Genomic DNA, 115,343 nt, shown 5'->3' on the forward strand with positions numbered 1-115,343 from the left:
CTGTTCGATCGGCTGGAACTGCGCACCACCGCGCTGCTTAACGCCGATGTCCTGGACCGCTGTCCCGGGCTGGCCGAGGCGTGCCGCGATCGGGGCGATGAAATCGCGGCGCACGGCGGCAGCAACGCCAAGGCGCAGGGTGCGCTGTTCCGTCCGCGCGAGAAGCATCTGATCACCGACGTGACCGAGCGGCTGACGGCGCTTGGCGTGCGCCCGACAGGCTGGCTTGGCCCATGGATCTCGGAAAGCCACGCCACGCCGGACCTGCTCGCCGCCAACGGCTATCGCTATGTCCTCGACTGGGCGCATGACGACCAGCCGACCCGGCTCGCAACCGCGCATGGCGGGCTGCTGTCCGTCCCGTATTCGCAGGAAATCAACGATTTACCCGCGATCATTGCGCGCAATCAGGAGGCAGAGACTTTTGCGTCGATGATCCGCTCAGGGGTGGAACAGCTGCTGTCCGAATGCGATCGGCGCCCGCTGGTCCTCGGCATCGCGCTGCACCCCTACATCATGGGACAGGCGCACCGCGTTCCCGCATTGGCGCGCGTGTTGACCGAACTGCGCGAGGCAGACGATCCGCGCATCTGGTGGACCACCGCGGGAGACATCGCCGCGCATGTCGAAGCGCACGACCTCGCGGTCTGATCCGGGGTGCTCGAGGGACCACCCATTCCGCGAACCCGGTTTATTGCGTCCTCGCTCCATTCGCGCGGAACGGACCGGGCTTTGCAACGTCGGGCAGAAACCCGAATGAGTGAGGCTGCATGACACTACCGACGTTGGTCTTCCTCCACGCGCTTGGCGCCAGCGCGGGCGAATGGGCGCTCGTGACCGACCACCTGCCCGAGCATGACTGCGTCGCGCTCGATCTGCCCGGGTTCGGCGACGCGGCGGGTGCCGGTTATGCCGATGTCGCCGCGATGGCGGACTGGCTGGCGGAGGAGATCCGCGCGCGGGCGCTGACCGCCTGCGTGCTGGTCGGGCACAGCATGGGCGGCAAGATCGTCACGCTGGTGGCGGCCCGCGCCAGCGCGGGCGAAATCGGCCTGTCGGGGGTTCTCGGCGTCGTGCTCGTCACGGCGTCGCCCCCCGCCCCCGAGCCGATGGACGAGGATCGCCGCGCCAAGATGATCGGCTGGTGTGCCGATGGCCCGCCCTCGCGCGACAATGCCGCCACCTTCGTCGATGCCAATACCGCCACGCCGCTCCCCGATGCGCTTCGCGAACGGGCCATCGGTGATGTGCTGCGATCGAGCGGGGAAGCCTGGCGCGGTTGGCTCGAACGCGGCAGTCGCGAGGACTGGAGCGCCGCTGCGGGACAGATCCCCATTCCCGCAATGATCATCGCAGGTGCCGAGGACGGGGATCTGAACGAGGACGCGCAACGTCGGCACAATCTCCCGCATTACAGCAATGCCGCCGTGCGGGTCGTCGACGATGCGGCGCACCTCATCCCCTATGAACAGCCACAGGCGCTCGCCGTACTGATCGCGGAGCATGCGACCGCCGTGGCCGGCGCGATGCTGCCCGCAGACTTTGCCCGGATCCTCGGCTCCGATCGCGTCAGCGCGCGGACGCGCGCGGCGATGCTGGCCAGAATGCGCCCCCCTTCCCCCGCAACCGACGCGTGGACACCGGACCAGCACGCCGCCGTCGCAACGCTGATCGCGCATGTCCTGCCCGATTGCGGGGCCGACCCCGACCTCGCGCGCCGCATCCTGGACGGCATCGCGCAGGGCGGTGGTGACGGCTGGCGCTTCGCCGCCTTGCCGTCCGACGCCGAGGCATGGCGCCGCGGAATAGCGACGCTCGACACACTGAGCGGGGGTTTCGCCGCGCGCGACCGCGATGGGCAAGGCGACTGGCTGGACCGCATCGCCAGTGGCACGGCCGGCATCGCGGACGACCCTGCGCACCTCTCGCCCGGGCAGATGGCGCTGTGGTTCGAGGACGTCCGCGCGGAGATCGTTCGGACGTGGATGGCGCTGCCCGCGACGATGGCGGCGATCGGCTATGACGGGTTCGCCGTCGGGGGCGATGGTCGCCGCAAGCAGGGCTATACCAACACCCGCGCCGACGATCCCGAAGCGTGGCAGAATCGCTCGGGAGACCGGTCGTGACGGCGGCCCGCTACGCCGAGACGGACAGCGTCGACGCCGTCGTCATCGGAACGGGTGCAGGCGGCGCACCGCTTGCCGCACGACTTGCGCAAGCCGGCCTGTCCGTCGTCGCGCTCGAGGCTGGCCGCGCGTTTCGCCCCGACGATCACGTCCCCGACGAGACCGCCGCCGATATCTACTGGATGGAGGAACGGCTGAGCGGCGGCGAGACGCCGACCGCATTCGGCGCGAACAATTCGGGCATGGGCGTGGGTGGGTCGACGCTCCACTGGGGTGCGTTCTGCCCCCGCCCCGACCCGCGCGACCTGCAGCTCAAGACGCTGACCGGCGAAGGGGCCGACTGGCCGATCGATCATGCCGAACTGGTCCGCTACATCGAGGACGTCGAGCAGTTCACCGGCGTATCGGGTCCGGTCCGCTATCCGTGGGACGAGGGCCGCCGCTACGCCTATCCGCCGGTGGCGCGCAATGCGTCGGCCGATGCGATGGCGCGCGGCTGTGCGGCGGTCGGCATCACCGCAACCGATGCGCCCGCCGCGCTGGTCTCGCGCGATCACGATCAGCCTCACTGGGGGCAACGGCAAGCCTGCGTCAATTGCGGCGCGTGTCACCAGGGGTGCCGCAACGCCGCCAAGACGAGCATGGACACCACCTACCTGCCGCTCGCCGCAGCACATGGCGCCGAGATCCGCCCCGGCTGCCGCGTGCTGTCGTTCGAGTTCGACAGCGCGGGGCGGATCACCGCCGTCGTCTACCAGACCGACGGGCAAGAGCATCGCCAGCGCTGCGGCGCGGTGTTCCTGTGTGCAGGCGGGATTGAGACGCCGCGCCTGCTGCTCAACCTCGGGATCGCCAATGCGAGCGGACAGGTCGGGCGCAATTTCATGGCGCACGTCGCGACGCAAATCTGGGGTCGGTTCGACGCCGACATGCGGATGAACCGCGGCTATCCCTCGTCGCTGATCAGCGAGGACATGATGCGCCCGGGGGATGCGGGCTGTGCGGGCGGGTATCTCATCCAGAGCCTTGGCGTCCTGCCCGTCAATCTCGCCACCGGGCTCGCGCGCGGTGCCGGAATGTGGGGGGAGCGGCTCCAATCCACCCTGCGTCAGTATAACCGGATGGCGGGGATCGGGATCAACGGCGAATGCCTGCCCCATGCCGACAACCTGCTGACGCTAGCGGAGGAGACCGACGTCTTCGGTCATCGCAAGGCGCGGATCGACTTCAGCTATCGCGCCAACGAACTGGCGATCGATCGCCACGCGCGGCGCACGCTGACGGAGATCTGGCAAGCGGCGGGCGCGCACGACATCGTAGCGGTCGATCGCTCCGCGCACACGATCGGCACCTGCCGGATGGGGCATGACGGCGATACGGCAGTGGTCGATCCGGATGGGCGCAGCTTCGATGTCCCCAACCTGCTCGTCTGCGACAATTCCATCTTCCCCAGCGCGCTGGCGGCCAACCCCGCGCTCACCACCATGGCGCTGTCGCTACGCACCGCCGACCGTTTTCTCGCATCGCATCATTGAGGAGTATGTCATGGATCTGGGTATCAAGGACCGTATCGCGCTGATCAGTGGCGCGGATTCCGGGATGGGCAAGGAGACCGCGCGCCTGCTGCTGGAGGCCGGGGTTCGTGTCGCAATCACCGATCAGCCCGGGGGCACGCTGGACGCGGCGCTGGCCGAATTATCGTCGCTCGGCGAGGTGATCGCCGTTACCGGTGACGTGACCAAGCCCGACGACGTCCGTTCGATCTGGGCGGAGGTGCGCGAGCGGTTCGGCAACCCGGACATCTACGTCAACGCCGCAGGCGTGACCGGCGCGACCGGCGATTTCCTCGAGGTCGACGACGCCGGCTGGCAGCAGACGCTCGACATCAATCTGATGGGCGCGGTGCGGATGTGTCGCGAGGCGATCCCGGCGATGCGCGAGAGCGGCTGGGGCCGCATCGTGCTGTTCGCTTCGGAAGACGCAGTCCAGCCCTATGTCGACGAGCTCGCCTATTGCGCATCGAAGGCGGGGATCCTCAGCCTCGCGAAGGGTCTGTCCAAGGCTTACGGCGGCGACAACGTGCTCGTGAACACCGTCTCTCCTGCCTTCATCGCCACCCCGATGACCGACACGATGATGCGCAAGCGCGCCGAGGAACGCGGCGAAAGCTTCGATGCGGCAATCGCGAGTTTTCTGGAGGAGGAACGCCCGGGAATGGTGCTGAAACGGCGCGGACGTGCCGAGGAAGTTGCGTCAGCCGTCGTGTTCCTGTGCTCGGAACGCGCAAGTTTCATCAACGGGGCGGGGTTGCGGGTCGACTCCGGGTCGGTCTTCACCATCGCCGGATAGGCGGGACGTGTCGCGGAGTGGCTCCGTTTAGCGGAGCCACTTCAAGCACCAGTGCAGCGCCTTTGATGGCAGGATCGCCAGGGGCCTTCCCGCCATATCGTCGACCCATTCCAACGAACACAATGGACTGTGCAAAATACTCCGTAATTTACGGTCGTTAACCATGTTGTAATTCGCGTGTCACGCTGAGCGACGATGGCAGTGCAATCCCCTCAGCCGAGAGGGTGTTGGGCCGTAAGTTGATACCGGGGTGGCTATGAAGACCAAGTTTCTCAGCGCGAGCGTCGCAATGTTCGTCGCATCTGTCACTCCGGCGCACGCCATCAACCTGCTCGGAAGTTACGCCGTCAGCTACGCCAAGGCGATCGACACCAAGGAAGCCAGCGCTGTCGCCTATAATTGGGATACGCGGACGCTGATGGTCACCAACGATGAGGAAGACAGCAACGGTCGCAGCATCTGGGGCGAATATGATCTGAACGGCAACAAGACCGCGACAATTTCTCTGTCCGGCTGCCTTTCTTTGGGAAACGCTCAATGCGATCCGGAAGGTCTGACCTACGTCGGTAACGGCCAATATGTTGTCGCCGAGGAGCGGTATCAGGATATCGCGCGGATCAGCGAGATCGGTTCGGTGGGCGGCACGCGCAATTACACCGCCTATCCGGACGCACCAACGGTCAGCGTAGGGCCCAACGCAGGCAACAGCGGCCTGGAAGGAATCGCCTATAATCGCGTTACGGGCGACTATTTCGGCGTCAAGGAAACGTCGGCGCAAACGATCTACAAGATCACCGGCGTCGACTTCGACAGTGAAACCGCCAACGTCACCACGCTGTTCAATCCGGCATCGCTTGGACTGGACCGTCTGTCCGACATCGCGGTTCTGTCGAACGGGGTGTTTGGAGCGACCGCCTTCGGGGATAATTTGCTGATCCTCAGCGGCCGGTCGTTCAAGTTGCTCGAGGTGACCCAGACCGGGTCCGTCGTCAGCAGCTACGATCTGTCCAGCTTCCGGTCGCTGGTCGACCCCGCGAATGAGGGCGGCAAGTTCGAGGGCATGACCCTTGATGAATCGGGGAACATCTATCTGGTCAGCGACGATGGGGACGGTCCCAACCAGTCGTATCTCGTCAAGCTCGCCTATACCGGAGCGGTACCAGAACCGACGACCTGGACGATGATGATCCTTGGATTTGGCCTGATCGGTTCGAGCATGCGTCGTCGTCAGAAGGCCCTGCAGCCATCCCCCCGACGGTCGGTTTAAACCTCGAAGGGTAGCTCGACCTGAGTTGGCAAACGTTGAACACGAGCGCCCCGGTCATCGTCGAACGGCGATGTCCGGGGTCGCCGGTAATGGTTTGCGTCAGCGCAGGACGGTCATGCCGATCGTGGCGGATGAATAGGATTGCCGCTGTGAAGGCCAACTGCATCATCAATAGCGGTTCGAGGTAACGAAGCCCTCCCGCAGCGACGATGCCAACTCGGGCATCCGCGCCAGTTCCGCGACCTCCGCTGCGGTCGCTGCAGCACCGTTCACGATCGCAACGAGGCGGGCGAACGGAAACCCCTGCGGACGATCGAGCAGCTGTACGTCGTCGCCCCCACAGAGCTTACCTGTCTCGAGGACGCGGTAGTACCAGCCGGAACGACCGCTTCGCAAAAACGCGCGCGGCATCTTCGCATCGCCAAAATAGGCGGCCAGCTTGAAGCACGGCTGGCGCGGCTGGCACACCTGCACCGTGACAGTGCCAATCCGGTGCACATCCCCAATGCACAGATCTGCTTCGTCCACGCCGGCGATCGTCAGATTCTCTCCCATTCCGCCGGGAACGAGCAGGTTGGCATGCTCTGGGATTTCGCTGCGCCACGTGGCGTAGTGGCTCGCCGCATATCCGTACACGGCCTTGTCGGGGCCGCCATGCACCGAGAGGTCGGCCTGTTCGTCACCCATCAAGCCGAGCGCCGACACCGTTACCGGTTCGACGCGGGTCTGTTTGACGTACCCGCTTGGAACTTGCTCCGGCCCCAAGGGGGTTACCCGGCCAACGCGAACTGCTTCAAGCCTCATCGCCATGGTTATACCCCTTGCCCCTCACCCGTCGCGTGTAATTGCGTAGACCTAACTATGGGTCGGCGATCGGAGGTCAATGCAGGATGCACGTCCTGACCTGGTTTGACGTCGCACTTTCCGCACATAGATCGGCGGCACTATCGGCATCCATTGGCACGTTGAAGAAGTACCCTTGCACGGCATCGCATCCACATGCAGCCAAGGTCTCCAATTGTGCCTGTGTCTCGACCCCTTCGCCAGTGGTGCTGACACCCAGCGCCTTCGCCATGTGAACGATCGCTTCGAGAACCGAACGCGCCCCTGCATCGGAGGGTGCGGCCCGGACAAATCCCTGGTCGATCTTGACGCAGTCCAGGTGAAATTCTCGCAAATGCGCGAACGAGGAGTACCCCGTTCCAAAATCGTCCATCGAAACGCGGATGCCGGTGTGCCGCAAAGCCCGCAATACAGCAGCGATCTGGTCGCTGTCATCCACCAACGCAGTCTCCGTCAGTTCGATTTCGACGCGCGAAGGGGTAACCCCCGTTTCGGCAAGGATTGCAGACAGGTGCTCCGGGAACAGATTGTCGCGCAGTTGGACCGGCGAAGCGTTGATGCAGATGCGAATGGCTTCGGGCCAGCGCGCAGCCTGCCTGCACGCCTCTCGACTGACCCATCGCCCGATTTCCCGGATCAGGCCGGTCTCCTCGGCGACGGGTATGAAATCCGCTGGAGACACAACGCCCCTTGCCGGGTGGTGCCAGCGGACCAATGCCTCGAACCCGATCAATGCGCTGCCATGCCGATGGCCGCTCGGGTTGACGCGATAGATCGGTTGGAATGCCAGACGGAATTGTTCGTCTTCCAGCGCGGTACGCAAATCGGACTCGATCTGTACCCGCTGAAGCGCCGCTTCGCGCATACCGGCCTCATACCCGCGATAGTGGCCTCGTCCCAACGCCTTTGCCCGGTACAGCGCCAGATCGGCGTATTGGACGAGGAGCGACGGGCACGCGGTATCGAACGTCGAGGCATATCCGACGCTACAGCCGACGATCACACTCCCCCCTGTCACTTTGATGGGCGCGGAGAGGTGGGAGATGATCCGGCGGCACAACGCCGTCACATACGCTCTGTCATCGGATAGCACGATGACCGAAAACTCGTCCCCAGCCATTCGCGCAACGAAATCCTCGCGTTCACACAAGGAGCGCAGGCGGTGGCCGATCGTCACCAGCAGATCGTCTCCGGCGCTGTGCCCAAGCGTATCGTTGACGTTTTTGAAGTGATCGAGATCGATCAGAATCAGGAACGCTCCGATGTTCTGCAAGAATATGTCTTCGAGCGACTTTTGAAACTGTCGGCGGTTTGGCAACGCCGTCAAATCGTCCTCGAAGGCCAGCCGTTCGATCTCTTTTTGCGCACGGCGTTCCGCGGTTATGTCATCGTACGTCAGAACGGCTCCACCGCCTAGAATCGGACGGCAAGCCACGCTCACAGTACGTCCATCATCAAGATCATGTTCCAGATACGTGACATCGGGCGCGGAAAACCACCGCTCGTGATTGGCTTTGACACGCGCCAGACGTGCTTCATTCCATCCAAGAACCGGTGCAACATTTGTCAGGTAAAGACGCCACGACATGCCGACGTGGATCACGTCGCTTTCCAGGCCAAATATCGCAAGCGCTCGGTCGTTGAAGAGCTGGATACGATCGTCTGCTCCGATGAAAACAAGTCCGTTGGACATGTTGTTGAGGGCAGTTGAGAGGAGGACCCGATGGCGCGTCTGATCAGCCAGTCTTGCTTGATAATTTACGGCATATCCGGTCATGATGCACAGGATTAGCACGACGGCACCAATCGAAACTGCCAGCCAGGAATTGCTCAGGTCGTTGACCGACTGATAGCGCACGTGAATGTCGCTGACTGCAATCGTCCCGAAGTGAATGATGCATACGGCGATCGTAACCAGGGCGATCCTGAGGGCGCGCAAATGGTCGGGGCGTATAGAGAACGCCAGGCCCATGACGACGCTCCCTAGCGCAGTCACCATCAGTGTTTCACCGAGCGATGAAGCTATCGTGCAATTGGTAATTGCCGACATTCCGATGACGTGCATCGCGCCCACCCCGAAGCCACCCAGGGCACCACAGATCGCTCTGTACACTGGCCTTCCGGTTAGCGCCGTCAGGGAGATGGGAACCCCGAAAGCCACCATAGCCGCAAGCGCAGACGTTATCGTCAGCAGCGGATCAAACGAAAGGGCAAAGTCCAGACGCAGGCCGAGCGTTGCCGTGAAATGGGTAGCCCAAACGGCAAGCCCTGCGACGCACCCTGCCCCGATCATCTTGCGCACACGCCGTTGCGGCGTCGCCAAGCGCGCCAGATCAAGCAATGCCAACATCAGCCAGGATGAAACGGCACAGACTGTCAATGCCGCCAGGATCAGCAGGAGCGAGTGCTCAAGAGACAAGTTGACCAGCACACCGACCATATTCAACCCCAATCGACGCGGGGTTAATTAGTACATTTAAACAAATACTTAAATGAGCCATTGATGGCATTCATCGTGACGTACGCGTAAAACCCGGCGGACTGCCTAACAAATGTTCAGCAAAGGATCGGTCACAGGATATTTTTCGCAGGAGCGAATGGGTAAAAGACGCGGGATATGGAAACGGTTGATCCGTGGGACTTATTTGACGGCACCGCGATTCACGACCTTATCAGGCTCCCCACTCGCTCCCCTCATCGTCCGGATAGAATGCATCCGGCTCCGAAGCGCTCGTTGGGCGGCGATGACGCACGGACGCGGGGGAGGCCTCCCGAACTGTCGTCGGCAATGTCGGCGCTCCACCGCCGAACCGCACGCGAATGAACGCCAATCCGCCATCCACACCTTGAAAGATCGCTTCGAGATCCTCGCCCCGGCTCATTCGCCCACCAATATAGGGCGCCCGCTCGGCGCTGAGGTAACCGATCTGCACGCCGCGCGGGCTGATCACCGCGATAGCGTTGCTATCGTGCTTGTTCTTCGGCTCGGGGCTGAGCGCCACCGGTTCGCCCGGCAGCGTCATCATCGCCTCGGAACGCCGGTTGCTGCCGTCGCCGTTCGGAAAGTCTATGCCGACAACGGCGAGCGTCAGTTCCTGCATCGCGTTGATTTAGGGTCTTGCAGCAAGCCACGAAAGCCATAGGTTCAGGCGATGGCCGCATTCGACGACACTTTCGATCCGGAATTGGGTGCGGCGTGCAACCGTCTCGCAGCGTGGGTCGAACCCTTGCCCGAAGGCACCGTCATCGATCCGACGTCCCGCCTTACCGAGCGCGACCTTGCGCTGATCCTGCGGCGTCTCCATGCGACCCGGATGGTGAAGCAGGCCGATCAACAACATCCCGTCGAGGATCGATCACCGCCGGTTGGTCGTGCGTCGGTCCCGATTACCGTCAAAGGGTGACCGCATGGGTCGTGCGCCCGCAGTGTCACCGCGTATGCGTTTGGAAAATGGTTCAGAATATGAGTTGCAAGCTCGATCGCCGTCACGCCGTGTTAGGGTCGCTCCATGGGTGACATCGAACGGCAAGTTCCGGCGGGATTAATTGAACAGTGGGCTGTTCATCTGCGGCGTCAACGATCGCGGGCAGCAGACACGATCTGGCTGCTGGATAACGGTTTCACGATCCACGATGGCCGCAACGGCGTGCCGACGGAAGAGGCGACCGCCCGGGTCCGGGCAGAGCAGCAAGCCGTCGTTACCGAAGTGACGGCCCTGCTGGACCAGTATGATGCGATCAATCTGCGCGGGTCCCAGCTTGAACCGGATGCCCGCTGAGGAAGGGTCCGACCGTGGGGTCGCCATTGTCCGTGGCGACGATCTCGCCCGGCCTATCCACCGCAAACCGCACCCCGCGATGATCCGTCGGCACGAAGCCACCCTTCGCGTCGTTCAGCGCAACGCTGACCCACACGAGATCCTTGCCGTCGTTATGCAAGGTCGACCGGTCGGCCACCGCGGCAATGCGCGCTGCCGCACCGACCACCGCAGCGGTAACGACGTCCGAAAGGCCGCCCCCACGCGTGCTCAAATCGCCACCCCGAACGCTTCCGCAACGGTGAAGATGTCCTTGTCGCCACGCCCGCCCAGTCGTGCGGAAGGCTGACGGAGGTCCAGCCAGCATCGTCGAAACGGCTGCCGACATAGGGAACGTCGCCACCGGGATTGCCTGGCGGACGGTGATGCCGGCGCGCGGGATCATGAATGAAGGCATTTCCGCTTGGCAGGATGTAGGGGCGCGGGACGCCCTTGCGGACCACCGTGTCCGAATCATCCATGACGCCGGCATCGAAATCCGCGCCATCGGGTCGCAGCTTGAGTTCGGGGAGGACTTCGTAGCGGAGATCGGCAGTACCGGGGGGATAACCGCGATGGAACTTCCACCCGTCGTTTGATCGACGTCCGAACGCGCTGCGCAAGGCTTAGAGAGCTTACTAAAACGCTCCACAATGATGCTCCGATCGTCAATAAAACGGCTGATCGCTGCTGCTTTCTGCGCGCAAACGCCATTGATTCGGCTGGAATTCGCTGTGGTTCGGTACGAATTCGGCCGCCCTTATCGAGTCCTGTCAGGCCAATTACCGGAATGTCCTACAAGCGCCAAATGGTTTCTCAAGAACGCCTCGCACAATCGTTTGCAATATTGGCCAGACAAAAGATGGTTGACCAATATCCCACCTCGCGATAGCACCCGTCTGTCAGATAACGGTGCCGGAGAGCATCGTTTCTTGGAGGGGTAAGAAATGATAGCGCTATCGAGGTTTCATCGGGTTGGTACGTGGTCGTCGCTGCTGATGGCCTCCGCGGCATGGCCCGCGATCGCGAGTGCCCAGGCTGTTCCGGTCGCGCCCAATCCATCCCCCCAGGCGGCCACCACCCCGACATCGCCAGCATCGAGCGCTGCGGACACCGCAACGACCACGGCGCAGGACGGCGCTGGTCAAACCGCACCGACGGCGATGGACGAGACGGGACAGCCACCGGCGGATCCGTCGGCAACCGGTAACAACGACATCGTCGTGACCGGCTATCGCGCGTCGCTGCAAAGCCAGACCAACGCGAAGCGCAATTCGATCGGCTTCACCGACACCATTTTCGCCGAGGACATCGGCAAGTTCCCCGACACCAACATCGCGGAATCGGTCAACCGTATTCCCGGCGTGACGATCAGCCGCGAAGTCACCGGGGAAGGATCGAACGTCGCCATCCGCGGCCTAGGCACCAACTTTACGCGCGTCCTACTCAACGGTGCGCCCGTTGCGATTGCGTCCGTCCGCTTCGACGCGCAGAGCACCAACCGCGAAGTCGATCTGGACCTGATCCCGACCGAGCTGTTTACCCAGCTAACCGTCAGCAAGTCTCCGACGGCGAGCCAGATCGAGGGCGGCGCAGCCGGTACGGTCAACCTTCGCTCGGCACGGCCGTTCGACAACCCGAAGCCCTACATCAGCTACGGCTTGCAAGGATCGAAGGTCAGCAGCGCCGACCGCTGGGGCTATCGTGGCTATGCATTGGCCAGCGCGACCTTTGGCGACTTCGGCGTCCTCGTCGGCGGCGCGGCCGTCAAGAACCGGTTCCGGGTCGACGGCTTCGAGACGATCGGTTGGACCAACCCGAACCTTACCGCCGCGCAAAACACCGGCAGCACGCGCAATGCCACCGGCGGCGGCAACTTCTCGATCCCGGGTACCGTGCCTGCGAATGCCGGCAATGGCCTGACGCGCGGCACGGTCATCGATCAGGCGTTCCTGCTTGCGAACAACCCCGGTGCGAACATTACGCAGATCGACAATGGCCTCCTGCCCCGTCTGGGCCGTCCGCGTACCGAAATCGGCGAACGGACGCGCTATAACGGGCTGGTTTCGCTGGAGTGGCGGCCAAGCAACGCGTTCCACTTCTACCTCGACGGCATGTACGCCACGCGTGATACGGACTTCACGCGCACGTCGATGGCGTGGGCAGTCCGCAACGGCGCCTCCATTCCGCTCAACACCACCTACGACAAGAGCGACTGCACGAGCGGCTGCACGGTTACCGGCGGCACCTACGCCAATTCGCAGTTCTTCCTCGAATATCGTCCCTACAAGGACCGGCAGGACTATTGGGGCATCAACCCCGGCACCGAGTTCATCATCAACGATTTCATCAAGGGTGACTTCCAGGCCAACTACACCAAGAGCACTTTCCGGCGTGAGAGCCCGACTGTCCTGGTCATCACGCCGCCGAGCAGCGGCTTGACCGCGACCTACGCCAACGATGGCGGCATCCCGAGCATTACCAGCAACGTCGACCTCAACAATCCGGCCAGCTTCGGCTGGGCTGGCGGTGGCCGTGTCAACCTGAACGGTGAAGAGCGCGAGACCGAAACCCGCGGGATCCGTGGCAGCCTGTTGTTTGGTGACGAAAAGCGTTTCAGCGTTCGGGTCGGCGGGGCGTATGACGACACCAAGCGGCGGATCACGCCGTTCGACAATACGAACCCGTGGCAGGCCGCGGTCTGCGGGAACAACCCCAACGTCGTTCTGCCGGGCCCGAACCGGCAGCCGACCTGCGATGGCACCAATCAGCCGGGCACGGTAGCGCCCGCAGGCTACCCGACCTATGCCGGATACGGCACTGGTTTCTCGACCGGGGCCCCGCCCCTCGTTTACGGCGGCTCGATCGTCCCGACGTCCGCCCTGCCCAACTATCTGACGCCCGGGAGCAATGGCTACATCACGGTCGACTGGAACAAGTTCCGCCAGGCGACGGGCTATGACACGTTGCTCGCCGGCGCGACCGAAACCGGATCGGGCAGCAGCGGCGCGAATGGTGGTCTGATCCGCGAGAAGGTCACCGGTACCTTCGCGGAAATGAACGGCATTTTCGATATTGGCGCGGATGACACGCTACGGCTGAACGGCGGTGTGCGCTATGTCCAGACCACACAGATCGTGGGTGGCCGCACGAGCGTGCCGAACCCGCTCAACGTTCGTGGCGGTGTAACCTGCCCGGGATCGAGCCCCGGGTTCGCGCTGGACGGCTCCTGCTATCCGGTCCTGGTCAACTTCGCGGAAACGCGGCGCACCTATTCGAACTTCCTGCCCTCGGCGAGCATCGCCTACAGTTTCGGTCGCAAGGCCGTCGCGCGTGGCTCGATCTCGCGGACGATGACGCGCCCGGATCCCAACCAGCTGTTGCCCGGCGCGTCCTTCACGTCGCCATCGGCGGATGTCGGCACGCTCGGAAACAACGCGCTTGATCCGTATATCTCGGACAACATCGATCTCGGGTTCGAATATTATACCGGCGGAGAAGGCGTGATCGCCTTTGCGGCATTCCGCAAATCGATCACCGGGTTCACCATCAACGGCATCAATACCGTGCCCTTCTCGACGCTGGAACCGTTTGGCATCACCTTCGCGACGCTGACTCAACAACAGCAGCTGGCATTGCAATCGCGCGCGACCCCAGGTCAGGCGCCCGAGCAAATTCCGGTCCAGATCCAGCAGCAGGTCAATGCCGACGGCAAGCTCAAGGTCAACGGGCTGGAGTTCCAGATCACCCAGCCGTTCGACTTCGTCACCCGGTTGGTCGGCGTGACCGGGTTCGGCGTGCAGGGCAACCTGACGCTGATCGATCAGCAGGGCCAAGGCCAGGTTCCGGCGGTCGCGCTGGGCGTCGCGCCCGTGACCTATACGGCCACAGGCTATTACGAGGGCAACGGTCTGTCCGCGCGATTGACCTACACCTATAACGAGGGATCGGTGCAGTCCGGCCTGAACCAGAACGGCCTTCCCGCCGCGGCCATCATCGGCCGCGACTACGGACAGCTGGACTTCTCGGGCAACGTCGATCTCGGCAAGATCCTGAAGAACGACTATTTGCCGACCGTGGTGCTGAACGTGATCAACATCACCAAACAGGCGCAAAGCTCGTACTTCCAGTACCCGAATGCGACGTTCAACGAATATAATCCGGGACGCACCATATTGGTCGGTATCCGGGGTCGTTTCTGATCCCGGGTTGCTAGCCTGACGCACTCCTCCTTGCGCCGCTCCCCGAAAGGTGGGCGGCGTCTTCTTTTGGCACGCCAGAACCGCACGCTTTGCCTGCCTTGCAGGGATAATGCGATGATATGTACGATGCAATTCAATGGGGGTAAGCAGGCGGTCCGCGAGAGATATTCGGGAATGCCTGTCGGAAGGCCTTCTGAACCCCTCCGCGACGGTTGATAGTGGGTGAGATGACAGTTTTGAAAACGGGCCGCCTTTACGCGCAGGTCGCACGACAGATCTCCGAAGACATCACCGCGGGCCGGGTCGCGGTTGGAGCGCGATTGCCGTCGGAACGCGAGTTGTCCGAGCGTTTCGAAGTATCGCGGCCGACGGTTCGCGAGGCGCTGATCGCACTCGAAGTCGACGGTCTGGTCGAGATCCGCATGGGTTCGGGCGTTTACGTCACCGCGCGGACGCCGCTGGGCGGTAAGTTCTCCCCCATCGGGGTCGGCCCGTTTGAACTGTTGGAAGCGCGTCGCGCCATCGAAGGCGAAACCTGTGCCATCGCGGCGACCCGCGCCGAGCCCGAGGACTTGAGTAAACTCAAGCAAGTGTTCGATAAGATGGCCGCGGCAGGCGCGAATGTCGCGCTGGCGGAGTCCTACGACCATCAGTTCCATGTCCACATCGCGCAGATGACCCGCAACAGCGCGCTGAGCGGCGCGGTCGAGGGTTTATGGGAAGCGCGCATGGCGTCGCCCCAAGAAAAATCGCTGTCGCGCAAGGCGCATCTGGCCGGCGTAAGCCCGAAGATCGAAGAACATCTTCCGATCCTCGAGGCGCTGCTGGCGCATGATCCCGAGCAAGCCCGCGCCGCCATGCGCGCGCATCTCGACAACGTCCTGCGCGATCTGATCGTGGCAACGGAGGTGCAGGAAAGCGCCGCCTTCGACGCCAAACTCAACGCGCGCCGAAAACTGTTTCTGGGAACCGCCTGACCCCCCACTGGAGCCTTACGACGCCAGAACTGGCCTGACGGAAGTACCCCCTATTGGTTTGACAATTCGTGCAAGGTTTGCCCAAAGAAAGGCAAGGCATCGTCCAACATGCCACGAGCGAGGGGTTCCGCCTAATGATCCGCACAATCCAAGCAGTTACCAGCGGTGGTGCGTTTCTGGTCAGCGCCCCCGCCCTCGCCTGCATGAGCCCCGTGTCCGTCTGTTCACACAACGTCTCGGGCGCCATTGCCCTCGCAAGCCAATCGCAACCCGCGACAATCTTGCTCGAGCCCGAAGCCGATCCGGCGGTAGCACATGCCGCAAACGCCTTTGCCGAGGATGTTGGTCGGGTCTCGGGGAAATCTCCCGATCGGGTTCGGCAGATCGCCACTGTTTCCGGCAATTTGGTGGTCGCCGGAGTGCTCGGGCACAGCCCAACGATTGATCACCTCGTGCGTACGGGAAAGATCGCCGCGTCGGACCTGGCCGGTCAGTGGGAAGCCTATCGCCAGATCGTCGTCGATCATCCTTTTCCGAACGTTACGCGTGCGCTCGTGATCGTCGGATCAGACCGGCGCGGCGCGGTCTTCGGGCTGTACGACCTGTCCGAGAAGATCGGGGTGTCCCCCTGGTCCTGGTGGGCCGACGTTCCGGTGCAGAAACGTGCCGCGCTCTATGTGACAGCCGGATCGCATCGGGACCAACCCAAGGTGCGCTACCGCGGCTTCTTCATCAACGATGAGGCACCGAGCTTCAGCACATGGGCGCAGACGCATTTCGGCGGTGCGAACGCCAAGGCCTATACGCATGTGTTCGATTTGCTGCTGCGGTTGAAGGGCAATTACCTGTGGCCGACAATGTGGGCACCGCGCGCATTCAACGATGACGATCCCCAGAACAAGGTCCTCGCGGACTCGCTGGGGGTAGTGATGGGAACCTCGCACCACGAACCGATGACTCGCGCGCAGGACGAATGGCATCGCAATACCGGTGCGGGCGTGACGGGCGGCAAGTGGGATTATGCGACCAATGCCGCGAACCTGCGGACGTTCTGGCGCGGCGGCATCCAACGAATGATGGCGAAAGGCGATGGCACCCCTTACGAAAGCCTGATCACGGTAGGGATGCGTGGCGACGGTGACGAGGCGATGTCGGGCGGCACCGCGATCAGCCTGCTCGAAACAGTGGTTTCGGCACAACGCGACATCATCAAGGATGTTACCGGAAAGCCTGCAGATCAGACGCCCCAGGTCTGGGCGCTCTACAAGGAGGTACAGGATTATTACGACCAGGGGATGAAGGTCCCCGACGATGTTACGCTGCTGTTCTCCGACGACAATTGGGGCCAGATCCGCCGCCTGCCCGCGGCGCCGGACACGCGGCGTGGTGGCTATGGCGTCTATTATCACTTCGACTATGTCGGCGGGCCGCGCAATTACAAATGGCTCAATACCAACCAGATCGAGAAGACCTGGCAACAGATGGATCTCGCCTACCAGAAGGGTGCGCGCAATCTGTGGATCGTCAACGTCGGCGACATCAAGCCGATGGAATATCCACTCAGCTTCTTCATGAAGCAGGCGTGGAACCCGGAGGCGATGACGCCTGCCGCCCTCGCGCGTTTCCCCGCGGACTGGGCTGAGCAGACGTTCGGCGCGGATCAGGCGCAGAAGATCGCAACGCTCGTTTCCCGCTACAGCGAGATCGCCGCCCGGCGGAAGCCCGAACTCGTCGATCCGGCGAGCTTCGCGCTTGGCGAGGTCACGCCCGACGCTCTGGATGGCGGCGACTTCGGCGCGCGCGTCGCGGAATGGGATTCACTCGACGTGGAGATGCGCGCGGTCAAACGCACGCTACTGCCGGCACAGCAGGACGCCTATTTCCAGCTGGTCGGACATCCGATCCTCGCGCTCGGCAACCTCTATCGCTTGTATTACGCGGTCGCGTGGAACCGGAAACTCGCCGTCGCGAATGACCCCCGCGCCAACCTCTTCGCAGATCAGGCCGAGGCGGCGTTCAAGCGCGACCAAGCCATCACGGAGACCTATCATGCGCTGAACGGCCGCAAGTGGGACGGCATGATGGCGCAGACGCATATCGGTTACACCGGCTGGCAACAGCCCGACCAGCAGGTGATGCCGTCGGTGATTCGGGTAGCCGGTGCCGCCAGACCGGTGCGGTTCCGTCCGTTGCGCCCCCGCAGCGCGCCCGGTTTCAGCATCGATGCGGCGCGATATACCCGCGCGATCGGCGGCGGCGGGCTGACGTGGCAAACGATCCCGTATCTCGGCTCCACATCCGGCGCAGTGGTCGCGCTGCCGCAGGGGCGCAAGCCGACAGGCCGGGCCGACGGGATTCGCCTCGAATATGCCATGACGACGGCGTCGGCGGGTGACCTCGACGTGCAGTTGACGTTGGCACCCACCCTCGACGTGAGCGGAGCGGGAACGCTGCGCATCGGCGTTTCAATCGACGACGGCCCGATGCAGACGATCAGCGATCTGCTTACCCCTGCCCCCAACGCCGCGGCAACTCAGGCGCAACGCGACTGGAACAACGCGGTCGAGAACAACAGCCGCACTGTCCATGCCGTCTTCCCGGCGGTCACCGCCGGGCGGCACAACATCAAGGTGTGGCGGATCGACGATAACGTCGTGCTGCAGAAAGTGACAGCAAAGCCTGCGTCAGGCGCTTAGTGCTGCACGCACAGTACCATAGCTTAGAGCAATATACCCGAGGATCCTACAGAATGCCCAAGATCGTCAACGCGCGCGTGATCGTGACCTGCCCGGGACGCAATTTCGTCACGCTCAAGATCGAATGCGACGACGGCACCACCGGGGTTGGCGATGCGACGCTAAACGGGCGCGAACTGAGCGTTGCCAGCTATCTGACCGAGCATGTCATTCCCTGCTTGATCGGCCGCGACGCGCACCGGATCGAGGATCTCTGGCAGTATCTGTACAAGGGTGCCTATTGGCGGCGCGGACCGGTGACCATGTCGGCAATCGCTGCAGTCGACACCGCGCTGTGGGACATCAAGGGCAAGCTCGCCGGGTTGCCGGTCTATCAGCTATTGGGTGGCGCGAGCAGGGACGCCGTGATGGTCTACGGCCATGCCAATGGCACCACGATCGAGGACACGATCGAGACCGCCAAGACCTATCAGGCCGAAGGCTATAAGGCGATCCGGCTCCAGTGCGGCGTCCCGGGCATGGCATCGACCTACGGCGTGTCAAAGGACCGGAATTTCTATGAGCCCGCCGACTCCGATCTGCCGACCGAAAACCTGTGGTCGACCGAAAAGTATCTTCGCGTAGTGCCCGAACTTTTTAAGGCTGCCCGCGCCGCACTCGGCTGGGACGTGCATTTGCTGCACGACATTCACCACCGCCTGACGCCGATCGAGGCGGGACGGCTCGGCAAGGATCTCGAACCCTATCGTCCCTTCTGGCTCGAGGATGCCACCCCTGCGGAAAACCAGGATGCGTTCCGCCTGATCCGACAGCATACGACGACACCCCTCGCCGTCGGTGAGATCTTCAACTCCATCTGGGATGCCAAGCATCTGATCGAGAACCAGTTGATCGACTACATCCGCGCAACCGTCGTCCATGCCGGCGGGATCACGCACCTGCGCCGGATTGCAGCGCTCGCGGACCTCTATCAAATCCGCACCGGCTGCCATGGCGCGACCGATCTCTCGCCGGTGTGCATGGCTGCCGCGCTGCATTTCGATCTTTCGGTGCCCAATTTCGGCGTGCAGGAATATATGCGTCACACGCCCGAGACCGATGCGGTCTTCCCGCACGAATACAGCTTCTATCGCGGGATGATGCACCCGGGGGATGCCCCGGGCCTCGGTGTCGATATCGACGAGGAACTGGCCAAGGGCTATGAATACCAGCGCGCGTTCCTGCCGGTCAACCGGCTGGAAGACGGGACGATGTACAACTGGTAAACTGGTTATCATTGGTCTTTTGATCAATCTCAAACCCGTACGCGATCCCAAGCCGTCGGGGCTTGGAGGGTCGCTACTTTTCAAGCACCCTTTCTGGCGATCGCGTCGCAAAAGCCGACGCGCTGGATAAGTTACAGCCCTGCGCAAGTTCGCGGCGCGCAGGTATCGGCTTGGCTGCCAAGGCGGCCGCTGGGACTGCCAAGCGACCGCCTGCGGTGGATAGGCCGAACAGCAAGGCGGCCGTGAGACGCGCCGTTATCATGGCTTACCCCCCGCTGGCCCGCGTCGAGGCGTCGTGGCGCAGGATGCCGAGCCGTTGCGCGTGCTCCATCAATTTATCGCCGCCGTCGACCATCCCGCGTCGGACGCTCCTATACCTATCCAATAGCAACCAGTCCGATCTACGTCGCCCATATGATCCTTGATCGTCGGATCGACACTCGAACGTCTCGCCCAGAATTCAACGACGCACCGCAGGTGGACTGAACAAAAGTCGAAAGGAATGGCACCAGTGCTGACAAATATCTTTGGCGTCTCGTCGACCGTCGTGTGTTCTGAACTCGCGCGTCTGGAAAGGGCGTTTGCCGAGGGCGACGTCTCGGAACGTACGAACCTGTCCCTTGCCAAGGGACAGACGCAGAACGTCCTCTTCGCTATCAATCAATTGCTTGACCGCGCGTTGCAACCGGTCGCGCAGTTGGGCGAGCGGATCGAGCAGTGGAACGTTGAGCACGATCGGGGCGACATCGATACCGTCTTGCCGGTCGAGGCGTTCCGCGGCGATTATGCGGTCATGGCGCAGGGCCTGAACCGGATGGTCGACAGCCACATCACCGTGAAAAAGAAGGCGATGGCCTGCGTCAAGGAGTTCAGCGAAGGCAATTTCGCCGCCCCGCTGGAACAGTTCCCGGGCAAAAAGGCCTTTATCAACGAGACGATCGAGACGCTGCGTGCCAATCTCCAGGGCCTGATCGCCGAGATGAACCACATGTCCGAAGAGCACGACAAGGGAGACATCGACGTCTTCGTCGCGGCGGACGGGTTTCGCGGCGATTTCGGCGTGGTGGCGCGGGGCGTGAACACCATGGTCGCCAACCACATTGCCGTGAAGAAGAAGGCAATGGCGTGCATCAAGGAACTCGGTGAGGGCAATTTCGAGGCGCCGCTCGAACACTTCCCGGGCAAGAAGGCGTTCATCAACGATACGATCGAGAATCTCCGGCGCAACCTGCGCGACATCATCGGCGAGGTTCAGCGCCTCATCACCGCAGCGACTGCGGGGCATCTTAGCCAGCGCGGTGACGACAAGCGCTTCGTCGGGGATTTCGCGGCGATGATCGCCGGGGTCAACAACATGCTGGACGCAACGCTGCGGCCGATCGAGGAAGGCAACAGGGTCCTTAATCTCGTCAGCGTGGGGGACCTGCGACAGACGGTCGACATTGCGTGCGAAGGCGACCACCGGCGCATGAAGGATTCGATCAACGCACTGATCGACAATTTGCGCCTCAGCGCCAGCCTGGCGGACAAGATTGCCGATGGCGACCTCGCCGTCGCGCACCAGCCGTTGTCCGACCGGGATACGCTCGGTCAGGCGATCGTGCGGATGGTCGACAATCTGCGCGTGAGTGCCGATCTGGCCGACAGGATCGCCGACGGGGATCTGTCGGTATCGCATCAGCCCTTGTCCGATCGCGATATCCTGGGACAGGCGTTGGTCCGGATGGTGGAACAGTTGCGCAGCGTCGTCGGCAACGCCAACGGTGCCGCGGACAATGTCTCGGCCGGCAGCCAGGAATTGTCGGCAAGCTCCGAGCAGGTCTCGCAGGGCGCAACCGAACAGGCGGCAGCAGCCGAAGAGGCCTCCTCGGCGATGGAAGAGATTGCGGCCAACATCAAGCAAAGCGCGGATAACGCCGCCCAGACCGAGAAGATCGCACGCCAGTCCGCCAAGGACGCGGAACTGAGCGGCATTGCGGTGCAGCGCGCGGTCAACGCGATGCGGACGATCGCGGAGAAGATCGGGATCGTGCAGGAAATCGCGCGGCAGACCGATCTGCTCGCGCTCAACGCAGCGGTCGAGGCTGCGCGCGCGGGCGAACATGGTCGTGGTTTTGCAGTCGTCGCCTCGGAAGTGCGCAAACTGGCCGAGCGCAGCCAGGTCGCCGCGGCAGAGATCGGCTCAGTCTCGTCGCAGACGGTGACCGCCGCGACCGAGGCGGGCGAGATGCTGACCAAGCTCGTACCCGATATCAGCCGTACCGCCGAACTCGTCGCCGAGATCAGCGCCGCATGCCGCGAGCAGGACATCGGTGCCGCACAGATCAACGAGGCGATCCAGCAGCTCGACCTGATCAGCCAGCAGAATGCGGGCGCATCCGAGCAGATCACGTCGACGTCGGAAGAACTGGCGTCACAAGCCGAAGAGCTGCAGGCGAGCATCGCCTATTTCAGGACAGGCAGCGGCCAGGACGCGATCCATCGGCGGCACACCCCCGCCGTGGCACGCAAGCCGGTGGCGCGCAGCGGCAGCGTGACGCGACCCGGCGCCAAGACAAAGCGCGTAAAACCCAATTCGATCGCCGACCAGAAGGCGCGGGTCAGCGGCTTCGCGCTCGACCTGATCAAGGGCGGGACGGATGCCGAGGACGACAATTTCGGTACGCAGGCGGCCTGACAGGCGACATCGGCGGACAGGCCACCGCGTGGTGGCCTGTCCGCCTTTGGCGTTCGGCACCAGCACCGATCGTGTCGGACGGCCGCGGGCCGCGCCGACCAACGGCGTCGCTTGACCCGCATCCGTTCCGGTTTTCAAAAATAAACCTCGGTCCGAGATCGGACGTGCCCTCCGTCTCTATAAGGTAAACCAAGACTTCCAGGTTTCGGAAGAGACAAGCCGCCGCGCAGCGAAAAGGAGGGAAAGCATGACGCAGATGGTCCTAGTACCGGCAATCGTCACGACGGCGACGGTGTCCCCGTTCGCCGCAGAACTCGCCGCGCATCTCGAGCAAAACGACACCGTCGAACTCGATGTGACTGAGGTTGCGGACGCCGACGTCAGTTTCCTGCAGCTCGTCTGCGCCGCCCGCCATCAGGCCGAGCGGGACGGAAAGGGCCTGCGCCTCGCCCGTCCGGCAAGCGACGCAGTGGCCGCGCTGCTCGAGCGCGCCGGCTTCCTCACCGATATCGCCCCAGCAGATCAAATGTTCTGGTTTCATGGAGACCTGCCGCAATGACCGCATCCATTCTCATCGTCGATGATTCCAACAGCGTGCGGATGGCCATCCGTATGGCACTGACCGGGGCCGGCTATGCCGTCACCGAAGCTGCCGACGGCGCACAGGGCCTGAGCAAGGCCAGTGGCAGCAAGTTCGATATGATCATCACCGATCTCAACATGCCCAACATGGACGGGCTCTCGATGATCCGCGCGCTGCGCAAGAGCCCGGCACAATGCGGCACGCCGATCCTGTTCCTGACGACCGAGTCCGAGGACGCGATGAAGCAGCAGGCCAAGGCGGCGGGCGCGACCGGCTGGCTGGTAAAGCCGTTCGTCCCCGATCAGCTGATCAAGGTTGTCCGCAAGGTCCTCGGGCGGTGAGCCACAACGATCCCGTCGCCGCGTTCCGCGTCGAGGCGGGCGAGTTGCTCGAGCAGGTCGAGCAAGGCTTGCTCGACCTTGGGCATAAGCTGGACGATCACGAGCTGATCGATGCCGTTTTCCGCGGCCTGCACACGCTCAAGGGCTCGGGCGCGATGTTCGGGTTCGATGCGCTGGCTAGCTTCACGCATCATTGCGAGACCGCATTCGATCGCGTGCGCAAGGGCCTCACGCCGGCGACGCCGCAACTGATCGCGGTGATCCTGTCGGCGCAGGATCATATGCGCGCGTTGATCGAAGGCGACGGTGCCGCCTGCGGCGCAGAAGGCCAGGCGATCCTCACGAAACTGCAAGCGGCGCTCGATGCGGCCCCGGCCCCGACCGAGGCACCTGCACCCGCGATCCAGCAATGGCGCCTGTCGCTTCAACTGCCGCCGGAGGCGATGCAGAACGGCATCAACCCGCTCGCGCTGCTCGACGAACTGCGCACACTGGGCGAATGCCGGATCGTCGCCCGGACCGATCAGGTCCCGTTGCTGGCCGACCTGGTACCGACCGAGTGCGCCATCGGCTGGGACGTAGAACTGCGCGGCGCGATGTCCAGGAGCGATATCGAGGACGTCTTCATCTTCGTGCTCGACGACATGGATCTGCAGATCGAGCAGCTCGATGATGAGCCCCGTAACGAAGCGCAGGCCCCGCCTGCCCCGCCTCAGCTTTCCCTTGCACCTGCTCCTGTCGATACAGCCGCGGCGCAGGACCGCGAACCGGCGGCGGCCCCGACCGGTCGTGGTACGCCCAAGAGTGGCGAGAGCGTCCGGGTGCCGGCCGAACGGCTGGACCTGTTGATGGACCGTGTCGGCGAACTCGTCATCGTGCAGAGCCGCCTGTCGCAGCTTGCGCACAGCAGCGGCGGCAGCGCGGCGGACGTCGCGCTGCACTCGATCTCGGAAGAAATCGAACGGCTGGCGAGCGAATTGCGCGATACGGTGATGGTCCTCCGGATGGTCCCGGTCGCCACGCTGTTCGGGCGCTTCCGCCGCCTCGTCCATGACATCGCGCGCGACACCGGCAAGACGATCGAACTGTCGACCGATGGTGAAACCACGGAAGTCGACAAGACCGTCATCGAGCGGCTGGCGGATCCGCTGATTCACCTGATCCGCAACGCTTGCGATCACGGGGTTGAACATCCCGAGCAGCGCGTCGCCGCCGGAAAGCCCGCCGCCGGGCAAGTGCGCCTGTCGGCGCATCAGGAAGGGGGCGAGGTCGTCATCACCATTCGCGACGACGGCCACGGGATCGACCGGGAGCGCGTTCGGGCGAAGGCGGAGTCGCACGGGTTGATCCAGCCCGGGCAGGTCGTGACCGACCAGGAACTGCTCCAGATGATCTTCCATCCGGGTTTCTCGACCGCGCAGCAGATCACCAGCCTGTCCGGTCGCGGTGTCGGCATGGACGTCGTCAAACGCACGATCGAGAGCCTGCGCGGCACGATCGAGGTGGCGAGCGTGCTTGGCCAGGGGTCGACGGTCTCGCTCCGCATCCCGCTCACTCTTGCGATCATCGACGGCTTGCTGATCCGTGTCGGCGACGGGCGATATGTGATCCCGCTCGGCGTGGTCGAGGAATGTATCGAGCTCAGTTTAGAGGAAGACCTGCGGTCGCGCGGTCGCAGCTTCATCACGCTGCGCGACCGGCTCGTGCCGTTCGTCCGGCTGCGCGAGATGTTCGCCACGGGCACGAAGCCGAGCTTGCACCAGAAGATCGTCATCATCGCGACCGGCACCGAGCGGGTCGGGCTGGTGGTCGATCAGATCATCGGCAGCCACCAGACGGTGATCAAACCGATGTCGCCGGTGCATTGCAACGTCCCGACCTTCGCCGGTGCGACGATCCTCGGCGACGGCGGGGTCGCACTAATCCTCGACGTCGTCCAGCTCGTCGCGCTTGGCCAGCATCAGGAGGAGCGGCTTCGCGCCGTCGGATGACCATGGAAGAAACATCGCAAACCCAATGGGACGAGGATGGTCGGCTTGAAGTGCTGACGTTCGATCTGCAAACCGAGAAGTTCGCGGTCGAGGCAGTGCTCGTCCGCGAGATCCTCGACCTGCTGCCCGAAACGGTCGTTCCCGGCGCGGACCGACTGGTCGCCAGCGTCGCCAACTTCCGGGGCAAGATCATCCCGATCGCCGACCTTCGCCTCGCATTCGGCCTGCCCTCGGCAGAATCGACGATGGACAGCCGCATCGTGGTTGTCGAACTCGACGTTGACGGCATCCAGACCCAAATCGGCATCCGCACCGACAAAGTCCACGAAGTGGCGACGCTGCACCGCGACGCAAGCGAAACCCCGCCCACGGTCGGCCTGCGCTGGCGTCGCGATTATATCCGCGAGCTGGTGCGCACACCGCAGGGCGTCATCGTCCTCGCCAATATCGCAAAGATCTTTGACCCGCTGCTGGGCGGTCGGGGCGCACCCGCCGTCCTCGCCCCCGCACTCCTCTAGGCTGGAAGGGCCGCTATGAACGCTCTTGTCGAACGACGGTTGGCCGACACGCCTTCCGCAAGGCTCCCGGCATGACCGGCGCAGGCGAACTCCAGGCCGTGACTTTCGGCCTGGGCGCGGAAACCTTCGCGGTGCCGGTCGCGCTGGTGCGCGAAATCCTCGACTGGAGCGAGACGTTCCGCATTCCGAACGGCCCCGACTATTTGATGGGACTGACCGATCTGCGGGGCGAAGGCATAACGACGATCGACCTGCGGCTGCGCCTCGGCCTGCCGCATGTCGCACCGACCCCGAGCACGCGGATCCTAGTGGTCGATGTTCCGGTCGACGGGCGTACACTAGTGCTCGGGCTCGTCGTCGATCGCGTGCTGGAGGTCAGCACGTTCGATTGCCGTCACATCGGCGATGCGCCCGACATCGGGATCCGCTGGCCCTCGCGTTACATCGCCGGCGTGGTCAAGCGCGCCGAGGGTTTCGTCGTGCTGGTCGATGTCGCCCAGATCTTCTCCAGCGCCGACACCGCCGCACTGGTCGCCGCTGCCGCCGCGTGACGCGATCCGGTCGCCGAACCTAAACCCCGATGGTCCCGTCTTGCGAGGGGCCATCCGCTCCCTGGAGATGGCTCCCTTGTCCCTTGCCCCCCCGCCCCTGAAGCCGTCCGCCAGCAGCATGGACCAGATCAGCTTGCGCGACTTCGCGAGCCTGGCCGACTACATCTTCGATTATGCCGGCATCCGGATGCCGGTCAGCAAGAAGACGATGCTGGAAGGCCGCCTGCGCCGTCGTCAGCGCGCACTGGGGTTCGAGACGCTCGACGCCTATTGCCGCCACGTCCTGACGGGCAACACGCTCGACGAGGAAGGGCGTCACCTGATCAACGCGGTGACGACCAACAAGACCGACTTCTTCCGCGAACCCGTCCATTTCGATTTCCTGCGCGACATCGCCCTCCCCACGTTCGAGGCGGACTATCTGCGCACGATCCGCGCGTGGAGTGTCGCCTGCTCGACCGGGCCCGAACCCTATACCATGGCGATGCTGCTCGACGGGTTCACCAGCGCGCGACGCGGCTTCACCTACAGTATCCTAGCGACCGACCTCGACACCGAAGTGCTCGAGACGGCTCGGCTCGGCATCTATCCGTCCGATCTGGCGGATCCGATCCCGGCGGCGTTGCGCCGGAAGTATCTGATGGAATCGCGCGACCCGGCGCGACGCGAAGTCCGCGTGGTGCCCGAACTGCGCCGTGCGATTGCCTTCGCGCGCCTCAACCTGATGGACGAGAAATATCCGGTGGGTGAGCCGATGCACCTGATCTTCTGCCGCAACGTCCTCATCTACTTCGACAAGCAGACCCAGCACGATGTCGTGTCGAAGCTCGTCCGGAACCTGGCGCCCGGCGGCTATCTGTTCCTCGGGCATTCGGAATCGATCGCGGGTCTCGACGTTCCGCTCGTCCCGGTCGCCAACACTGTTTTCAAGCGGAGCTGATCGATGGCTGGTCAAGGAAAGATCCGTGTCCTCATCATCGACGATTCGGCGGTCGCACGCCATGCGATGAAGACGATCCTTGAGGAGGATCCCAACATCGTCGTCATCGGGACCGCCCCCGACGCCTTCAGTGCCGCCAAGCGCATCCAGGAGGAAGTGCCCGACGTCATCACGCTCGACGTGGAAATGCCGCGGATGGACGGCATCACCTTCCTGCGCAAGCTGATGGCGCAATGTCCGCTGCCGGTGGTGATGTGCTCGTCGCTGACCGAACAGGGTTCGGACACGATGGTGCAGGCCCTTGAAGCGGGGGCCGTCGACGTGATCCTGAAACCGCGCGTCGGGCTGGCCGAGCATCTGAGCGATCACAACCTCCAGATCCGCGATGTCATCAAGGCTGCGGCGAGAGTGCGGGTCAACATGCGTTCGGCGAGAGCCGGGCGGGCCAGCCCGCCCGAGCAGAAGCTAACGGCCGACGCAGTCCTCCCGCCGCCCAGCGGCCGGGGCATGACCCGCGCAACCGAACGGGTCGTGTGCCTCGGCGCGTCGACCGGCGGGACCGAGGCGCTGCGCACGGTGCTGGAGGCGCTCCCCGCCACCGCGCCCGGGGTCGTGGTGGTCCAGCACATGCCCGAAAACTTTACGCGTGCCTTTGCCAATCGCCTGAATTCGCTGTGCGAAGTCACCGTAAAGGAGGCGGAGAACGGTGATCCCGTGCTTCCGGGCCATGTCCTCATCGCGCCAGGCGGCAAGCATATGCTGATCGAGCGACGCGGTACGCGCTACTTCGTGACGGTCCGCGACGGACCGCTGGTTTCGCGTCACCGTCCGTCGGTCGACGTGCTGTTCCGGTCGGCGGCGACGGCGGCAGGGTCCAACGCTCTCGGGGTCATCATGACCGGGATGGGCGATGACGGTGCGCGCGGTCTTCTTGAGATGAAGCAGGCAGGCGCCCGCACCTTCGCGCAGGATGAAGCGACGTCGATCGTCTTCGGCATGCCCAAGGAAGCCATCGCGCTGGGCGCGGCGGAACGGGTGCTGCCGCTCGGTCATATCGCCCGCGACGTCCTGTACGCCGCGACACAATAAGGGGGTTGGGACGATGGAATGGGTCGAACAGGGGGCGTTGGTGCCCGATGTCGTAGCGGCGTTCGGGCCAGCCTTGCACGCGCTGGGAGCCGAACTCGACCTGGTCGCAAGCGGTCTCGACAAGCGCTTCGTCGATGCCGGGCACTCGCTCGCGCACGCCTATGACATCGTCGAAAAGCTGATCGCCAGTCTTGACCACGTGACCAACGCGCTCGACCGGGAAGCCGCCGATCGTGCGATCGCAACGATGCGGGGCAATGCCGATCGCCTCGCGCGGCTGCCGGTGGTGCAGGCCGACCGGCAGCGCTCGCTGGATATCATCCAGCAGGCAACCAGCACGGTGCAGGAGGAAGTGCTCCGCGTCGACCGGACGCTCGATTTTTTGCAGATCTGTGGCCGCAACATCAAGGTCGCCGCCGCGGGGGCACAGGGCTATTCCGATTTCGCCGATGCGATGATTGCGAAGCTCGACGTCAGCGAGCGGGAAATGCACCAGATCAGCAAGGAGGTTGCGCAATTGGCGGAAACCGTCCCGTGCGTGGTCGAGGTCAATCGAGTCCTTGCGTCGGAATGCGCGCATCTGTGCCCGCATGTCCCCGACAAGCTCGCCGCGGACGCTATCGGGTTGCAAAACAACCAAGTCGATACGGCGGATCGCGCCGACCGGATCGCCACCGTCGCGCGCGACATCCGCGCGAAACTGTCGGCGTCGCATGGCGCAATGCAGATCGGCGACATCACGCGGCAGCGGCTCGAGCATGCCGCGCAGACCTGTCGTATCCTCGACGCAGCGCTTGCCGATCCCAATATTGCGCCTGATCCGGTCGCGGCAGCCGCCCTTCAGGGTCAGGCAATGTCGCTTTTGGCAGCGCAGGTCGCCGACGCGACGCAGGACTTCCAGCACCAGTCGCGGCTGCTGGCCACGAGCTTCCAGAGCATCGGTACGCAGCTTGCCGCGATGCTGTCGCTCAGTGGCGAGGGTGCTGCCGAACGCGGGAGTGACGCAGCGTTTCTCGAAGTCCTCGAACAGAGTGTCGCCGAGGTGGACTCCGTGACGGCGCGCTTGCGCGACGCCGATATCCGTTCGACCCGGCTGGGTGCCGAGGCATCCGTGACGGTCGAGCGCCTGGGGCAGCGGTTGACCACGATTTACCGCGTCACGAATGACGTCCAGATCATGGCATGGAATACCGACCTGCGCTCGTTCCGAATGGGGCGCGCGGGGGATGGACTGGCTAGGATTGCCGCGGAGATCCGCGGCCTAGTCAAGACGCTGGAATCCGTCTCGGGATCGGTCGCCACTGCCTTCGGGAGGTTGAACGCCGCCGCAGACGCGATCAGTTCAGAGCCAGACGGCGAAACATCTCAGGGCAGCACGCTCGAAGCGGCGTTGGACGCCATCCGCGCCGGTGCGCAGTTGACGCGGGAGGGTATGTCAGAACTGGATCAGAACGCCGTAATGATCCGTGACCTCGTCACGGAGATGATCGGGGCGGTCGAATGCGAAGCGGTCTTTTCCGACCCGCTGCTCGATATTATTGGCCGTTTCGAAGGATGGGCAACTCGCTACGCACAGACGGACGCAGTATTGACCGAGCAGGCGTCCCGGGTTTTTGACGAGATCAACCGCACCTACACGATGTCCAGCGAGCGACAGGTCCATGGCAGAATTGTTCCAGGTCCGAGCGGGCAGGACGGCCCAACCGAGGGTACGACTGATGTCGTAGATTGCGATGGTCTGTTCTGATCGCTGCCGCCTTCCCCTAAGATATTGAGACCTGTCACGCGTGATCAGGGTCAGCATTTGCTCGTTTCTCGCTCGTTGGGGACGGCGTGGCACCATTGCTGACGACCGAATGCGGCACCCCGCAATCGTGGTTCAGTCGAAAACCAGACATCCCGTGCAGTTCGAACTCGTCAAGCCTGCCTGCCAGACCTCGCTCGCTTGTGTAGAGCAGTGTCCGTAAGGAACGTGGGAATACGCGTCGCTTACCCCTATCGTGCGAGAGCGGCGACCCCACCACCTCCCAGCAATCTGCTAATGCGAAACGATTGCAATTAGACTGATCTCCTTCTACCGCCTCTGCAAAGGGGAATAGAATGAAGATCGCATTGGGCATGATCGCCGCCAGTATCATGTCGACAAGCATCGCGAGCGCACAGGAGATACAGGCCGCCAATGGTGCGGACGACGCTCGACCGGAAGATATCGTGGTAACGGCTGCGCGCACGAACCTGCCTGCTAGCGCCCTGCCCCTGACCGTGGACGTGATCGACAGCGAGACGCTATCGCGTCAGGTCGCAGTTTCCGGCTCGGTCGTCGATGCGATCTCGGCGCTGCTGCCGGCCTTCTCGCCCACACGCGAAAAGATTACCGGCTTTGGCGAAACGCTGCGCGGTCGCTCGCCGCTCTATGCGATCAACGGTATTCCGCAGAGCACGCCGATCCGGGACGGCGCACGCGACGGCTATACCATCGACCCCTTCTTCATCGACCGCGTCGAAGTGATCTACGGTTCGAACGCCTTGCAGGGCATCGGTGCGACCGGCGGCGTCGTCAATCAGGTCACTGCGAGCGCGCCGAAGCAAAACGGTTGGAGCGGACGCACGCTGCTCCAGGGTAACAGCGGCAACGATTTTGCGGGATCATCGCTCGGCGGGAAGGTCGCCGGCCTCGTCAATATGCGCAGCAGCCGGTTCGATGCGACCGGCGGCGTTGCGTTCGAGCGGCGCGGCGTCTTCGTCGATGGCCGTGGGCGGCGCATCGGCCTCGACGGGAACCAGAGCGAAATCCAGGATACGGACAGCCTGACCTTCTTTGGCCGGGTCGGCGTCGATCTGTCCGACACCGCCCGGTTCGAGGTGATCGCCAACCGCTTCAAGCTGGAGGGCAACAATCACTATGTCGCGGTCGATGGCGACCGGACGCTGGGCATCCCCGCCACCAGCCGGCGAGGCGAAACGCCAGGCCAACCCTCCACTGACCTTTCCGAAATGGTGTCGGCATCGCTGACGGACGGCAATGTGCTTGGCGGGGCGTTCACGCTTCAGGGCTTTTACAACCGGACCAACGACACGTTCGCCGGTGGTGTCCTCGCGACGTTTCAGGATGCGAGGATCGCGCCCGTCGGCACGCTGTTCGACCAGTCGCGCAACGTCTCGCGCAAGCTCGGTGGCAAGATCAGCTATGAACGCACGGTGCCGGGGCTCAAAGCGCTGACGCTGACTGCCGGGTTCGATGCGTTGATCGACCGCACCAAGCAGGATCTGGTGCAGACCGGCCGCACATGGGTGCCGCAGACAGATTTTCGCAGCCTCGCGCCGTTCGGGCAGGCCAATCTCAAACTGTTCGATGGTGTCGTCAGGGTCGCAGGCGGGGTTCGCTACGAGACCGTGCAGCTCGATATCCCCGACTATACGACGCTTGCGAGTGCGAGCGCGCGGGCCGTCATCGGCGGCAAGCCGTCCTTCGACCGCGCCTTGTGGAACGGCGGTGTCGTGCTGGAGCCGGTCAAGGGTATCCGCGCCTATGGCAGCTATGCCGAGGGTTACACGATCGCCGACATTGGGCGTGTCCTGCGCGGTATCACCCAGCCGAACATCCGGATCAGCGACTTTCTCGATCTGACCCCAGTGATCTCGAACAACCGCGAGATCGGCGTCGAAGTGAAACAGGGGCCGCTGGACGCCAGCGTGACCTATTATTGGTCGTCGAGCGAGCTAGGTCAGGTGCTCGTCCGCAGCAGCGACGGGTTCTTCAACGTTGCACGCCAGCCGATCGACATCGAGGGTCTGGAATTGAACCTCGCTGTTCGCACCCCACTGCCCGGTCTCAAGGTTGGCACTGGTTTCAGTCATCTGAGCGGGCGCACCGACACCAATGCCGATGGCATTTTCGATGCCGATCTGGACGGCGCCAACATCTCGCCCGATCGTCTGAACCTCAACCTGGATTATACCCGCGGCCGCCTGAGTGCACGGGTACAGGGACGCTATTACTTGTCCCGCCGTTTCCAAGGACAGCCGATCACCAACGACTTCGTCGGCTATCGGCTGTTCGACGCGTATGTCGCCTATGAACTCCCGGTCGGCCGTGTGATGCTGAGCGTGCAGAATCTCGGCAATACCGATTACGTCACTTACTATAGCGATACGCAGGGTCCGACCGACAATGCGCGCTTCTATACCGGGCGGGGGCGCAACTTCACGTTAAGCTGGCAGGCCGGCTTCTGATGCGCATCCTGTCCCTGCTGCATCGCTGGATCGGCGCGATCGGCGGTCTGCTGCTGGCGGTCCTGGGTCTCACGGGTACGCTGCTCGTCTGGCGGAACCAACTGACCTTCGTGGCGCACGCCGGCGATACAGTCCGGCCCGATCCGGGATCGTTGGCCCGGGCCGTCGACGCAGTATCGCAAGCGCCGTCCCCGATCGACCGCATCACCTTCGCAGGCGACGGTCTGGGCGTGCATCAGGTCCTCTTCGCAGACGGCAGCGGTGCCTATGTCAGTCAGGCCGGCGTGACGGTCGAACGCTGGTCCTCGGCATGGCAGCGACCGGAACTGTGGGTGTTCGATCTCCATCATCACCTTCTGGCCGGCGATGTCGGCGAGACAATGACGGGGATCGCCGGGCTGGCGGGCCTGTTCTTCCTCATTACCGGGACGATCCTGTGGTGGCGGATGCGCAGCCGCTTTCGCCTGCGGTTTTGGCCTGCGTCGATGAAGCCCGGCGCCATCGTCCACCACCACCGGGATATGGGTGCCCTGACGGCGCCGTTGCTGCTCGTGTCGCTGGTGACGGGCGTTCTGATGGTTTTTCCCGCACTGGGCGGGCCCTTGCTTGCCGAAACACGGGTGCACCCACCCAAAGTTCACAGTGTCCGGGTGACGCCATCCGCGCATGACCTGAAGCCGCTTTTCACCGCGGCTGCCGCGATGTTTCCTGGTGCCGAACTTCGCCGCCTGCAAATGCCGCGCAAGCCCGGCACGCCCGTCGTGCTGCGCCTCCGCCAATCGTTCGAATGGACACCGAACGGACGGACGTTCGTGTACGCCGATCCGGCTACGCTGAGGATCGTGGCCCATGACGATCCAGCGACCCGAGGAACGGCGGCATCGATCTGCGAGAAACTTTACCCCGTGCACGCTGCCAAGACCGGCGGCATTGCATGGAAACTCGCCATGACCGTGTCGGGCATCGTACTGACGCTGCTTGGTAGCCTGGCGGTGTATGGCTTCTGGCGGACGGAGTGGAACATCAGTCAGAGCAAGCGGCGGAAGCAAAAACTCCTGTAAAACATGGCTTCCGACAGAACGAGTAAGGCTCGAATGACCTGCTGGCTACGGGGCTGGGCCGCGACGCCCGTAGCGTACCTGCGCCAGACCACCAGAAGTCATGGCCCAAGTTCGGCCATGGCGGAGTCACTTACTCAATTTGATATAGGCAACCCTGTAGGCGCGACCCCGATTTGGCCGCCCTAACGTACGAATGTCGCCGTGGTTCCACCGTTGCGACATCCCTGCCCGCAATGTGCGTGGGCAGCGTTCGTCACCAAGGGAGAGTCGTCATGAAGAAAGCCATCATCCTCGCATCCGCTGCGGCTGCAGCATGTCTCGCCAGTGCGCCGGCCTTTGCCGAAAGCCTGACCGTTCAGGGCGTCGTCGCGCCCTATTGCAACGTCGCACTGAGCAACGTGTCCAGCGGCACCGCCTCGATCGCCATGGCGAACCAGCAAACCGTCGCCAACTTGCGGTTGTCCTGCAATTCCGCATCCGGCACCAAGCTGATCGTCGGATCGACCAACGGGGATCTCACGCAGGTGGTCGGCGGCGTCACGCAGCGGATCAACTATGATCTCATCCTCGATTCCCCCAGCGACAGCGCTTTCGCCATCGCCGCGCATGACACCTTCCCGGGGACTGGACAGGAAAACGTCAACCAGTTCACCCGGTCGCGCACCGGCTATACCCAGGGGATCGCCAACGGAATTCCGCTGGTCCTGTCGCTCAACATGAACGTCGCGGCGGACACCAACAACACGCCGACGTCGCAGAACTTCTCGGCGAACGCTGCGCCCGCGGGCACCTACACCGAGACGTTCACCTTCACGGCAACTTCGGTCTGATCGGCTGATCGACCTGGCGGGAGCGGGGGGGTCCCGCTCCTGCCTTTGTCTCGTCGTGTACAGGGGGAATGATCGTGACCACAGCTTTCGTACGCGGAATCGCATCGCTGCTGGGCGTGGCAATGCCGGTCGCCAGCGTCGCGCAAGGATATCAGGTCCAGCCGATGCTCGCGACGATCGCACCGGCCGGTGCCAAGGCGCATCTGACGATGGCGATCAAGAATTCCGGGTCGGTGCCGATCACGCTCGAACTGACCGCGTTCCGGGCCACGGCAGACCGCGCGGGAACGCCGACTCGCGTGGACGAGGACAAGGACATGCTGGTGTATCCGGCGCAGACCTCCATCGCGCCGGGCAAGGAACAGACCGTGCAGGTCCGCTACATCGGGGATGCAGCGTTGACCGAAGCGCGGATGTACGGTGTCCGGGTGTCGCAATTACCAGTCGCCGCGCCGGGGGCCATGCTGGCAAAGGGCGCGTCCGGTGCCGCCTCGGACGTCAAGGTCAGCTTCAACTTCCTCAGCCACATCATCGTTTCGCCCGACGCTGCCAAGCCGGTGATTACCGTCGTGGATACCGGACGCGCGGCCAATGGCGACCTGTTGCTCAAGATCGACAACGAAGGCACCGGCATCGCGATCCTCAACGCCACCGATGTCAAGCTGACCGATACCGCCGGCAAGACAGTGACGGTCGCGTCGGACGATCTCCAGGTCGGCGGCTTTTCCGCATTCATGCCGCGACAGTCGCGCGATGCCCGCGTTCTTGCCAAGAATCTGACCGGTCTCGTCGGTACGATCAAACCGACCATAACCGTCCAGTGAGCCATGACATGCGCGGGGGGGTGTCGACACCCGGTCCAGCTTGCGGCGGCGCCGGCCATCTGCGCCGCCCTCATCGCCGCCTCCCCCGCCGGTGCCCTGATGCGCGATACGACATCAGCGGAACCCCAGGCGAACGGCGCGCCCAATGCGGCGTCCGCACTCGGCAGGGTCGGGCCCGTCCGCATTCCGCTGGAAGTGTCGCTCAAGGTCAACGACAGGTTCCTCGGCACGATCAGTATCGCGGTCGATCCCAAGGGCGACGGCGAGATCGACGCGACGCGGCTGCTGGCGTTGCTCAAGCCGGTCGTCGGCGCTGAACTGATTGCTGCGCTTACGGCGAGGATCGCGGGGCGTACGAAAGTCGACTTCGCCGATCTGCGCGTCGACGGCTTCGCCATCGCGTTCGACAGTCTGGCACTCGAAGTCGTCGGGACGCTCGCCGCGGATGCGACCTTGCCGGCGACCTTGCGTCTCGGCGCGCAACAGGCGGTTCCCGTGCCCACCGACTTCGATCGCCCCGCCGGTTTTGCCGCGGGGGTCAACGTCGGCATGGGGCAACGCTATGTCTACGGACGGGGCGGCGGGCTGCAACCGGTGCGCGCGGACATCGACGGAATCGTCAATGCCGGCGGGTTCGACGGCGTGACCTTCACCGGTGGCGCGACGTTCGACGGGGATCGCTGGCGCCGCCGCGAGTTTCGCGCGACGCACGACCTGTTCGACCATGCCGTCCGCGCGACCGTCGGCGAGTTCACCCCGAGTTCGACGTCGTTCCAGGGTTCGGGACGGATCCTCGGTATCGGTGTGGAACGCGCCTATTCCACGATCCGCCCGTTCCAGAACACCCGCCCGATCGGCCGGCAGCAATTCACGCTCGATCGCGAATCGAGCGTCGACGTGCTGGTCAACCAGGTCCGCGTACAGACCATCCGGCTTGCGCCCGGACGCTATGACATCGGCGACTTTCCGTTCGCCAACGGGCCGAACCAGGTCCAGCTCGTGGTCGAGGACATCGGTGGAAAGCGCGAGATCCTCAACTTCGACGTGTTCAACACCAACACCCTGATCAACCCCGGGCTGACCGAATATGGCTTTGCCCTCGGCGTGCGCGACCGCGGTCAGCTTCGCTACGGCCTTTCGCCCGCGCTGACGGCCTATGCGTTCCATGGCGTATCCGACACGCTGACGCTCGGGGCCAATGCACAGGCGACCAGGCTGGGCGTGCAGGTCGGCGGGGTCGCGGTGCTCGGCACGCGGATCGGGTTCGTGCAGGTGGAAACATCCGCAAGCAAGGCGCGGCAAGGGGGCGGAACGGGTTTTGCCGCATCGCTCGATTACCGCGGGGAATTCTCGCTCCGCAGCAAGAGCGACCTGCGGATCGCCGGGTCGGCGGTGTACCGCAGCGCCGCCTTCCGCGATGCGTTCGCGCGCGACGTGCAGAATTTCCAGGCGCTGGAGGCGGGCCTGCAAGTGCAATGGATCGCACCGTTCGCGATCAGCACCGGGGTGGGCCTGGGCTATAGCATGGCGCGCTACGGCGGTGCCGACAGCTACCGCATCGATTTGTCGCTGGGCCGCAGCTTCGGACGGCTGGGCGTCAACGTGACGGGGGCGCGCGTGGTGTTCCGCGATGGACGCCGCACCGACAACCGGGTCGCGCTCGGCGTCTCGCTTCGGCTGGGCCGACGCGATTATGCCACCGTCCGCTACGACAGTGGCACCGGTCGAAAGGAAGTCGAGCTCAGCCGCACCCCCGAGGGACGGCTCGACGAGCTCAGCGGCGCCATCCGCTATACGCAGGACCGGGACGCGACCGCGGTGTCGGGCCGGCTCGCCTACGTCAACAATCGCTTCGATCTCGTCCTCAACCACAACCGGCTCGAACGGAACGGCCCGGGCGGCGGCACCGTCAACGCGTCCGACTGGAACATCCGCAGCTTCGTCGGCTTTGCGGACGGCAGTTTCGGGGTCGGGCGAGCGGCGAGCGAAGGCTTCATCATCGCGCCGGTCCACCGGACGTTGCGCGGATCGCGCGCGGCGATCTTCTCAGGCGACCGGGTGGTCGCGCGGTCGGGACTGTTCGGGCCGGCCGTGATCCCGATCGGGCGGGCGTACGGTGTCGGGCGCTACGACCTGCGCGTCGATCCGCTCCCGATCGGTTATGACCTCGGTCAGGCGACGATCAACGTTTTTCCGGGATATGGCTCGGGGTATCGCTTCCCGATCGGCAGCGACGAATCGCTGATCGCGGTCGGCTTCCTGATCGGGCCGGACGGACCGGTCGCGCTTGCCGCGGGCACGATCGAGCCGGTCGACCCGGCGCGGCGCAAGGGCTGGAAGGAGCGCAGCTTCTTCACCAATCGCGGTGGCCGTTTCGTCGCCGACCGGCTCGCACCGGGCCGCTATCAGCTGCTGCTCGGTGGAAATGCGGTCGCCGCGTTCGAGATTCGCAAGGGTACACAGGGGATGGTCGATGTCGGCAAACTTAGCATCGTACGCTAAACGCATCGCCGTTGCGCTCGCGCTTGCGGTGCCGAATGCAGGGTTCGCGGCGACGTGCGACGCGACGCTGATCCCGACCGCCTCGATGGCCCGGCTCGACTACGATCCCTTTGCGTTCACCCGTCCGGTCGAGCGGATCACGTTCGAGGTGGAAAGCCGTGCAAACGCCGCCTGCGAGGTCGAATTCGTCCTGCTGGATCAAACCCGCACCGCCGTGTCGAGCACAACGATCGGCAGTTCCGGAGTGCAGGTCGGCTTCATTGCCAGCACAGGCGATGCCGCGCTGGTCCCGACCGCGGTCCCCGGTACGTGGCGCGCAAGCTTGCAGCCCGGCACGCGGACTCGCCTCGCGATCCAGGCGATCGTCACGCAGGATGCGGTCGCATCCGCCGGCGAGCACGCCACGCCGCTGTCGCTGGAACTGCGCGATGTCGGCGCGCTGGCCACCACGGTCGCGCCGATGCCGGTCTCCGTCGTGCTGGCCGTGGTCCCGCGCGCGCAAATGAATATCGTCGGGGCGATCGCGACGTTCGGGCAGGGGCAAAGCGTCGCGCAGGTCGATTTCGGCGTACTCGCCAGCAATGCCACGCGTCGCGTCTTCCTGCAGATCCGCGCCGATACGACCGCGCGACTGACGATCGATTCAGCCAACGCCGGGCGATTGCTGCCGGAAGGCGATCTGCGCGAAATGGACAGCATCGCTTATTCCGCGGCGCTGAGCGGCGTTCCGGTCGACCTGACGCAGCATTGGGAAGACATCGTCGATCCGCCACGGACGTTGGCCGGCACGTCGCTCCCGCTCGACATCACGCTGGGCGCGCTCGGGCCGCATCTCGCTGGCACGTACAGCGACACGCTGACGATCGTCCTCAGCGCGCTCTGATGGGCATCGGCTTCAGGGATAGGAGATGTAGGGAAGAAGCTTCGAGAACATCGCCTCGCGCGAGTTGACGTCGACCTTGTTGTAGATGTGGCGGATATGGGTCCGCACGGTGCCGACCGACATGTGCAGACGATCCCCCACCTCGTCCGCGGTTTCCCCCAGAAACAGCGACTCCAGCACCTTGCGCTCGGTCGAGGTCAAGCGGAACGCGGTTTCCAGCGCATCGCCGTACAACAGATAGCGGCGCGTCGTTCGCCGCAGGGTCAGGCCGGTAAGATGCTGCGCGGATGTGCCGCGCACGCGCTGCCCGGTGAGCAGCAGATGTTCGCCAAAACTGACATGCAGACAGAATGGCGCGATCCCGTCCCCCGACCCCCGGACGAATTGCAGGAACGGATCACACAGTTCGCGCTTGGATATCCGCAACTTGGCGTTCGTGATCCGGATCGGGCTGGTATGCCGCAGGATCTCGTCGGCCGCGGCATTGATCCAATGCACCAGAAGGTCGTCATCGACGATCATCCGTGCGCAACTGTCTCGCTCCAGCCAGTTCAGGATCGGTTGTGTCGATGACGGACCCAGCGCATCGCAAGCGAGCATGGTTGCATTCCCCCCTGGCTGGCCCCCTGCCTGAAATGACGCGGAGTGCGACTAATGGTCGTCTATCTCCGGAACATTAGGACCGTTACGGCTTGGTTCGGGCATAATCCGCTTCGGACTAGGATGAAATGCGCGCTAATGACTACGCACTTTTGCGTAAGCCATCGAGTCTGATGGAACCGGCCGACGATTTGAATACAGCCGTTGGGCGACAACCGGTTATCCGTTTGAGATGGGGAGGAAAGATTGCGATGACACAGTCGCTCTGCGTCATTGGCGGGACCGTTCTCGCTGTTGGTATCCGGCCTGGAACGCGCCGCTCGAAAGTGCTGTATCGGCGCACCCGTTTCGCAACAGAGGTTCGCTCAGCCGCGCTTGCGGTCGTGCGGGGATGATCAAGCCCGCCGTCAGCGATGAGTTCGTCGTCTGTGTCTTGCGGCGACAGCGTACCGTCGCAAACGCGGTAAAGGCGCTGATGACACTGGCGGAAACCAGTACCACGAGTACCAACCGACGACGCGGCACGCAGGCGGCAACCGACGGCGGGGCGATAGCCTCCCGGGGGGGCAGCCCGGGACGCCGGGCAACTGACCCGGATTTTCCCGGGCTGCAGTCGGAATGCTTGATTCTCGAGCCGACGCTGGCGGTCATCCTGCTGACCGGGGAAGAGATCTGGTCGGCATCGAAGCATGCCGCCGGCCCCGACCTGTTCGAATCCTCTGCGGAATTCGCCGCCCGCGACGCGCTGATCACAGCGATCCGTTCGGCGATGGTGCAAGCGCCAGGACGTAGCGAAGCAGCGACGTCCGCCGCCGAAACCTATTTCCTGACGGTGCGCGAACGCGAGGTCCTCGAGCAGATGATCGCCGGTGAAACCAGCAAGGAAATCGCGCGCATCCTGCAAATCAGCCCGCGCACCGTGCAGGTTCATCGCAGCCGCGTGTTATCGAAACTCTCTGCCCGAAACGCCACCGAGGCGGTGCGGATCGCACTTGCCGCAGGCGAAAACGCCCAGCATGTCCGGTTGCCCACCGGATAGCCAGCCGCCCGCCACAAGGCGAAGCGCCTGCGCTATGCTGGATCGCCGTCGGCAGCCTCATCGCGAGATGATCGAAATCCGTGCTTTCACCAAGACGATCAGCAGCAAAGCGCGGGGTTGTTATTCATCGTCCGGTCGTGGGGACAGAGTTTTACCGCTGTAAAACTCTTTCCTCCGGCCGTATGGCACTAACGTGGCATAAAACTAGTCATCCAAGCTCCCTTCCCCGCTCCCCGACATCGGAGGCCCGTTCCTGATCGCACTTTGACGGCTTAATGCGCGCGCGTGCTGGTTGCGCGGGCACGTTATCTCTTGTGAGCCGTTTGCTGCTGACCCTACCAGCAGGAACCGATATGACCGACGACCCGCGCACGAACCAGCCAACACGTTTTCCTAATGAGCCGCAGCAGCCACGGCCCGGCTTAACGACCAAGATGCGAACCAAGCCTGACCATGGCGAGGAGAGCTACGTCGGCAAGGGCCTGCTCAAGGGCAAGGTGGCGCTCATAACCGGGGGAGATTCGGGTATCGGCCGGGCAGTGGCGATCGCCTACGCCCGCGAAGGTGCAAACGTCGCCATCTCCTACCTCGCGGAAGAGCAGGTCGACGCCGAAGAGACACGGAATTGGGTCGAGAAGGCAGGACGGCGATGCGTCTTGCTGCCGGGCGATCTGCGCGACCGGGATCACTGCGCGACCCTCGTCGAACGAACGGTCGCGGAACTCGGCGGCATCGATGTCCTCGTCAACAATGCTGCCGCTCAGACGATGAACGAGGGGCTGGATAGCGTCGACGACGACGAGATGCAGGGCGCTTTCGCTGCCAACGTCTTTGCCATGATCCGTTTGGCCAAGGCGGCTGTTCCGCACATGAAGCCGGGCTCGGCGATCATCAATACGACCAGCGAGCAGGCCAAGGTCGCTGGCAAGAACATGATCGTCTATGCCGCGACCAAAGGCGCGATATCGAGCCTGACGGTGGGCCTGTCCAACCTTCTGGTGAGCGACGGCATTCGCGTGAACGCGGTGGCGCCCGGCCCGATCTGGACGCCGATCCAGCCGATCGCCAAATCGCCGGAGGAACTGGAGACCCTCGGGCAGAACACGCCGATCGGACGCGCCGGACAGCCGGGCGAGCTCGCGCGCGCCTATGTGATGCTTGCGGCAGCGGAGGGAAGCTACATGTCTGGCAACGTCGTGGCTGTTACCGGCGGCGTTCCGATTTCCTGAGCCCGATAAACCCGACCTCAGCCGATTGCATACCCGCAATAAGCTGAGGTTGGCTTTGGCGAAACTGTGCTCATTCGATGACGGCGCGAGGGGCTTGAGATAAAAGCGCGCGTGATCGTGTCGCATGCACGTCATCGCGCCATAACCATTCGAGCGCGCCCGGCAATGTCTGGGCAATGACGTTACCATCAACATGCGCGGCATTCTCCGCAACGACATAACGATAGTCGTAGCCCTTGGCCCGCAACGCCGCCGCCATGCGATCGTTTGCCATCGGCCAATTGTGATAGGTCGGTTCAGGGTCCTGCCAGTGCAGATCCTTGCTGCCTACCTCCATCCACATTCGGATTGGCTTGTGCGGGCTGCCTGGGATGAACCGGGCGTGAAAGTCCCAGGCTCCGCGCGGCGACGCAGGATCGACAGGTGATGCCTGGTTCACGAACGTGCCCGAATAGGACAGCACCTTGCCGTACCATTCGGGGTGGAACCAGGCCATGGCGAATGCCGCGGACGCGCCAGAACTGCCGCCCATCGCCGCACGCAGCGCCGGATTGTGGGTGAAGCGCACGCCATACAAGGCGGTGACCCGTGGCAGCACCTCGCGCTCGACGAATTCGGCGTAGCGGCCCGAGACCGTGTCATATTCAAGCCCGCGCTCGGACCCCTGCGCATCCCCGCCGCCCGATTGGATCATCACGGCAACGATCGGTGGAACGCGACGCGCGGCGATCAGGCTGTCGAGCGCAGCCGTGACGCGCGCGGCATAATCGCGCCCGTCCTGCACCACCAGCATTGGCGCCTCGGTGCCGTGACGATAGCCCGCCGGTATGTAGACAAAGACTTCTCGGCGATAGGATGCAGCTTCGGACGCTTCGTCCGCCGGCGCCGCGATGCGGTTGCCGTAAGCATCGCGTCGCTGCGTGACGGCGTTGTCGCGCTGCCGGATGCCGGGATAGATGCGGCTGTCGCGCGAGTGCATGATGAAGCTGTACAGCGTGCCGTGCGGCATGGCACGCTGCGCCGCCATTTCGGGCGCATCGAGATAAGGTGGGGCGATGCGAACGGTATCCGGCGCGCTCACGGCTGCGACGAGCAAGACTGTCAAAGGCAGGGCCGTGATCCGCATTGGGGTTTCCCTTCATTCGGCAAGTGCCGGGCCATTGATTTGCCGCATCGACATCAAGACGCCAAGCACCTTGACCAGCAGCGCGCCGCGCGCGCGGTGCCGCCGTTCGATGCTCGCCAAACGCGCGGGACCGATCTACACCCATCAATGATAGCGCAAACAGCGCACGGAGAGGGGTGAAGTGCATGACAAGGCGAACCATAGCTCGCAGGAGCGCCGCGCTGGCGGCGCTCGTACTGACGGCGCCGGTCGCAGCACAAGGCCCTGCCCGCCCGCCGCTGGCCAGCGTGTCGCATATCGCGGTCTACGCACAGGATCCCGCGAAAAGCGAACGTTTCTACGTCCGTGATCTGGGTGCGGTAAAACTCCCCGACCCCGAACAGCCCTTGGGCGCGCGTTATTATTTTGCGCCTTCCCAGTTCGTCGAGGTGCTGCCGCTGCCCCCCGGCGCGCCTTCGATCAACCGCTTGGCGCACGTCGCGTTCAACACTGCCAACGCTGAGGCAATGCGGACATATCTGGCGGCGCAAGGCGTCGCCGTGCCCGAGACGCTGAAGTCGGCCGCTGACGGCAGCCGGTGGTTTTCGGTAACCGACCCCGAAGGAACGGTGGTGCAATTCATGCAACCGCCCACCCAGCTACCCGCCATACCGCCCAACCCGCTTTCCAGCCACGTGATGCATTTCGGCTTCATCGTGCACGATCGCGTCAAGGAGGATCGCTTCTACAAGACGGTCCTCGGGCTGCGGCCCTATTGGGAGGGCGGGATGCAGGACGATCATCCCACCTGGATCTCGCTGCAATTGCCCGACGGGCGCGACTGGATCGAATATATGGTCGTGGGGACGCCCGACACTAAAGGCATCCCGCCTGGAATGTCGGCCGCCAACCTCGGCGTGCTCAATCATTTCGCGCTCGGCATACCCGACACGCGCGCGGCCTATACGTTGCTGTGGAACGGCGACCGCCTGCAGGGGCAGGATCAGACGCCCAAGATCGGACGCGATGCCAAATGGCAGCTCAACCTGCTCGACCCCGACGGGACGCGTGCCGAGCTGATGGAGTTCCACGCGATCGGCAAACCCTGCTGCTCCCCCTTCCGCGCGCCCGATCCGCAACGATAAGCGGAGGAAAGCTCATGCAGAAACCGATCCCGTGGATCGCCGCAGCAACGATAACGATCCTGTCCCCGGCTTCGCTGGCGCAGGTGTCGCAGGAGGTTCCCGGGACCTCTGCCGCCAATAGCCCGCCTGGCGCACCGCTCGCTCCGGACTGGGCCTATCCGCAGTCAACCCAGCATAACCAAGTTGGACCGCCACCCGGCTTCCACCGCGATACCCGCGTGGAGAACACCCCGATCGGCGTGTTCGAAGGACAGGCCGACGTCGGGGGTGCGCTCGTGCCCGGCAGCGCGTCGTTGGCCGGCGGGACCTATACGATCCACGCGGCTGGCTATAACGTCTGGTACACCCGCGACGAGTTCCGTTTCCTGTTCAAACGGATGCGTGGCGATGTTTCGCTCGCGGCAGACCTGGCCTATCCTGACGGCGGCTTCGGTGACCACAAGGCGCTGCTGATTATCCGCCAATCGCTCGACGACGATGCCAAGGAAGCGTTGGTAGCGCTGCACGGCGACGGCATGATCCACCTCGCGCAGCGTCCCGCCCCGGGGCGGCGGATCAGCGACATGGAATATCGCATCGGCAGTCGCGGCGGCCTGCCTGGCGGCAAGTCGCCCGACAGTCTGGTCACGCTCAAAGCGAAGCGCATCGGCATCGAGAAGAAAGGTGACCAGTTCACGCTGTGGGTGAGCGAGCAAGGCGAGCCGATGCACCAGTTCGGCGCACCCATTACGCTTAAGCTGACCGCTCCGTTCTATGTCGGGATCGGCTTCACCTCGCATCTACCCGGCGTGGCCGAGACCGCCACCGTTTCCAAGCTCGTGCTCGAAAACCGTGCTGGCCGGGTGCGCTGACGTATCAGGCTCTGCGTCTTGTGTTCGGCGCGTGCGAGCTTGGTCAGGATGTTAGAATTGCCGCTGCAGGCATATCTCGTGCTCGTCGGCTGCCTGACGTCTCGCTACGGGCGCAGCGGCCCCCTTGCGAGCGCGGTTGCATCATAGCGAGCTTTGTCGGCTGAACAGGCTCCGTCGGGTGATGAGCGGCACGGCAGATCAGGCGGAAGGCGCGACCAAAGACCGCCATTCGTTCGCCACGCCCTGCGGCCAAGTAGAGCCACCCTTCGCCGGTCGCGATATACTCAATGTCGGCAAGCCAGAGCCAGATCCGGTTCGGCGCGCTCGCCAGAAAGCTCTGCGCCAGCAGGTTCGGCGCGACCGGCAGATAATGACGACTGTCGGTTGTACAGAGTCGGAACCGGCACCCAGCCGGCGCGCGGATACGATGTCAGCGCATTGGCCGCTCGACCCGACCACGGCTACATCGATGGCCTTCCGCCCGCCGGGCGGCATGCATCCCCGGCGATCCGTATCGACCCTGATGCCGCTCTTGGAGCCGACGCATGTCGCGGAGTAATGCCAAGTTCGCTGTTGTACGCGCGCTCGGTGCCTGGTCGCGCCGATCGTAATAGACGCTGCGGGACACGCCGAGCATGCGGAACATGACACTCACCGGCCAGGCGGACGCATGCTGCTCGATAAGGGCGAACTCCATCGTGGCATCTCCGCAAAGATGCCGACGCTTTTTTTAATACATCGCGCTCCATCCGCGCCCGCTCAAACTCGCGGCGCAACCGCGCAATCTCCGACGCCTGATCCGCGGGCAACGCCATCGTCGAGACTGGCGGCTTCGCCGCCGGGCTCGCGACCGGCACGCTGCTCTCCTCAAGCTTGCGCTGCCAGCGACGCAGCATCGTCGGCATGATCCCAACTCAGCTGTTACTTCGCTCTGCAGGCGACCGCTCGTCTCCCACAGCACCACCGCCTCGTTCTTGAACTCGTCCGGGAACCGCCGCTTCGTCGTATTTGCCATCATACACCTCCAAGCTCCGCAGAGCCTATCATCGGCGTCCGTCAAATCGAGGGAAGATCACTTGGCTCAGATAGGCAACATCGGACGCAGCAAGGCCGAGCGCCTTGGCACCGCTCTGCGGCACGATGTGCGCGGAGTCACCCGAGAGGAACAGCCGACCGTAACGCATTGTCTCGAACATATCGGAGCGCAGCGGTGCGATCGACATTTTCGAACGCAGGGCCGCGCGTCACCGGCCCGGCGGCGAGCGGCGCAAAGCAGTCCTCGCTTGAACTGCGGTTTCTCGCGACACGGGCTGTTCTTGCCAGCGTGTCACGCCCAGGCGAAGCATAATCGTCGAGGAAGAGCGCGATTGAGTGAACACCGACGAAGCGACCAAAACGACCGACAGTGTGGAGAAGATACGGTCAATGCGACTTCGGTGAGTTCTGAAGGCCGTAAATTCTGCTCTTCGATTTTGTCGAAGACAATCAACGCTATGAGGTGGTTTTGTATTAAGGAGGATAGACCTACGCTAACAATTATCCCGTACATAACGATTATATAATTGCAGTCTCCGGTAACTGTTATGACAATAATCGGTCTCTGCCCATCATTCGCAAGACGATAATTCGCTTATGCTTTCAATGTTGACACACGGGCGGTTCCCATGTGACCGGGTTCTAGATCATTCGTACCAATAACAAGAGAAATTCAGTGGTAATAAGCAAGGAGCGGGTGGCAGCCGCGTGGCGTTGGCAGGCACTGCTTGCAGCGGCAGCGATACCGCTCGCACCGGCCAGCGCGCAGGGTCTCGGCGTAGCTGCGGCCAACCAGACAGGTACGGCGTCGGACGGCTCCGCGAGCGCGGCGATGATCCAGACGCAAACCCTGCAAAGTCAGCGTCCGTATCGGCCGGACGACACCAAATATCGCTCCGACGAAATTCGCGCGAGCGGCCAACGCACCTCCGATGAGGGCAATGCCGAGCAGAGCGCTAGCGAGACGCGCAATCGCACGAACGCGCGCCTTGCTGTGCCAAACGAGTTCGAGACCTTCGCCTCGGAAGTCGCCGACAAGCCGATCCGCCGCTTCGGGGCCAATTTGCTGGTCCCGAGCGCGCGAGATTTCACAGCGCCGCCCAACACCACCGTTCCCGAAGACTACAAGATCAATGCGGGTGATCGCCTGGTGATCGGCCTGATCGGCTCGGCCGAGGCGGATAATCTGCCGGTCACGGTCGATACCGAAGGCCGAATCTTCATTCCGCGCGTCGGTGCGGTGCGGGTCGGCGGTCTTCGCTACGGGAATCTGCAATCGGCAATTTCGGCGCAAGTGTCGCGCGTCTATCGCAACTTCCACCTGTCGGTGTCGATCGGGCAGCTGCACGGCATCACGGTCTACGTGACGGGCTTTTCGACGACGCCGGGGTCGTACACGATCAGCAGCCTCTCCACGCTGGTCAATGCCGTGCTCGCCGCGGGGGGACCATCGGCCGGCGGCAGTTTCCGCTCGATCCAGCTGCGCCGTAACGGGCGGCTGATCTCGGACTTCGACCTGTATGATTTCCTGCTGAAGGGCGACAAATCGGCGGATGCCGTCTTGCAGAATGGCGACGTCATCTACATCGCGCCGGTCGGCGCGCAGGTCGCCGCGATCGGCAGCGTCAATAACGAAGCGATCTTCGAGGCACGGCCGAACGATACGCTGACCACCGTGCTGTTGTATGCAGGCGGGGTCAATACGGTGGGAGACACCGGGCGGCTGCTCGCGCTCGACCCGCTTGATCTGAAGGCCGGCTGGCGGCAACTCACGCCGACCGAAGCGAATTCGCAGATCGCCAGCCGCGCGCTGATCCTGCGCGTCCTGTCCGATCTTGGGATCGCGCGTCCACTCTCCAGCCAGAATGTCCTGGTGACGCTGGGCGGTGAAGTCGTTCGGCCCGGCCGCTATTTCGTGCCTGCCGGGACACCCTTGTCCGCAGCGATCGCACAAGCGGGTGGCTTGACGCCGAATGCCTACGCCTTCGCCGCCGAGTTTAAGCGCGAGGCGCTGCGACAACAACAGCGGCAGAGCTACGATCGCGTCATGCAGGATGTCGAATTCCTGCTGTCGGCGACCCCGCTCACCTCGGCCCTGTCGACCAGCAGCGAGCTCGACCGAACCAGCCAGTTGAGAACGCTTATCGATCGGCTCGGCTTGCAGCGGCCGGATGGACGCCTGGTGCTCGATGTCGATCCGGAAACGACGACGCTGCCAGATGGGTTGGTGCTCCAGAACAACGATGCAGTGTACATTCCTGCGCGCCCGGTGGCGGTCGGTGTGTTCGGGTCCGTCGCCAGCCCTGCTTCTTTCCAGTTCCGCACCGGTTCCACGGTTAGCGATTATGTCGCCCAGGCGGGCGGCGTGCAGAAGATCGGCGACCGCGGTCATATCTTCGTGATTCACGCGAATGGATCTTCGGTCGGGTCCGGGCACCATAAGGGAGGCGGCAAGGTTCTGAATCAGCGGATCCTGCCCGGCGACCTGATCTACGTCCCGATCAACCCGGCGCGTGGCGAGTTCTGGCGCAAATTGAGTGCCCTTACATCGGGTCTCGTGGGCCTGGCGCCGCTCGCGTTGTTAGCGAAATGAGATCGGCTTTGTCGCTTCGTGGCGCTCCGCGCGACAATTGCTGTCGCTTCATCGCTCCGATCATGGCGATGTCGCAGTGACGCGCGTGCATAACGCCATCCTTTGGGTGCAGCGCGCGCGCAATCGTCGCCTGGCCTATCTTGCACTGGCGCTCGTACTGGCGATCCTGTGCGTCGTCCCGCGGCCCTGGGTAGCCCGCGCGAAGTTGCTTCCGCAGGATTCGAGCAGCGCGGGCCTTGGCCAGATCCTCAATTCGTTGGGCGGGCAGTTGTCGAGCTTCGCCAGCCTCCTGAGCGGCGGACGTCCGCCGAATGACCTGTATCTCGTCATCGGGCGTAGCGCCCCCGTGACCACCGACGTGGTGAAGGCGTTGAACCTGGTCGGACCGGATCGCCGCTATTCGAGCGAATCCGCCGCGCGCATCGCGCTTAGGAACAAGGTCGACGTGCACTTGCTGCTGGGGGGCGTGGTCGAGATCGAGGCCCGCACGCGCAACCCGGAAGAAGCGCTGCACCTCACGACAGCTTACCAGAACGCGATCAGCGGCCGCATCGCCGCGCTCGGTCGCGAAACCATGAAGCGCAAGGCGCAGATCGTGCGGGATCGTTTCAAGGATGCGTCGGAACGGGTAGCCCAATCCGAGCGCACGCTCGACGCATTTCGCCGCGCAAACCGCCTCGCCGCACCCGAGCAACAGCTCGGTAGCGAAATCATGCGGACAGCGAGTCTCCAAGCGCAGATCCAGGCCAAGCAGGTCGAGGTGCAAGGCCTCGCACAGGTCGCCGGACCCGAGAACGTCCAACTGCAGTCCGCTCAGACGCAACTTGCTGCACTGCAGGGCCAATTGGCCGCGACGGACACGCCAAGCCTTGGCGCGGGCGGCCCGAACGTGTCGGGTCTGTCGCAACTGCAGAGCCGCTATCTCAACCTGTACCGCGACTATCGCTTCGCGCAGGGGCTGTACGATGTCTACGCCCGCGCCTCCGAGCAGTCGGCGGTCGAGAATATCGTGGCCGAGAGTGCGACCTATATCCAGGTTATCGAACCGGCCAACCTCGACGCGGCGCGGCATTACAACATTCCGGCGGTCGGCCTGCTGGTGGCGCTGGTCCTGCTGGCGCTGTTCACCGAGCTGTATGTGCCCGCGACCGGGCTGCGATGGAGCGATGTGCTCGGCAGGAGCGACGATGACACCCGCAAGTGAACGGCCGGCAATTTCCCCGGAAATCTCCGTCGTCATCCCGTGTTATAACGAAGAGGAAAACGTTCGGCAGATCCACGCCGCGGTGAAGGCCGAGCTGGAGACGCACGCCCGCAGTTACGAAATCCTCTTCATCGACAATGCGTCGACCGATCGCACGCGCCCGATGATGCGCGAGATCGTCGCTGCGGACCCGACCACGCGCGTCATCTTCAACAACCGCAATTACGGGCAGATGCGGTCGCCTACCTACGCCATCTATCAGGCGGAGGGATCCGCCGTGATCGCGATGTGCGCCGATTTCCAGGATCCGCCGGCCTTGATCGGCCCCTTGATCGCGCAGTGGCGCGCCGGTGCCGAGGTCGTGCTCGGCCAGCGCCGCAGCGAGCGCGCGTCGTTCGGAACGCGGCTCAGCCGGAGCCTGGGCTATACCTTGCTCGGCCGTTTCGCCGACTATCCGGTCATCCCGGGCGCGACCGGGTTCGGTCTCTTCAGCCGCGCCTGCGTCGATACGCTGGCATCCTGGAACGAGCCGGAGCCCTTCTTTCGCGGCATGGTGGTGGAAAGCGGCTTCCGTCTGGCGGTGATCCCGTTCGATCGACCCGAACGGGCCGCGGGTGTCACCAAGAACAACTGGCGCACGCTGTTCGATTTTGCGGTGTCCGGGCTGGCGGGCTCGTCGAAGGCGTTACTGCGCGCGCCCTTGATCCTGTCGGTCTATGTCGGAGCAATCGCTGCGCTATTGCTGCTTGCGACCCCAATCTCTGCGCTCCTGGGGGGCGGCGTCACCGGCCTGTTGCTTCTGCTCGGCGTTCAGACCGGCATGTTCAGCGTCCTGCTGCTGATCCTCGGCCTGATCGGCGAACAGGTCCGCGCGATTGCCGAGCGGACGCGCAACGTGCCGATGGTGATCGAGGACGAGCGTTTGGGCTTCCCGCCCGGGCGGGAGCGACCGTCGTCGCGTACGTTCGTCAAGCCAATCACGACAGACACGCTATGAGGATCAAGCGCGCTCCGGGCGAATCGCGCCGCCGCATTCCCGAAATGGGCCTCACCCTGCTCGTGGTCGCCGGATTGGCGCACCTGGCCGTTCGCTTCACCTATGACGGGTTTCTGCCGCCGCCCTTCATCTTCGATACCAACGACACCTTTATGGACTGGTTCAACACCGCGTTCTGGGCGCACAATCCTGGCGCGTTCGATAATTGGCGCACGGTCTACCCGCCGCTTTCGTTCGTATTCCTGCGAATCTTCGGCATGCCTGGTTGCTATGACGCCAGCAGTTTTGTGGGGCGCGATTGCGATTGGGTCGGCGTGACGGCAATTCTCTGCTGGTACGTGCTCGGCTCGGCGCTCGCGGCTCTTGCCTTCTGGCGTGCGGACGCGCGCACCGCGCCGTTCCGCAGCGTGTGTTTCATTTTCGGCCTTCCCTGGTTGTTCACCCTGGAACGCGGCAATCTGATCTTGCCGTGCTTCGTGTTCTTTACGCTCGCCCACGGCAACATCGTACGGTCGCCGGTGATCCGCGCCTTGGCAGCAGCGGTGACGATCAACTTCAAGCCGTACCTCGTTGTCCCGACCATGGCTTGGGCGTTGAAGCGACAGTGGCGCGTGCTGGAGTTGGCCGGCTTACTCACCCTGTTCGTCTATCTCGTCACATTTGCCGCGTTTGGCGACGGCACGCCGATGCAATTATACGCCAATACCGTGAACTGGGCGCAGTACGTCAGCGGTTATGTCTACGAGTTCCTCTTCTACTCCACCAGCTATGCGCCCGTCCTGGATCTCGACAGTTACAAATTTCCGACCCGCGACTTCGTAGGGTCGAAATTCCTGGAACAGCTGGTTTTCTGGATACCGGTCGTCCTGCATATGAGTCAGGCGCTGGCGCTGCTGGTGTTTGTTGGCGCCTGGCTTCAACCGCGCGCGTTACCCACGTCGCGCGTCGCGCTGATGGTTCTCACGATCTACCTGATGAACCAGAATCCCGGCGGGTATACCGAATCCTTCGTTGTGTTCCTGCTGTTCCTGGAGCGCTGGGAGCGCGCTGGCCCCATGATCGCCATCACCATGGGATATCTGTTGTGTGTCTCCTACGACTATGGCCTCGGTAATTTTGCGGTCCTCCACAACACGTCGTGGCTTGGCGGGCAGCCGGTTACGACGCCTGTCGGCATGGCGGCCGGCATGTTCCTTCGTCCGGGCTTCATCGTCATCCTGTTCTGGGGGCTTGCGCTCGACAGTCTGCTGCTGATCGCCCGCGCGCATCGCGGGCAACGCCCAACCCTGGCCGTGTCTCTGATGCAGGTGCCCGCATGACCTGGACGCTCGACGACGACCTCGCCGCGATCGGCTCCGCCCTGGCGGACGATTGGTCGCAACTCCGCGGCAAGCGGCTCTACATCACCGGCGGCACCGGTTTCATTGGCCGCTGGATGCTCGAGGCGCTGCGCGCGGCGGATCTGCGCTACGGCATCGGCGTCGATGTCACGGTGCTGACGCGCAACCCGGCCGCCTTCGCCACCAAGGCACCGCACCTTACCAGCCATCCCGGCTTCCGTTTCGTCGCCGGCGATATCTTGGCGTTCGAACCCGACGGCCAGCGCTACACGCATGTGCTCCACGCCGCGACCGAGGCGAGCGCGGACGTCAACATGAACCGGCCGATGCAGATGTTCGACACGGTCGTCGACGGAACGCGGCGCGCACTCGATTTTGCGATCGCGGCGGGGGCGGAGCGGTTCTTCTTCCTGAGTTCGGGTGCGGTCTACGGGGCGCAGCCCGCTGCGATGACCCATGTCGGCGAGGACTGGCTGGGCGGCCCCGATCCGCGCGATGCGCGCAATACCTATGCCGAAGCCAAGCGCGCCGCCGAACTGCTCTGCGCGATCTACCGCAAGAGCCACGGGCTCGACACGATCGTTGCTCGGATCTTTGCGCTGCTCGGGCCTTTGCTGGGCCTCGACATCCATTTCGCCGCGGGCAATTTCATCCGCGACGCGATGGCGGGACGAACCGTGCGCGTCGAGGGCGCGGGAACGGCGGTGCGATCGTATCTCTACGCGGCCGATCTCACGACCTGGCTGTGGGCAATGCTGCTGCGCGCCGAACCCGGGGCGACGTACAATGTCGGCTCGGAAGAAGCGGTTTCGATCGCCGAGCTGGCGGCGCGCACGGCGGCGCTGCTGGGGGATGCGGGGCATGAAGTGCTGGGCAAGCCGGATCCCGGGTGGAACCCCGGCCGCTACGTCCCCTCGACCGCGCTGATCCAGCGCGAACTTGGTGTCGCGGCAACAATCGGACTTGATGAAGCAATTCGCCGAACGGCGGCCTGGAACGGGTGGACGAGATGACCAAGATGAAGCTGTCGAACTGGCTTGCGGAGCAACTCGTGGCGCACGGGGTGCGCGACGTGTTCATGCTGACCGGCGGTGGGGCGATGCACCTCAACCATTCGATCGGCACGCATCCCGATCTCACCACGACCTTCTGCCATCACGAACAGGCGCTGGCGATGGCGGGCGAGGCCTATTATCGGCTCACCAACCGACTGGCGGTGGTCAACGTCACCTCGGGCCCGGGCGGCACGAACACGATCACGGGCGTCTACGGCGCGTTCGTCGATTCGGTCGGGATGCTCGTCATCTCGGGCCAGGTGAAGATCGAGACGACGGTCCGCCACACCGGTTTGCCGCTGCGCCAATATGGCGACCAGGAGCTCGACATCGAGCCGATCGTCACGCCGATCACCAAATATGTGACGATGGTCACCGACCCGCGCTCGATCCGCTATCATCTCGAAAAGGCGATCCATCTCGCAACGACCGGACGCCCCGGCCCGGTATGGCTCGACATCCCGCTCGACGTCCAGGCGGCGCAGATCGACCCCGACGACCTCCTCCCCGGCTTCGACCCCGCCGAACTGAACGAACCCTGGACCAGGACCGACCTCACCGCCGCGGCCGCCGCGATCCTTGATCGGCTGGCCAGCGCCAAGCGACCGGTGGTGTTCGCCGGCGGCGGCGTCCGCCTGTCGGGGGCGCATGCCGACTTCATCACGCTGGTCGAGAAGCTCGGCGTGCCGGTCGTGACCGGCTGGAACGCGCACGACGTGATCTGGAACGACCATCCGCTGTATTGCGGTCGTCCCGGCACGATCGGCGATCGCCCGGGCAACATGGTGACGCAGAGCGCCGACCTGCTGATCGTGCTCGGCAGCCGGCTCAACATCCGCCAGGTCAGCTACAATTGGGCGAGCTTCGCGCGCGAGGCGTATAAGATCTGGGTCGATATCGACCCGATCGAGCTGCAGAAGCCCAACGTCAGGCCCGACATGCCCGTCGTCGCGGACTTGAAGGACCTGATCCCTGCCCTGCTCGACCAGCCCTATGCGGGCCCCACGGCCGAGCAACGCGAGTGGCTCGAATGGGGCAAGGAGCGTGGCCGCCGCTTCCCGGTGGTGCTGCCCGAATATGAGAATAGCAAGGTGTGCCACCCCTATGTGGCGATGCAGAAGCTGTTCGCGCAGCTCGCGGAGGACGATATCGTCGTTACGGGCAACGGCAGCGCGTGCGTGGTCAGCTTCCAGACTGCCGACCTCAAGAAGGGCCAGCGGCTGTGGACCAATTCGGGCTGCGCGACGATGGGCTACGAGCTGCCGGCCGCGATCGGCGTGGCTGCCGCAACTGGACGCCACAAGCGCGTGATCTGCATTGCAGGGGACGGCAGCATCATGATGAACCTGCAGGAGATGCAGACGATCGCGGGCTACGGCCTGCCGGTGAAGGTGTTCCTGCTTAACAACAACGGCTATGTCTCGATCTTCCAGACGCACCGCAACTTCTTCAACGGCGTCGAAGTCGGCGGCGGGCCCAAGAGCAACGTCACCTTCCCCGACTTCAGCAAGCTCGCGACCGCATTCGGCTTCAACCATATGCGCGCCAGCCGCCACGACGAGCTGGAAGCCGCAATCCGCGCGACGCTGGACGCCGAGGGGCCGGCGCTTTGCGAGATCCTGATCGACGAGAACGTGCCCTTCGCGCCAAAGCTCGGTGCCAAGCAGCATCCCGACGGCCGCATCACCTCGCCCGCTCTGGAGGATCTGTCGCCGTTCCTCGACCGAGAGGTGCTGCGCGAAAACATGCGCATCGCCCTGATCGAGGAGTGAGCGCCGTCATGCACCGCATTGTGGATGCCGCATCGTCCCTCGTCGCCCGCGGTGGGAAGCCGTTGCGGTTTCTCATGGTCGGCGGACTGAACACGGCGCTCGGCCTGACCCTTTACCCGGTGTTGCTATGGTCCGTGCCGTGGCTGCGGATCCACTACATGGTCGCGCTGCTGATCGCGCAAGCGCTCGCCACGCTGTTCGCCTTCATGACCTACAAGCTGCTGGTCTTCCAGACGCAAGGGCGGACCGGCCGCGAGCTCATCCGCTTCCTCGCTTTCTATCTGGCGAACTATGCGGTGAACTGGGCGGCGCTGCCGTTTCTGGTCGAGGTCGCGCATCTGCCACCGATCATCGCGCAACTCGGCTTCGCCGTCACGCTCGCGGTACTCAGCTGGTTCTGGCACAACCGCGTCACCTTCGGCGCGCAAGAGCCGCCTTCGGTCGTTCCGGACTCATGACAAGGTTGAAGGCTCGGCTGTTCCAGTCGTGAAAGTGATTGCGACCTGATCGCGAAAGAGCAAGGACGTTCGGCGGCCTGGTCTGGATCAAACTCATCATGGAGTTATTGTGCATCACCACCACAATTTAGTAAGTGCCTTGCTCCGGCAAGTAGCCGCGGAAATCGTCTTGCCACGGTTTCTCAATCTACGCGCCGATGAAATCGTGGAAAAGTCACCGGGTGAGATCGTAACCATAGCTGATCGCGAAGCCGAAATTCGGCTATCCGAAGGGCTGAACGTCATCGACGGTGATGCGCGGATCGTGGGCGAAGAAGCCTGTTCGGCAGACCCCACGCTGCAAGCCGATCTCGATCGTGGACGGTGCTGGATCATTGATCCGATCGACGGCACCGCGAACTTTGCGGCTGGTCGGCAGCCCTTTGGCATCATGATTGCGCTAGTCGAAGATGGGGTGGCTCAAGCAGGCTGGCTGTTCGATCCGGTAAGCAACCGGATGTGCCACGCGAGTCGTGGCGGGGGCGCGTTCATCAATGATGTGGCGATCACGGCGAAGCCCAGCAATGCAGAATTTCCGATCGTATCTATCGCGTCGCAATTCATGACCGAGGAAGGGCGCGCCGCGGTTCACGCCCGGGCGGAGCGCGCGTTTGAGGTGGTCCCGATCCCGCGGTGCGCGGCCGAGCACTATCCGCGGATCTGTCTGGGCCAGAATGATCTGGCGATGTTTCAGCGAACGCTGCCATGGGATCATATTCCGGGCGCGTTGTTCCTGATGGAGGCTGGGGGCCATGTCGCACGCTGGGACGGGACGCCTTATTGCGTGGGCGATGACGGAACGGGGATCTTGGCGGCTGCGACGCCTGCTTTGTGGGATCTCGGCGCAGAGGTTCTACTCGGCCAGCCAACCTTGCCCAAAACGCTTCGATCGCAAGCGGGATCGTCAGCGCGCTGGAGATAACGTTGGTCAGACGTGCGCGAGCGTGATCATATTACCGAGCTTCAGGCCCAACGCTGCCTTGGGCAATGGGATTTTGCCCAGGTCGATCCCTACCGTGTAGGCGGCTTGTCGGACCATGAAGTCGATTGGGAAATAATTGACTGACCTTTGCACTTCGACCTTTTGATACGCGGCACGGCGTACGAGAGTCTTGATCGAGGCCGGGCTATAGAGTTCGGGGTGCTGGAGGCAAAAAGGCGGCCAGCGCGACGCCATCAACTTGCGCAGCAACGATGCCTCATTGTGGGTAACGATCATCAAGACGCCGCCGGGCTTGAGCTTGACCCGGATACGCTCGAGCATCGCTCGGGGGTCAAGCAAATGGTCAAGCACGTGGACCATGACGGCGAGGCCGACCGACCTGTCGGGTACGATCGAAAGGTCGTTCATCTCCAACGAAATGTCGTGCGGAGCATTCCCTGCTGCTTGAGCGAGCGCGCCATGCACGGCCCCATTCGGCTCGAACAACCAATAGTGGTCGAACCGCGCTTCGGCGACCGCAAGGCGAACGATATAACCGACGTCGGGGCCGATTTCGAGATAGCCACCGTCGAGCGGCGCTGTCCCGGCCGTGACATCCCAATACCCGCGCTGCGTCGCTTCGAGCGATGCGGTCGGCACCACTTCCATATTGGGCGCCATGTCCGCATAAAGCTGCTCGAGTTGCTCGTCTGAAAAATACGTCGGTGCGAACAAAACGCCACACGCTGCGCACCGATCGTAGGAGAAAAATACCTTCTTCTTGAACAGGCCGCTCCAATAGGGGCGCAGTTGATCAAGGGAAAGGTCCTCGGCGCGTTGATCCGAAGATGCCTCGGCACGTGCCGAGGTGGAAGCGCAGACCGGACAGGCGCGGCTGAGGAAGGATATCGGAGTCATGCTTTGCTTTGTGAGCCTCGCAAATAACCGTTGTGTCTATCCTGTCCTTCGCGTGTCCGGGCGGTTGGTTGTCCATGAGACGTGCTACGCCCTAATTGCCGACCGGGGTTCAGCCTCCTCAAAGGAGTATCGAGGCTATCCTTTTTCCTGATAGGCGTTGAACAACGCCCTCAGACGGTCTCGAGCTGCGAAGCGCGCTGGCGTTTCTGCATCATTTCGATCCGCGGCTCGTCCTCCTTGGCGATTTTCATGTAGTAATCGCGCTTATTCTGGAGCCACATCAGCTCGAAATCGACTGCGTTGGCGATCCCGGCAACGATCTTGTCGGTTTCGATCGCGTTGCCCTCGAAGATGATCTTGCGCGTCTCGAACCGGTCGAGACGTACCTTGCGAACTTCGCGCAAGGCGTCGATCGCCTCGGCCGACACCGAACCGCCAACGACCAGCTCGAGATCGGCATCGCGGCATGCATGCGCGACGAGAAGCACTGCTTCGGTGATCGAACGCTCGTTGACCGCGCCGCGCGGCATGCCGCGCGAGAGCGTGAAATCGACGCGTCCGAAGACGACTCCGTCGACATTGCCCTTGGCGAGCTCGACCATCTCGTCGAGATTCTGGAGCGTCGTCTGGGTCTCGAGATTGAACAGGAACTGGGTCCGCTGGTTCTCGGGACCGTGTACCTTGTCCTTTGCTTCGATATACTTGGATAGCGCGTAGCGGGTTTCCACCATGGGCGCGATCACATGGTCGATGCCATAAACCTTGGTTGATAGAAGATCGCTGACTGCTTCGCAACCGCCGATCTTGAGTGCGACCTTTACATCGGCACGCTGTGCGATTTCGAGCAGACGGTGAAACTCGTCCGGACGTGTACCTTCGGCCTCGAATTCAGCCTTTACGGCTACAACGCCATAGCTGTCGCGACCTTTCTTGAGCACATCCAGCATCTTACGTTCTAAAGAGTTCACGGAAATATTACTCCCTGCCAATTTTCGTTATTTCGCTGCTGGCAGTACAATCCATTAGCTGTTCTTACACGCCCCGCCAGTTGACTTATCAACTATAAAAATTCAAGGTCTAAACTTGGTGCGTAATAAAATTGACTGGTACCAACGTGTTGCGATCTTGCAGGCGCAGCGATGGTTGCGGTTGCCGGTACCGCCGCTGCGACCACCCAGTCCCGCGGCTTTTGAACGACGTGGCGCTTGGGTCTGGCGGGCATATGGTCGATTGCGGTCGGTCTTGCGGCGGCGGCGGTTCCGTTGCGGATTGGCGCGGCGATCGCCGCTGCCCGGGGTGACCGGAATCGTTACGGTCCCTTATCGTTTCCCGGCAAGCGTGATACGGGCGGCGCATGATGTCATCCCTGATCGCCGTGATCACCGCCCTCGCGGTTTCGTCGGCGCTGCCGTCCGCTGCGGCGACGGTAGCGAAGGCCGAGCCGAGCCTCCCCCGGCCTGATGGGACTGCGCTACCCCAGGGGGGCGCGCTGCCATCGGGCGGTGCTGATTTCGATACGACGATGCTGCGCTGGTCGCGTCCGGCGGCAGTATCGGTCCACGAGCGACTCGAACTTCCTGTCGCCGTAGCGCATCTTTCTTCCCGCTTCGGCATCCGCCGCGACCCACTGCACGGCGGCATGCGCGCACATAGGGGCATCGACATCCCGGACCCGGTCGGAACGCCCGTCCATGCTGCCGGAAGCGGCACGGTCACCTTTGCCGGATGGAGCCGTGGGTATGGCAATATGGTCCGGATCGATCACGGCGATGGCAACGAGACGCGCTATGCGCATCTGCGGTCGATCACCGTCGTCCCCGGTGCCGTTTCGCAGGGGGCCGTCATCGGGAATGTCGGCTCGACCGGTCGCTCGACCGGCGCGCATCTCCATTTCGAAGTTCGGCAGCGCGGCGCGGCGGTCGATCCGATGACGCAGGATGGAGTGTTGCTCGCCCGTGGTGAACGGGAGCCACTCGTCCCGCTCCAGCTGCACTGGAGCGGGTACGGTCCGGATGCAACGGCGTTGCCGCAATCGCGTTTGCGCTGACGTGCGGACACCGCGCCCGCACCGTTACCGCTCGACCCGCGCCCGATAAGCAGCGATCTGGTCGAGCGTCGCCGCCCGCGCGTCACCGCCCGCGCCGACCTGCTTGTGCCAGGTCACGATCCACTCCAGTGCTTCCTCGAGCCGTAGCACCGGCCGCCAGCCGAGCAGCGCCCGCGCCTTCGACGTGTCGAGCTTGAGCAACCCGGCCTCGTGCGGCACCGCGCCCGAGAAGGGCAACGACTCCGCGGCGTCGCCTCCCCAGGCGGCGCGCATCGTCTCGACGATCCAGCCGACCGGGCGCGCGACCTCATCCGCCGGGCCGAAATTCCACGCATCGGCAAAGCCCGGCGCGCGCGCCAGCATCCGCTCGGCGAGGAGCAGATAGCCGCTTAGTGCCTCCAGCACATGCTGCCATGGCCGCACCGACAAGGGCGCGCGAATCTCGGGCGCCGAGCCCTGTTCGAACGCCCGCACCAGATCGGGCACCAGCCGATCGAGCGACCAGTCGCCACCGCCGATCACATTGCCGGCCCGCACCGAGGCTAGCGCCATCGGGTCCTCGCCCGCCGCGCCCGTCAGATGATACGACCGGCGATAGGCCGCGATCGCCAGTTCGGCGCACCCCTTGCTGCTGCTGTAAGGATCATGCCCACCCATCGGGTCGCTTTCGCGATAGGGCCAGATCCACTCGCGATTCTCGTAGCATTTGTCGGTGGTGATGCAGACCAACGCCGCCACCCCGCCAATCCGCCGCGCCGCATCCATGACATGCACCGTGCCGAGCACGTTGGTGGCGAAGGTCTCGACCGGCTGCGCATACGACAGCCGAACCAACGGCTGCGCCGCGAGATGGAAGATCACTTCCGGCCGGACCTGATCGATCACGCGCTCGACCGCCGCCAGGTCGCGGATATCGGCGATGTGGTGATCGACCAGATCGCCGATCCGCGCCGCCTCGAACAGGCTGGGATCGGTCGCCGGCGTCAGCGACAGGCCAGCGACCTCGGCCCCGAGCTGGTGCAGCCAGAGCGTCAACCAACCGCCCTTGAAGCCGGTATGGCCGGTGACGAGGACGCGCCTTCCCTGCCAGCTGGTCGCCGTGCCTGCGCTACTCACCAGACCTTCCACGGAGCCTCGTCGCGGCTCCACAGATCCTCGAGATAGATTTTGTCGCGCAAGGTATCCATTGGCTGCCAGAAGCCGTCATGGCGATAGGCCATGAGGTCGCCGGAGCTGGCGAGCGTCTCGAGCGGTTCTGCCTCCCACACCGTCTCGGACGAGGAAACGAGATCGAGCACGCTCGGGTCGGCGACGAAAAAGCCGCCGTTGACTCGCCCGCCGTCGCCAGCCGGCTTCTCCTTGAAGCCTGCGACACGGTCGCCGTCGAAATCGATCGCGCCGAAACGTCCCGGCGGGCTGACCGCGGTGACGGTGGCACGGCGTCCGTGGCTGTTGTGGAAGGCGACCAGCCCGGCGATGTCGATGTCGCTCACGCCGTCGCCATAGGTGAAGCAGAAAGGCTCATCGTCCTTCAGATGCGACCGCACCGCCGCGAGCCGGCCCCCCGTCATCGTCGTCGGGCCCGTATCGACCAGCGTGACGCGCCACGGTTCGCTCCGGGAACAGTGAACCTCCAGCGAGTTCTTGGACATGTCGACCGTCACGTCGGAGGTGTGGAGGAAGTAGTTCGCGAAGAACTCCTTGATGAGATATCCCTTGTAACCAAGGCAGATAACGAAGTCGGTGATCCCGCCGGCAGTGTAGATCTTCATGATGTGCCAAAGGATTGGCATTCCGCCGATCTCGACCATCGGCTTTGGCCGGACGGCGGTTTCTTCGCCCAGCCTGCTGCCGAGTCCGCCCGCCAAGATTACTGCCGTCGTCATATTGTTCCCCCCGCGGTGTCGCAGGAGGCGCTTCTATAAATAGACAAAGGCTAATGCTACTGCCAATCGCCTGTAATGAAGATGATGATTCAATCAATAGTAGGGTCAGTGCGACCATGGCGTATCTTGGTGCTTGTAGCTATTATGGCAACTGCCTTCGCTATGCGTCTGCGCGGACTGGATTTTGGTCTTCCGGCGTTGCTTGATCCGGACGAGCCGATCTTCGTGCTGATCGCCCTGAAGCTGCTCAAGGAGCATACGTTAAACCCCGGGTGGTTCGGCCACCCGGGTACGACCACGATCTACTCGCTCGCACTGGTCGAGGCCGGCATCGTACTGGTAGGAACATTGACCGGGCGTTTTCCCGACACGAATGCCTTCGCTAAGGCACTTTTTCACGATCCCGCGGTTGCTTTTCTCCCTGGCCGTGTCGTCATACTGATCAGCGGCCTGACCGTTATTCTTCTGGCGTATCAACTAGCCCGACGGTTGTTCGATACGCGGGTCGCCCTGCTGACTGCGGCGCTGCTGGCGATCGATCCGATCCACATCCGTTATTCGCAGATCATCCGCACCGATATGCAGTCGACCATCTTCATCCTGTTGGCCTTGCTTGCAGCGATGCGGATCGTCGAGCGCGGGTCGCTGCGCGCCTATCTTATTGCGGGCATGTGGGTCGGGATCGCCTGTGCCACCAAATGGCCCGCGGGAACGGTGGCGGCGGGTGTCGTGGGCGCAGCGCTGCTTCGGATCCGGCTCTATCCGAGCGAATACCGCTTGGCGCTGCGCAGGCTCGGCTGCTGTGCGCTCATGGCCGTCGCAAGTTGCGTGATCGTGTCACCTTACCTGGTTCTGGACTTCGCGACCGTGATTTCGAACCTGCAGGGTGAAGGTCGAGCGGTTCATGTCGGTGCGACCGGCAACGGACTCCTGGCCAATATGGGCTGGTATCTGGGCAATCCGCTGACCAATGCGCTAGGAATTGGCGGCTTGGCGCTCGCTGCGGCCGGGCTCGTCGCGAGCGCGCGGCGCCAGCCGATCTTCGGCTACGTCGTCGGAAGCGCGATCGGCGTATTCTTCGTCTCGATCACCGTCCAGAACCTGATTTGGGAGCGCTGGGTGGTGCCGCTCCTTCCGCTGCTGACGATCGCACTCGCCTACGCCACGGTTTCTTTTGTTGATAAGGTCCGAAAGCATTTTCCACTGTTCAAGCTTCCGGCCGCAATCGCGATCACGCTCCTTGTCGCCGTACCGCCATTGCGTGTTGCCAACGCCCAGGCGGTCGAACGCGCCGTCGACACACGTCGTCTCGCCACGGCCTGGGCCATGCAGCATATTCCACCGGGCAACACCGTCGCGATCGAATATCTGGCCTTTGACGCATTGTCCGCGCCATGGCGCTTCCTGTATCCGGGCGGCAATCGCGGATGTTTCGACCCACGCACCTTTGTGACGCGGCAGATAACCGTCTCCACCGTCGGCTCGTGGCATTCGTCACGACCTATCGTCGATTTTGCTGACATAGAAGCGGACCGCACGGAGAGTTGTCGCGCTGACTATTTGATTTTTGCCAATTACGACCGCTATGTTGCCGAAAGCGCGCGTTTTCCGACCGAGATCGCCAACTATCGCCGCATCGCAGCGGGAGGGCATCTGGTCGCGGTCTTCACGCCTCACCCCGGGAGCGTCGGTGGGCCGATCGTACGGATCATCCGCTTGCCAGCCTGTCGCGCTCAAACGATGCGCTCGAACGAGCCCCGCTGCCACTCCTGACAGGGAATGAATTTCGGGAACAGAGCAACCGAGCCACCTCCCAACTACGCTCGGAAAGCTAATACAGAGCGTCACGATCTATCGTGGGGGGAGCCCACCCCTGCGGCGGACGTCGTGGCAACAGTTGTTAAGCTCGGCACGGGCGCCATAGACGACAACGCCGCTCGTAAGGACAGCTTTGCCGTTTAGCGTTTGCATGCGGGGACTCAATTTGACCCCTGTAGTTTGCCCCCTGTAGAACGTGTTTTCGGCTCATCGTCAGTTTCGGCTGTAACATCGCGTTGACACAATTTCGGCCTTTCGCAACTGGCCCGACAGCTCTCTCAAACCGAGCTTACGCTCGGATGAGCTGATCATCGATGCTCGTGAACACCCTTGACCGTTCTCGCTCGAGGCAGCAGCGCGAGAAATTGTACGACTGGCTTAACCGGCACCACTGTCGTCATACGCTTCAATTGCCGAACGCACCATCGATCGTATGCATCGCCCTCGTTACGAAGCTTGCCTCTGGTCCCGCCCGCCAAGCGACAATTTCCGAAACTTCCTTCAAACAGTTCCTGCCGCTGCCTAGTCGGCATCTATCCGGTGGTTAATTAATGCTACCAATTGTTCTAATGTACTCACCGGAACCTTTCCGGTCAATTAAACTTAGTCCCAAGAAGCGGTGGCATCTTTGCTTGACAGCGATCCCGCAGTTCTTGGACCAATGTTATTTACGAAACGGCGTGGCCAATTTGTTTAAATATCTCCATCCGTAAGGTTACACCGCACTGCATGCAACCGTTCGCTCACGCCCGTTTCTTGCGTCGCTTGCGCGTTTTGCGTAGGCTCAATAACTGAGATCCATCCGAAGCAAAGCCGCGACGTGCTTGAACGCGCGTTCGGGGGCGATGTGATCCTCTTCCTGCAACATTTCATCGACAGCAAAACCAACCTCCTCCGCCAGACGGAGGCGTTGCCATAAATCGGCTCGATCTACGTGCGGCAGGTGCCGTGCATAGGCCGCGACGAGTTGATCGGTGACGTAACGGTGCGATTCGAGGCGGACATGGACCAGCTGCGGCGTGGCATGCAGCGCGCGGAGGATCCAGACTGCGCCCGGCTCGGACTGCGTCACCGCCGCGGTTTCGCGCTGCAATTCCTCGATCCCGTCGCGCAACGCGTCCACGCCGTGCTCGACATGGCGCGCGACCCAGTGTTCGAGCACGATGTTCTTGCGTGCCATCAGACGCCGCCCAAGTGCCTCCAGCACCGCATATTTGCCGTCGAAATAACGATACAGCGCGGGCGGCGTCAGTTCGGCGCGGGCGCAAATCATGTTGGTCGAGATGCGGCCGATCCCGACTTCGTCCAGTAGCGCGCCCGCGACGTCGAGCAAGCGCTCGTAGGTCAGATGGGCGCGTTCCTGCTTGGGCTTGGAGCGCTTGGAGATAGCCGGGGTCGTCATGCGCCGACGCCATGGCGCGGCGAGCCCGCGCCCAACAGGGCCAACACCGCGGCAACGAGGCAAATCGTACCGAACAGCAGCACCGACGCGACGTTGCTGTCGGCGACCAGGGCGCTGGCGAGCAGCGGACCGAGGCTCGATCCCGTCAATTGCGCGCCCCCAATCAACACCGCTGCCCGACGGGTCGGATCGGCGGCGATGACAAGCGAAACTTGGAACGGCAGCGCGAACAGCCACAGGAAGCCGAACATGGCGATCGCCACGACGAACAGGCCCGATGGTGCTTCCGCCATAACCGCGAGCACGCCGAGATTGAGCAGCCCCACGTACAGGATTGTCGCGCGGGGCGGCAGACGCCCCGCCAGCACCGTCGCAGCGCCAGCGCCGATCACTTGCATCGCCAGCGAGAGCGGCACGATGAAACGTACGGTCGGTGCCAGCACGCCGCGCTGACGCGCAAGCGGCTCGACATAGACCCAGATCGCAACGATGAACGCGAGGTAGAGCAGGACGCCGGCCAACGCGAGCAGCCCGCGCCCGTGCGGCAACGTGCCACCATCCGCGTCTCCGGCGCTCGCCGCGTGCGCATCGGGCATCCACCGCACCGCGACGACCCCTGCAAGCGTCACCGCCCCGAGCGTGCCGAACCCGCCGCCGCTGCTCGCCGCAAACAACCCGATGAAGCTGGCCAGCGCGCATTGCGCGAGCGTTTGCAGCGCAAGATAGATTCCCGACCAGCGCTCGGGCCGAGCGGTGCCGACGATGAAACCGATCGCGATCCAGATCAGCACGCCCTCCCCCAGACCGGCGGCGATGCGGGCGGCGAAAATGTCGCCACTGCCGCAAAGCGGCGTGGCAAGATCCAGCAGCCCCGTTGCCAGCAGCGCGCACAGTGCGATCGCCCGCAGCCGGTTCGCTGGCAGGATGAAGCTCGCCGCAGCCGCCGCGATCCCCATCGCGAGTAGCTCGACCGTGGCCAGTCCGCCCAGCGCCGCAACCGACAGACGGCCTTCCAGCGCCAGCGCGCCGAGCAATTGCGGCTGCAATCCAGCGATCAGCACGCCGATCACGCCGACGACCAGAATGGCCGCGACGTGACCGGCGCGGGGCGTCACCGTGCGCGCCCGCGCGCGCTGACCGGCCAGATCTCGACCAGCGTACTGCCCTGCACGACATGGTAATGGTCGTAGAGGTTCACCGTCGGGTCGCAATGCGGCACGGTCAGGCTTACCGCATCGCCGGGACGCAGCGCCTCGCCGATCCCCGGCGCGATCAGCGCGGCGTGTTCGTCGCCCATGAACACGAACATCGCGTCCGCCGCTACGCCGCTGCGCACTTGCGCCGCGCCGCCGTCGGTCGACAGCGATTTGAAGCCGGCGTCGATCGTCACCAGCGCATCGTGATTGGCGCTGACCACGCGCGCATCGACAGCAAGCGACGGCGCAAACGGCGTCGTGCCGTCGCCGATCAAGTCGCAATCGAGATATTGCTTATCCATGAAGACGTAGGACCCGACCTGAAGCTCGGTAAAGACACCGAGGTCCAAATCGATGCGGTGCGTGCCGGTGCCGGAGCCCGTCACGATTTCAGGTGGATAGCCGGCATCGGTCAGCGCCGCGATGACGCTCGACAGATAGGTGGTGCGCTCGATGATCGCGGTGCGGCGGGCGGCATAGTCCTCGATATGCTGCTGGATCCCGCAATAACATTGCACGCCGCAAAGCGTGATGTTGTCGCACCTCGTGATCGCCTCGGCGAGCGCGACCGCTGCCTCGGGCGACGCGACGCCGGTGCGCCGGATGCCGGGGTCGATGTCGATCACCACGTGGAGTGTCGTGCCTGCTTCGGCCAGCACTTGCTGGGTCCGTGCGACCACGCCGGGATCATCGACCGCCACCATCAGCCCCGCGCTGCGCCCGGCCAGCGCCGCCAGCCGTACGATCGCCGCTGGTGCCGCGACCGGCGAGGTAATCAGCAACCCGTCGACGCCGCCATCGGCGAACACCTCCGCCTCGCCGATCTTGGCACAGCACAGGCCGACCGCGCCGCGCGCGATCTGACGTCGCGCGATATCGACGCTCTTGTGCGTCTTGCCGTGCGGCCTGAGCGCGACGCCGTGCGCAGTAGCCAGTGCTTGCATCACCGCGATATTGGCATCGAGCTGATCGCGGTCGAGCACCAGCACCGGCGTGTTGAGCGCGCCGCGCGACCCTTGCTGGCCGATCAGATGCTGATGCAGCTTGAGGTCATCCATCAGGAAAACAGCTCCGCCAAATGGGGGTTGAGGAACTTGCCCGACGGGTCGGCGGCGCGGCGCACGGCGCGGTAACGCTCCGCCATCGGGTAGAGCGCGTCGACATCGGCGCGACCGAGCGTGTGGCGCTTGGCCCAATGCGGCCGTCCGCCGCCTCCACGAAAGATCGCTTCGGCATCGGCGAACAGCGCACGCCACGGCATCCTGGCATATTGGTGCATCGAAATCGCCGCGACCGGGCCAGCATTCATCGGGCTCATCCAGATATCGTCGGCTGCCACGACACGGAATTCGAACGGGAACGACACGGGCAATCGCTTGCGGCGAATCCAGCCGACCACCTCCTCCAGCACCTCCAGCCCAACCGCGCGGGGCATTTCATATTCCATCTCCTCGAACGGAATCGTGCGATCCGATGGGAAGATCGCGTGAGCCGGCCCGCGCCGGTTGCCGTCCATATTGGTCTTCATCATCAGCCGCTGGAGCGTCGGGATCAGCGGCGGCACCCACGCCCCCAGATCGAGCACGCGGCGGAACGTGGCCTCGTCCACATCGCTGGTCGATTTGGGCGGATCGCACGGGTCGGTCAGCTCGAGCGTCTTCAGGATCACGCTGTCAGCGTGCGGGAAAAACCAGAATTCGACGTGGCGCTGCTGCGTCACCAACGCGTCATAGCGTTCGCGGATTTCCCCCCACGGCTTCTTTTCGATCCGTTCGGACAGATGAAAGGCCGGCACCACGTCCACGACGATTTCGGTCGCGATGCCGAACATGCCGAGCGACAGGCGATGCGCTTCGAACAGATCGGGATTGGTCGCGGCATCGCACCAGACCGCCTCGCCATCCGCCCCGATGCGCCGGAAACCGCGCGCGAAGGTCGACAAACTGCCGAGATCGCGCCCGGTGCCATGCGTGCCCGTCGCCATCGCGCCCGCAAGCGATTGCGGATTGACGTCGCCCTGGTTGGCGAGCGCGAGGCCTTGATCGAACAACCCCGCGGTCAGCCGCTTGATGCTCCATCCCGCCGGGATGCGCGCGGTGCGGCGGTCGGGCGCGACGGTCATCGCGCCCGCCATATCCTCCAGGCTGACGATGATCCCGTTGGAATCGCACAGCGGCATGAACGAATGTCCCGCCCCGACCGCGCGCACGCTCGTCGCCGCGCGGATCGCCTTGCCGAGGTCCGCTTCGCTGGTCGGGCGCAAGACCGGCGCGGCGCTGCGGACACTGCCCGACCAATTCGACCAGTTCATCGCGCCGTAACCCGCTTGGACCCGTCAACCGCGTCACACGCCCCCTTCATCGTCGCGATGTAGCGTGTGATGACGGCAAGTCCTTCGCCATGTGCCAGATCCCGGCCGAGTTCGGGCATCATCTCGCCCGGATCGGTACTGGCGAGCCGGTAGGTCAGGATCGAGCGATCGGGCTGCCCCGGCACGACATCGAAGGGACGATCCCCCGCGCCGCGCCCGGCGGCGACCGGGGGCTTGCACGTGCCGAGCATCCGCGGGTCGGCGGTTTTCGTATCGAGCCACAGGCCCGAAGTCCGCGCCGCGCCAACACGGTTGTGGCAATGGCTGCAATTGATGTCGAGATAGGCGCGGGCTTGCCCGATCGTGCCGGCCTTCTCGTCCTGCCACTTTGCATTGCCGGGCGGCACCTGGCCCGGCACGCCGGTGAGGTAGCCCAGCGCCACCAGCCGGCGGAGCTGGTTGATCTCACCACCCTCGCCCGCAAAGGTCCGGTCGAGGTGGCGCGCCTTGAGCCCGATCGGGTTGATCGCGCGCGTGCGGAAATCCTGGGCGTGGCAGCCGGAGCACTGGTTCTGATTGGGCACGGTGTAGCTGAACGCATCCCTATGCGCGCCATCGATCAGGGTCAGCGGTACGTCGGCACCGGTACGCTCGAGCGTCGCATCGCTGCCATCGGCGTTCCAGACATAGGGCAAGGCGACCCAACCGCTGGTGCGCTTCACCAGCAGCCGCGTTTCGATCAGCCGGACATGGCGGAGGTTGAGCCCAGACACCCCGGTCTGATAGGTGGCGGGCGTGACCTTGAGCACTTCACCACTGGTTTGCGGTGCGGCTGCGTCGACCGGGGTCGAATAGTAAAACGTCTTGGTGATGATCGTGCCGACCGGAAAATCGAACCATTTTTCCGGATCGTATGTGGCATGGACCCCTTTGGGCATCCAGATCGTCCGCCACTTCTGCGCATAGTCGCTGAACAACGGTGTGTTGAGCTCGTACGTGACCATCCCGTCGTGCGGTGCCAGCCGTCCCGCAGTGCGCGTGAACAGCCCCCATTCGGAAAGATTCGCCGGATTCTCGTCGGGGTGGAACGTCACCCCGCGCGGCGCACCACCGCATCCCGCCAGCAGGATGAGAATAGCAACGCTGATCCACCTCCAAGGCGCTGCCCCGGCGAAGGCCGGGGCCCAGTCGCGGAACGCTAGAAAGGCAGCGTTGCGCCCGGCCTCATCAACCTTTCCAACTAGGCCCCGGCCTTCGCCGGGGAAGCGCCAAAGGGGAACGGGATACGCGAACACGCTCTGCGTCACGGCTTGCCACTGTCCTTCGTCATCGCCGGCGGGAGCGCGATTTCGGGGAGTCGGCTGGCAGGCGCGCAATCGACCGCGGGATCGATCCGCGCATTGGCGAACTTGCCCGGCCCGTCGACGTTCAGCAGTTTCGCGGTGCCGTTGCGCACGCAGATTCCCGCGGATTTGAGCTTGGGATTGACGAAGCCGTCCCACAGCACATCGGGCAAACGTCCCCCGGCAAGCGCCTTCATCGGGACGAAGCGACCGCCGGGATCGTCACCACCGCCCGAGAAGCGGTTGTCGGTGACGAAGATGTTCTCCGGGTACGGATCATAGGCCGCCGCGATCCCGCTCTTGGTGTCGAAGCCGGTCGAGAAGTAGCTCGAGATGATGACGTTGGCGGTCTTGTTGTCCTTCACGTCGTTGTCGAAAATCTCGACCTCGTCGTTCGAATTGACAATCACCCCCGACCCCGGCGGGACCGAGCTGACCGCGCTCCCTTTCGCGCCGAAATTGGCGTGATTGTTGGCGACGACGGTGTTCCGATAGACCCGCGTCATGCTGCCCGGGACCGGCAGGTTGGGCATGTTGAACACGAGAATACCGCCGGTATTGCCTGTCGCGGTGTTGCCATAAACGTCGGCATGGTTCGAATTTTCGATTTCGATTCCTGCGACATTGCCCTCGGCGCGGTTGTTGCGGACGATAATGTTGTTCGACTGGCCGACATAGATGCCGGCGTCCGACGCACCCTTCACCACCGAATTCTCGATCAGCACGTTGGTGACTTGCACAGGGTAAAGACCATAGGCACCGTTGCTGCTCTTCGAGCCACCGCTCCACGACGCGCGCACGCGGCGCATCACCGCATTCCTGGTGCCGTTGATCTTCAGCGCGTCGCCCTTGCTGTCCTCGAACGCCAAATCCTGGATCGTGAAATCGTCGCCGGTGACGAGCATCCCCTCGGCACCCGATGTTGCCTTGGCAAAGGACAGGATAGTCTTGTCCATCCCCGCGCCCTTTACCGTCACGCCATTGGCGATGAGGCTGAGACTGCGGCTCAGCGCGTATTTGCCCGCTGGAATCGTCACCACGTCACCGGGCTTCGCGTCGATCAGCTTGCCTTGGAGCGTCTTTTCGAAATCAGGGTCGATCACGAAGCCCTGCGCATCGGTCCTGGGCCCGGCACAACCGGCGAGCAATGCCAGGCTTACCGTGCCCCCCAGCGCCAGGAGTTTCCTGTGCATCTTCCTCTCCTCAAAAGCGAAAGCCCAATTCGACACCGTAGAAACCCGGCCGCTCCGCCCGGACATACGGCGTCTGAAAGATGTCGGCCGAGATCGTGTTGAGCGTGCGGTAATATCTCTTGTCGAGCAGGTTCTCGGCATAGGCCGAAATCGTCACATGGTTGCCGGGCAAGCGCCAGCCGACCCGCGCGTTGACGATGTCGCGCGCCGAGCGGAGCGCGCCGAGCTTGGAGAAATCGACGAATGGCGCGATCGCCGTATCGATCGCGCGCGTCGCGTCGTTGATCCGCTGTTTCGAAGTGTGGCTGTAGCTCGCATCGGCGAAGAGGCTGCCCACGCCGAAGTCATGCTTGTAATGCGCGCTGGCGATACCGCGGAAGCTTGGTTCGCCCGTCGGCTGCCGGGCAATATTCACGCCTTGCTCGACCCGCGTGACCCACGTCGATTCGATGGCACCCGCGGTAAAGCCGACCGTCCAATCGCGCGAGACGACGAACTGGGTCTCGAGATCGGCACCATATGCCTGCGAATCCCCAGACCGTGTGATATATTGCGGCAGCGCGCCGCCGGCGTTTTCCAGGCTGATCGACTGGCGGTTGCGATATTTGAAATAATAGCCCGAAAGGTTGAACCGGACTCGCCGATCGAAGAGCTCGGACTTGAAACCGCCCTCGAAATTCCACACCCGTTCGGGGGCGAAGAACGAGTTGATCTCGGTCGAATTGTAACCCCCGGCCTTGTAGCCGTGCGATGCCGACGCATAGAGGTGAAGGTCGGCGTTGAGGTCGTATTGCCCGACGAAGCGCGGCGACACGTCATTGAAGCTCTCGCGCCGCGTGAAGGGCACCCCTTCCAGTGCGCCGACATCGAAGATCAAGCCGCTCGCGCCGACCGTCGCGCGGAAGAAGTCAGCCGCGCTGATCGATGCAGCGTCGGGAAAGGGCGATATGCCGAGGACTGCATCGGTGATGGCATTGTACAGCGCGCCCGGCGCGGTCAGCGTCTCCAAACCGGATGCGTCGAACCCGCCGTTGGTCCAGGTAAACTTCTTCAGATCGCGGGTGTAACGGATGCCCGCGGTCAGGCTCAGTCGATCTGTGACCTTGTAGGTCGCATCCGCGAACGCCGCCAAGGAATCGTTTGCGGCGCGGTTGTCCATGTCCTCCCGGAAGGGCTGGCCAAACACCGGCAAGCCGCCGAAGGTGTCGAGGATCGTGAAGACCGGAAAACCGGCCACCTGGTCGAGCAGGCGATCGACCGAATCGCTCAGCAAGGTCGCCGCACTGGTCTGCCGCCCGCGCTCGTGAAAATAGCTCCCGCCGACGATCGCGCTCAGCCGATCATTGTCCAAGCCGACGCGCAGCTCCTGGTACAGGCTGCTGTTCTTCTCGATATTCTCCGTGTCGAAATAGCGTGTCGGGTCGGCGGTGCCGTCCTCATCCTCGCGATTGTGCGTTTCGAAATGCTTGAACGAACTGATGCTGGTCAAGGTCAGCGGACCGGTGCGGTGCGTCGCGGTGAACGAAACCGCGTTGAGCAACCGCGTTTCCTTGTCGTCGATCACGTCATTCGTGTACGGCCCGCGCGGATCGGTGCTGAGCGCGGTGTCGCTGATGCCGATCGCGAACGGGCCGTCCTTGGCGGTGTCATCATGATCATAAGCGAGCACGAAATCGGTGGTGTCGGTCGGCGCCCAGCGTAAGGCGGCACGCCCCGATGCGTTGTTCTCGCGCTCGCGCCGCCGACCGGTCAGTGCGTCCCTGAGATAGCCTTCGCGGTCATTGGCGACGCCGTTCAGGCGCAGGAAGAGCGTATCGGTGAGCGGCAGATTGAGCGTCGCATCGCCGCGGATTTTCTTGAAGTTGCCGATTTGCACCGTGCCGCTCAGCGACCGCGTATCGTTCGGCTTGTTGGTGATGATAGAGATCGCCCCGGCAGAGGTGTTGCGCCCGAACAGCGTGCCTTGCGGCCCCTTCAGGACTTCGACGCGGGCGACGTCGTTGAAGAAGATTAGCGACGACCCCGATCGCCCCGAATAAATGCCGTCGATGAAGATACCGACCGAGGGATCGGTGCCGATCCCGAAATCGTCGGTCGCCACGCCGCGCACCGTGAAGCTGGGTTGCGTGACCGACGTATCGTTGATCGTGAGACCGGGCGTGAAGGTGTCGAGGTCGCCGATCGATTCTGCTGTCAACGCGGCGATATTGTCCGCGGTGAAGGCGGTAACGCTGATCGGCACCTTCTGCAGCGATTGCTCGCGGCGCTGTGCGGTGACGACGATATCCGGCAGCCTTTCACTGTCGGACCGAGCGTCGGATGCCGGGTCGGCAGCGGTTTGCCCGCGCGGCGCTGCAGGATCGCCTACTGTCTGGGCCGTAGCCGGATGGACGCAGGCGATTGCCAGCCCAGCGCAAAGCGTCGCGTATTGCTTCATACTCATGCTCCCCAACATGGTATCGATACGCAACTCTATTACGAACTATAGCGTACGCTATATTCTGACGAAGTAAACATGAGGAAAGTAACAGATTGCTACTTACCTCACATGCGAAGCTTTTTCATTGCCTTTCCTTCATGCGAACTGATCGTATCGCATGAAGGAACTTATATACGGGTATCGATGCTTGGACCCGTACATGGGCGTTCAGGACGCCCTGCCGCACTGGCCAACTGTCAACGGTCATTTCCGTCGGTTCATTGGGGTCGGACGGACAGCAGGCGAAGGCAAAACGACCAGAAGTAAGACTCGGCCGTTATCCCTTGCTCGCTACTGCAATGACGGGTTTAGGTCGGAGCGGACGCTAGGCTTTGGATGGACAGATCGATTGACCTACGTCTTATCGATGGCGGAATACCTGCTCCCAAGCCCAATTGCTTACCGAGCCGGCGCGACGCCTCAAAGCAGCGGCCCTATCACGAGCTCGCAAGCAGCATTTCCTACGACATAATGCCGCAACTGACGGTCTATGTTCAGGGCTCCAACTTGCTGGATTCAGCAACACAGCGATACTCGACGTATAACAACGTTCCGGCGTTCTACGAATACACTGGCCGCGCGTTCTTCTTTGGCGTGCGCGCACGAATATAGGATTGCCAAGCGCGATCGTCAGCATTGTTGGCCGCCCATCCAGATCCGCCGCGAACTGATTTTGTAGCCTGCTGTCCCTTATCAGATTGTGACACCTTACCTATCACAATCTGATAAAGGCTAACGACTACCCTGACCCTTGATTGGACGCCTTGGGGCATTACGCGCTGGTAGAGCGGACGTCCGTTCATCACGCGCGTCTGCGTGTATCCGCAGCCTTTAGACCTCATGTCAGCGCTGCGAGGGTGCTCTCGCTACATGTTAAGCCAACGCAGCATCGATGGGCGGTTCCAATTCACGTCAACAAACTGCCGCAAGAGCACTGGAACCGGAACGCCATTTTCGACAAGCTGCGGAGCACCGTCGTCAGGTCAGTATCTGCGGTGCGGCGGGCCTCAGCAACCAGATCAACCGATTACCAACCGTAACAAACTGATCGTTGGAACGTGGGTTTGCACGCTAACGTCGCCTGACGCTGAAGGCGCCGAGCCTAGAGACGAACAGCAGCGATGCAGGCGATCCTGCGCGAATGGCGAAGCTCTGGCTTAGCGACATCGTGATAGCGCTGCCTGCGTCCGAAACTCAAAGGCGGAAGCGCTTCCCCCCGCCCCGTAAGTGCTGCACGATGGCGATCAACGGCACGTTAGATCCATCAGCGGAGCTTTCCGCGGTTCAGAGGTTCGCGGACCTGTCGACTAACTTAATCTAAACTAAGCTGAAATGGGCTTGATTGGGGTGTTAAGAAATACTCCCTTCACCTTCTGACCATAAAACTTGAAGGCGTGACGGACCCTGCGCGCATGACAGCTCATCCCTTTCCCGACGACATATGTGTCGCGCTTGTCGCTTGCCTCGATCCCGAGGGGCGCGCTGACGATCATACCCTCGATCGCGATCAGGCCACACAAGCCAAACTCCTGATCGACAAACTCGCCTCGATAGTTTGGGAAAGCGCACCGGATGGCATCGTCGAAACTGACAGCCCGACATGGCGCGCTTTCACCGGTCAGAGCTACGATGATTGGAAGGTCTATGGATGGCTGACTGCAATCCATCCCGATGATCGCTTGGTGACGATGGAACAGTGGCGGAACACCGTCCAGGACGAACGAGCAGTTAAGGCAGAGTATCGATTACGGAAGCAGGACGGTCAGTACCGGCGGATGCGTGTCCATGCCGTTCCCTCCCGCGATGCCCACGGGCAGATCATGCGGTGGTTCGGCATCAATATCGAACTCCCTGACCATTTCGATTTGCCAGAGATTGCTGCCGAACGCGCTGTTCCCAAGTCTCGCCCCCAACAACAAAACGCGATCCTGGCGAACAGCGATGACGAGGCGGTCACTCGTTAGAAACGTCACCCCGCTGATCGAATGACAGTTCGAGGGGCGGGGTTCTTGATGTCGCAAGACGACGTCGCTGGACAGGGGGCAATGGCAAAGCGGTTGGTCGCTCTTGAGCGCGTGTCAGCGAAAACCGCCCCCTGGTCGCGCGTTGGCCAAAGTCTGCCAACGATTCGATCACGAACGCCGAACGCAAACAACACTCTACTGGACGCGACGATCCCGTTAAGGCGCTGCTAACGTTCTACTTTTAATAGATACACGATGACCTTTGCCAGCTCCCTGAGCGACGCGTCCGAAGCGGCGCGCCTGACCGCGCTCTGGAGCATGGCGATTCTCGATACGCCCGCGCAACGCGACTTCGATGAGGTCACGCGCTTGGCAGCACTCGCGCTCGGCGGCGAAAGCGCTGCAGTCAGCCTCGTCGATGACCGTCGCGCCTGGTTCAAATCCAGCGTTTGCATGCCAGCAACGGAGGCACCGCGGAACCATGCCTTCTGTACTCTGGCGCTGGACGGCATTGAACCGGTCGTCATTCTCGATACACACGCCGACCCACGATGCGTCGGGAACCCGCTCACGCTCGGGCCCGACGGCTACCGGTTCTATGCGGGGGCCCCCATCATTACCCGCGACGGGCATTGTCTGGGAACGCTATGTGTTCTCGATCGGCAGCCCCGCGACGAGGTTCCGTCCAATCAACTCAGGGCACTAGTGGATCTTGCCGGGATCGTAGTGGGGCTGATCGAAGCCAGACGGTATCGTCAGATCGGAGAGGTCGCCACGCAGATCGTGGACGTCACTTCAGATGCCATTCTCTGCGTCGATGGCGGCGGCTCCATCACGTTCTGGAACAGCGCCGCCGAGCAGATGTTCGGCTATTCCTGCGTGCAAGCGATCGGCCGTACGCTCGACATCATTCTTCCCCCGATCCATGCGGACGCCCATCATCGTGGCTTCTCGCGAGCTTCCGCGGGTGGACGGACCACCTTGGTCGGAAAGTCGGTCGAGTTGACCGCCAAGCGCTCCGACGGTTCGGAATTCCCGATCGAACTGTCGTTGGCGCGCTGGGGGTCCTCCGAAGGCGGGTATAGTTTTGCGGGGATTATCCGAGACGCTTCCGCTCGCAAGATGCTCGAGCGGGAACGGGAGCAGGCAAAGACGTTTCTGGATACGGTTGTCGATCACCTTCCCGCCATGCTGTTCGTCAAGGACGCGGACACGAGGCAGTATCTGCTGGTCAATCGCGCCGGTGAGGAGCTGACCGGCTGTTCCAGGCACGATATCATCGGGAAGACCGATCCTGAGCTGTTTGCGCATGGCGCAACCTATGAGCGGCGCGATGATGCCGCGGTCGCAGGCGAAGGTCTGTATGTGTCTGAAAGCGATTTTGTCCGACCCGGCAACACCACTGTAACGCTGCGCACCAAACGGCTCGTTGTCGACGGCCCCAGCCGCCCGCGCGAATATATCGTCGGCATGTCCGAGGATGTGACCGAAACTCGCAAGGCGCAGGCCGAGGTCCAGCGTCTGGCACATTACGACTCGTTGAGCGGTCTGCGCAACCGCGCGTCGTTCGTCGACGAGTTGGACCGGCTCATTGCCGACCAAACGCCTTTCGCGCTCGTCAGCATCGATCTCGACCGGTTCAAGGCCGTGAACGATCAATTCGGCCATCTTGCCGGTGATGCGGTGCTGGCGCAGATCGGCGATCGGCTGCGCGCGGTCGCAACGGCCACAACGATCCAGGCGCGTGTTGGCGGAGATGAGTTCGCGGTCATTGTCGCCGGCGCGGCACCCGGAGAGCAGGCACGTCAGCTTGCGGCAACGATCGCGATCACGCTGGCATCCCCGATCGTCACCCACTGGGCTACCGTCCAGCTGGGAAGCAGTGTCGGCATCGCGCTGTTTCCTGAGGACGCGACGACGACCGAAGAATTACGCCAGCATGCCGACCTTGCCTTGTATCGGGCAAAACAGCAGGGCCGCGGGATCGTGTGCTTCTTCAGCGCGGAAATGGACCGGGCGACGCAGGACCGACGGGAGCTGGAGCGGGACTTGTCCGTCGCGCTCGACCAGCACGCCATCACCCTTGCCTACCAGCCCGTCTTCTCAGCAGATACCGGGCAGATCACGAGTGCCGAGGCATTGGCCCGCTGGCATCATCCGGTGCGCGGACCGATCCCACCGGACGTGTTCATCTCGATTGCGGAGGAAAGCGGGCTGATCGGGCAATTGGGAACGCGGATCCTATGCCTAGCCTGCGAGGAAGCGATGACGTGGCCGCACCATATCAAGGTCGCCGTCAATATATCCCCTATGCAGATCCACGCAGGGGACCTTTGCCAGGTTGTTCGCCACGTCTTAGACAGTACCGGCCTTGATCCGGAACGTCTTCAGCTGGAAGTAACTGAAGGGCTTTTCCTGCGCGACGTCGACCACACATTCCGCGAGCTTGCACAACTGCGCGCTCTTGGAATTCAGATCCTCATGGATGATTTCGGCGTCGGCTATTCGTCCCTCAGCTATTTCGAACGGTTCCGGTTCGACAAGGTGAAGATAGACCAAAGCTTCGTGCGGCAAATGCTCTCGTCGCAAGCGTCATCTGCGATCATCCAAGCCGTTGTCGGGCTCGGTCGAAAGCTCGGTATGGGCGTGGTAGCGGAAGGGGTCGAGACCGCCGAGCAGATGTCAGCCCTCATGGAAGGCGGATGCACGCATTTGCAAGGCTATCTGCTGAGCAAGCCGCTTCGAAGCGATGAGATCAAGGCATACTTTACGAACGACGATCGACGTTTGGCGCATGCTTCCCTGCAAGGTCTGCAGGCGGAGGCGGCATAGTTCCGCCGTCCTGTAAGTGGCTTAGGTATTGTCAACCAAGAGCATTGTCTCAATCTGAACTTCGTACCACGGCTGTTGCAGGCGTTCGATCGTGCCGAGTTCGGCGAGATCAGGGACACGACCGATCGAAGGCATTCTCTCTGATTAGGCCGCGTTGCTCGTAAACGGATCCTTGCTTCAGTCCGGAAGCAAACGCCCCCTCCCCGTCTCGAACGTATAGCGTCGTCTCCACGCAGAAACCGATCGCGTGGATCGCTATCGCCACGTTGACGATCCTGTCCCCGCCTTCGCTGCACCGCGCGTGTCTCCGGTTGGAGCCGTTCGCCGGATCGACGTCAGCGGGGCAGCCTGGACGCGGTCGCCAACCGCATCGCATGGGACGAAAAGAGCCCCCGGTTGTTGGTGACGGGCAAGCCGTAGCCGCCCCTGTTTGCGGTCAGGTTACCTAAACGGAGACAGAATATGGGTAGAATGATCGACGGTGCCTGGCACGCGGGCAAGGTGACGGAAGACAGCAAAGGCGGCGCGTTCGAGCGGCAGGATGCGGGCTTTCGTGACTGGCTCACCCCGTCGGGCGACCCCGGCCCCGATGGCCAGCCCGGCCGTCCGGCGACGCCCGGCCGCTATCACCTCTATGTCAGCTATGCTTGCCCCTGGGCGCACCGGACGTTGATCGTCCGCGCGCTGTACGGTCTGGAGGAGGCGATCGGCGTTTCCGTGGTCGATCCCGTCATGCTGGAGAATGGCTGGACCTTCGGCACCGACCACGGCGGGAGCGGCGATCCGCTGCACGATTCCGAATTCTTGTGGCAGCTCTACGCCCGCGCACGGCCAGACTATTCGGGCAAAGTCACGGTCCCCGTCCTGTGGGACCGCGAGACCGACACGATCGTGTCTAACGAGTCAGCCGAGATCATCCGGATGCTCACCGCGTTTGGCGGACAGGGGCCGGATCTCTATCCCGCGGTTCATCGCGCCGCGATCGACCGGGTCAACGAGCGCATCTACGATACGGTCAACAACGGCGTCTACAAAGCCGGGTTCGCCACCACGCAGGACGCGTATGAAGCCGCGGTCCGCCCGCTGTTCGGATCGCTGGAATGGCTGGAGGAGATGCTATCGGGCAGCGACTGGCTCGTGGGCGATGCGATGACCGAGGCGGACATCCGCCTCTTCACGACGCTGGTCCGCTTCGACGCGGTCTATTACGGGCATTTCAAGTGCAACGTCCGCCGCATTGCGGACTATCCCGCGCTGGAGGCTTATCTCGAGCGGATGCTGGCCGATCCCCGCATCGCTGCGACCGTGCATCTGGACCACATCAAGACGCATTATTACGCCAGCCACCGCGACCTCAACCCGTGCGGTGTCGTGCCGGTTGGCCCTGACCTGCCCTGGGCGCATCGCACCGCGGGGGGCGACCAGCACCTCACGTGACGCACCCTGCGGCGTGCCGGAATTTGCCCTCAAGGGGTCGGTTTGTCGGCGAGCAGGAAGCCCTCGTTTGGCGGCCGATTGTATATTGAAGCGCTGGCAGTGGGGGATCCTCGCTACCCCACCGCCGTCCCCTGGCCGCCTCAAGCGATCCCTGGTGTCCACGGGTCGATCGTCTGACCGCCGAAGATCTGGGCCCGGGGCAGTCCGAAGATGAAATACGGGTTGAGCATCGGCGGCGCGCCGGCAGCATCGAGGCGCGCCTGCTGACCCGCGGTGATGACAATGTCGAGGGCGGCAAGATTCTCGCGCAATTGCTCCGGCCGGCTCGCGCCGACCAGAACCGATGCAACACCGGCCCGTGCCACGACCCAAGCCAGGGCGACCTGCGCCATTGGTCGCCCGATTTCAGTCGATACCGATCGCAAGGCATCCACCACATCGAAGTTCTTGTCGGTGAACAGCATTCCGCCAAAGGGATTGTCGCCGTTCAGACGGTCATTGTTGCCGCTGCCCGTCGCTTCGCCGCCGCGGTTGGGAAGACTCCCCGCCGGGCCGGCATCCGCGATCTTCTCGCGCCCATATTTGCCGGTGAGCAGGCCTGCCGCCAACGGACTCCAGGCGACCATCCCCAGTCCGAGCGCCTGCCCCGCAGGCACCACATCGAGTTCGACCCCGCGATCGATCAGCGAGTAGGAATATTGCAAGCCGATGGGCTCGGGCAGGCCGTGCGCGCGGGCCAGCGTGGCGATTTGCGCGACGTACCACGCAGGCGCATTGGAGAAGCCGTAATACAGGATGTCCCCGCGCCGTACAGCATCGGTCAGCGCGCACAGCACTTCTTCGGGCGGGGTCGTGCGATCCCACACATGCGTCCAATACATGTCGATGTAGTCCGTGCCGAGCCGACGCAGCGAGCCCTCGATTCCGTCACGGATGTTGCGCGCGGAATTGCCCCCAGACAGCGGATTGCCCGCGGTTCGCGGAAAGCCGGATTTGGTCGCGATCACCATCCGGTCGCGGTTTCCCCGCTCCGCAATGAATCGCCCTAGCATCTGTTCGCTTTCCCCGCCGGAATAGATGTCCGCGGTATCCGCAAAATTGCCGCCAGCCTCGACATAAGCATCGAAGATCGATCGTGCGGTCGCTTCGTCGGCACCCCATCGTCCGGCGCCGAAGGTCATCGTGCCGAGCGCGAGCGGGCTGACCGTCAAGCCGGAGCGTCCGAGTGTGCGATAGGTCGTGAGGGTCATTGCTGTAACTCCTAGGAAAGTCGCATCGGAGACTACATGGTGGTGGCGAACGGATAAGCCGTCATTCGCCGCAAGGCTTTGTGAAGGAAATGCAACAATGAAGCGTGGCGACCTGGACGACCTCGCTGCCTTTGCTGCGGTCGCACGCGCGCGCAGCTTCACCCGTGCCGCGGCAGAACTGGGCCTTTCGCCCTCGGCGCTCAGCCACGCGATGCGTAGCCTGGAGGAACGCCTCGGGGTTCGGCTGCTGGCACGAACGACGCGCAGTGTTGCCCCCACTGCGGCGGGAGAACGCCTGCTGCGATCGCTCGACCCGGCGCTTGCCGAGCTTGCGCGAGGCCTGTCCGAATTGGCCGACTGGCGCGGCGTACCGTCCGGTGCGATCCGGCTGACCACCTTCGGCTACGCCGCGCGGACCATACTCGCGCCGGTTTTGCCGCGCTTCCTGCGCGACCATCCCGAGATTTCGGTCGAGGTCATCGTCGAAGACCGGCTGGTAGACGTCGTGGCCGGGGGTTTCGACGCGGGTATCCGGCTAGGGGAGACGGTCGATCGGGACATGGTAGCGGTGGCGGTCGGACCTGCGTTGCGCACCTTGGTTGTCGGCACCCCCGATTATTTCGCGACCCGTCCCCTGCCCACGGTTCCAGCCGATCTCGAGGGGCACAATTGCATCAACTATCGGCTTCTCGGTGGCGGGGGGTTGCTCCCGTGGGAGTTCGAACACGATGGCCGGGACATCAAGTTTCGTCCACGCGGGCAATTGATCGTCAACGACGAGCAGCTGGCGGCTGCAGCGGTCCGAGCCGGTGCAGGCCTGGGTTATATGCTGGACCACGATGTCGCGGCGGAGATTGCGGACGGCAGGCTGATCCAGGTACTCGATGCCTGGTGCCCGAGCTTTCCCGGTTGCTATCTCTACTACCCGAGCCGGCAGGTCACGCCTGCGCTGCGGGTGCTGATCGACAGGCTACGTTGGGCGCCTACTGCATAGATGATGCCGTCGTCCCCCGGCATGGCTTGTGTGCATCACGACAGAAAGCCTTAACGCATCGTCGGCGCGGCTATCGGCAGGTCGGCCAGACCGGCCGCCTCGTGATCGGCGCACGCGCGCGCAACCTTGCTCTCCTCCAATTCGCCGAAGATCGGATGCCCTCCCTATCACCGCATAGCACCGCGGGCAGGTAGATCGTCGACATGTCTACCGACGTTCCAAACGCAAAGATTCCAACCGTTTAGCGGACACGCGCGATCATGTAGGGGAACCGGCCATATTCGGACGAGACCGCAAGGAAAATGTCGGCCCGTTCGCGATGGGCGCGCGATGGTCGGCGCGCGAGGTGGTTGGCGCTGTGTCGGTATCGTTGCGCCCGGACTGTTTGCTTGGCCCGTTGACCGAAGGACGCTGGCGCGTGCCGCGACCGTAGAACAGCCTGATATGCTGCGAGAAGGTGAAGTCGCACCCGACCGATGCGGGCAGGATCTGCTGCGCAGCGGGGACATTGTCCTGGAAACCCTGACAGCGGATCGAGTTGAGTTTCCGAAACTCCGTGTTGTAGACACCGCGCGCTGCCCCGGCGAGTTCGAAGCCCTCAGAGTAGAACGGACGGCGCAGGCCAACGTAGATCAGGCCGGCGATTCCCTCTTCGAGATTGTCGGAGGCCGTCGCCTTGTAGGACCTCGACGGGCGACAATGCCTGCGCCGGGAAATCCGGAATCGCGACCAAACGACCTTCGGCGGTGAAGATCTCGCGCCCCTGCACTGTCGTCTGCACGTTGGGGAGGCCGCGGATCAGCACGCCGTTTGCCTCATCGAAATAGCGCGTCATCTGCACGCCCGTGATCCGCGCGATCGCTTCTGAGGGCAAGTAAGCTTTTGCGAACGTCCCGCCGCGCTACGGTTACGGCGATCAGCTACGTAAATGGTGAAGCACCCGATCCGCGCTCCGGCGAAGCTGGATGGGAACAACCGGTCGACCAGGATGATCAGGGCGGCAACAATTGGGACTTTGATCTGAAAACTCAATCACCCGATCTGCTCCTTGCGGTGGGAGCAGACAATCTACGGGATGCTTATGGATCGATGCAGTCGGTCCCCCCAATGTGGCGGATTGATTAGCCAGACATTTTACTCGGCAGCTTTCGGACTGCCCGAAAGCTGCCGTGATGGCCGCACTGACGCGCTTCGGCTCGCCGCTGCCCGGCTCGCTTACCGCGGCTCTTGCAGAACCATGCCTTCGGTTCCTTGCGGGCAGCAGACAGGGAATGTCCTCAAGCCAACCGATGGACGCGCGGACTCGGTCAGGAACCCGCTATCCGTTACGGTCTCACCCTCAATCCGGCGCGTGGCCGGAGCCGCCATTCAGGGTAGCGGCAGGCTTGTGGGCATCGGCGGAGGCAGGTCTTGCAGCCAGTGTGTCCCCTCCGCTTCCAGCCAGCATGCCGTTCAACGAGCTGCCGGTCATTCCCAGTTCTGCCATCAGGCCATCGATCAACGGGCCACCGACACGGTACCGCATCGCCGCCGCCACCGCCGCATCGGCGAGGTTGCCTTGGCCACCGCCGGACGCGGCATCGCTACCCCCGTCACCGTGTAGTCCTCTTGCATCGACGATGCTGATCTTGTCGATGTTCTCCATCGGCTTGCTCGCCGCAGCGATGATGGCAGGAAGAGCCTCCAGCATTGCGCGGCGGATGAGCAATGCGGTCTGCGCGTCGTTCAGCAGATTGGTTGCTTCGTTCAGCGACGCCTGACCCGCGGCATCGACCTTGAACGCCGCTTCGCGCCCTTCTGCGCGGGCCTTCTCGGCATCCGCTTCGGCCGTCGCTTCGGTGCGCAAGGCACTGGCGCGCGCTTCGGCGGCTTCCTTCTCGGCGGTCGCGGCAACGGTGATGCCGACGGCCTCCTCCTGCGCGCGCTGCGTGGCGGCGATCACCGCGACGTTCTTGTTGCGGTTGGCGATTTCGGTTGCCTTGGCGGTCGCGACGCTTTCCTCCGCCCGGACGGCAAGCGCGCGGGCTTCGTTGGCGGCAGCGGTTGCGGTCGATTCCTCCTCGGACTTTTGCGCGGTCTGCACCGCGGTCGTGATGCGCGCGATTTCGATCGTACGGTCGCGCTCGATCGTCGCCGTCTGAATTGCACCGTCGCGTGCGATCGTGGCCGTCTGGATCACCTTGTCGGCCTCGGTCTGCGCGACGGTCTGCGCCTGGCTGGCAGTGATGCGGGCGATCTCGGCGAGACGGGTCTGCTCGGCCTCGGCGGTTGCGATCGCGGTCGCCTGCTCCGCGCGGCGGGCGGACAGCGTCTGTTCCTGCGTCAGGCGCGCCTGTTCCGCGGCCTGTGCGATCTCGAGCGACTGGTTATTGGCGTCGAGGTTACGCTGCTCGATCTCGACGCGATTGGTGGCGACGATGTCGTTGCGGATCTTCTTGCGCTCCTCGATCGTCCGCGTGAGCACGGTCAGACCTTCGGCATCGAACGCGTTGTTCTCGTTGAAATGCTCGAACGCGGTCTGGTCGAAATGCGTGATGCTGACGGATTCGAGCTGGAAGCCGTTCATGTCCAGATCGGTCATCAGCGCCTCCTGCACCTTCTGGATGAAGTCGGCGCGGTTGGCGTGGAGGTGTTCCATCGTCATCGTCGCGGCAACCGAGCGCAGCGCGGAGACGAGCTTGCCGTCGAGCAGCGACTTCACCGCGTCGGGGCTGTTGACCGAATCGCCCAGCGTCTGCGCGGCGGCGGCGATCGATTCCGCGTCGGGCTTTACCTTGATGTGGAACAGCCCGACGACATCGACGCGCAGTTTGTCGAGCGTGATTAGCGCGTCCTTGTTGAGGCGCGACACCTCCAGCTTCACGGTCGTCAGGCGGACCTGCATCAGTTCGTGGAGCACGGGGATAACCATGATGCCGCCGTTGAGGACGACTTTCTCGCCACCGAATCCGGTGCGGATCAACGCGACGTCCTTGGTCGCGCGGCGGTAGAGCCGGGTCAGGATGACGCCGATCACGACGAGCGCGAACAGCACGATACCGGCATAGATCAGGACGTTCAGAAGCTGTGCGGGCATGAAACCCTCCCCGGTTATGATTGTGGTCAGATCGACTGCAGGAGCGCGTTGGCTTCGGGCAGCGCGTAGAAAAGTTTGCCGTCGCGGCGGACGATCAGCGCGGTCTCGCCGGTGGCGATCGCGTCGGTGTCGTCATGCGGCTCGACCATGATGAAATGCGCCTGGCCGTGCTCGTCGACAATCTTTGCGCGAGCCGGCGATCCACGGCGGGCGGTGCCCTCAAGAATCGTGCCGCGGCGGCGAAGAAAGTCGTCGGTCGAAATTACGCTCGTTTCGAAGCCGGGCATGACCCGGGCGAGGCCGCGCGCGGCAAGCGTATTGAGCAGGCCGCCGGCGATCAGCGCGCTTCCCGAAGCGAGGCCCCAGTGCAGCGGGCTGCCGGCCATCGCAGCCGCGCCTTGCTGAATGGCGATCCCGGCCAGCGTGAAGCAGCCGAGCAAGGACGTGAACCAGATCAGGATCGGCAGTTCATGGCCAAGCCCGAGCCAGTCGAGCACGCCACTGCTATCGGCGTCGGCAGGCACGTCCGCGTCGAGATCGAGATGGCCCAGCCCAAGGCCAATCGCCTCGATCAGCCCGATCCCGATCATCACGACGAACGCAATCGCGAATGGCGCATAGGCCGGCGTCAGGAAAATGGCGAACATATGCCGTGGCTCTGGTTCTGCATCGGCGCACGGATAGCGGACGGACAACAACGCTTCGTTACGAAGAGCCATCCCGCCCGGTATTTTAAATGCATATGATTACACTCCCCGCGTCGAGGCTAGCCCTACGACGAGGCAATCGCAACGCCTGCCAAGGTAAGATCGACCGGGTTCGGATGAGGACCTACAGGATCTGCACAATAGCCGGACTCAGAGCACATCGACATCATGATTACGCGTTCATGGGAGCACCGTGCCGCTGCCCGTAGAACACCAAAAAGCGAAGGTAAAAGCCCTTCCGGCTTTAAGTTTCCTTACCGGCAAAGACCGAAACCACGAAGAATCGACCGACTTTACGGATTCAATAACGGCCATCCAAGCCGCCTTAACCGCGTCCAGAAACGGGACCTTCGTGAACTCGCGTTTATCGTCAATTGCTGATGATGACGCATGACTGCTCCCGTTAGTGGTCGCAACGGGAGCGATGGTCCAACCAACCTCGGCCGCGCCATTGGCGTCATCGGATTCAAGCGCCGAAAGCGCCGTCGATCGTATGCATTGCACCGGTTACGAAGCCCGCCTCCGGCCCCGCCAGCCAAGCCACCATGCCCGCGACTTCCTCAGGCCGTCCGTGGCGCTTGATCGCCATGAAGCCATGCAGCAGATCCTTCATCGGACCGTCTTCGGGGTTGGCATCGGTGTCGATTGGCCCGGGTTGAACGATGTTGATCGTGATGCCACGCGGCCCGAAATCGCGTGCGAGCCCCCGCGCCATCCCTTGCAGCGCCGACTTGCTCAACGCGTAGGACGCCATGCCTGGAATCGGCATCCGATCGCCGTTGACCGAACCGATGACGATAATCCGCCCACCGTCGGGCATCTGCCGTGCCGCTTCGACCGAGGCATGGTAGGGCGCGTGGACGTTCACCCGAAATAGCCGGTCTATCTCGTCCGGGTCCTGATCGAGCGCATCGCCGAAGATGGCGAACCCGGAATTTACGATCAGGACGTCGAGCGGCCCACTCTCGCGCACCCGTGCAATGACCGCATCGCGGTCAGCACTGTCCGTCTGCACCGCGTTGCTGCCAGTGTCGGCGGCAAGCTGCTCGGCGGAGGCTCGCGACCCCGCGTAGGTGAAGATCACGGATGCGCCTTCGGCGGCGAAACGCCGGACAACCGCTGCGCCGATCCCACGACTGCCGCCAAGGACTAGAACGGATTTGCCTTGAAACGAAGCCATGACCTGCATCCTTGAGATTTAATATAGTGTGAGCTACATAAAAACCCAATTGAGCACGTCAAGGTATTTTGTAATAGTGACTACAGATAAATCCCGCACAAGGGGCCGTCCTCGGCGCTTCGATCCCGGGGAAGCCGTTGGTATCGCGCAGCAGCTTTTTCACGCCCGTGGCTATGACGCGGTCAGCGTCTCGGACGTCACAACCGCGCTGGGGATCAATCCCCCCAGCTTCTACGCCGCCTTTGGCAGCAAGGCCGGTCTCTACGCCCGCGTGCTCGACCGCTATAGTGCGACCAGCGCCATTCCCCTCGCCAAGCTGCTGCGGGACGACCTTCCCGTGGGCGACTGTCTCGCAGCGGTGCTGGAGGAGGCCGCACGCTATTATGCCGCCGACCCGCTTGCGAGCGGTTGCATGGTGGTGGAGGGCACCCGCTCGAACGATCGCGACGCGCGCGAGGCCGCCTGTGCGCTCAGCCTTGCGGCCGAAGCCGTGCTTCGCGACTATATCGCAGCCCGTCATCCAGCAGATGCCGGGCGTCTGACCGACTTTGTCAGCACGACCATGTCAGGACTCTCCGCCAAGGCGCGCAACGGGCACACGCTGGATCAACTGCTCGCAACGGTGCATCTTGCGAGCTTGGCTCTGACGCAGACCCTTCCCAGCTGAAACTGCGTTAGCGATCTCGTTTGATGCTGAGATGAACCAAAACCAGATCGGCTGAGCCATCCCCGCAGCAGAGTTTGGACGAAAGCCGTCCCGCCACTCTCACGCGATGGCCGCCGTGCGCGCTAGGCGGTCGACCACCCGCATACCTTTACGAAGCCGTTTGAGCCCTGTGGTGCCGGTCTGGATCTGCGAAACCGCCGATCGTGCTGGGCGCGTCGTACATGACAAATATTTCATCTTCATCGTGGCACCGAACACCAATCGAGCGTTGTCGCCCTTCCTCATGGAACGGAAGAGCATGCCGAGAAAACTGACGATCGTCGGCATGGGCGCCTGCGGCGTGGCCGCATTCGCCGAAGCCGTGACGCGGCTTAGTTACGACCCGGGCGAAGGCTGGATCATCCATCTGATCGAGCGTGACGATGTCCTCGCGCGTGGGCTGGCGTTCGGTACGGAACAGCCGGGACACCTCCTCAATACCGAATCCCGATTGATGGGATTGTACGACAAGGAGCCGGGTCATTTCCGGACCTGGCTCGAGGCGCGCCGCGCCGCAGCGGGCATGCCGCTCGATCCCGATGGCGTCGAATATCCCCAGCGTCGCGAATATCGCATCTACATGCGCGAAGTCCTCGAGCGAGCGCTAGACCAGGCCCGTGCCGCTGGGATCGAGGTGCAGATCCACCACCAGGAAGCTGTCAGCATCGAAGGCAACCATGCCGCAGCGACGGTAGGGTTCTCGGACGGATCGACGCTCGCTACGGACATCGTCCTTCTCACGATCGGCACGCCCGATCCGGATCGGTTCGGCACCCTCAACGGCACGCCCGGGTACTTCGATTCCCCCTACCCCGCGCATCGCATGACAGAGCAGATCGATCGGGATCAGCCGGTCGTCGTGCTGGGCAGTGGCCTCAGCGCGATCGACGCGGTGATGACGCTGCTCGACGCCGATCACCGCGGCCACATCCACCTGATTTCCAAGGAAGGCATGCTACCGCGGGTCGAGATTCCCGCGCCCGAGACGGGTTATGAGCGACGGTATCTGACGCTGGCAAACGTCCACCGCCTGATCCGCGAACGCGGCGCGGCCTTCTCGGTCGTCGATCTGTTCCGTCTGTTCCGTCTCGAAGCCGAAGCGGCTGCCGGTCGACCGATCGATTGGAAGGCCGAAGATCGCTTTGACGGTGACGCCGAGGCCGCCTTGCTCCACGATATCGCGGCGGCGGAAGCCGAAGACGAACCGTTTCAACGCATTCTCACCGCCGCCCGCCATGATTCCACGGCGATATGGAACCTGTTGCGCCCCGCCGACCAGAAACGCTTCGGGCAGTGGCTGGCACCGCATTTCGCCGCGGCGCGCTTTGTCACGCCAATGATTAACGCGCGGCGAATTGCCGATGCCATGACCCGTGGATTGCTCAGCGTCCGCGGGCGGGTCGACGAGACCGTCGCGAGCACGACCGGCCCCGGCTTCGTCGTACGGTTCGAGAATGGCGATACGCTCGAGGCACCGATCGTCGTCAACGCCACCGGCCAGGCCACGACCTTGCACGAGATGAAGGAGACACTGGTCAAGGATCTGCTCGCGAAAAACTGGCTACAACCGCATCCGGTCGGTGGTGCGATCGCGCACAGGGCGACGTGTCGGATCATATCCGCCTCGCGCGATGCACCACGCCTGTACGCACTCGGCCAATTGCTCAACGGCGAGTTGCGCGACACCAACGCGGTCTGGTTCAACGTCGAATGCGCCGGTCGTGCGATCGACGATATCCTGCGGCAGCAATGAGCGCGCTCGGTAACATCGCAGCGGCGCTGCTGCCACTTTATGGCGTCATTCTGCTTGCGTGGGTCATCGGCGGACGCGTGCCCTGGGCAGCAAAGCTGTTTTCGACGATCCTCGTCTTCGGGCTCATCCCGGTATTGGTCATCGACAAGGTGCTGGCGGCGGAAGCGCGACAGCTGATGGTCATCCCACCGCTGATGTTCGGGGTTGCGGCACTGATGAGCATCCCCGCCTATCGGCTGGCCAAGCGGCTTGGCGACGATTTCGATCCCAAACTGCTGTCGGCTTCCTTCTCTTTCTTCAACGTTGCGTTCTTTGGCGTGCCGGTCAGCCAGGCGCTGTTCGGAGAGGTCGGCGTATCGACCGTGATCTGCGCCTATATCGGCAGCGCGCTGTACGGCGACACGATCGGCTATTTTCTCATCGCCCGTACCAAGGAGGGTACGCGCAAGGCCGCGACCAAGGCGCTGCGTGTACCGGTCGTCTATGTCGTCATCGGCGCGATCATCGCCAAGGCGGCGGGCGTCACGCTGCCCGAAGCGGCGGCTCCCATTGTATCTGTCGCGGGCACATTGGTGTCGGTTCTCGGCATGGCCGTGATTGGCCTCAACCTTGCCGAGACCGGCCGCGATGACTGGCGGCCGAAACTCATGACGCGCATCCTCGCGGTGAGGCAGGTCAGCGGAATAGTGTTGATCGCCGCGGCACTCGCACTGGAGGCGGCATTCGTTGGCGTGTTGGGGCCGCGCGACCGCGTCATTGTCGGGCTCGTCGCCCTGTTCCCGATCGCCAGCAACGTGACCCTGTTTGCGACCCTGCTCGACACCAACCGCAAGGCGGCAGCGGTGCTTGTCGCGCTATCCAGTGCGGTATCGCTGGTGCTCGTCCTGCTGATCGTCGGCGTGTTTCATTCGGCCATGCCCACGGGTTGATACCGTAGGCTCGTAGCTCTCCTGTTCATCCGAAGGCCGCTGAGCGGACCTCCGACCTTCGGACGGTATCGCGGATCAGCCCAGCTCGATGACCGACAGCAGATCGTGTACCTTGTCCACGGCAAACTTGTTGCTGATCGCGTACGGCAGCACAATGCTACGATCCCGCATCAACGCGCCTGACGACCAGCAACGGCTCGCGCAAAGCTTTGCCGAAAGATGCGGGCTGGAGGTCATCGCCTTTTACGGCGACGATGGCATAACCGGCGCGACGATGGAGCGCCCGGGGCTAGAGCAGGTCCTGGAACTCATCACCAAAGGCCAGGTGCGCAACCCCATTAGCGAGGGTGTCGCTCGGCTAAGCTGCGACGCCGAGCATCTGCATTGCATGGTCAAGCTGTTCAGGCTGCACCAGGTCGCGGTGCACACGGTGGTGGCGGGCAAGGTCGACGACTTGGTGCTCGCCTTCAAAGCATCATCGGTGAGCAACAGCGGATGCGCATCGCCTACACGACGAGGTGCGGCCTGCGCGGCAAGGCCACGCGCGGGGGTGCCACGGGGGGACGCGTGCTCGGCTACCGACGTGAGATCACCGGTGAGGACGCGCAAGGGCGCGCGCTCGACCAACTCCCAATCGACGACGAGCAGGCCGAACTCGTCCGCCGCATCTTTCGCCTGTGCGCCGATGGCTGGAGCCTCAAGCGGATCTGCAACGCCCTCAATGCCGATGGCATCCCCTCCCCGCGCGCCCGCGAGCGGGAGAAGTACAATGCCGGGGTCTGGAACCCCTCGACGTTATCAGTCGACGTGACGCGGGGTGAAGGCATCCTCAACAACGAGCTCTACATCGGTCGCCGTATCTTCAACCGCCGCACCTGGGTCGAGGTGCCGAACGAGCGCCGCGGCTTCTCGCGTCCCCCTCGCCTCAACTTGGAGGCGGAATGGATCGTCCGCAACGACCCGCAACTCAGGATCATCAACCGACAGCCGTGGGAGCAGGTCAAGGCGCTTCAAGCCGAAGCACGCAGCGCGCGCGACGCGAAGTTCAAGCTGACCGGCAATCCGCTGGCCTTGGCGAAGCGTCCTGCTCATATGCTCTCCGGGGTGGTGACCTGCGGCACTTGCGGCGCACCGTTCCTGGCGACCGGCCCCGGGCGGTGGCGATGCAAGGGTCACCGAATGGGAAGATACGGCAACGGCTCGATCAGCGCCGCCGAGTTGGAAACCCGCGCACTTGCAGGCATCCGCGAACAACTGCTGACCCCGGCGCTCATCAAGCGCTTCGCCGCGCTCCTCCAGCAAGAACATGGCCGCAGTGCAGGCTGGAAACGTCGAGCGCGCCACGGCCGGGCACAGACTGGCGAAGACCTGCGCCCGTATCGCCAACCTCGTCACTCGGATTGAGGAGGACAAAGACGACCCTCGCGCACTGACCACTCGTGTGAAGAATCTGGAAGCCGAAGAAAGCCGACTGGGGAAGATCATCGCTGCAACGCCAGCGCCGCAGGTCGTGCGCTTGCCGGCGAATTATTAAGCTTTGTATATCCGGGCCATTGCCGAACTCGACGTGCATCTGGCGTCCGAAGACGGTGCGGCAGCACGGAACACAATCCGCCCGCTCGTCGAGAAGATTGTGGCGCAGCCAAGCAGCGCGCGTGAGGGCAACCGCCGCCCCATGTCGCTTTGTGGTTACCTGTACCAATTGCTTTCGTTCGCTAAGGCTTCGTATGAGCCGAACGCACAAAGTCCCCGTCTGAGCGGACAGGGGCTTTTGTGACATCGTTGGTTGCTGGGACATGCAGCCACTTTGATTTGCTGACCTGCTGTGATGTTAACCCGACCTCCAAATGGCTGAAGAGGACGGTGAGGCCACGGGCGGGTTTTGGGCGACCATTGATGGTATAGCCTCGGTCAGCGCGGCCGCGTATCCGGCTGGTGGCGACCAAAGCGCATCGGCATATACAGTTGTTGCAACAAGAGCACACGCGCAACATTAGATTACAATGTGACTGCAGATGTATTGACAAGGGCCGATGCTCTGATAGCGATACCACCGGAACGGTACCAACTTCCAATAGGAAGTGGCCATCGGACGGCACAGCCGCAGGATAACTAGGGGGGGATACCATGAAAGCTACCCGTTTTCTCGTCACACTTGGTCGCTCGACGTCCGGGCTTGCGCTCGCCGCGGGTTTTGCCCTGCCGGCCGCAGCGCAGACTGCACCCGCCGACACCACAACCAGCGCGCAGACCGCTCCATCGCCGGGTGCCCCCGCTGAGGTGGCAACGGAAGATCAGGACATCGTCGTCACCGGCATTCGCGCCAGTCTCAACCGCGCGATCGACATCAAGCGCACTTCTGCCGGCGTCGTCGATGCCATCTCCGCCGAAGACATCGGCAAATTCCCCGATACCAACCTCGCGGAATCGTTGCAGCGCATTACCGGTGTGTCAATCACGCGCGCCAATGGCGAAGGCTCGCAGGTCGCAGTTCGCGGGTTCAGCGGCGGCTTCAACCTGGTGACGCTTAATGGCCGTCAGCTTGCCTCGACCAGCATCGATACCAGCACTGGCAACGCCTTTGCGGTGGGTACCGGCCGCTCGTTCGACTTCCAGAACCTGGCGTCGGAAGGCGTCGCGACGCTGGAAGTCTACAAGACCGGCCGCGCCAACATCCCGTCGGGTGGTATCGGTGCAGCGATCAACGTCGTCACCCGTCGCCCGCTCGAGTCGCGCGAGGCCGGCCTGTCCGGCTCGTTCGGTGCCAAGGCGCTGTATGACAGTTCCGTCGAGAAGGCCGAAGCGGATCTCTCGAAGGTTACGCCGGAACTGTCGGGCCTGATCAACTGGAAGAACACCGACGAGACGTTCGGCATCAACCTGTTCGGAAGCTACCAGCTGCGTGAATCGGCGTCGGTTCAGTCGAACCCGAACTATTGGAACATCGTTCCTTTGGCTGATTTCCTGAACCCCGCGGGGACCTACGTTACGGCGGCGACGAACATCACCAATCGTCCCACCACGCCTTACGTGCAAATTCCGAACGACAGCCGGTATCAGTTCTCCGAGAACCGTCGCGAACGCCTCAACGGCCAGGCCAGCATCCAGTTCAAGCCGACCGACCGTCTGGAACTGACGTTGGACGGCCTGTATGCGCGCAACAAGCTGAGCGACGAGCGGAGCGAACAGACCAACTGGTTCCAGCGCCCGTTCAGCGACGTCACCTTCGACGATAACAAGCAGATGCAATCCGCGATCGTTCTGGCCGAGGCCAAACAGGCGGACAAGGGGTATGAACAGCAGCGTTTCGCAACCAAGACCGAACTGTACTCGGTCGGCGGCAACCTAAAGTGGAATTTTACCGACGCCCTGTCGCTGAAGCTCGACGCGAACCATTCGAAGTCGACCACCAACCCGGATAATTCGAACGGTACTTCGGCGACGACGATCTCTATCGGCGCCCCCGTCCGCGCGACCCACCGCGTCGATTTCTCGAGCGGCTTTCCACAACAGTCCGAAACGCTGAACGACTGCACCGCCACGAATGGCGGCCGCGGCGGCAATTGCAACAATCAGCTCGATATCGGCGACATGGGTACGCAGATCGCGCGGCAGATTTTCTCGCGGCAGGAAGCCAAGGTCGATCAGTTCAATGCTGAACTGGGTTGGGACCTGGGCAACCGGAGCCGGTTCGTGGTCGGCGGCAACTATGTGGATGCAAAGACTCGCTCGGCGAGTTCGAACACGCAGCAGCTTCTGGGCGACTGGGGCATTACGGACACCGGCCTCGTCAATCAGCTCGCCGGCAATCTAGTCGACACCTTCTGTCTGACCTGCAAATTCGATCGGTATAACCCCAATTCGACCGGTTCGGCGCTGGTCGCATTCCGGGGAGATGCGGTCGACTTGCTGAACGTGTTCGGGCCCTATTATGCCAACAACCCGAACTTTACGAACCGCGGCAACGTGTTGCAGGGCTCCTCTGACGATACGGTAGGCGAGAAGACGTGGGCGGTCTACGGACAGCTGGCCTGGGGCGGCGAGCTCGCCGGACGCCGTGCCAACGCGCTGATCGGGGTCCGCTACGAAAAGACCAGGGTCAATTCGATCGCCCTCCAGTCGGTCCCGACCGCGCTGGAATGGCAGTCGGACAATGACTTCGCCATCATAGGCGGACCGGCCGGCGGCGCGGTGAATGTCAAAGCGGACTACGACAATCTGTTGCCGTCGCTCGATTTGAACGTCGAAGTCCATGATAATGTGGTGGCACGCACATCGTTCAGTCGAACGCTGGCGCGCGCGGACTATGGCAACCTGTTCGCTTCGGTAACGGCCAACGCACCGAACCGTCCGACCGCACTGGGGGCGGCACCCGCTCCCGCGTCGCGCCAGGATCCGGGGCTGTTGCCACTGCTCTCGGACAATTTCGACGTCTCGATCGAATGGTACTACAAGCCCACGAGCTTCGTATCGGTCGGCTTCTTCAACAAGAACGTCCGCAACTTCGTAGGCAACCAGATCACCAACGGCACCCTGTTCGGACTGCGGGATCCGGGCGCCGGGACGCCTGGTTCGCGGTCCGGCACTGCACTCGCCTATCTGCGAACCAACGGGATCTCTCAGACGGACCGCAACCTGTTCGCCTACACCGCACTTCTGCAGCAAAATGGCGGTAATCAGGCAGCGGCGACGGCGGCCTTCAGGGGCGCGCTTGACCCCGCTACGGGTGAAGTGAACGAAGCGTTGTACGGTCCACTCGCGGCCGCCGTGAACCTTCAGGGGGATGCTGCCGATCCGCTCGTCAACTTCGCAATCAGCGGTCCGGTCAACAACCGCGAGGGCAACATCCACGGCTTTGAATTCGCCTGGACCAACTTCTTTGGCAGAACCGGCTTCGGGTTCGCGGTGTCGTACACCAAGGTCAGCGGCGACGTGAATGTCGATCCCTATGCCGATCCGAACGTGAATATCTTCGCGTTGACCGGCTTGGGCGACAGCGCCAACCTGACCGGTATCTATGACAAGAACGGCATCTCGGCGCGAATTTCGTACAACTGGCGCGACAAGTATCTCGCCGGCACGAACCAGGGTGGTAACCGTAACCCGCTGTTCACGGCAGCGTTCGGGACGCTTGATGCCAGCATCAGCTACGACATCCGGTCCAACATCTCGGTGTCGCTGGAAGCGGTCAATCTGACGAGCGAACCGTTCCGTCAGTACGCCCGTACCGAAACCAATCTGGTCTATGTCCAGGAGCTCAAGCCACGCTTCTATGTCGGCGCGCGCTACCGCTTCTAATCGCATGCGGGCGTGGACCACGGTCCACGCCCGGCAAGGAAGGAAGGCCGCCGCGCATCGAACGGCGGCCTTTTCCTTTTGTCCTTCGCCGCCGCGCTGATAGACCTGACGCCACAACCGGACCGGAGCGGATGACCCCCGTACAGATCAACAATATCGACCATGCCGATTTGCGCGTAAGCCCCCGCGCGGGCCCGGCATTTGGGGACGCGGCCAATCAGGCGCTGGTGTTCCCGGCTGAATTCGAAGAGCTGCAGCGCGAATTCGCCATCATTTTTCGCCGCCGCGACGAGGGCCTACAGGCCTATGCCCTGCTGGGGCTCGACCGCGACGAGAATCTGTTTCTGTCCGGCGACTATTGGACGAGCCGATATGTGCCCGCCAGTCATCAGCGCGGCCCCTTCTCCATCGGCATGGTCCGCGGCACGAGCGATGCCGTCAGCCAGCCGATGCTCCATGTCGATCGTGACGACCCGCGGGTCGGGGATGATGACGGCTTGCCGCTGTTCCTCGAACATGGCGGCAACACCCCGTACCTCGAACATGTCACCGGCGTGCTGCGGCTCTTGTACGAGGGGATGGAGAGCGCGCCGACCGCTTATGCCGCGCTCGATGATGCAGGCTTGCTCGCCCCCGTAACGCTGACCATCGATGTCAGCGAGGAGCGCCGCTACACCGTGCCTGACGTGCTCGTGGTGGACGTCGAACGGCTCGCCGCGCTGACGGGCGAACCGCTCGAGCGGCTGCACCACGCAGGGATTCTCCGGCTCGCCATCCTCGCTGCGGCTTCGCTCGCCAATGTTCAGCAGTTGATTGCCCGGAAGCAACGGCTGCCCGGCACGGCCGCGTGAGCGCGATGCAGCGCATCTCGCGCCGCACACGCGTGATCGAAGCCGCAGACGCGCTGACACTGCCGATCGGCGCGCTGATCGCCGAAGGTCGCCCCGCGATCCTGCGCGGCATAGCCGCGCATGTCCCGCTGGTGGAGGCCGGCCGGCATGGTGCCGCCGCGGCGATTGCCTGGCTCAAGCAATTCGATGGCGGCCAACCGGTCACGGCCTATATCGGCGATCCGGCTATCGCTGGCCGTTTCGGCTATACCGAAGACGGCACCGCACTGAATTTTGCGCGCGAACGTGGATCGCTGACGGCCTATCTCGACCAGTTGTTGGCGAGCCTGCACGATCCCGCCGCGCCGGCCATCTATATCGGCTCCACCGATATCGATCAGTATCTTCCCGGGCTCAGGGCCGAAGCGGCGCTTCCCTTCGGCGATCCCGAACTGCTGGAGCATCCGCCGCTGGTGAGCATCTGGATCGGCAACCGCACCACGGCAGCGGCGCATTACGACATGTCGAACAACATCGCCGTCACACTGGTCGGGCGGCGGCGCTTCACCCTCTTCCCGCCCGATCAGGTCGCCAACCTCTATCCCGGGCCGCTCGACCCGACGCCCGCTGGTCAAGTCGTCTCGATGGTCGATTTCGCTGCCCCCGATCTGGACCGGTATCCCGGCTTTGCCGACGCGCTGGCCGCCGCCGAAATTGCGGAGATGGAGCCTGGCGACGCGCTGATCTATCCCGCTTTGTGGTGGCATCAGGTCGAGGCGCTCGATCCGTTCAACGCGATGATCAATTATTGGTGGAACACCGTGCCGCGCTTTATGGATACGCCGCAGAATACGCTGCTGCACGGTCTGCTGAGCCTCCGCGACCGCCCGGCACACGAAAAGGCAGGGTGGCAAGCGTTGTTCGACTATTATGTCTTCGGCGATGCGACACGCGCGGGCGCGCATTTGCCCGTCGCCGCGCGCGGTGCGCTGGCACCGCTGGATGCCACCGCGGCGCGCCGGTTGCGCGCCACGCTGCTGCAACGGCTCAATCGCTGACAAAGGACGGTCGATGAACACCTTGCCCAAGACCCGCGTGGTCATCGCCGGTGGCGGCACGGCCGGCTGGCTTGCCGCGGCGCTGTTGACCCGACAGTTGGGCCAGCTGGTCGACGTCACGCTTGTCGAATCCGACGAGATTGGCACGGTCGGCGTCGGCGAAGCCACGATCCCCACCATCCGGGGGTTCCATGCCCTGCTCGGGCTGGACGAGGACGATTTTGTCCGGGCGACCGGTGCCACGTTCAAACTGGGCATCGCCTTCGAGGGCTGGACGAGGCCCGGCTCGCGTTATCTCCATTCCTTCGGAGACGTCGGAAAATCGACCTGGATGGGCGATTTCCAGCATTTCTGGCTGGCGGCGCGCGCGGATGGGAATGCCGGGCCGCTCGAGGACTATTGTTACGAGGCACAAGCCGCCGAAGCGGGTCGCTTTGCTACAGGCACCAAGGCGCAACTCAATTACGCCTATCATTTCGATGCCGGGCGGTATGTGGGTTATCTGCGCGGCCGCTGCGAGGCAGCCGGGTTGCGTCGGGTCGAGGGACGCATCGCGCGGGTCGAGCAGAATGCCGAGAGCGGCGATCTGGTTGCGCTGATGCTCGAATCTGGGGAGCGGGTCGAAGGCGATTTGTTCCTGGATTGCACCGGGTTCCGCGCCCTGTTGATCGGCGAGACCCTTGGGGTGGGCTATGAGGATTGGAGCCACTGGCTGCCGATGAACCGGGCGCTGGCGGTGCAGACCGCCGCTGTCGGCCCTGCGCTACCCTATACGCGCGCGATCGCGCATGAAGCGGGTTGGCAATGGCGTATTCCGCTGCAGCACCGCGTCGGGAACGGCATCGTCTATGCCGCCGAGCATCTCAGCGACGATGCGGCGCGGGCGCTCCTGATCGGGTCGGTGGCGGGCAATACGCTGACCGAGCCCCGGCCGATCCGCTTCACGACCGGCCGCCGCAAGCGCGCGTGGGAAAAGAACTGCGTCGCGCTGAGCCTATCGTCGGGCTTCATTGAGCCGCTCGAATCGACCAGTATCCATTTGATGATGATCGCGCTGACGCGCCTGTTGCAGCTTTTTCCGTTCGGGGGTGCGACGGCGGCGGTGGCGGATCGTTTCAACGCCATGGCGCAGCGCGAAATGGAAGGCGTGCGCGATTTCGTGATCCTGCATTATCACCTCAACGCACGCGACGAGCCGTTCTGGCGCCAATGCCGCGAGATGAGCATCCCCGACACGCTGGCAGCGCGGCTCGCGCTGTTCGCCGAGGAAGCGCAGGCCTATCAAGGTGCGGACGAACTGTTCCGCGTCAGCTCGTGGCTGCAAGTCATGCTGGGACAAGGGCTTACGCCGCATCGCCACCACTTGATGGCGCGGATGATGCCGCCCGGTCAGTTGGCGGAGGCGCTAAGAAATCTTTCCCACGGGATCGCGGCGCGTGTCGCCACTCTGCCGCCGCATCAGCAGTTCGTCGACACGCTTGCTGGTGCCCGAACGTAGGTCTTTTCTACGCGCCAAGCGGATCGTCCAAGCTAGCGTCGATCTTTCACTGGGTCCTGGAGACGGGGATGGTACGCCCGTATGCGAATGGTTGCGCGCGCGTACGGCGATGCTTGCGATGGGCCGAAATCGTCACAAGTCGGCATCCCTGGTCAGAAAAAGCGTCGCTGGCGTTGGCCAACAGGCACGCGCCAGCGGGCGTCGCCGTCAACAGCACGACCATTGGCTCCGAATACTCCTTTACGAGCTACATAGTTTCTGACCATTTCGCGTCCGCGCGCTCACGTTCAGCATCGCGGTCGTCTCGATGCGTGGCAGCGTGCGCACGAGCAATTCGACGAGGCGAGAGTAGGCCGCCTGGGGTTTGTACACGACTTGCCCGAGCTGCGAGGTCATGCTGATGACCAACGGCTTGCGCAGATACTGATCACCACTTGTTTGATCCGCGCCAGCCGCTGTTGCTGCGGGTCAAGGTGGGTCCATCAGGCGGTGAACTATCTATCTGAGCGGAACTGGTGCCCATCGGTCATCGAGGTCGCCAGCGCGGTGCCGACCGGGCCAATGCTGGCAATAGTCATCAGGCGTTCGGTAACGTCTTTCCGAGATATCCGGACGGGCAGATCGCAATCAATCTGCGAACCCGCAGGTGGAGGTCGCGCGCCTGCTGCAACGACGTGGGAAGGATCCGGCACATCCAACAGGCGACCTTCTTCGATTTCCAGAGGTGTGATCAGCGCGCATAGAACCCACACCGGACGCCGACCCTGACCTCGGTCAGAAGCTCGCGCATCATCGTAACCAGCTTGGTCCGTTGCCTGACCGGCAGGCCGCGTGTTTGATGCTCTGAGAACGGGCCAGTTGTAAGAGCGACTTAGAAGAAGTCGTCCGTGCATCGATGTCTGAGTCGATTAGGCTGATGAAGCAGAGATGGTGGCGAATGTTTCTGAACTAGTTGCCTTCGCCACAAACGACAACGCCGCCCGTGAGGGCGGCGTTGTCGTTTAGCGTTTGGTTGCGGGGACGTGCAGCCACTTTGATTTGCTCACTCGGTGCCGTTGCTAGAGCATGCCAAATGCTGGAGTTGGGCCGTTTGCTAAATCGTGGTCCGGGCGCCGAGAAGCGAATAGCTGACGGTTATTCCGCCACCTAGCGACGGCAGCTTGCGACCACATCCGGACGCTCCAATCAGCACCACGAATGTCTTCTTCTGACATAACTTGCGGAAGTCCGGATAACGATCGGATGCCGGCGCGAAGAAATTGCGGTGAATGCGAGCAAGAACTTCTACGCTTGTGGCTTGCTGCACAAACATCAAAGAGCATCATAGCACTGTTCGGAATCGACGGTGCCGCTATAGGAAGAAGATGTTTGGGGAGCATTACGATCTCAGTCGCCGGTTTCGTCCGGCTACCAAGGAAGGGGACGAGGACCGGCCGTTCCGGGGGCTGTTCGGCGACGACCTGAAAGGCACGCCGGCGTGGCCCAAACTGCTGGAGAAGCGCCGCACCATCGTCCTCGCCGAGGCGGGCAGCGGCAAGTCCAGCGAGTTCGACTATCAATGTTCCGCCCTGCGTCAGGTGAACAAGTGTGCTTTCAAGGCGACCGTGCGCGACGTCGCGGACGCCGGCCTCGAGGCGTCGCTCATTCCGACCGACCGCGCTCGATTTGCGCAATGGCAGGCAGACCCGGACGCGCCTTGCTGGCTGTTCGTGGACTCGGTCGACGAAGCCAAGGACCAAGGACATCATTTCGACGCCGCCTGTCGGAAGCTGGCCGATGCAATCGCCGGGCTGGAGGAGCGCGTTCATCTCTACATCTCGAGCCGCTATACCGATTGGGATAAGACGGCTGATCGCATCTCAGTCGAGAAATGGCTCTCGCTGCCCGAGCCGCCCCCTCCGCCGACAGATGTCGCGGACGAGGTTCGCGCGACGCTGCAGAACAGGGACAAACGTCCGCCACGAGTTCGTGAAGAGATCGGTGTTCTGGTCATGGAGCCGCTCAGCCGCTGGCAGGTCGAGCGCTTCGCGCGTGCCTCAGGCATCGAGACGATCGATGCTCTCCTGGCTGCCGTTGATCATGGCAGCCTCTGGGAATTCGCGGCGCGGCCGATGGACCTTGGTTGGATGGTGGAGTTCTGGCGCGATCATAAGCGGCTCGGCTCTCTTCGGGAAATGATCGAGGCTAGCTTAAAGGCGAGACTGCTCGATCCCGATCCACTTCGCCGCAAGCGCGATCCGCTCGATCTCGCGAAGGGGGCTCACGCCCTCGACCGGATTGGAGCAGCATTTTTGCTGTGCGGGCGCGATTCCGTGCGGGTCCCTGCCGCTGGCCTTGACCTGTCGCCTCCCGAGCGCTCGATGCCGATCGAGGAGATCCTACCGGACTGGCCCGACGGCGAACGGCTTCTGCTGCTGGGGCGCCCGGTCTTTGATCCGGCGACGCTAGGCCGGGCGCGGTTGCACAACGACAATGAGGCGACGCTGCGATGCTATTTGCTGGCGCGCTGGCTGGGACGGCTTCTCGCTGAGGGGTGTCCCGTGGCTGTGGTGCGCGATCTCCTGTTCGCCGATACCTATGGCTATCGGCTGGTTCGGCCGGAGATGGTCGAGGTGTCGGCGTGGCTGGCCGGAGAGAATGATGCGATTGCTGACTCACTTATCGCTCGGTCGCCCTATAATCTTCTGCGCTATGGGGATCCGGGGTCGTTGCCGATACCGGTGCGGGTTAAGGCATTTGCGGCGGCGCTCGCGCAGGTCGAGACGATCGATCCGCAGAAGCTCTGGTTCGGCGAGCAGGGGCTCCGGCGGTTCGCCGATCCCGGTCTCGACGACCATATCGCGGTTTGGTGGGAGATTGCCAAAGGCGATGAGGAAGCGCGGCATCTGCTGCTGCGCCTCGTCGATTTCGGCGGCCAGAAAGGCGGTCTGCCCGTGGTGCGCCAAGTTGCCTACGATCGCAGCACCGACGAGATCACGCAGCTGCTCGCGGGCCGGGCTCTTCTGAAGCTTGGCGAGAGGGCAGATCGCACCGCCTATGCACGGCACGTTGCAGAGCATGGGTCCGATCTCTCACGCTCGATCATTCTCCAGGCCCTGGACGCGCTGTTCCCGGAAGAGATCGATGTTGAGGCATTTTTCGCGTTGATCGACAAGGCCGGGGTCACGGGCGAGGACGACATTGCAACCATACTTCCACTGGGCAGTGAGCTGCCGGCGGCCTTGACGCGCCGGGAAGACTTGCACCGTTTCCTGACCGAAGTTGTCGCTCGGTCTGGCGATTTCAGCGGCGATACGGTCGACGACGAGAAGCCGTTTCGCGAGGCCTTCTCGCAGATGGCAGCCAGCGCGGCGCTTCGTCTCCTCGACTATCATCCGTCGGACATCCCCGATGTCGTCACGGATCTCGTCCTACTGCTGCACGAATCGCACCGTCGGATCGGGTCCGAGGCAAGCTTCAAGACGCTGGGCGAGGCATTTGGTGCATCGTCGGGGCGCCGCCGCACGTCGCTCTGGCGGTCGATCGTGCGGCTGCGCACGCATCCCTATGCACGTGACGATGGCGAGCTCAATATCTGGTTCGTCCAGCATCTCGGATGGCCGGTGCTGCTGAGTCTTGCAGACATCGATTGGCTCCTCCTCGATGTGCGCGAGCGAACCGAATGGCAGGATCGGCTGACGGCGCTCCGCGCGGCGCATATGCTCTGGCGACAGTTCGGGGGCACCGACGGGGACATGCAGCGCATCGTCGACGCCGTCGCCGACGATGCGGAGCTCTCGGCCCAGCTTGCGGCCTGGCGGTCGCCGCCGCCTGAGACGCCCGAGATGGTCGAGCGGATGGCTGGGTTCGAAGCGGCGCGGAAGCGCAATGAAGACCAAGCTGAAGCGCGCGACCAGAGCTGGGTCAAGCTCATCAACACGCTCCGTGACGATCCGAACTTCTTCGACAGCTTGTCGCCTCAGACCGACGATACTGTAGACTCGCGCCTCTATCATCTCTGGCAGTTCCTCTCCTGGCGGACCCAGTCGCGCTCGCGCTACTCGATCGACAGCCTCGATGTGGTCGAGCCGGTGTTCGGGCCGGAGATGACAAGACGCTTCGGCGAAGCTTTGATGGCGTTCGCCTATAAGCGCGTTCCGGCCGGAACCGCCGAAGAGGCCGCCCAGCGCCGCACGGTCACGAGCTTCGACATCATGGCATTGACCGGCATGTCGCTGGCGGCAGCCACGGTCCCGAACTGGGCGGAGCAGCTCGATTCGGCCTGCGCCGCGCAGGCGGCGCGGCTAGCCGTGATCGAGCTCAACGGCTTTCCTGACTATCTCGTATCGCTTAGCCAGGCGCATCCCGAGGCCGTGCGCTCGGTATTGTGGCAGGCGTCGCACGCGCAGCTCGACCGGCTCAATGAGGTGGACCACGGGATGCTCGACCGGCTCGAATATGCCGATGGCGTGCTTGCCCGGCTGCTGGTTCCGGACCTGATCGATTATCTGCGCGACCACATCGATCTGGCAACCGTGGCGCTCGAGAAGATCGTCTCGGTGCTGATCCAGGCGCAGCCTTTCCCGTCCGAGGGGTTGGCGGATTTGGCCGAAGCGCGCGCGATGGCGGCGACCGCCCCCGTGGTCGCAGCCTATTATCTGCTGCTTCTTTTTGCGCTCGAGGGCGATTGCGCCGTCGACCGGCTGCGAGAGAAAATGAGCACGCTCGACGGTCAGGACCAGGCCGCCTTGTGCTGCACCTTGTTGCCGCGTCTGTTCGGTAGCCGGTTCAATCGCACCGTAGCACCGCCACTGCCTCTTTCCGCCGAGCGGCTCGAGCAATTGCTCATAATCGCGTTCGAGGGTGTCCGGCCCGCGGACGACATCGTGCGCGCGAACGGCAAGGTCTATTCGCCGGGATTACGCGATGAGGCGCAGGACGCGCGGCATATGATCTTCGACAAGCTGCTGAAGACGCCCGGCGAAGCCACGCAGGCCGCGATCCGGCGCATGGCAGAGATCCCCGATTATCCGATCGAACCCAAGCATTTGCGCATCCATGCCGAGCGGCATGCCGAGGTGAATTCGGAGCTGGTCGCTTGGCTGCCGTCCGATGTGGTGGTGTTCGAGAAGAGTTTCGATCGCGCGCCGCGCACGACGGAAGATCTGCAGCTGATAGCGCGGCGCAGGCTCGAAGCGATCGAGCATGATCTTCTTCACGGCAAGTTCGCGCAGGGCGACACGCTGCAGGGACTGGCCGACGAGAATGCGGTCCAGCGATGGGTTGCGACCCAGCTCGATGAGCGGCGCGAGGAAGCCTATACCGTACAGCGCGAAACCCATTTCGCGGATGAAAAGGAACCCGACATCACGCTGACGAGCCGGCATGGCGGTGTCGACTTGCCGGTCGAGATCAAGGTAGCGGATGGCCTCTCGGTCAAGCAGCTGGAAGCGGCGCTCGAAGTTCAACTTTGCGGTCAGTATCTGCGCCACGAGACGGCGCGTCACGGCATCCTGCTCCTCGTCCACCAGCAACCGCGCCCGGGCGGCTGGGAAATCGCGCCGGGCGACCCACTCGTCCCCTTCTCCGTCGTCATGGACCATCTTCATTCGCGCGCACGGGCAATGCGCGAAATCGCCGCGACCGGTCCGCAACCGATTGTGTGCACGATCGACGTCTCCGGGGTGGTGCCGCTCAAGGACAAGCGCGCGGCCGCGCGCGCCAAACGCAAGTCGAGCACAGCGAAGACCAGAAAACCGATCAAGGCACCGTCCAAACGGCGCACGGAAGCGGACCGCCAGGAAAGCGACCCATCCCGGTTGTTCGCCAGATCCGCGTCGCAGTTCGACATCGACGAAGCTCTGTCGGCGTGGCGGGACCGTGCTGGCGGGTGACCGCGTCTAGCGAGCGTCTTCGGGTCTAGCGTCTGGTGGCTCAGGCGCGCTGTTATCTGGCGGCGGGACCGGTCCTCTGGCTGGCTGAGTGACATGGGGCAGCAGGTCGCGCCAGACTTGCGGCGGCACCGGCAGGCGATGTGCGCGGCAAGCGGTCAGCACGATCGGCCAATGGCCGAGCTTCACCGCCGTGAGCTGGTCATAATGCTTGTTAGTCTTCGCCTCTGCGAGGATGAAATCGAGCGCGTCGTGCGTGCCCTTGGTCACTGGAATACCGGCTAGCGCCGCCCCGTGGCTGTCGCGGTTCAGATAAAGATTGTCCTCGCTGTCCTCGTCGGGAAGCCAGGTCTGGAACGTGCAATGTGCAAGGCCGTCTTCGCTGAACTTTGCGATCTCGTCGAATAGCGCCTGCTCGCCTCTGGCCGCCGCCCACAGCGCTAGCAACGGATAGAGAATGCTGCCCTCGGTCGAGGCGGTGCGATACTCGTCGCTGCGCTCGGACGGATGATCAACCAGATCCCAGTAGGAGCGGCTGGTGATCGGGTAGCGGCCATGCGCTTTGAACGCGAACATCGAGTGCTTGGCGAGTTCATCGGCCCATTGATCAATTGCGCCATGCGCGCCGGGACGGCAGGCGAGCAGGGTGAAAGCGAGACCGATGTCGATCGCCTGCCAGTCGCCGATCGGCGAGAGAAGCGCGCGATTGTTGCTGACGATCGCCATCATGGCCTCGATCAGCCGGTCGATCTGATTGACGGTCGCCCGGGTGGTGTCTCTGACGAGGGCCGGGAGCGTGTCGAGATAGTCGTTGGTGAGAACAACGGGGCCGCTCGCCGGCGACAATTGCCAGACCAGCCACAGCCCGCGCAGCGCCAGCCGGCCGACGAGATCGAACAGCTTCAGGTTGATGTCGAGTGCGGCGTGGCTTTCGACCGCGGTCGAGATCGCGTGACGGATCTCGGCCGCCGGCAGGATCTTGTCCTCGAACAGCGCACGCCAGATCGTAAAATGGAGCTCAGCCAGTTCGTTGAGCACGAGGCTGGCGGCCTCGCCGGATCTCGAGGTCCTGGCAATGTCGGTCTTCAGTAGCTGCCACACCTCGAGCAAGGCCAGCTCGCTGGCCCGGTAGGGCGCCTCGACATTGTCGGCCTCGCGCGCCCAGACGAACATGATCCACAGACAAATGTTGATTAGCCGCGCCTGGCTGAGCCGGGCTGCGGGCGTTGTGGCGGGCTGGTCGGCAATTGCGCGCAAAAGCTTCTGGAAGTGGTCGAGCGCGATGTCGGGCTCTTCGACCATCGCCACGGCCTTGCGCAAGTGACTGCGCTGCTGTGCTGGGAGGAGCTCTTCGCGCAATATGCCATCGAGAATGACCTGCGCCAGCCGATCGCCGTTCCACTCCTCGAAGCTGATCTTAGGCGTGGTATTGCGGGTCATATAACCCGTCACTTCAGCGCGGACCTGCTCGTCGATCGCACCGCCGAAGGTTAGGCAGATCGCGATCGGGAGGCTCGCATATTCGGGCGGGATGCGGCTCGCGATATAATGATCGAGGATCTCGTCGAGCGACGGTCTGAGACTTTGCGGGCTTGCCGTATTCCATTCGTTGCGGTCGAGGTCGCCCGACTTGACCGAGAACAGATGCACGCGCCGGTTGCCATCCTGGCCGGGGCCGACCGCGGCGACATCGACGCCATATTGGCGTGTGCCACGCGCCGGCCGCGAATAGACCGTGAAGCCCAGTTCGGTCAGTAGGTCGGGTAGAACCGCGTCGAGTTCGTCGCGCTCCTTCAGCGACGCCAGATATTCCCGGATGACGAGTTTCATGGCGCGGTTCTCATCGCGCGAAACACGCGCAGCATATAGTCGAGGTCGAACGGCTCCAGGATGTTGAGGCGCGGCGATTCGATGCTGTGGCTGAAGCTGTGCATCTTCATCTCGCTGCGCTGCTGCTTGCCGCCCATTCCCTTGAAATAGCTGATCGAGCGCGTGCCGTAGAGCAGCACTTGCCGCGTTGCGAGCGACGCGAGGATCGAGGTTTTCTCCGATGCCTTATAGGCTTGGCGCATCGACTCATGCTGGCGGTGGTTCTCGATCAGCCGTTCGCGCTCGGACGGGCGCAGTTCCTTGATCCGGCCAGGCTCGCGCAGCCCCTGGATATAAGCCTCGAGCCGCGTGACGAGATCGTTGAGGATGGCTTGTGATGAATGACCCGGAGCCTTGGCCTGTTCGGCGATCCAGTCGCCGACCGACCCCGAGAAGTTGATCAGCAGCGGATCGAACAGCAGTTCGGCGATCGTGCGCTGCGCAGCGTCGCCGGCGCCGTTGAGCAGGCCGACCACCAGCGACGCGGCAGTGACCGGATGGACGAACAGCCAGCCGATCGCCCGGTGGGCAAGCAGCAGCCGCTCGGGGTCGTCGAGGCTGGCGGCTGCGGAGCGAGGATCGAGGATGAGCGGCGCATCGCCATGATGGTTGCCGACCAGCGCCATGATAGCGCGGCCAAGATTGGGGTCGCACGCCAGCAGCCAGATGATGATGGTTTGAGCGAGTTCGTCGGGCGGTAACTGCAGCAGATGATAGTTTAGGCTGCCGAGCGGCTCGAGGGAGGTCAGCTCCTCATGCTGTGAGAGCAACGGCGTGATCAGTGCCAGCGCTTCATCGAGGCGGTTCTTGTCGGCGAGCTTGCCCGCCGCCGCGCCAATGTCGCGGATCGTGCCGCGATTGCCGATCGGAACACGGTGCATGATCGCGGTCAGGGGCTTTACGATTGCCGGCGGTAGCTCGTCGGCATGGAACATCAGTTCGAGCGATAGCTGGTGGATCGCATGGTCGCCGGTGCGTTCGATATTGGCGTCGATCAGCGCCGCGGCCTTTGTGTGGGTGTCGGGATGAGCTTTAGCGATTTCGCAAATCGCCGAGAGGATATGGCCGAGGCTGTTGTCGTCGGCGCTCGCTGCATGGGCAGCGAGCGCGTCGGTAGCGCGGGTACGGCGGTCGGGATCGGTAAGATCGAACGTGCCGATCGCCTTGGCCGCGGCCGACCGCGCCGGACCCGCATTGCCGCCGACATAGAGGATCGCGCGGTCGAGCGCCGCATCGGGCTCGGTCTTGGCCAGCGCCTGCAACGCCAGGAAGACATAGGCGCTATCGTCACCATCCTCGGGGTTGATTGTCTCTAACGTGTCGCGAGCGCGGCTGCCCTGTTCGGCCCAGGTCCGATAGCCGCCATTGGCCATGCCCGAGGCGAGATCTTCGCCGGCGCGCGTCGACAGGGCTTTGACGGCGGCGAGCATGTCCGGGACGCTGGCGTCGAGCGCCGGGATCAGATCGCTATAGACGTGCATCACCGTGAAGAAATCGTGCTGGTTGATCGGTGATGTCGCGATCTGCCGCGCAGGTTCCAGCACATCGATCGTGCCGTCATTGTGGAGTTTGGCAAGGGTCGCGCGGAAAGCCTTGCCGAGCTCGTCAGTGCGGTGACGGCGCAGCCGTTCGACGAACAGCTCGGGCAGCGTGCCCGCATTCGCTGCTGCGATGATGTCGTTCCGGTCGCTCAATCGTCCCCCCTCGGCGGCGCTTGGGTCAGGCCGCAGTCCCTGTATAGGCGATGTTTGGCGCCAGTTCATCCATTCGGCGCGCGACAATACACTCGCTCTGGACCGGTCCCCCTTTGCCGGAATGGTAAGTCCACTCAAGGTGCGTCGCTAGACGATGCCGTCGAGCAATGGGCCGTCGGGTTGATAGTTTGGCCGCTGGAAAGCGGCGATCAGCCAGTCGAGGACAGGATCATCCAGCAGGCCAGCAATGAATACTGAACGCCAGTTGTTCCTGCTGCCATGGGTATCGTCCTGGCGGTCAAGCTCGAGCGTCAGAATGTCATCGAGATCCTGGCGGGTCGCAGGCACATTCCGCAGCTCGGCCGCCGCGAGGCTCGGGCGCCGCAGCATGCCCATCCAGCTCGCCTTGAGATAGCGCATGATCGACGTGCGTTCGACGATGTTGGCCATGTGGAACCGCACCGCCGTGTAATTGGGATCAACGGCGTCAAGGAGCGGGCGCAGCGTGATGCGCGGAACTTTGCCAGGATCTTCGAACCACGCGACGAACAGCCGCTCGCCCAGGATGTCGTCATAATAGGGATGGAGGATACGCTCGCCCGGATTGGGTCCGGTGAGGAGCGTGCTGCGCTTGCTGTTGCATTTGCAGGCCGGCACGAGATTGCGGCCGAAGATCGCGAAAGCCGGAAAATCGGTCTTGGGCAGCAAATGATCGAGCGTGCCGCTGTGGAACGATCCGCACATCGGGCAGCAATTGGCGTCGCTCTCGGCGCGCATGCGGTTGATGTGCGGCAGCTCGTTGGATGGGCTGGCGTAAAGCGACTTAAGTTGTGCTTTGATGGGGTCGGGTAGGGCCACGTTGAGGATGGCGTGGGCGTTACCGCTGGCAGCGACATACTGGAGATAGCCGGCCTTGAGCGCAGGGATTTCGACCGCGAAATCCGGATAGGATTTGAGGCGCGTGTTGAGGCCGAGCGCATCGAGCGCACCGGCATCGTCGAAATCCTCGGACGGATCGAACCGGTTCATTGTCCGTCGGCCTCGCGATCGGTGCCTTCGACGCGCGCGCGGATCTCGCCGAGTAGGTCGAGCGACACCCGGTCCTTATAGGTCTCGAACATTGTCTCCCACGATGCTGTCTGCGCCATGATCTTGTTCTCGACTTCGAGCGCCAGCCGCGAGGGCTGATCCTCGCCGAACACGAAATAGGAGATCGCGCCGACATCGGCGCCGAAAGTCTTGAGCATCGGCGTCTCCGCCGTAATCGCACGGTCTTCATCCGACCGCAGCACCGTGACCTGTTCCTCGACCGCCTCGCGCACGAAATAGACCGAATGGGTCGCGAGGATCGCCGCCGACCCGGTCTGCGCGAGCAGCCCATCGAGCAGCGCGACGAACTGGCTGATGAAGTTGGGATGGAGGTGCGTTTCGGGCTCGTCGAACAGCAGCAGCGTGCCGTTCTCGATATAAAGGCCAGCAAGCGCCGCGAACCGGAGAAAGCTGAGTTCGCCGCTGCTCAGGGGATAGGTTTTGCCGTCGATCATTCGGACGGGTTCGGAGCGGGTGTTGATCGATGCGTAGCGACGGATGGTCTCCTGCTCGGCGCCGCGATTGAGGCCGTGAACTGGGACCGGACCGCGCTCACCGCTCTTGGTGCGCAAGACCAGCTCCCGGAACCCGTCGATCGCGGTGATGGCCTTCAGGAAGATGTCATAGCGGCTGGTGCCGCCGATGCCCTCGATGCTGCGCGCGAGCTGGACGATGAGATCGCTGGTCGTCTGACGCGATCGCCCGCTCACCATCGAAAAGCGCCGATACCAGACCCGCGCGCGCTTGCGCCGGTCGCTAGGGAACACCGAGGTGATGGTCGCCGACGGGTAGAATCCCAGGATGCGGTTGAATAGCGGCCGGTCGCCCCGAATGTCGGTCAGCTTCGGCTTGCCGGCGAGTGCGGCATCGACGATCTGCGCCAGTGTCTGGCTTTTTCCGACGCCATTCTTGCCGATCACGATCGCGAAGCGCTGCGGCAGCACGGCGTCGCCATCGGCGAAGCGGAAGGTGAGGTCATGGTCGTTGGGCCGGCCGGCGAGCCGGAATTTGATATGGAGCCCGTCGGAAATCCGGTCGAGCTCCTCATATTCGACGCCGCGCAGGATCGGTGCCGCATTCTTCCAGGTGAAATAGGGTTCGCTATGGCGCAGGAAGGCGTTGAGAAAGATCTGACTCTCGCGCGCGGCGCGCAGCCAGGGTCGGTTGATTGGCCGTTCATCGGCCTCGACGATGTCGTTCATCGCGCGCAGTGCGAGCCGTGCTTCCTCCGGGCCGAGATCGCCGACGATCCGCCGATAGCTCGCCATGTCGGGCAGCATCGTGAAGTAGTCCGGGAGTTTGTCGGCCGGCACAGGCATGTCGGGAGTCTGATCGACGGCGTCACGCAAATGCAGCGTATCACTCTTGCCGGCCTGCTTCTCGACGAAGCCAAAGAAGCCGCGGAAGGTCAGCCGCTCGCGCGCGAATGGGGTCTCGCTTCGCGGCTGGATCGCGATCTCGATGAGGATGCGCTCGCCGAAATCATTCCAGCTGTCCGAACTTGGCGCGATCGTAATCGTGCCGGCTTCGCTCTGCCGCGAAATCGCGCGTTCGGTCACGAACTGGACGCGATAATCCTGTGATGGGTTCTCTGCCATCATACCCCCTGGTGCCGATCGGTTGTCTTGCGATGCTGCCTGACGTTAGTCGATACTATGGAGTGCGGCGCGGTCGAGCGCTTTATGTGTCTAAAGGGACCTCCGGCGGTACTGAGGTGCGGAGGTCCCCACGGTCTATACCTCGCGCCGCGACCAACACTTCGGCTTGTCGATACCTGGCTGGCGCAGCTATCAGCCAGCGTTACTCGTTCAATGAGCCAAGGTGGCTTAACCCGAGGATGTCGGCTCAGTTCGGAAGCCGACTTTTGGCAAACTGGCGGGAATGACGGGTTTGTCCCAATTAACGAGGGCTCAAAGCCGTCATGATATACCAGCATCAAGCACTGGCAGAATAACGATTGCACTCATTTGGCAACAATTGAAACTAGGTAACCGGATAACGTGGCTCCGTGCCAAACCTCATGCCGCTAGCAACATCGAGTTCATCGAACACCTGGCGTCGCTCGGTCCAGGCCTCCCTGCCCATCACCGGCCCGTATCGACCTGCCCGAGCAAGAAACACCCGAACAGCAGCGATGAACTGATCGTCGTGCGCGGCACCATCCATCATCTCATCGGTGCCAGCGTCACGGGCACGCGATTGCCGGACGGAATGACGATCAGCATCCCGAAGAACCGCACCACGAAGCGCGTCCGCTATGTCGCGTGAGCGGCTCTTCCACCCCGGCAGTAAAGGCAGATCATCGAAATCCGGCATTAGCAGTCGCGGCTTAGCGCCCGACTGCCGCGCGCGCGCCACGGTATCGTGCAGCAAGGGCTCAAGCTGCTGCTCCATCTGCGCCAACCGCATCGCCGCCATGCCGACGATCTGGAGCGGCAGCAGGCCGGCATACCAGAACTGGCTGAGCTGCCGATCGCCGAACGCGCTGTCGGTCCGATCCTGGCTGACCTGTACGAAGAACGGGTTACTGGATTGGCCGCTGCGGGTGACGACTTCGTTGAGAATCGGATCGAGCGCGAATGCTCCCTCTGCCGCATCGAGATGCTCGGCATGGGCTGTCGCGATGGTTCGGATATCCATGACCGCCGGGATACGGCTTCGCGGCTTTTCCGGGCTGATCCCGACCTCCCCAGTGCGATAGCCGCCGACGAATTTGCGCAGGGCGTCGGCAATCGGTCGAAAGACGGAGACAAACGTCGATGCCCTGATCCGTGCACCAGCGCCGATGATCAGCCAGCCCATTGGCCGGGTCATGGATCGCCTCGCGCGCGCAGCCGTCGCCTGGCAATCGAACGCCGCCCAGATCAGCGCCATGCGGGCGAGGATGCCGATTGCCAGATCATCGTCGAGCGCAGGCGACAATCGGCGTGATGCGATCATCTCGAGTGCGATCAGATGCTGGCCGCGGACGACGGCGGTGAAGAATGGCGTATCCTGCTCCTGCCTCCGCCACAGCTCGTCGACGAACCCATCCAGGGCCATGAGTGGCGTGTCCCCGCCGGCCCAGCCGCGCACGCAGGTGTCGATCAGGGTCTCGTCGCCATCGCGCGACATCAGCCATCGGCACAGGTCGGCGAGGTCTTTTCGGGTGTGGGGAAGGCGATCGGTAGGAAGCTGAAGATAGCGGGCTGCCAGCACCGCCATCGGGAGATCGTCCCATCCCCTGGTGCCGAACAGGGCGTCACGCTTCTGCCCGGTGGTAAGGTCGTCGCCCCAGATGCCGTGCCGCAGCCGGACGATCGTTCGGTAAAGATCGAACCCGGACCGGGGAAACGCGACGAGTACCTCGCGGGTCAACCGGCCGAAGTTTGCGGAGAGGGATCGGGCGAGGTTCTTTTCGGCGGCCATGGTCCTGCTCACCGTTTCGGCGTTCCATTTAGCCTGAGGATAGCGGGTGCTGATTACGATTTCGACAAGGTCGCCAGCGCCTCCGCGATCTTGGCCTGCGCGATGTCGTGCAGCTTGCGATAGTCGTCCCGAATCATCACCGCGCGGCTGTAGGCGGAGTGGCCGGTCCGCCCGGCCGACTGTTCGGTTTCGATCAGGGCGATTGCCGTCTCGAGCGCCCGTCGCTTCTCATCGAGGTGGGCCAGAATTTCGTCGATATCCTCGATATCGTCGGGCTCAGGCGTCATCGTCGTCACTCCAGCTATCGGGATGCGGCGGCGGTGCCCAATGGGCAGGGTTGCCGCCTCGGTCCTTGATCCATTCGTACGCCGCGCCCCTGTTCGCGAGCGCAGGGGCCGGCGTCCCGAGGATGCGGCACAGCGTTTCGACCAGGTCGGCCTGGTCATCGCTGATCGGCTTGCGCCGCCAGGGCTCGTTCGGCCCTGCCCGCCCGGACGCCTCGAAACTGGTTACACTGGCGTCGTAGAGCGCCTTGCGGTGCGCCCACTCGATAATCCCGCCCCAGCGTCGGCACCAGTCGGCCTTGCGCGGATCGCCGAGGACCGCGCGCAGCAGGGTGCCGAACGGCTGGGGTCCCCCCGCCAGCCGCGTCTCGGCCATCCATTTCAGCATCATGTCAGTCTGCGCCATCAGACCGAGCAAGGTGGTCGCATCGATCTCGCCGGCGAGTAGGACGACGGCACCGCCGATCGCGTATTTGCGCGTGTCGATCGATCCGGGACCGCCACGCCGGAACGGCCGGGCCTTCGCCTGCCGCCGCAGTTCACCGAGCTTGGCCCGCTCGATCTCCTGCTCCGCCGTGATCCACGCGTCGAGTTCCTCGAGTTGCGTCAGCAGGCCGTCGAGCGACGGTGGTGAAGGCGGCAGGGTCATGTCGACAAGATCGGATGGCGATCGACACTCTGACTCCAACCTCCCCCCACCCTTGACGGTCGGAGGGGTGCGTCCACCACGGGTTAGGATTACATAAGGGGAAGAGTGAGAGGGGGGTGGTGCGCGATAAAGTGTTTTCCTGGCCCGGACGGCCCTGAAAACGCGCTTCGCCACCCCCATCATCCAACAGGCAGGGGCCAGGACGATGAAGCTCGGACAGGTAAGGAAAGGGTCGCCCGCGATCACGACCGCGCTTGCCGATGCCCGTAGCGCACGGAACCGGGCGACGCGTGACAGCCGCTCCGCCGCCACCGAGGACCGGGCCTCCGCCAGACGCTACAAACGGGCGCGCGCGAAGGAGGACCGCGAGCGCGCCCATGCGATGAACCGCCGGATCCGTGTCCAGGTGCCCGAATCCGATCGACCTAAAACCCAGAGGCGGACACCGCGGCGGCTTTTCCATCGCCTGGGCGGCAAGGCGATGAGCAGCCGGCTGGCGATCGCCAATGCCGTGTCGGGCGGCACCCGGTCGATCCATTTCGCAGTGACCGCGCGCGGCTTCGGCTCGAAGACCGGTCGGGCATGGCGCGACGGCGAGGGCGAACGCGCCGCTCAGTACATCACGCGCGAGGAGGCGCTGGAGGGCGGCGAAGCCGGCTGGTGGTCGAACATCGCCCAGGATCGCACCGAGCTGGTGGCCTTCCACCGCGCCAGCGAGGCGATCGAGAAGCACGATCGTGCCAACGCCAACGTGTATTTGAGTGAGATCATCGCCCTGCCCGCCTCGCTGACCGCACCCGAGCGGTGCACGGCGGTGCGGAACTACTGCCGCTATTTCGACGAGCGCGGGATCGCCTATACGGTCGGCATGCACAAACCCGATCCGGCGGGCGACGTGCGCAACTTCCACTGCCACATCGTCTATTCGCTCCGGCCTGCCACCCGGCACGGTGACTATGACTGGAGTTTTGCCGTATCGAAGCTGCCCGACGTCAACACGCCGGAAGGCATAGCGACGCGCCGCAAACTGGCGACCGACGCGATCAACGTCACGCTGGCAGCGGCTGGCAGCGGGCAGCGTTATACGCACCTGTCCAACCGCGCCCGCGGTCTCGGCCCGCCTGCGCCCAAGCAGGGGCAGCGACAGACCTGGGTATCGCGCCGCCTAGCAGGTGCACAGGCCCGGTGCGACGACCTCGGCCGCATGGGCGAGCGCGTTGCCGTGTTACGGAAGAGCCTGGCCGTCATCGTCAAGGCTCATGGGATGCGCGATCTGGCGATCGGCCGCCTTGGGGCGGCACGCGACCTTCTGCGCAGCCGGCTGACGGCCAACGACGACCGACTGGTAAGGTGCCGCAACGTCGTTGCCGCCCGGCTGGGCGATGCCGACGGACCCGAGCGCCTGCGCACGCTTTCGCAACCGATCGAAGCGGCCAAACCTGTCCTGGCGGACAAACTGCGTGCTGCAGCGGCGCGGATCCAATGGCCTATGCTGCTCGATCAGCAGCTTGCCGCCGCCCGAGCCTGGATTGTCGCGCGGCAGCGGCGGCGCAAGGCGTTGGAAGAGGCTGCCGCCCGTGCCGCCGAACCCCTGCCGGATTTGATGTCGGCCTCCGATGGTGTCCTGAACAGGCTCGTGGCCAATTGGCAACGCATCGCGCTCGACCGACAACGGCTGGATATTGATATCGCGGCTCTCCGCGACCGGGCCCTGTTGCGGATCCATCAGGCCAGCGCACTGATCGATCCCTCGACGAACGAGCGTCTTGTGCGTGCCGGGGAACGCATGGCCGAACGCCATCGTCTGCACATGGTGCGGATGCGGTTGACCAACGCCATGGCATCGCTGCCGGACCTCGCCATTTCTGGAAACGCGGTCGCGGATCAGCTCACGGCAGCAGCCATGCGGCAAAGGGCTGCGATCGCGGGATCGCGCGAGCTGCTCGCGCGGTCAGTGCCGACGATCCCGCAGCTGCCGGTCGCATCGCCGCCTGCGTCGTCGTCAGCCGGTTCGGGAGGCGCCGGTTCAGGTGCCGTGCGCGATGCTGCCGGCGAGCCGCTAGGCGAGCGGAAGGCGGCCCCCGTGCGCGACGAGGCCGCACGATCGGCTGGCACCGCCACGTGGTCGGAGCCCGAGCGCCGCGACCGGTCCGATCCGGCTCACGATACGGATACGACGCGGCGAATTGACCCGGCGCCTGTCACCCAGGCCGACATCCGAAGCAGGGAAACGAGAAACGATACCGAGAGCTTCGGCGTCACGGCGCAGCAGCCCGCCCTGGCGATGGAAAACCCCGACGATATGATCGGCGACCGCCAGCAGCGGCGCATTCCGCCGAGGTTGAGCAAGGGACTGGATGATGTGACCGGCCCCCCGCCCGGCGGCGGGAGAGCCGGGCCCGGACGTTGAATGAAGGAGGGAAGCCTGTCGGCTGCACCATGATGG

The 115,343-nt window shown here is 63.4% G+C and carries 86 protein-coding genes and 5 pseudogenes (1 of these 91 running past the window's edge); 58 read left to right on the plus strand and 33 right to left on the minus strand.

The features are described 5' to 3' along the window. From ABIC17_RS13840 to ABIC17_RS20280, 6 genes and pseudogenes are all read left to right on the plus strand, one after another. On the plus strand, nt 1-651 hold the 3' portion of the coding sequence (locus tag ABIC17_RS13840) for a polysaccharide deacetylase family protein (RefSeq protein ID WP_354282644.1). The gene continues 231 nt to the left of window position 1, outside the view; the window shows 651 of its 882 coding nt (coding positions 232-882); its start codon lies off the left edge, out of view; it ends in the stop codon at nt 649-651. 119 nt (nt 652-770) lie between these two features. After that, the gene (locus ABIC17_RS13845) at nt 771-2,126 is read left to right on the plus strand and encodes an alpha/beta fold hydrolase (RefSeq protein WP_354282646.1); all 1,356 of its coding nucleotides are present in this window, start codon (nt 771-773) and stop codon (nt 2,124-2,126) included. Further along, nucleotides 2,123-3,661: a GMC family oxidoreductase gene (locus ABIC17_RS13850; protein WP_354282648.1), complete on the plus strand. Its 1,539-nt coding sequence runs from the start codon at nt 2,123-2,125 to the stop codon at nt 3,659-3,661. The genes ABIC17_RS13845 and ABIC17_RS13850 overlap by 4 nt, the downstream gene beginning before the upstream one ends. A 10-nt stretch (nt 3,662-3,671) precedes the next feature. Next, nucleotides 3,672-4,475 carry an SDR family NAD(P)-dependent oxidoreductase gene (locus ABIC17_RS13855; protein ID WP_354282650.1) on the plus strand — a complete coding sequence of 268 codons (804 nt, stop codon included), beginning with the start codon at nt 3,672-3,674 and terminating at the stop codon, nt 4,473-4,475. A gap of 289 nt (nt 4,476-4,764) precedes the next feature. Continuing rightward, nucleotides 4,765-5,568, plus strand: a pseudogene (locus tag ABIC17_RS13860) (SdiA-regulated domain-containing protein); the annotation flags it as partial. A gap of 60 nt (nt 5,569-5,628) precedes the next feature. Next, nucleotides 5,629-5,742, plus strand: a pseudogene (locus ABIC17_RS20280) (PEPxxWA-CTERM sorting domain-containing protein); the annotation flags it as partial. 168 nt (nt 5,743-5,910) lie between these two features. On the opposite strand, the gene ABIC17_RS13865 reads toward ABIC17_RS20280, so the two are convergent. From ABIC17_RS13865 to ABIC17_RS13875, 3 genes are all read right to left on the minus strand, one after another. Continuing rightward, nucleotides 5,911-6,552, minus strand: coding sequence for an MOSC domain-containing protein (locus ABIC17_RS13865; protein ID WP_354282654.1), 642 nt, complete (start codon nt 6,550-6,552; stop codon nt 5,911-5,913). Between the two features lie 70 nt (nt 6,553-6,622). Next, nucleotides 6,623-9,025, minus strand: a complete 2,403-nt coding sequence (locus ABIC17_RS13870) for a bifunctional diguanylate cyclase/phosphodiesterase (protein ID WP_354282656.1) — start codon at nt 9,023-9,025, stop codon at nt 6,623-6,625. Between the two features lie 232 nt (nt 9,026-9,257). Next, nucleotides 9,258-9,686 (minus strand): HIRAN domain-containing protein, encoded by a 429-nt coding sequence (locus ABIC17_RS13875; RefSeq protein ID WP_354282658.1) that lies wholly within the window; start codon nt 9,684-9,686, stop codon nt 9,258-9,260. Nucleotides 9,687-9,737: 51 nt separating this feature from the next. Between ABIC17_RS13875 and ABIC17_RS13880 the strand changes: the two genes are divergently transcribed. Both ABIC17_RS13880 and ABIC17_RS13885 read left to right on the plus strand, forming a co-directional pair. Continuing rightward, entirely contained in the window at nt 9,738-9,989 is a 252-nt protein-coding gene (locus tag ABIC17_RS13880; protein WP_354282660.1) for a hypothetical protein, read from the plus strand. 105 nt (nt 9,990-10,094) lie between these two features. Continuing rightward, nucleotides 10,095-10,364 (plus strand): hypothetical protein, encoded by a 270-nt coding sequence (locus ABIC17_RS13885; RefSeq protein ID WP_354282662.1) that lies wholly within the window; start codon nt 10,095-10,097, stop codon nt 10,362-10,364. On the opposite strand, the gene ABIC17_RS13890 is transcribed toward ABIC17_RS13885, so the two are convergent. Further along, nucleotides 10,324-10,617, minus strand: a complete 294-nt coding sequence (locus ABIC17_RS13890; RefSeq protein WP_354282664.1) for a hypothetical protein — start codon at nt 10,615-10,617, stop codon at nt 10,324-10,326. The two genes, ABIC17_RS13885 and ABIC17_RS13890, sit on opposite strands and share 41 nt — an antisense overlap. A gap of 169 nt (nt 10,618-10,786) precedes the next feature. Here ABIC17_RS13890 and ABIC17_RS13895 point away from each other — a divergent pair, with 169 nt between their 5' ends. From ABIC17_RS13895 to ABIC17_RS13990, 20 genes are all read left to right on the plus strand, one after another. Further along, nucleotides 10,787-10,981: a hypothetical protein gene (locus tag ABIC17_RS13895; RefSeq protein ID WP_354282666.1), complete on the plus strand. Its 195-nt coding sequence runs from the start codon at nt 10,787-10,789 to the stop codon at nt 10,979-10,981. Nucleotides 10,982-11,329: 348 nt separating this feature from the next. Next, nucleotides 11,330-14,584: a TonB-dependent receptor gene (locus ABIC17_RS13900; RefSeq protein WP_354282668.1), complete on the plus strand. Its 3,255-nt coding sequence runs from the start codon at nt 11,330-11,332 to the stop codon at nt 14,582-14,584. A 227-nt stretch (nt 14,585-14,811) separates the two neighbouring features. Next, entirely contained in the window at nt 14,812-15,561 is a 750-nt protein-coding gene (locus ABIC17_RS13905; protein ID WP_354282839.1) for a FadR/GntR family transcriptional regulator, read from the plus strand. Nucleotides 15,562-15,842: 281 nt separating this feature from the next. Further along, nucleotides 15,843-18,257 carry a glycosyl hydrolase 115 family protein gene (locus tag ABIC17_RS13910; protein ID WP_354282670.1) on the plus strand — a complete coding sequence of 805 codons (2,415 nt, stop codon included), beginning with the start codon at nt 15,843-15,845 and terminating at the stop codon, nt 18,255-18,257. A 53-nt stretch (nt 18,258-18,310) separates the two neighbouring features. Next, nucleotides 18,311-19,522, plus strand: a complete 1,212-nt coding sequence (gene manD / locus ABIC17_RS13915; RefSeq protein WP_354282672.1) for a D-mannonate dehydratase ManD — start codon at nt 18,311-18,313, stop codon at nt 19,520-19,522. 511 nt (nt 19,523-20,033) lie between these two features. Continuing rightward, nucleotides 20,034-22,199, plus strand: a complete 2,166-nt coding sequence (locus ABIC17_RS13920) for a methyl-accepting chemotaxis protein (RefSeq protein ID WP_354282673.1) — start codon at nt 20,034-20,036, stop codon at nt 22,197-22,199. 247 nt (nt 22,200-22,446) lie between these two features. After that, nucleotides 22,447-22,758 carry an STAS domain-containing protein gene (locus tag ABIC17_RS13925; RefSeq protein WP_354282675.1) on the plus strand — a complete coding sequence of 104 codons (312 nt, stop codon included), beginning with the start codon at nt 22,447-22,449 and terminating at the stop codon, nt 22,756-22,758. After that, a complete protein-coding gene (locus ABIC17_RS13930) occupies nt 22,755-23,123 on the plus strand; it encodes a response regulator (protein ID WP_354282677.1) in 369 nt (122 codons plus the stop codon). The genes ABIC17_RS13925 and ABIC17_RS13930 overlap by 4 nt, the downstream gene beginning before the upstream one ends. Next, on the plus strand, nt 23,120-25,114 hold the full coding sequence (locus ABIC17_RS13935; protein WP_354282678.1) for a chemotaxis protein CheA: 1,995 nt from the start codon (nt 23,120-23,122) through the stop codon (nt 25,112-25,114). Before ABIC17_RS13930 ends, ABIC17_RS13935 begins: the two co-directional genes overlap by 4 nt. Before the next feature lie 2 nt (nt 25,115-25,116). Next, nucleotides 25,117-25,632 carry a chemotaxis protein CheW gene (locus ABIC17_RS13940; protein WP_492724235.1) on the plus strand — a complete coding sequence of 172 codons (516 nt, stop codon included), beginning with the start codon at nt 25,117-25,119 and terminating at the stop codon, nt 25,630-25,632. Between the two features lie 71 nt (nt 25,633-25,703). Further along, a complete protein-coding gene (locus ABIC17_RS13945) occupies nt 25,704-26,183 on the plus strand; it encodes a chemotaxis protein CheW (protein ID WP_354282682.1) in 480 nt (159 codons plus the stop codon). 118 nt (nt 26,184-26,301) lie between these two features. Next, entirely contained in the window at nt 26,302-27,123 is an 822-nt protein-coding gene (locus ABIC17_RS13950) for a CheR family methyltransferase (RefSeq protein WP_354282684.1), read from the plus strand. A 3-nt stretch (nt 27,124-27,126) separates the two neighbouring features. Further along, nucleotides 27,127-28,212, plus strand: coding sequence for a protein-glutamate methylesterase/protein-glutamine glutaminase (locus tag ABIC17_RS13955; protein ID WP_354282686.1), 1,086 nt, complete (start codon nt 27,127-27,129; stop codon nt 28,210-28,212). A gap of 13 nt (nt 28,213-28,225) precedes the next feature. Continuing rightward, the gene (locus ABIC17_RS13960; RefSeq protein WP_354282688.1) at nt 28,226-29,959 is read left to right on the plus strand and encodes a hypothetical protein; all 1,734 of its coding nucleotides are present in this window, start codon (nt 28,226-28,228) and stop codon (nt 29,957-29,959) included. A gap of 353 nt (nt 29,960-30,312) precedes the next feature. Beyond that, nucleotides 30,313-32,445 carry a TonB-dependent receptor gene (locus tag ABIC17_RS13965; protein ID WP_354282690.1) on the plus strand — a complete coding sequence of 711 codons (2,133 nt, stop codon included), beginning with the start codon at nt 30,313-30,315 and terminating at the stop codon, nt 32,443-32,445. Then, entirely contained in the window at nt 32,445-33,506 is a 1,062-nt protein-coding gene (locus ABIC17_RS13970) for a PepSY-associated TM helix domain-containing protein (RefSeq protein WP_354282692.1), read from the plus strand. Before ABIC17_RS13965 ends, ABIC17_RS13970 begins: the two co-directional genes overlap by 1 nt. A gap of 272 nt (nt 33,507-33,778) precedes the next feature. Then, the gene (locus tag ABIC17_RS13975; protein WP_354282694.1) at nt 33,779-34,336 is read left to right on the plus strand and encodes a hypothetical protein; all 558 of its coding nucleotides are present in this window, start codon (nt 33,779-33,781) and stop codon (nt 34,334-34,336) included. A 74-nt stretch (nt 34,337-34,410) separates the two neighbouring features. Then, on the plus strand, nt 34,411-35,160 hold the full coding sequence (locus ABIC17_RS13980) for a fimbrial biogenesis chaperone (RefSeq protein ID WP_354282696.1): 750 nt from the start codon (nt 34,411-34,413) through the stop codon (nt 35,158-35,160). 99 nt (nt 35,161-35,259) lie between these two features. Further along, the gene (locus ABIC17_RS13985) at nt 35,260-37,662 is read left to right on the plus strand and encodes a fimbria/pilus outer membrane usher protein (protein WP_354282698.1); all 2,403 of its coding nucleotides are present in this window, start codon (nt 35,260-35,262) and stop codon (nt 37,660-37,662) included. Continuing rightward, nucleotides 37,634-38,545 carry a hypothetical protein gene (locus ABIC17_RS13990; RefSeq protein WP_354282700.1) on the plus strand — a complete coding sequence of 304 codons (912 nt, stop codon included), beginning with the start codon at nt 37,634-37,636 and terminating at the stop codon, nt 38,543-38,545. Before ABIC17_RS13985 ends, ABIC17_RS13990 begins: the two co-directional genes overlap by 29 nt. 12 nt (nt 38,546-38,557) lie before the next feature. Here the strand turns inward: ABIC17_RS13990 and ABIC17_RS13995 are convergent, their stop codons facing one another. Then, nucleotides 38,558-39,145: a helix-turn-helix transcriptional regulator gene (locus tag ABIC17_RS13995; RefSeq protein WP_354282702.1), complete on the minus strand. Its 588-nt coding sequence runs from the start codon at nt 39,143-39,145 to the stop codon at nt 38,558-38,560. Nucleotides 39,146-39,536: 391 nt separating this feature from the next. On the opposite strand from ABIC17_RS13995, the gene ABIC17_RS14000 reads away from it, so the two are divergent. Both ABIC17_RS14000 and ABIC17_RS14005 read left to right on the plus strand, forming a co-directional pair. Then, on the plus strand, nt 39,537-40,184 hold the full coding sequence (locus ABIC17_RS14000; protein ID WP_354282704.1) for a response regulator transcription factor: 648 nt from the start codon (nt 39,537-39,539) through the stop codon (nt 40,182-40,184). A gap of 353 nt (nt 40,185-40,537) precedes the next feature. Then, on the plus strand, nt 40,538-41,413 hold the full coding sequence (locus ABIC17_RS14005) for an SDR family oxidoreductase (RefSeq protein ID WP_354282706.1): 876 nt from the start codon (nt 40,538-40,540) through the stop codon (nt 41,411-41,413). A gap of 70 nt (nt 41,414-41,483) precedes the next feature. Here ABIC17_RS14005 and ABIC17_RS14010 read toward each other — a convergent pair whose 3' ends face one another. Beyond that, nucleotides 41,484-42,539, minus strand: coding sequence for an alpha/beta hydrolase (locus ABIC17_RS14010; protein ID WP_354282708.1), 1,056 nt, complete (start codon nt 42,537-42,539; stop codon nt 41,484-41,486). Between the two features lie 185 nt (nt 42,540-42,724). Between ABIC17_RS14010 and ABIC17_RS14015 the strand changes: the two genes are divergently transcribed. Continuing rightward, the gene (locus tag ABIC17_RS14015; protein ID WP_354282710.1) at nt 42,725-43,663 is read left to right on the plus strand and encodes a VOC family protein; all 939 of its coding nucleotides are present in this window, start codon (nt 42,725-42,727) and stop codon (nt 43,661-43,663) included. Nucleotides 43,664-43,677: 14 nt separating this feature from the next. After that, nucleotides 43,678-44,514 (plus strand): hypothetical protein, encoded by an 837-nt coding sequence (locus ABIC17_RS14020; RefSeq protein WP_354282712.1) that lies wholly within the window; start codon nt 43,678-43,680, stop codon nt 44,512-44,514. A 244-nt stretch (nt 44,515-44,758) separates the two neighbouring features. Here ABIC17_RS14020 and ABIC17_RS14025 read toward each other — a convergent pair. Beyond that, nucleotides 44,759-45,529: pseudogene (locus ABIC17_RS14025) on the minus strand (IS3 family transposase); the annotation flags it as partial. A 43-nt stretch (nt 45,530-45,572) separates the two neighbouring features. Further along, nucleotides 45,573-45,780: pseudogene (locus ABIC17_RS14030) on the minus strand (FAD-dependent monooxygenase); the annotation flags it as partial. 466 nt (nt 45,781-46,246) lie between these two features. Between ABIC17_RS14030 and ABIC17_RS14035 the strand changes: the two are divergent. The 8 genes from ABIC17_RS14035 to ABIC17_RS14070 all read left to right on the plus strand — a co-directional run bounded on the left by ABIC17_RS14035 (nt 46,247) and on the right by ABIC17_RS14070 (nt 55,929). Next, nucleotides 46,247-48,142, plus strand: coding sequence for a polysaccharide biosynthesis/export family protein (locus ABIC17_RS14035; RefSeq protein ID WP_354282714.1), 1,896 nt, complete (start codon nt 46,247-46,249; stop codon nt 48,140-48,142). A gap of 85 nt (nt 48,143-48,227) precedes the next feature. Continuing rightward, complete coding sequence (locus ABIC17_RS14040; protein ID WP_354282716.1) at nt 48,228-49,346, plus strand: capsule biosynthesis protein; 1,119 nt, start codon at nt 48,228-48,230, stop codon at nt 49,344-49,346. Next, entirely contained in the window at nt 49,330-50,343 is a 1,014-nt protein-coding gene (locus ABIC17_RS14045) for a glycosyltransferase family 2 protein (protein WP_354282718.1), read from the plus strand. Before ABIC17_RS14040 ends, ABIC17_RS14045 begins: the two co-directional genes overlap by 17 nt. Continuing rightward, nucleotides 50,340-51,662: a hypothetical protein gene (locus ABIC17_RS14050; RefSeq protein ID WP_354282720.1), complete on the plus strand. Its 1,323-nt coding sequence runs from the start codon at nt 50,340-50,342 to the stop codon at nt 51,660-51,662. Before ABIC17_RS14045 ends, ABIC17_RS14050 begins: the two co-directional genes overlap by 4 nt. After that, nucleotides 51,659-52,696: an NAD-dependent epimerase/dehydratase family protein gene (locus tag ABIC17_RS14055; protein ID WP_354282722.1), complete on the plus strand. Its 1,038-nt coding sequence runs from the start codon at nt 51,659-51,661 to the stop codon at nt 52,694-52,696. The genes ABIC17_RS14050 and ABIC17_RS14055 overlap by 4 nt, the downstream gene beginning before the upstream one ends. Further along, nucleotides 52,693-54,510, plus strand: coding sequence for a thiamine pyrophosphate-binding protein (locus ABIC17_RS14060; RefSeq protein WP_354282724.1), 1,818 nt, complete (start codon nt 52,693-52,695; stop codon nt 54,508-54,510). The genes ABIC17_RS14055 and ABIC17_RS14060 overlap by 4 nt, the downstream gene beginning before the upstream one ends. An 8-nt stretch (nt 54,511-54,518) precedes the next feature. Beyond that, nucleotides 54,519-54,968: a GtrA family protein gene (locus tag ABIC17_RS14065; protein ID WP_354282726.1), complete on the plus strand. Its 450-nt coding sequence runs from the start codon at nt 54,519-54,521 to the stop codon at nt 54,966-54,968. A gap of 109 nt (nt 54,969-55,077) precedes the next feature. Then, the gene (locus ABIC17_RS14070) at nt 55,078-55,929 is read left to right on the plus strand and encodes an inositol monophosphatase family protein (protein ID WP_354282728.1); all 852 of its coding nucleotides are present in this window, start codon (nt 55,078-55,080) and stop codon (nt 55,927-55,929) included. 6 nt (nt 55,930-55,935) lie between these two features. Here ABIC17_RS14070 and ABIC17_RS14075 read toward each other — a convergent pair whose 3' ends face one another. Together ABIC17_RS14075 and ABIC17_RS14080 are read right to left on the minus strand one after the other, a co-directional pair. Further along, nucleotides 55,936-56,847: a class I SAM-dependent methyltransferase gene (locus ABIC17_RS14075; protein WP_354282730.1), complete on the minus strand. Its 912-nt coding sequence runs from the start codon at nt 56,845-56,847 to the stop codon at nt 55,936-55,938. A 170-nt stretch (nt 56,848-57,017) separates the two neighbouring features. Continuing rightward, nucleotides 57,018-57,794, minus strand: a complete 777-nt coding sequence (locus ABIC17_RS14080; protein ID WP_354282841.1) for an aldolase/citrate lyase family protein — start codon at nt 57,792-57,794, stop codon at nt 57,018-57,020. Between the two features lie 407 nt (nt 57,795-58,201). On the opposite strand from ABIC17_RS14080, the gene ABIC17_RS14085 reads away from it, so the two are divergent. Next, nucleotides 58,202-58,894 (plus strand): M23 family metallopeptidase, encoded by a 693-nt coding sequence (locus ABIC17_RS14085; RefSeq protein WP_354282732.1) that lies wholly within the window; start codon nt 58,202-58,204, stop codon nt 58,892-58,894. A 24-nt stretch (nt 58,895-58,918) separates the two neighbouring features. Here ABIC17_RS14085 and rfbG read toward each other — a convergent pair whose 3' ends face one another. Continuing rightward, a complete protein-coding gene (rfbG, locus tag ABIC17_RS14090) occupies nt 58,919-60,010 on the minus strand; it encodes a CDP-glucose 4,6-dehydratase (protein ID WP_354282734.1) in 1,092 nt (363 codons plus the stop codon). Further along, nucleotides 60,007-60,780: a glucose-1-phosphate cytidylyltransferase gene (rfbF, locus tag ABIC17_RS14095; RefSeq protein WP_354282736.1), complete on the minus strand. Its 774-nt coding sequence runs from the start codon at nt 60,778-60,780 to the stop codon at nt 60,007-60,009. Before rfbF ends, rfbG begins: the two co-directional genes overlap by 4 nt. Before the next feature lie 144 nt (nt 60,781-60,924). On the opposite strand from rfbF, the gene ABIC17_RS14100 reads away from it, so the two are divergent. Next, nucleotides 60,925-62,553: an ArnT family glycosyltransferase gene (locus ABIC17_RS14100; protein ID WP_354282738.1), complete on the plus strand. Its 1,629-nt coding sequence runs from the start codon at nt 60,925-60,927 to the stop codon at nt 62,551-62,553. 829 nt (nt 62,554-63,382) lie between these two features. On the opposite strand, the gene ABIC17_RS14105 is transcribed toward ABIC17_RS14100, so the two are convergent. The 7 genes from ABIC17_RS14105 to ABIC17_RS14135 are packed head-to-tail and all read right to left on the minus strand — an operon-like array spanning nt 63,383 to nt 72,486. Next, complete coding sequence (locus tag ABIC17_RS14105) at nt 63,383-64,000, minus strand: TetR/AcrR family transcriptional regulator (RefSeq protein ID WP_354282740.1); 618 nt, start codon at nt 63,998-64,000, stop codon at nt 63,383-63,385. Further along, nucleotides 63,997-65,115 (minus strand): hypothetical protein, encoded by a 1,119-nt coding sequence (locus ABIC17_RS14110; protein WP_354282742.1) that lies wholly within the window; start codon nt 65,113-65,115, stop codon nt 63,997-63,999. The genes ABIC17_RS14105 and ABIC17_RS14110 overlap by 4 nt, the downstream gene beginning before the upstream one ends. Continuing rightward, a complete protein-coding gene (locus ABIC17_RS14115) occupies nt 65,112-66,254 on the minus strand; it encodes a DSD1 family PLP-dependent enzyme (protein ID WP_354282744.1) in 1,143 nt (380 codons plus the stop codon). Before ABIC17_RS14115 ends, ABIC17_RS14110 begins: the two co-directional genes overlap by 4 nt. Continuing rightward, on the minus strand, nt 66,254-67,507 hold the full coding sequence (locus ABIC17_RS14120; protein ID WP_354282746.1) for a D-arabinono-1,4-lactone oxidase: 1,254 nt from the start codon (nt 67,505-67,507) through the stop codon (nt 66,254-66,256). The genes ABIC17_RS14115 and ABIC17_RS14120 overlap by 1 nt, the downstream gene beginning before the upstream one ends. Further along, nucleotides 67,504-68,802, minus strand: a complete 1,299-nt coding sequence (locus ABIC17_RS14125) for an SO2930 family diheme c-type cytochrome (protein WP_354282748.1) — start codon at nt 68,800-68,802, stop codon at nt 67,504-67,506. The genes ABIC17_RS14120 and ABIC17_RS14125 overlap by 4 nt, the downstream gene beginning before the upstream one ends. An 8-nt stretch (nt 68,803-68,810) precedes the next feature. Next, on the minus strand, nt 68,811-70,043 hold the full coding sequence (locus tag ABIC17_RS14130; RefSeq protein ID WP_354282750.1) for a parallel beta-helix domain-containing protein: 1,233 nt from the start codon (nt 70,041-70,043) through the stop codon (nt 68,811-68,813). Nucleotides 70,044-70,053: 10 nt separating this feature from the next. Next, the gene (locus ABIC17_RS14135; RefSeq protein ID WP_354282752.1) at nt 70,054-72,486 is read right to left on the minus strand and encodes a TonB-dependent receptor; all 2,433 of its coding nucleotides are present in this window, start codon (nt 72,484-72,486) and stop codon (nt 70,054-70,056) included. A gap of 1,448 nt (nt 72,487-73,934) precedes the next feature. Here ABIC17_RS14135 and ABIC17_RS14140 point away from each other — a divergent pair. From ABIC17_RS14140 to ABIC17_RS14150, 3 genes are all read left to right on the plus strand, one after another. Next, complete coding sequence (locus ABIC17_RS14140; RefSeq protein ID WP_354282754.1) at nt 73,935-74,486, plus strand: PAS domain-containing protein; 552 nt, start codon at nt 73,935-73,937, stop codon at nt 74,484-74,486. Between the two features lie 255 nt (nt 74,487-74,741). After that, nucleotides 74,742-77,318 (plus strand): sensor domain-containing phosphodiesterase, encoded by a 2,577-nt coding sequence (locus ABIC17_RS14145; RefSeq protein WP_354282756.1) that lies wholly within the window; start codon nt 74,742-74,744, stop codon nt 77,316-77,318. Between the two features lie 462 nt (nt 77,319-77,780). Continuing rightward, a complete protein-coding gene (locus ABIC17_RS14150; protein ID WP_354282758.1) occupies nt 77,781-78,755 on the plus strand; it encodes a glutathione S-transferase family protein in 975 nt (324 codons plus the stop codon). 140 nt (nt 78,756-78,895) lie between these two features. Here the strand turns inward: ABIC17_RS14150 and ABIC17_RS14155 are convergent, their stop codons facing one another. Next, on the minus strand, nt 78,896-80,005 hold the full coding sequence (locus tag ABIC17_RS14155; protein ID WP_354282760.1) for an aldo/keto reductase: 1,110 nt from the start codon (nt 80,003-80,005) through the stop codon (nt 78,896-78,898). Nucleotides 80,006-80,102: 97 nt separating this feature from the next. Between ABIC17_RS14155 and ABIC17_RS14160 the strand changes: the two genes are divergently transcribed. Further along, nucleotides 80,103-80,999 carry a LysR family transcriptional regulator gene (locus tag ABIC17_RS14160; protein WP_354282762.1) on the plus strand — a complete coding sequence of 299 codons (897 nt, stop codon included), beginning with the start codon at nt 80,103-80,105 and terminating at the stop codon, nt 80,997-80,999. Nucleotides 81,000-81,597: 598 nt separating this feature from the next. Here the strand turns inward: ABIC17_RS14160 and ABIC17_RS14165 are convergent. The 4 genes from ABIC17_RS14165 to bdcA all read right to left on the minus strand — a co-directional run bounded on the left by ABIC17_RS14165 (nt 81,598) and on the right by bdcA (nt 85,962). Beyond that, entirely contained in the window at nt 81,598-81,873 is a 276-nt protein-coding gene (locus ABIC17_RS14165) for a TonB-dependent receptor plug domain-containing protein (RefSeq protein WP_354282764.1), read from the minus strand. Between the two features lie 465 nt (nt 81,874-82,338). Then, a complete protein-coding gene (locus tag ABIC17_RS14170) occupies nt 82,339-84,075 on the minus strand; it encodes a flotillin family protein (protein WP_354282766.1) in 1,737 nt (578 codons plus the stop codon). A 26-nt stretch (nt 84,076-84,101) separates the two neighbouring features. After that, nucleotides 84,102-84,722 (minus strand): OB-fold-containig protein, encoded by a 621-nt coding sequence (locus ABIC17_RS14175; RefSeq protein WP_354282768.1) that lies wholly within the window; start codon nt 84,720-84,722, stop codon nt 84,102-84,104. A gap of 526 nt (nt 84,723-85,248) precedes the next feature. Then, complete coding sequence (gene bdcA / locus ABIC17_RS14180) at nt 85,249-85,962, minus strand: SDR family oxidoreductase (protein ID WP_354282770.1); 714 nt, start codon at nt 85,960-85,962, stop codon at nt 85,249-85,251. A 76-nt stretch (nt 85,963-86,038) separates the two neighbouring features. On the opposite strand from bdcA, the gene ABIC17_RS14185 reads away from it, so the two are divergent. Then, nucleotides 86,039-86,629: a TetR/AcrR family transcriptional regulator gene (locus ABIC17_RS14185; RefSeq protein ID WP_354282772.1), complete on the plus strand. Its 591-nt coding sequence runs from the start codon at nt 86,039-86,041 to the stop codon at nt 86,627-86,629. 99 nt (nt 86,630-86,728) lie between these two features. On the opposite strand, the gene ABIC17_RS14190 is transcribed toward ABIC17_RS14185, so the two are convergent. Further along, nucleotides 86,729-86,956, minus strand: coding sequence for a hypothetical protein (locus ABIC17_RS14190; protein ID WP_354282774.1), 228 nt, complete (start codon nt 86,954-86,956; stop codon nt 86,729-86,731). Between ABIC17_RS14190 and ABIC17_RS14195 the strand changes: the two genes are divergently transcribed. After that, the gene (locus ABIC17_RS14195; protein WP_354282776.1) at nt 86,928-88,421 is read left to right on the plus strand and encodes an FAD/NAD(P)-binding protein; all 1,494 of its coding nucleotides are present in this window, start codon (nt 86,928-86,930) and stop codon (nt 88,419-88,421) included. The genes ABIC17_RS14190 and ABIC17_RS14195 overlap by 29 nt on opposite strands. Next, complete coding sequence (locus ABIC17_RS14200) at nt 88,418-89,350, plus strand: AEC family transporter (RefSeq protein ID WP_354282778.1); 933 nt, start codon at nt 88,418-88,420, stop codon at nt 89,348-89,350. Before ABIC17_RS14195 ends, ABIC17_RS14200 begins: the two co-directional genes overlap by 4 nt. Nucleotides 89,351-89,425: 75 nt before the next feature. Here ABIC17_RS14200 and ABIC17_RS14205 read toward each other — a convergent pair whose 3' ends face one another. Then, complete coding sequence (locus tag ABIC17_RS14205) at nt 89,426-89,587, minus strand: hypothetical protein (RefSeq protein ID WP_354282849.1); 162 nt, start codon at nt 89,585-89,587, stop codon at nt 89,426-89,428. Here ABIC17_RS14205 and ABIC17_RS14210 point away from each other — a divergent pair. From ABIC17_RS14210 to ABIC17_RS14245, 8 genes and pseudogenes are all read left to right on the plus strand, one after another. After that, nucleotides 89,586-89,726: pseudogene (locus tag ABIC17_RS14210) on the plus strand (hypothetical protein); the annotation flags it as partial. The gene ABIC17_RS14205 and the pseudogene ABIC17_RS14210 overlap by 2 nt on opposite strands. A gap of 119 nt (nt 89,727-89,845) precedes the next feature. After that, nucleotides 89,846-90,754, plus strand: a complete 909-nt coding sequence (locus ABIC17_RS14215; protein WP_354282780.1) for a recombinase family protein — start codon at nt 89,846-89,848, stop codon at nt 90,752-90,754. A 133-nt stretch (nt 90,755-90,887) separates the two neighbouring features. Then, on the plus strand, nt 90,888-91,127 hold the full coding sequence (locus ABIC17_RS14220) for a hypothetical protein (RefSeq protein ID WP_354282782.1): 240 nt from the start codon (nt 90,888-90,890) through the stop codon (nt 91,125-91,127). Between the two features lie 350 nt (nt 91,128-91,477). After that, nucleotides 91,478-94,648 (plus strand): TonB-dependent receptor, encoded by a 3,171-nt coding sequence (locus tag ABIC17_RS14225; protein ID WP_354282784.1) that lies wholly within the window; start codon nt 91,478-91,480, stop codon nt 94,646-94,648. Nucleotides 94,649-94,779: 131 nt separating this feature from the next. Then, nucleotides 94,780-95,499: a SapC family protein gene (locus ABIC17_RS14230; protein ID WP_354282786.1), complete on the plus strand. Its 720-nt coding sequence runs from the start codon at nt 94,780-94,782 to the stop codon at nt 95,497-95,499. A 5-nt stretch (nt 95,500-95,504) separates the two neighbouring features. Continuing rightward, nucleotides 95,505-96,536: a cupin-like domain-containing protein gene (locus tag ABIC17_RS14235; protein ID WP_354282843.1), complete on the plus strand. Its 1,032-nt coding sequence runs from the start codon at nt 95,505-95,507 to the stop codon at nt 96,534-96,536. A gap of 13 nt (nt 96,537-96,549) precedes the next feature. Beyond that, nucleotides 96,550-98,034, plus strand: coding sequence for a tryptophan halogenase family protein (locus ABIC17_RS14240; RefSeq protein ID WP_354282788.1), 1,485 nt, complete (start codon nt 96,550-96,552; stop codon nt 98,032-98,034). Between the two features lie 1,364 nt (nt 98,035-99,398). Then, a complete protein-coding gene (locus tag ABIC17_RS14245) occupies nt 99,399-103,907 on the plus strand; it encodes a hypothetical protein (protein WP_354282790.1) in 4,509 nt (1,502 codons plus the stop codon). 6 nt (nt 103,908-103,913) lie between these two features. Here the strand turns inward: ABIC17_RS14245 and ABIC17_RS14250 are convergent, their stop codons facing one another. The 7 genes from ABIC17_RS14250 to ABIC17_RS14280 all read right to left on the minus strand — a co-directional run bounded on the left by ABIC17_RS14250 (nt 103,914) and on the right by ABIC17_RS14280 (nt 112,897). Further along, nucleotides 103,914-105,734 carry a hypothetical protein gene (locus tag ABIC17_RS14250; protein WP_354282791.1) on the minus strand — a complete coding sequence of 607 codons (1,821 nt, stop codon included), beginning with the start codon at nt 105,732-105,734 and terminating at the stop codon, nt 103,914-103,916. Then, a complete protein-coding gene (locus tag ABIC17_RS14255; RefSeq protein ID WP_354282793.1) occupies nt 105,731-107,467 on the minus strand; it encodes a hypothetical protein in 1,737 nt (578 codons plus the stop codon). The genes ABIC17_RS14250 and ABIC17_RS14255 overlap by 4 nt, the downstream gene beginning before the upstream one ends. 147 nt (nt 107,468-107,614) lie before the next feature. Then, nucleotides 107,615-108,496: an HNH endonuclease gene (locus ABIC17_RS14260; RefSeq protein ID WP_354282795.1), complete on the minus strand. Its 882-nt coding sequence runs from the start codon at nt 108,494-108,496 to the stop codon at nt 107,615-107,617. Continuing rightward, complete coding sequence (locus ABIC17_RS14265; RefSeq protein ID WP_354282797.1) at nt 108,493-110,154, minus strand: AAA family ATPase; 1,662 nt, start codon at nt 110,152-110,154, stop codon at nt 108,493-108,495. Before ABIC17_RS14265 ends, ABIC17_RS14260 begins: the two co-directional genes overlap by 4 nt. A 385-nt stretch (nt 110,155-110,539) precedes the next feature. Next, nucleotides 110,540-111,964 carry a hypothetical protein gene (locus tag ABIC17_RS14270; RefSeq protein ID WP_354282799.1) on the minus strand — a complete coding sequence of 475 codons (1,425 nt, stop codon included), beginning with the start codon at nt 111,962-111,964 and terminating at the stop codon, nt 110,540-110,542. A gap of 53 nt (nt 111,965-112,017) precedes the next feature. Beyond that, the gene (locus ABIC17_RS14275) at nt 112,018-112,251 is read right to left on the minus strand and encodes a hypothetical protein (protein ID WP_354282800.1); all 234 of its coding nucleotides are present in this window, start codon (nt 112,249-112,251) and stop codon (nt 112,018-112,020) included. After that, nucleotides 112,241-112,897, minus strand: a complete 657-nt coding sequence (locus ABIC17_RS14280; protein WP_354282802.1) for a hypothetical protein — start codon at nt 112,895-112,897, stop codon at nt 112,241-112,243. The genes ABIC17_RS14275 and ABIC17_RS14280 overlap by 11 nt, the downstream gene beginning before the upstream one ends. A gap of 205 nt (nt 112,898-113,102) precedes the next feature. On the opposite strand from ABIC17_RS14280, the gene ABIC17_RS14285 reads away from it, so the two are divergent. Beyond that, complete coding sequence (locus tag ABIC17_RS14285) at nt 113,103-115,307, plus strand: MobA/MobL family protein (protein WP_354282804.1); 2,205 nt, start codon at nt 113,103-113,105, stop codon at nt 115,305-115,307. Nucleotides 115,308-115,343: the final 36 nt, after the last annotated feature.

The sequence above is a fragment of the Sphingomonas sp. PvP056 genome, from assembly GCF_040549155.1.
Lineage (GTDB): Bacteria > Pseudomonadota > Alphaproteobacteria > Sphingomonadales > Sphingomonadaceae > Sphingomonas.

What these genes read in the sequence shown, in the direction of transcription:
- ABIC17_RS13845 (WP_354282646.1), top strand. Translation starts at nt 771, where the DNA reads ATGACACTACCGACGTTGGTCTTCCTCCACGCGCTTGGCGCCAGCGCG.
- ABIC17_RS14190 (WP_354282774.1), bottom strand. Translation starts at nt 86,956, where the DNA reads ATGCCGACGATCGTCAGTTTTCTCGGCATGCTCTTCCGTTCCATGAGG.
- ABIC17_RS14170 (WP_354282766.1), bottom strand. Translation starts at nt 84,075, where the DNA reads ATGCCCGCACAGCTTCTGAACGTCCTGATCTATGCCGGTATCGTGCTG.
- ABIC17_RS13975 (WP_354282694.1), top strand. Translation starts at nt 33,779, where the DNA reads ATGAAGAAAGCCATCATCCTCGCATCCGCTGCGGCTGCAGCATGTCTC.
- ABIC17_RS14120 (WP_354282746.1), bottom strand. Translation starts at nt 67,507, where the DNA reads ATGAACTGGTCGAATTGGTCGGGCAGTGTCCGCAGCGCCGCGCCGGTC.
- ABIC17_RS14240 (WP_354282788.1), top strand. Translation starts at nt 96,550, where the DNA reads ATGAACACCTTGCCCAAGACCCGCGTGGTCATCGCCGGTGGCGGCACG.
- ABIC17_RS14280 (WP_354282802.1), bottom strand. Translation starts at nt 112,897, where the DNA reads ATGACCCTGCCGCCTTCACCACCGTCGCTCGACGGCCTGCTGACGCAA.
- ABIC17_RS13905 (WP_354282839.1), top strand. Translation starts at nt 14,812, where the DNA reads ATGACAGTTTTGAAAACGGGCCGCCTTTACGCGCAGGTCGCACGACAG.
- ABIC17_RS14265 (WP_354282797.1), bottom strand. Translation starts at nt 110,154, where the DNA reads ATGGCAGAGAACCCATCACAGGATTATCGCGTCCAGTTCGTGACCGAA.
- ABIC17_RS13970 (WP_354282692.1), top strand. Translation starts at nt 32,445, where the DNA reads ATGCGCATCCTGTCCCTGCTGCATCGCTGGATCGGCGCGATCGGCGGT.
- ABIC17_RS14045 (WP_354282718.1), top strand. Translation starts at nt 49,330, where the DNA reads ATGACACCCGCAAGTGAACGGCCGGCAATTTCCCCGGAAATCTCCGTC.
- ABIC17_RS14080 (WP_354282841.1), bottom strand. Translation starts at nt 57,794, where the DNA reads ATGCTGGATGTGCTCAAGAAAGGTCGCGACAGCTATGGCGTTGTAGCC.
- ABIC17_RS14285 (WP_354282804.1), top strand. Translation starts at nt 113,103, where the DNA reads ATGAAGCTCGGACAGGTAAGGAAAGGGTCGCCCGCGATCACGACCGCG.
- ABIC17_RS13870 (WP_354282656.1), bottom strand. Translation starts at nt 9,025, where the DNA reads ATGGTCGGTGTGCTGGTCAACTTGTCTCTTGAGCACTCGCTCCTGCTG.
- manD (WP_354282672.1), top strand. Translation starts at nt 18,311, where the DNA reads ATGCCCAAGATCGTCAACGCGCGCGTGATCGTGACCTGCCCGGGACGC.
- ABIC17_RS14050 (WP_354282720.1), top strand. Translation starts at nt 50,340, where the DNA reads ATGAGGATCAAGCGCGCTCCGGGCGAATCGCGCCGCCGCATTCCCGAA.
- ABIC17_RS13985 (WP_354282698.1), top strand. Translation starts at nt 35,260, where the DNA reads ATGCGCGATACGACATCAGCGGAACCCCAGGCGAACGGCGCGCCCAAT.
- ABIC17_RS13955 (WP_354282686.1), top strand. Translation starts at nt 27,127, where the DNA reads ATGGCTGGTCAAGGAAAGATCCGTGTCCTCATCATCGACGATTCGGCG.
- ABIC17_RS14060 (WP_354282724.1), top strand. Translation starts at nt 52,693, where the DNA reads ATGACCAAGATGAAGCTGTCGAACTGGCTTGCGGAGCAACTCGTGGCG.
- ABIC17_RS13995 (WP_354282702.1), bottom strand. Translation starts at nt 39,145, where the DNA reads ATGCTCGCTTGCGATGCGCTGGGTCCGTCATCGACACAACCGATCCTG.
- ABIC17_RS14135 (WP_354282752.1), bottom strand. Translation starts at nt 72,486, where the DNA reads ATGAGTATGAAGCAATACGCGACGCTTTGCGCTGGGCTGGCAATCGCC.
- ABIC17_RS14260 (WP_354282795.1), bottom strand. Translation starts at nt 108,496, where the DNA reads ATGAACCGGTTCGATCCGTCCGAGGATTTCGACGATGCCGGTGCGCTC.
- ABIC17_RS14145 (WP_354282756.1), top strand. Translation starts at nt 74,742, where the DNA reads ATGACCTTTGCCAGCTCCCTGAGCGACGCGTCCGAAGCGGCGCGCCTG.
- ABIC17_RS14015 (WP_354282710.1), top strand. Translation starts at nt 42,725, where the DNA reads ATGACAAGGCGAACCATAGCTCGCAGGAGCGCCGCGCTGGCGGCGCTC.
- ABIC17_RS14275 (WP_354282800.1), bottom strand. Translation starts at nt 112,251, where the DNA reads ATGACGCCTGAGCCCGACGATATCGAGGATATCGACGAAATTCTGGCC.
- ABIC17_RS14195 (WP_354282776.1), top strand. Translation starts at nt 86,928, where the DNA reads ATGCCGAGAAAACTGACGATCGTCGGCATGGGCGCCTGCGGCGTGGCC.
- ABIC17_RS14155 (WP_354282760.1), bottom strand. Translation starts at nt 80,005, where the DNA reads ATGACCCTCACGACCTATCGCACACTCGGACGCTCCGGCTTGACGGTC.
- ABIC17_RS13865 (WP_354282654.1), bottom strand. Translation starts at nt 6,552, where the DNA reads ATGGCGATGAGGCTTGAAGCAGTTCGCGTTGGCCGGGTAACCCCCTTG.
- ABIC17_RS14130 (WP_354282750.1), bottom strand. Translation starts at nt 70,043, where the DNA reads ATGCACAGGAAACTCCTGGCGCTGGGGGGCACGGTAAGCCTGGCATTG.
- ABIC17_RS14065 (WP_354282726.1), top strand. Translation starts at nt 54,519, where the DNA reads ATGCACCGCATTGTGGATGCCGCATCGTCCCTCGTCGCCCGCGGTGGG.
- ABIC17_RS14205 (WP_354282849.1), bottom strand. Translation starts at nt 89,587, where the DNA reads ATGACCTCCAGCCCGCATCTTTCGGCAAAGCTTTGCGCGAGCCGTTGC.
- ABIC17_RS14115 (WP_354282744.1), bottom strand. Translation starts at nt 66,254, where the DNA reads ATGGATGACCTCAAGCTGCATCAGCATCTGATCGGCCAGCAAGGGTCG.
- ABIC17_RS14270 (WP_354282799.1), bottom strand. Translation starts at nt 111,964, where the DNA reads ATGGCCGCCGAAAAGAACCTCGCCCGATCCCTCTCCGCAAACTTCGGC.
- ABIC17_RS14230 (WP_354282786.1), top strand. Translation starts at nt 94,780, where the DNA reads ATGACCCCCGTACAGATCAACAATATCGACCATGCCGATTTGCGCGTA.
- ABIC17_RS14000 (WP_354282704.1), top strand. Translation starts at nt 39,537, where the DNA reads ATGATCAAGCCCGCCGTCAGCGATGAGTTCGTCGTCTGTGTCTTGCGG.
- ABIC17_RS14055 (WP_354282722.1), top strand. Translation starts at nt 51,659, where the DNA reads ATGACCTGGACGCTCGACGACGACCTCGCCGCGATCGGCTCCGCCCTG.
- ABIC17_RS14100 (WP_354282738.1), top strand. Translation starts at nt 60,925, where the DNA reads ATGGCAACTGCCTTCGCTATGCGTCTGCGCGGACTGGATTTTGGTCTT.
- ABIC17_RS14020 (WP_354282712.1), top strand. Translation starts at nt 43,678, where the DNA reads ATGCAGAAACCGATCCCGTGGATCGCCGCAGCAACGATAACGATCCTG.
- ABIC17_RS13895 (WP_354282666.1), top strand. Translation starts at nt 10,787, where the DNA reads ATGAATGAAGGCATTTCCGCTTGGCAGGATGTAGGGGCGCGGGACGCC.
- ABIC17_RS13925 (WP_354282675.1), top strand. Translation starts at nt 22,447, where the DNA reads ATGACGCAGATGGTCCTAGTACCGGCAATCGTCACGACGGCGACGGTG.
- ABIC17_RS14140 (WP_354282754.1), top strand. Translation starts at nt 73,935, where the DNA reads ATGACAGCTCATCCCTTTCCCGACGACATATGTGTCGCGCTTGTCGCT.
- ABIC17_RS14075 (WP_354282730.1), bottom strand. Translation starts at nt 56,847, where the DNA reads ATGACTCCGATATCCTTCCTCAGCCGCGCCTGTCCGGTCTGCGCTTCC.
- ABIC17_RS14250 (WP_354282791.1), bottom strand. Translation starts at nt 105,734, where the DNA reads ATGAAACTCGTCATCCGGGAATATCTGGCGTCGCTGAAGGAGCGCGAC.
- ABIC17_RS13900 (WP_354282668.1), top strand. Translation starts at nt 11,330, where the DNA reads ATGATAGCGCTATCGAGGTTTCATCGGGTTGGTACGTGGTCGTCGCTG.
- rfbF (WP_354282736.1), bottom strand. Translation starts at nt 60,780, where the DNA reads ATGACGACGGCAGTAATCTTGGCGGGCGGACTCGGCAGCAGGCTGGGC.
- ABIC17_RS14150 (WP_354282758.1), top strand. Translation starts at nt 77,781, where the DNA reads ATGGGTAGAATGATCGACGGTGCCTGGCACGCGGGCAAGGTGACGGAA.
- ABIC17_RS13965 (WP_354282690.1), top strand. Translation starts at nt 30,313, where the DNA reads ATGAAGATCGCATTGGGCATGATCGCCGCCAGTATCATGTCGACAAGC.
- ABIC17_RS14235 (WP_354282843.1), top strand. Translation starts at nt 95,505, where the DNA reads ATGCAGCGCATCTCGCGCCGCACACGCGTGATCGAAGCCGCAGACGCG.
- ABIC17_RS14160 (WP_354282762.1), top strand. Translation starts at nt 80,103, where the DNA reads ATGAAGCGTGGCGACCTGGACGACCTCGCTGCCTTTGCTGCGGTCGCA.
- ABIC17_RS13875 (WP_354282658.1), bottom strand. Translation starts at nt 9,686, where the DNA reads ATGCAGGAACTGACGCTCGCCGTTGTCGGCATAGACTTTCCGAACGGC.
- ABIC17_RS13855 (WP_354282650.1), top strand. Translation starts at nt 3,672, where the DNA reads ATGGATCTGGGTATCAAGGACCGTATCGCGCTGATCAGTGGCGCGGAT.
- ABIC17_RS13885 (WP_354282662.1), top strand. Translation starts at nt 10,095, where the DNA reads ATGGGTGACATCGAACGGCAAGTTCCGGCGGGATTAATTGAACAGTGG.
- ABIC17_RS14005 (WP_354282706.1), top strand. Translation starts at nt 40,538, where the DNA reads ATGACCGACGACCCGCGCACGAACCAGCCAACACGTTTTCCTAATGAG.
- ABIC17_RS13950 (WP_354282684.1), top strand. Translation starts at nt 26,302, where the DNA reads ATGGACCAGATCAGCTTGCGCGACTTCGCGAGCCTGGCCGACTACATC.
- ABIC17_RS14225 (WP_354282784.1), top strand. Translation starts at nt 91,478, where the DNA reads ATGAAAGCTACCCGTTTTCTCGTCACACTTGGTCGCTCGACGTCCGGG.
- ABIC17_RS13990 (WP_354282700.1), top strand. Translation starts at nt 37,634, where the DNA reads ATGTCGGCAAACTTAGCATCGTACGCTAAACGCATCGCCGTTGCGCTC.
- ABIC17_RS14215 (WP_354282780.1), top strand. Translation starts at nt 89,846, where the DNA reads ATGCGCATCGCCTACACGACGAGGTGCGGCCTGCGCGGCAAGGCCACG.
- ABIC17_RS14010 (WP_354282708.1), bottom strand. Translation starts at nt 42,539, where the DNA reads ATGCGGATCACGGCCCTGCCTTTGACAGTCTTGCTCGTCGCAGCCGTG.
- ABIC17_RS14105 (WP_354282740.1), bottom strand. Translation starts at nt 64,000, where the DNA reads ATGACGACCCCGGCTATCTCCAAGCGCTCCAAGCCCAAGCAGGAACGC.
- ABIC17_RS14245 (WP_354282790.1), top strand. Translation starts at nt 99,399, where the DNA reads ATGTTTGGGGAGCATTACGATCTCAGTCGCCGGTTTCGTCCGGCTACC.
- ABIC17_RS13960 (WP_354282688.1), top strand. Translation starts at nt 28,226, where the DNA reads ATGGAATGGGTCGAACAGGGGGCGTTGGTGCCCGATGTCGTAGCGGCG.
- bdcA (WP_354282770.1), bottom strand. Translation starts at nt 85,962, where the DNA reads ATGGCTTCGTTTCAAGGCAAATCCGTTCTAGTCCTTGGCGGCAGTCGT.
- ABIC17_RS13930 (WP_354282677.1), top strand. Translation starts at nt 22,755, where the DNA reads ATGACCGCATCCATTCTCATCGTCGATGATTCCAACAGCGTGCGGATG.
- ABIC17_RS14175 (WP_354282768.1), bottom strand. Translation starts at nt 84,722, where the DNA reads ATGTTCGCCATTTTCCTGACGCCGGCCTATGCGCCATTCGCGATTGCG.
- ABIC17_RS13880 (WP_354282660.1), top strand. Translation starts at nt 9,738, where the DNA reads ATGGCCGCATTCGACGACACTTTCGATCCGGAATTGGGTGCGGCGTGC.
- ABIC17_RS14200 (WP_354282778.1), top strand. Translation starts at nt 88,418, where the DNA reads ATGAGCGCGCTCGGTAACATCGCAGCGGCGCTGCTGCCACTTTATGGC.
- ABIC17_RS14085 (WP_354282732.1), top strand. Translation starts at nt 58,202, where the DNA reads ATGATGTCATCCCTGATCGCCGTGATCACCGCCCTCGCGGTTTCGTCG.
- ABIC17_RS13940 (WP_492724235.1), top strand. Translation starts at nt 25,117, where the DNA reads ATGGAAGAAACATCGCAAACCCAATGGGACGAGGATGGTCGGCTTGAA.
- ABIC17_RS13945 (WP_354282682.1), top strand. Translation starts at nt 25,704, where the DNA reads ATGACCGGCGCAGGCGAACTCCAGGCCGTGACTTTCGGCCTGGGCGCG.